The 115,343-nt window shown below is 40.0% G+C and carries 86 protein-coding genes and 1 tRNA gene (1 of these 87 running past the window's edge); 62 read left to right on the top strand and 25 right to left on the bottom strand.

Annotation, left to right across the window (positions count from 1 at the left end; translation table 11 throughout):
• On the top strand, window positions 1-430 hold the final stretch of the coding sequence (locus ACOB80_RS18700) for a formimidoylglutamate deiminase (RefSeq protein ID WP_473167392.1). The gene continues 935 nt to the left of window position 1, outside the view; only the last 430 of its 1,365 coding nucleotides appear in the window; the start codon falls outside the window, past its left edge; the stop codon is at window positions 428-430.
• On the opposite strand, the gene ACOB80_RS18695 is transcribed toward ACOB80_RS18700, so the two are convergent.
• Window positions 427-783, bottom strand: coding sequence for a hypothetical protein (locus tag ACOB80_RS18695; protein ID WP_473167391.1), 357 nt, complete (start codon window positions 781-783; stop codon window positions 427-429). The genes ACOB80_RS18700 and ACOB80_RS18695 overlap by 4 nt on opposite strands.
• Before the next feature lie 132 nt (window positions 784-915).
• Between ACOB80_RS18695 and ccoG the strand changes: the two genes are divergently transcribed.
• From ccoG to ACOB80_RS18680, 3 genes are read left to right on the top strand one after another with little or no spacing between them, the layout of a single operon-like run.
• Window positions 916-2,349: a cytochrome c oxidase accessory protein CcoG gene (gene ccoG, locus ACOB80_RS18690; RefSeq protein WP_473167390.1), complete on the top strand. Its 1,434-nt coding sequence runs from the start codon at window positions 916-918 to the stop codon at window positions 2,347-2,349.
• Complete coding sequence (locus tag ACOB80_RS18685) at window positions 2,349-3,323, top strand: serine/threonine protein kinase (protein WP_473167389.1); 975 nt, start codon at window positions 2,349-2,351, stop codon at window positions 3,321-3,323. Before ccoG ends, ACOB80_RS18685 begins: the two co-directional genes overlap by 1 nt.
• Before the next feature lie 26 nt (window positions 3,324-3,349).
• Entirely contained in the window at window positions 3,350-3,982 is a 633-nt protein-coding gene (locus ACOB80_RS18680) for a thiol:disulfide interchange protein DsbA/DsbL (RefSeq protein ID WP_473167388.1), read from the top strand.
• 35 nt (window positions 3,983-4,017) lie between these two features.
• Here the strand turns inward: ACOB80_RS18680 and ACOB80_RS18675 are convergent, their stop codons facing one another.
• The 3 genes from ACOB80_RS18675 to ACOB80_RS18665 all read right to left on the bottom strand — a co-directional run bounded on the left by ACOB80_RS18675 (window position 4,018) and on the right by ACOB80_RS18665 (window position 7,140).
• Window positions 4,018-6,207, bottom strand: a complete 2,190-nt coding sequence (locus tag ACOB80_RS18675; protein WP_473167387.1) for a PQQ-dependent sugar dehydrogenase family protein — start codon at window positions 6,205-6,207, stop codon at window positions 4,018-4,020.
• A gap of 43 nt (window positions 6,208-6,250) precedes the next feature.
• Entirely contained in the window at window positions 6,251-6,901 is a 651-nt protein-coding gene (locus ACOB80_RS18670; RefSeq protein ID WP_473167386.1) for a single-stranded DNA-binding protein, read from the bottom strand.
• 162 nt (window positions 6,902-7,063) lie between these two features.
• Window positions 7,064-7,140: transfer RNA gene (locus ACOB80_RS18665), tRNA-Arg, on the bottom strand.
• A 229-nt stretch (window positions 7,141-7,369) separates the two neighbouring features.
• Between ACOB80_RS18665 and ACOB80_RS18660 the strand changes: the two genes are divergently transcribed.
• From ACOB80_RS18660 to prsR, 4 genes are read left to right on the top strand one after another with little or no spacing between them, the layout of a single operon-like run.
• A complete protein-coding gene (locus tag ACOB80_RS18660; RefSeq protein WP_473167385.1) occupies window positions 7,370-8,371 on the top strand; it encodes an efflux RND transporter periplasmic adaptor subunit in 1,002 nt (333 codons plus the stop codon).
• A 2-nt stretch (window positions 8,372-8,373) separates the two neighbouring features.
• Window positions 8,374-11,397: an efflux RND transporter permease subunit gene (locus tag ACOB80_RS18655; RefSeq protein WP_473167384.1), complete on the top strand. Its 3,024-nt coding sequence runs from the start codon at window positions 8,374-8,376 to the stop codon at window positions 11,395-11,397.
• Window positions 11,398-11,414: 17 nt separating this feature from the next.
• A complete protein-coding gene (gene prsK / locus ACOB80_RS18650) occupies window positions 11,415-13,454 on the top strand; it encodes an XrtA/PEP-CTERM system histidine kinase PrsK (protein WP_473167383.1) in 2,040 nt (679 codons plus the stop codon).
• Between the two features lie 28 nt (window positions 13,455-13,482).
• On the top strand, window positions 13,483-14,838 hold the full coding sequence (gene prsR / locus ACOB80_RS18645) for a PEP-CTERM-box response regulator transcription factor (RefSeq protein WP_473167382.1): 1,356 nt from the start codon (window positions 13,483-13,485) through the stop codon (window positions 14,836-14,838).
• 85 nt (window positions 14,839-14,923) lie between these two features.
• On the opposite strand, the gene ACOB80_RS18640 is transcribed toward prsR, so the two are convergent.
• The 5 genes from ACOB80_RS18640 to ACOB80_RS18620 are packed head-to-tail and all read right to left on the bottom strand — an operon-like array spanning window position 14,924 to window position 20,745.
• Window positions 14,924-15,970: an XrtA/PEP-CTERM system-associated ATPase gene (locus ACOB80_RS18640; protein ID WP_473167381.1), complete on the bottom strand. Its 1,047-nt coding sequence runs from the start codon at window positions 15,968-15,970 to the stop codon at window positions 14,924-14,926.
• 3 nt (window positions 15,971-15,973) lie between these two features.
• Entirely contained in the window at window positions 15,974-17,572 is a 1,599-nt protein-coding gene (locus tag ACOB80_RS18635) for a TIGR03016 family PEP-CTERM system-associated outer membrane protein (RefSeq protein ID WP_473167380.1), read from the bottom strand.
• Window positions 17,535-18,461 carry an XrtA-associated tyrosine autokinase gene (locus ACOB80_RS18630; protein WP_473167379.1) on the bottom strand — a complete coding sequence of 309 codons (927 nt, stop codon included), beginning with the start codon at window positions 18,459-18,461 and terminating at the stop codon, window positions 17,535-17,537. Before ACOB80_RS18630 ends, ACOB80_RS18635 begins: the two co-directional genes overlap by 38 nt.
• Window positions 18,461-20,062 (bottom strand): XrtA system polysaccharide chain length determinant, encoded by a 1,602-nt coding sequence (locus ACOB80_RS18625; RefSeq protein WP_473167378.1) that lies wholly within the window; start codon window positions 20,060-20,062, stop codon window positions 18,461-18,463. The genes ACOB80_RS18630 and ACOB80_RS18625 overlap by 1 nt, the downstream gene beginning before the upstream one ends.
• A 47-nt stretch (window positions 20,063-20,109) precedes the next feature.
• A complete protein-coding gene (locus tag ACOB80_RS18620) occupies window positions 20,110-20,745 on the bottom strand; it encodes an XrtA/PEP-CTERM system exopolysaccharide export protein (RefSeq protein WP_473167377.1) in 636 nt (211 codons plus the stop codon).
• 235 nt (window positions 20,746-20,980) lie between these two features.
• Between ACOB80_RS18620 and ACOB80_RS18615 the strand changes: the two genes are divergently transcribed.
• The 16 genes from ACOB80_RS18615 (at window position 20,981) to ACOB80_RS18540 (ending at window position 41,324) form a co-directional block, all read left to right on the top strand.
• Window positions 20,981-22,384 carry a TIGR03013 family XrtA/PEP-CTERM system glycosyltransferase gene (locus ACOB80_RS18615; protein WP_473167376.1) on the top strand — a complete coding sequence of 468 codons (1,404 nt, stop codon included), beginning with the start codon at window positions 20,981-20,983 and terminating at the stop codon, window positions 22,382-22,384.
• Window positions 22,385-22,390: 6 nt separating this feature from the next.
• Window positions 22,391-23,224, top strand: coding sequence for an XrtA system polysaccharide deacetylase (locus tag ACOB80_RS18610; RefSeq protein WP_473167375.1), 834 nt, complete (start codon window positions 22,391-22,393; stop codon window positions 23,222-23,224).
• A 28-nt stretch (window positions 23,225-23,252) separates the two neighbouring features.
• Window positions 23,253-24,284 carry a FemAB family XrtA/PEP-CTERM system-associated protein gene (locus ACOB80_RS18605; protein ID WP_473167374.1) on the top strand — a complete coding sequence of 344 codons (1,032 nt, stop codon included), beginning with the start codon at window positions 23,253-23,255 and terminating at the stop codon, window positions 24,282-24,284.
• Between the two features lie 4 nt (window positions 24,285-24,288).
• On the top strand, window positions 24,289-25,518 hold the full coding sequence (locus tag ACOB80_RS18600; protein ID WP_473167373.1) for a TIGR03087 family PEP-CTERM/XrtA system glycosyltransferase: 1,230 nt from the start codon (window positions 24,289-24,291) through the stop codon (window positions 25,516-25,518).
• Window positions 25,511-26,953 carry an exosortase A gene (gene xrtA, locus ACOB80_RS18595; protein ID WP_473167372.1) on the top strand — a complete coding sequence of 481 codons (1,443 nt, stop codon included), beginning with the start codon at window positions 25,511-25,513 and terminating at the stop codon, window positions 26,951-26,953. The genes ACOB80_RS18600 and xrtA overlap by 8 nt, the downstream gene beginning before the upstream one ends.
• Window positions 26,953-28,098: a TIGR03088 family PEP-CTERM/XrtA system glycosyltransferase gene (locus ACOB80_RS18590; protein ID WP_473167371.1), complete on the top strand. Its 1,146-nt coding sequence runs from the start codon at window positions 26,953-26,955 to the stop codon at window positions 28,096-28,098. The genes xrtA and ACOB80_RS18590 overlap by 1 nt, the downstream gene beginning before the upstream one ends.
• Window position 28,099: 1 nt before the next feature.
• Window positions 28,100-30,001: an XrtA/PEP-CTERM system amidotransferase gene (locus ACOB80_RS18585; protein WP_473167370.1), complete on the top strand. Its 1,902-nt coding sequence runs from the start codon at window positions 28,100-28,102 to the stop codon at window positions 29,999-30,001.
• A gap of 2 nt (window positions 30,002-30,003) precedes the next feature.
• Window positions 30,004-31,209, top strand: a complete 1,206-nt coding sequence (locus tag ACOB80_RS18580) for a TIGR04063 family PEP-CTERM/XrtA system glycosyltransferase (RefSeq protein WP_473167369.1) — start codon at window positions 30,004-30,006, stop codon at window positions 31,207-31,209.
• Window positions 31,206-32,381 carry a glycosyltransferase family 4 protein gene (locus ACOB80_RS18575; protein WP_473167368.1) on the top strand — a complete coding sequence of 392 codons (1,176 nt, stop codon included), beginning with the start codon at window positions 31,206-31,208 and terminating at the stop codon, window positions 32,379-32,381. Before ACOB80_RS18580 ends, ACOB80_RS18575 begins: the two co-directional genes overlap by 4 nt.
• 90 nt (window positions 32,382-32,471) lie before the next feature.
• Window positions 32,472-33,782, top strand: coding sequence for a putative O-glycosylation ligase, exosortase A system-associated (locus tag ACOB80_RS18570; protein ID WP_473167367.1), 1,311 nt, complete (start codon window positions 32,472-32,474; stop codon window positions 33,780-33,782).
• A 149-nt stretch (window positions 33,783-33,931) separates the two neighbouring features.
• Window positions 33,932-34,921: a hypothetical protein gene (locus tag ACOB80_RS18565; protein ID WP_473167366.1), complete on the top strand. Its 990-nt coding sequence runs from the start codon at window positions 33,932-33,934 to the stop codon at window positions 34,919-34,921.
• Entirely contained in the window at window positions 34,914-36,368 is a 1,455-nt protein-coding gene (locus ACOB80_RS18560; protein WP_473167365.1) for an oligosaccharide flippase family protein, read from the top strand. Before ACOB80_RS18565 ends, ACOB80_RS18560 begins: the two co-directional genes overlap by 8 nt.
• Before the next feature lie 11 nt (window positions 36,369-36,379).
• Window positions 36,380-38,128: an asparagine synthetase B family protein gene (locus ACOB80_RS18555; RefSeq protein ID WP_473167364.1), complete on the top strand. Its 1,749-nt coding sequence runs from the start codon at window positions 36,380-36,382 to the stop codon at window positions 38,126-38,128.
• On the top strand, window positions 38,118-39,065 hold the full coding sequence (locus ACOB80_RS18550) for a polysaccharide deacetylase family protein (RefSeq protein WP_473167363.1): 948 nt from the start codon (window positions 38,118-38,120) through the stop codon (window positions 39,063-39,065). The genes ACOB80_RS18555 and ACOB80_RS18550 overlap by 11 nt, the downstream gene beginning before the upstream one ends.
• 20 nt (window positions 39,066-39,085) lie before the next feature.
• Window positions 39,086-40,249 (top strand): carboxylate--amine ligase, encoded by a 1,164-nt coding sequence (locus tag ACOB80_RS18545; protein WP_473167362.1) that lies wholly within the window; start codon window positions 39,086-39,088, stop codon window positions 40,247-40,249.
• 19 nt (window positions 40,250-40,268) lie between these two features.
• Complete coding sequence (locus ACOB80_RS18540; protein ID WP_473167361.1) at window positions 40,269-41,324, top strand: GNAT family N-acetyltransferase; 1,056 nt, start codon at window positions 40,269-40,271, stop codon at window positions 41,322-41,324.
• On the opposite strand, the gene ACOB80_RS18535 is transcribed toward ACOB80_RS18540, so the two are convergent.
• On the bottom strand, window positions 41,310-42,023 hold the full coding sequence (locus ACOB80_RS18535; protein WP_473167360.1) for a tetratricopeptide repeat protein: 714 nt from the start codon (window positions 42,021-42,023) through the stop codon (window positions 41,310-41,312). The genes ACOB80_RS18540 and ACOB80_RS18535 overlap by 15 nt on opposite strands.
• A 135-nt stretch (window positions 42,024-42,158) precedes the next feature.
• Between ACOB80_RS18535 and ACOB80_RS18530 the strand changes: the two genes are divergently transcribed.
• Genes ACOB80_RS18530 through ACOB80_RS18515 form a run of 4 tightly spaced genes read left to right on the top strand, consistent with a single transcriptional unit; the run spans window position 42,159 to window position 45,041 of the window.
• Window positions 42,159-42,407 carry an acyl carrier protein gene (locus ACOB80_RS18530; protein WP_473167359.1) on the top strand — a complete coding sequence of 83 codons (249 nt, stop codon included), beginning with the start codon at window positions 42,159-42,161 and terminating at the stop codon, window positions 42,405-42,407.
• Window positions 42,408-42,412: 5 nt separating this feature from the next.
• Window positions 42,413-43,261, top strand: coding sequence for an alpha/beta hydrolase family protein (locus ACOB80_RS18525; RefSeq protein WP_473167358.1), 849 nt, complete (start codon window positions 42,413-42,415; stop codon window positions 43,259-43,261).
• Window positions 43,258-44,109, top strand: coding sequence for a hydrolase 1, exosortase A system-associated (locus tag ACOB80_RS18520; protein ID WP_473167357.1), 852 nt, complete (start codon window positions 43,258-43,260; stop codon window positions 44,107-44,109). The genes ACOB80_RS18525 and ACOB80_RS18520 overlap by 4 nt, the downstream gene beginning before the upstream one ends.
• Complete coding sequence (locus tag ACOB80_RS18515) at window positions 44,106-45,041, top strand: VanZ family protein (RefSeq protein ID WP_473167356.1); 936 nt, start codon at window positions 44,106-44,108, stop codon at window positions 45,039-45,041. The genes ACOB80_RS18520 and ACOB80_RS18515 overlap by 4 nt, the downstream gene beginning before the upstream one ends.
• A gap of 32 nt (window positions 45,042-45,073) precedes the next feature.
• Here ACOB80_RS18515 and ACOB80_RS18510 read toward each other — a convergent pair whose 3' ends face one another.
• Genes ACOB80_RS18510 through ACOB80_RS18485 form a run of 6 tightly spaced genes read right to left on the bottom strand, consistent with a single transcriptional unit; the run spans window position 45,074 to window position 51,170 of the window.
• Window positions 45,074-46,453, bottom strand: a complete 1,380-nt coding sequence (locus ACOB80_RS18510; protein WP_473167355.1) for an alkaline phosphatase family protein — start codon at window positions 46,451-46,453, stop codon at window positions 45,074-45,076.
• Window positions 46,450-47,610, bottom strand: a complete 1,161-nt coding sequence (gene eboE / locus ACOB80_RS18505) for a metabolite traffic protein EboE (protein ID WP_473167354.1) — start codon at window positions 47,608-47,610, stop codon at window positions 46,450-46,452. The genes ACOB80_RS18510 and eboE overlap by 4 nt, the downstream gene beginning before the upstream one ends.
• Window positions 47,611-47,646: 36 nt before the next feature.
• The gene (locus tag ACOB80_RS18500; protein ID WP_473167353.1) at window positions 47,647-48,528 is read right to left on the bottom strand and encodes a TatD family hydrolase; all 882 of its coding nucleotides are present in this window, start codon (window positions 48,526-48,528) and stop codon (window positions 47,647-47,649) included.
• Window positions 48,529-48,542: 14 nt separating this feature from the next.
• Window positions 48,543-49,145, bottom strand: a complete 603-nt coding sequence (locus tag ACOB80_RS18495; RefSeq protein ID WP_473167352.1) for an EboA domain-containing protein — start codon at window positions 49,143-49,145, stop codon at window positions 48,543-48,545.
• A 7-nt stretch (window positions 49,146-49,152) separates the two neighbouring features.
• Window positions 49,153-50,019 carry a UbiA family prenyltransferase gene (locus ACOB80_RS18490; RefSeq protein WP_473167351.1) on the bottom strand — a complete coding sequence of 289 codons (867 nt, stop codon included), beginning with the start codon at window positions 50,017-50,019 and terminating at the stop codon, window positions 49,153-49,155.
• Window positions 50,013-51,170: a 3-dehydroquinate synthase gene (locus tag ACOB80_RS18485; RefSeq protein WP_473167350.1), complete on the bottom strand. Its 1,158-nt coding sequence runs from the start codon at window positions 51,168-51,170 to the stop codon at window positions 50,013-50,015. Before ACOB80_RS18485 ends, ACOB80_RS18490 begins: the two co-directional genes overlap by 7 nt.
• A 213-nt stretch (window positions 51,171-51,383) precedes the next feature.
• Between ACOB80_RS18485 and ACOB80_RS18480 the strand changes: the two genes are divergently transcribed.
• Together ACOB80_RS18480 and ACOB80_RS18475 are read left to right on the top strand one after the other, a co-directional pair.
• Window positions 51,384-53,438, top strand: a complete 2,055-nt coding sequence (locus ACOB80_RS18480; RefSeq protein WP_473167349.1) for a PQQ-dependent sugar dehydrogenase — start codon at window positions 51,384-51,386, stop codon at window positions 53,436-53,438.
• Between the two features lie 397 nt (window positions 53,439-53,835).
• A complete protein-coding gene (locus tag ACOB80_RS18475) occupies window positions 53,836-57,915 on the top strand; it encodes a disaggregatase related repeat-containing protein (RefSeq protein WP_473167348.1) in 4,080 nt (1,359 codons plus the stop codon).
• Window positions 57,916-57,978: 63 nt separating this feature from the next.
• On the opposite strand, the gene ACOB80_RS18470 is transcribed toward ACOB80_RS18475, so the two are convergent.
• Window positions 57,979-59,469 carry a polysaccharide lyase gene (locus tag ACOB80_RS18470; RefSeq protein WP_473167347.1) on the bottom strand — a complete coding sequence of 497 codons (1,491 nt, stop codon included), beginning with the start codon at window positions 59,467-59,469 and terminating at the stop codon, window positions 57,979-57,981.
• 140 nt (window positions 59,470-59,609) lie between these two features.
• On the opposite strand from ACOB80_RS18470, the gene ACOB80_RS18465 reads away from it, so the two are divergent.
• From ACOB80_RS18465 to ACOB80_RS18430, 8 genes are all read left to right on the top strand, one after another.
• On the top strand, window positions 59,610-61,025 hold the full coding sequence (locus ACOB80_RS18465) for a mannose-1-phosphate guanylyltransferase/mannose-6-phosphate isomerase (RefSeq protein WP_473167346.1): 1,416 nt from the start codon (window positions 59,610-59,612) through the stop codon (window positions 61,023-61,025).
• Window positions 61,026-61,123: 98 nt separating this feature from the next.
• On the top strand, window positions 61,124-62,506 hold the full coding sequence (locus ACOB80_RS18460) for a phosphohexomutase domain-containing protein (RefSeq protein WP_473167345.1): 1,383 nt from the start codon (window positions 61,124-61,126) through the stop codon (window positions 62,504-62,506).
• An 80-nt stretch (window positions 62,507-62,586) separates the two neighbouring features.
• Entirely contained in the window at window positions 62,587-63,864 is a 1,278-nt protein-coding gene (tviB, locus tag ACOB80_RS18455; RefSeq protein WP_473167344.1) for a Vi polysaccharide biosynthesis UDP-N-acetylglucosamine C-6 dehydrogenase TviB, read from the top strand.
• Between the two features lie 20 nt (window positions 63,865-63,884).
• Window positions 63,885-64,907, top strand: a complete 1,023-nt coding sequence (locus ACOB80_RS18450; protein WP_473167343.1) for an NAD-dependent epimerase/dehydratase family protein — start codon at window positions 63,885-63,887, stop codon at window positions 64,905-64,907.
• A gap of 22 nt (window positions 64,908-64,929) precedes the next feature.
• Window positions 64,930-67,191 carry a non-hydrolyzing UDP-N-acetylglucosamine 2-epimerase gene (wecB, locus tag ACOB80_RS18445; RefSeq protein WP_473167342.1) on the top strand — a complete coding sequence of 754 codons (2,262 nt, stop codon included), beginning with the start codon at window positions 64,930-64,932 and terminating at the stop codon, window positions 67,189-67,191.
• A gap of 101 nt (window positions 67,192-67,292) precedes the next feature.
• Entirely contained in the window at window positions 67,293-70,040 is a 2,748-nt protein-coding gene (gene prsT, locus ACOB80_RS18440; RefSeq protein WP_473167341.1) for an XrtA/PEP-CTERM system TPR-repeat protein PrsT, read from the top strand.
• Window positions 70,041-70,052: 12 nt separating this feature from the next.
• Window positions 70,053-72,731: an XrtA/PEP-CTERM system TPR-repeat protein PrsT gene (prsT, locus tag ACOB80_RS18435; RefSeq protein WP_473167340.1), complete on the top strand. Its 2,679-nt coding sequence runs from the start codon at window positions 70,053-70,055 to the stop codon at window positions 72,729-72,731.
• Between the two features lie 156 nt (window positions 72,732-72,887).
• On the top strand, window positions 72,888-73,781 hold the full coding sequence (locus ACOB80_RS18430; RefSeq protein ID WP_473167339.1) for a PEP-CTERM sorting domain-containing protein: 894 nt from the start codon (window positions 72,888-72,890) through the stop codon (window positions 73,779-73,781).
• A 545-nt stretch (window positions 73,782-74,326) separates the two neighbouring features.
• Here ACOB80_RS18430 and ACOB80_RS18425 read toward each other — a convergent pair.
• The 3 genes from ACOB80_RS18425 to ACOB80_RS18415 form a co-directional block, all read right to left on the bottom strand.
• The gene (locus ACOB80_RS18425) at window positions 74,327-75,292 is read right to left on the bottom strand and encodes an FHA domain-containing protein (RefSeq protein WP_473167338.1); all 966 of its coding nucleotides are present in this window, start codon (window positions 75,290-75,292) and stop codon (window positions 74,327-74,329) included.
• Entirely contained in the window at window positions 75,283-76,536 is a 1,254-nt protein-coding gene (locus ACOB80_RS18420; protein WP_473167337.1) for a S1 family peptidase, read from the bottom strand. The genes ACOB80_RS18425 and ACOB80_RS18420 overlap by 10 nt, the downstream gene beginning before the upstream one ends.
• A gap of 211 nt (window positions 76,537-76,747) precedes the next feature.
• Entirely contained in the window at window positions 76,748-77,065 is a 318-nt protein-coding gene (locus tag ACOB80_RS18415) for an MmcQ/YjbR family DNA-binding protein (RefSeq protein WP_473167336.1), read from the bottom strand.
• 249 nt (window positions 77,066-77,314) lie between these two features.
• On the opposite strand from ACOB80_RS18415, the gene ACOB80_RS18410 reads away from it, so the two are divergent.
• The 3 genes from ACOB80_RS18410 to ahr all read left to right on the top strand — a co-directional run bounded on the left by ACOB80_RS18410 (window position 77,315) and on the right by ahr (window position 79,924).
• Window positions 77,315-77,854, top strand: a complete 540-nt coding sequence (locus ACOB80_RS18410) for an acyl-CoA thioesterase (RefSeq protein ID WP_473167335.1) — start codon at window positions 77,315-77,317, stop codon at window positions 77,852-77,854.
• 45 nt (window positions 77,855-77,899) lie between these two features.
• Entirely contained in the window at window positions 77,900-78,712 is an 813-nt protein-coding gene (locus ACOB80_RS18405; protein WP_473167334.1) for a sulfite exporter TauE/SafE family protein, read from the top strand.
• A gap of 210 nt (window positions 78,713-78,922) precedes the next feature.
• Complete coding sequence (ahr, locus tag ACOB80_RS18400) at window positions 78,923-79,924, top strand: NADPH-dependent aldehyde reductase Ahr (RefSeq protein WP_473167333.1); 1,002 nt, start codon at window positions 78,923-78,925, stop codon at window positions 79,922-79,924.
• Between the two features lie 134 nt (window positions 79,925-80,058).
• On the opposite strand, the gene ACOB80_RS18395 is transcribed toward ahr, so the two are convergent.
• Window positions 80,059-81,027, bottom strand: coding sequence for a helix-turn-helix domain-containing protein (locus ACOB80_RS18395; protein WP_473167332.1), 969 nt, complete (start codon window positions 81,025-81,027; stop codon window positions 80,059-80,061).
• 160 nt (window positions 81,028-81,187) lie between these two features.
• On the opposite strand from ACOB80_RS18395, the gene ACOB80_RS18390 reads away from it, so the two are divergent.
• Genes ACOB80_RS18390 through ACOB80_RS18375 form a run of 4 tightly spaced genes read left to right on the top strand, consistent with a single transcriptional unit; the run spans window position 81,188 to window position 85,339 of the window.
• Window positions 81,188-83,293, top strand: a complete 2,106-nt coding sequence (locus ACOB80_RS18390; protein ID WP_473167331.1) for a TonB-dependent receptor domain-containing protein — start codon at window positions 81,188-81,190, stop codon at window positions 83,291-83,293.
• Window positions 83,294-83,307: 14 nt separating this feature from the next.
• Window positions 83,308-83,955: a PepSY-associated TM helix domain-containing protein gene (locus ACOB80_RS18385; RefSeq protein ID WP_473167330.1), complete on the top strand. Its 648-nt coding sequence runs from the start codon at window positions 83,308-83,310 to the stop codon at window positions 83,953-83,955.
• 20 nt (window positions 83,956-83,975) lie between these two features.
• Complete coding sequence (locus tag ACOB80_RS18380) at window positions 83,976-84,473, top strand: DUF2271 domain-containing protein (protein ID WP_473167329.1); 498 nt, start codon at window positions 83,976-83,978, stop codon at window positions 84,471-84,473.
• 11 nt (window positions 84,474-84,484) lie between these two features.
• A complete protein-coding gene (locus ACOB80_RS18375; protein ID WP_473167328.1) occupies window positions 84,485-85,339 on the top strand; it encodes a DUF4198 domain-containing protein in 855 nt (284 codons plus the stop codon).
• Window positions 85,340-85,412: 73 nt separating this feature from the next.
• Here ACOB80_RS18375 and ACOB80_RS18370 read toward each other — a convergent pair whose 3' ends face one another.
• Window positions 85,413-87,596 carry a TonB-dependent hemoglobin/transferrin/lactoferrin family receptor gene (locus tag ACOB80_RS18370; RefSeq protein WP_473167327.1) on the bottom strand — a complete coding sequence of 728 codons (2,184 nt, stop codon included), beginning with the start codon at window positions 87,594-87,596 and terminating at the stop codon, window positions 85,413-85,415.
• A gap of 269 nt (window positions 87,597-87,865) precedes the next feature.
• Between ACOB80_RS18370 and ACOB80_RS18365 the strand changes: the two genes are divergently transcribed.
• From ACOB80_RS18365 to ACOB80_RS18315, 11 genes are all read left to right on the top strand, one after another.
• On the top strand, window positions 87,866-88,399 hold the full coding sequence (locus tag ACOB80_RS18365) for a MotA/TolQ/ExbB proton channel family protein (protein ID WP_473167326.1): 534 nt from the start codon (window positions 87,866-87,868) through the stop codon (window positions 88,397-88,399).
• A 1-nt stretch (window position 88,400) separates the two neighbouring features.
• Window positions 88,401-88,739 carry a DUF2149 domain-containing protein gene (locus ACOB80_RS18360; protein WP_473167325.1) on the top strand — a complete coding sequence of 113 codons (339 nt, stop codon included), beginning with the start codon at window positions 88,401-88,403 and terminating at the stop codon, window positions 88,737-88,739.
• Entirely contained in the window at window positions 88,739-92,731 is a 3,993-nt protein-coding gene (gene cobN / locus ACOB80_RS18355) for a cobaltochelatase subunit CobN (RefSeq protein WP_473167324.1), read from the top strand. Before ACOB80_RS18360 ends, cobN begins: the two co-directional genes overlap by 1 nt.
• A 119-nt stretch (window positions 92,732-92,850) precedes the next feature.
• Window positions 92,851-94,170 (top strand): sensor domain-containing diguanylate cyclase, encoded by a 1,320-nt coding sequence (locus ACOB80_RS18350; protein WP_473167323.1) that lies wholly within the window; start codon window positions 92,851-92,853, stop codon window positions 94,168-94,170.
• 340 nt (window positions 94,171-94,510) lie between these two features.
• Window positions 94,511-96,052, top strand: a complete 1,542-nt coding sequence (locus ACOB80_RS18345; protein ID WP_473167469.1) for an alkaline phosphatase — start codon at window positions 94,511-94,513, stop codon at window positions 96,050-96,052.
• Window positions 96,053-96,064: 12 nt separating this feature from the next.
• Window positions 96,065-97,906, top strand: coding sequence for an alkaline phosphatase (locus ACOB80_RS18340; RefSeq protein ID WP_473167322.1), 1,842 nt, complete (start codon window positions 96,065-96,067; stop codon window positions 97,904-97,906).
• Between the two features lie 135 nt (window positions 97,907-98,041).
• Window positions 98,042-98,725 carry a hypothetical protein gene (locus tag ACOB80_RS18335; protein ID WP_473167321.1) on the top strand — a complete coding sequence of 228 codons (684 nt, stop codon included), beginning with the start codon at window positions 98,042-98,044 and terminating at the stop codon, window positions 98,723-98,725.
• Between the two features lie 327 nt (window positions 98,726-99,052).
• Window positions 99,053-100,864 carry a DUF4856 domain-containing protein gene (locus tag ACOB80_RS18330; RefSeq protein ID WP_473167320.1) on the top strand — a complete coding sequence of 604 codons (1,812 nt, stop codon included), beginning with the start codon at window positions 99,053-99,055 and terminating at the stop codon, window positions 100,862-100,864.
• A gap of 94 nt (window positions 100,865-100,958) precedes the next feature.
• Window positions 100,959-102,197 carry an imelysin family protein gene (locus tag ACOB80_RS18325; RefSeq protein WP_473167319.1) on the top strand — a complete coding sequence of 413 codons (1,239 nt, stop codon included), beginning with the start codon at window positions 100,959-100,961 and terminating at the stop codon, window positions 102,195-102,197.
• A complete protein-coding gene (locus ACOB80_RS18320; protein ID WP_473167318.1) occupies window positions 102,197-104,422 on the top strand; it encodes a TonB-dependent receptor family protein in 2,226 nt (741 codons plus the stop codon). Before ACOB80_RS18325 ends, ACOB80_RS18320 begins: the two co-directional genes overlap by 1 nt.
• Before the next feature lie 113 nt (window positions 104,423-104,535).
• A complete protein-coding gene (locus tag ACOB80_RS18315) occupies window positions 104,536-105,534 on the top strand; it encodes a sterol desaturase family protein (RefSeq protein WP_473167317.1) in 999 nt (332 codons plus the stop codon).
• A gap of 314 nt (window positions 105,535-105,848) precedes the next feature.
• Here the strand turns inward: ACOB80_RS18315 and ACOB80_RS18310 are convergent, their stop codons facing one another.
• Complete coding sequence (locus tag ACOB80_RS18310; protein ID WP_473167316.1) at window positions 105,849-106,814, bottom strand: precorrin-2 dehydrogenase/sirohydrochlorin ferrochelatase family protein; 966 nt, start codon at window positions 106,812-106,814, stop codon at window positions 105,849-105,851.
• 10 nt (window positions 106,815-106,824) lie between these two features.
• Window positions 106,825-107,580, bottom strand: a complete 756-nt coding sequence (locus ACOB80_RS18305) for a substrate-binding periplasmic protein (protein ID WP_473167315.1) — start codon at window positions 107,578-107,580, stop codon at window positions 106,825-106,827.
• 149 nt (window positions 107,581-107,729) lie between these two features.
• Between ACOB80_RS18305 and prmA the strand changes: the two genes are divergently transcribed.
• The 6 genes from prmA (at window position 107,730) to purD (ending at window position 114,296) form a co-directional block, all read left to right on the top strand.
• Window positions 107,730-108,611: a 50S ribosomal protein L11 methyltransferase gene (gene prmA / locus ACOB80_RS18300; protein ID WP_473167468.1), complete on the top strand. Its 882-nt coding sequence runs from the start codon at window positions 107,730-107,732 to the stop codon at window positions 108,609-108,611.
• 297 nt (window positions 108,612-108,908) lie between these two features.
• Entirely contained in the window at window positions 108,909-109,874 is a 966-nt protein-coding gene (dusB, locus tag ACOB80_RS18295; RefSeq protein WP_473167314.1) for a tRNA dihydrouridine synthase DusB, read from the top strand.
• 17 nt (window positions 109,875-109,891) lie between these two features.
• A complete protein-coding gene (gene fis / locus ACOB80_RS18290) occupies window positions 109,892-110,179 on the top strand; it encodes a DNA-binding transcriptional regulator Fis (RefSeq protein ID WP_473167313.1) in 288 nt (95 codons plus the stop codon).
• Between the two features lie 181 nt (window positions 110,180-110,360).
• The gene (gene purH, locus ACOB80_RS18285; RefSeq protein WP_473167312.1) at window positions 110,361-111,962 is read left to right on the top strand and encodes a bifunctional phosphoribosylaminoimidazolecarboxamide formyltransferase/IMP cyclohydrolase; all 1,602 of its coding nucleotides are present in this window, start codon (window positions 110,361-110,363) and stop codon (window positions 111,960-111,962) included.
• Window positions 111,963-112,121: 159 nt separating this feature from the next.
• Window positions 112,122-112,958, top strand: a complete 837-nt coding sequence (locus tag ACOB80_RS18280) for a class I SAM-dependent methyltransferase (protein WP_473167311.1) — start codon at window positions 112,122-112,124, stop codon at window positions 112,956-112,958.
• A gap of 54 nt (window positions 112,959-113,012) precedes the next feature.
• Window positions 113,013-114,296, top strand: coding sequence for a phosphoribosylamine--glycine ligase (gene purD / locus ACOB80_RS18275; protein ID WP_473167310.1), 1,284 nt, complete (start codon window positions 113,013-113,015; stop codon window positions 114,294-114,296).
• Window positions 114,297-114,367: 71 nt separating this feature from the next.
• Here the strand turns inward: purD and ACOB80_RS18270 are convergent, their stop codons facing one another.
• A complete protein-coding gene (locus tag ACOB80_RS18270; protein WP_473167309.1) occupies window positions 114,368-114,772 on the bottom strand; it encodes an RNA recognition motif domain-containing protein in 405 nt (134 codons plus the stop codon).
• Between the last annotated feature and the right edge of the window lie 571 nt (window positions 114,773-115,343).

Here is a 115,343-nt window from a genome sequence, read left to right as displayed (position 1 = left end):
AAAGAAAGGCAAAATTGCAATTGGTTCAGACAGCCATATCAGTGTTAATCCGATTGAAGAGCTTCGTTGGTTAGAATACGCTCAACGGCTTGTAAAGCAGCAAAGGGCGCTATTGGCAGATCAAGAAACACCTTCTGTTGGGCAATATTTATGGCAACAGGCCAATATTGGTGGCGCTGCAAGTACGGCTCATAACAGTGGTGAAATAGCACTTGGTAAGCAAGCAGACTTGTTGGTGTTAGATGAAGCAAAATTATCGCTTTACGCAAATGACGATAGGCATGTTATGGATAGTTTGGTCTTCGCTAGTCAAGAAAAGCTCATTGCGCATGTCATGGTTAATGGCGAATGGAAAATCCGTGATGGAGAACATGCGCTAGAAGAAGAGATAACACAAGCTTATCTTAATTTGAAAGCTAGACTTGCTTAAAACAAGCTTTGATAAGGGGCTATTGTATCGCAAACTAACCTTTGATTGGTAATATGCAAATCGGCAGAGCGTTTGTTCGAATTACAATAATTGCGATAAAATTCGACGACACTTTTTCTAGACTGAGTTAACTCATCAATAAAGTGTCGTTCTGATTCATTAAATTGTTTTAAATGCACTTCAAGGTCACGTGTTATCTTTTTCGGATCTAATCTAACGCGTGTATCTGTCGCTTCAGAAAATGTCTCCAACACCTTTTGTTTACTTTGTTCGTAGAAGTCCTGTAACTCTTTTTGTGGGTAAAAGTGCAAAAAGAGTGCGATTGCCACGATTAAGATCAATAAATTCTTCATAGCATGTCGTATAATAAAGCCATAACAGTAGGATAATAAATTTTACTCAACAATACACGCATGAACTTTGATCTGGTTTTTAGGGTAAAAGCGCATCAGAGGCGTGTTTGTATTTGTCGTTAGGGTGGACAAGTGGATACTGAAACGGATAAAACTAAATCACGAGCAAATATTCCAGTAAAAAATATTAAAATTGAGCAGCCAAAAACGGTTGAGCAGTATAAACCGCGTGATCAGATTTACGTGCGTAAAGTCTCAGGTATTTTTCAGCGTTTGCGCCAGAAAATGAACTTCTTTTTTCTCGCCTTGTTCGCGGTACTTCCTTGGTTAACCTACAACGGCAATCAGGCTATTTTGCTCGATATCGCCAATCAGCGCTTTACTTTGTGGGGGCTGACATTATGGCCACAAGATTTAACGCTACTCGCATGGCTATTCATTATCGGTGCTTTTTTACTATTTTTTGTCACCACGTTTCTAGGTAGGGTTTGGTGTGGTTACCTATGTCCACAGACGGTGTGGACGTTTATCTTTATATGGTTTGAAGAGAAAATTGAAGGTACTGCGAATCAGCGTAAAAAACTTGATGCGCAGAAAATGGACTTCAATAAGTTTTGGCGTAAGGCGCTTAAACACACTTGTTGGATTATCTTCGCCTTATTAACCTCGCTTACCTTTGTTAGTTATTTTGCTCCTGCTAAAGATGTATTTATCGACTTTTTTACCTTTAATAGTTCGTTTGCTTTAGCTGCAACTGTTTGGTTTTTTGCGTTTTGTACCTATGGTAATGCTGGCTGGATGCGAGAAATCATGTGCTTACATATGTGTCCTTATGCGCGTTTTCAGTCAGCGATGTTTGATAAAGACACGTTAACGGTTTCTTATGATTATAATCGCGGTGAAAGTCGAGGCCCCCGTTCAAGAAAGCAAGATCCTAAAGCACTAGGCTTGGGGGACTGCATTGATTGTGCTCTGTGTGTACAGGTATGTCCTACAGGGATTGATATTCGCAATGGATTACAGTACGAGTGTATTAACTGTGGCGCCTGTGTTGATGCCTGCGATGGTGTAATGGAGCGCATGAAATATGATAAAGGCCTAATTCGTTATACCACAGAGCATGAATTGAAAGGCAAAAAGGTTCATCTTATTCGCCCTAAGTTAATCGGCTACGCGGTTGTGTTATTCGTGATGTGTAGTTTATTGGTGTGGGAAATTTCTAATCGCGTGCCAGTGTCGCTTGACATTATTCGAGATAGAACAGAGCTTGCTAAAGAAAACTTTAATGGTGAAATTGAAAACGTTTATACCTTAAAAATTCTCAACAAATCGCAAACAGATAACCGCTACCGTCTATCAGTGTCTGGTATTGACAATTTACAGTGGATAGGTGAGCAAGAAGTGTCGGTAAAAGCTGCATCTGTATTTACTTTACCTATGAGCTTAGCGGTAGATCCTTATGACTTAGATGGCTATATGACTGAAATTACTTTTACCGTAACCTTAATTTCTGATCAGGATGAGGTATCATTGTCGCAGGAATCTCGCTTTTTTAATAAACGTTAATGTCGACATTTGATTTTTCAGGGTTGTCTCCTGATACCATTTTAGATGGTATCGAAAGCTTAGATATATTGGTAGATAGCGGTTTGTTAGCGCTTAACAGTTATGAAAACCGCGTGTACCAATTTCATGATGATAATAATACTAAGTATGTCACCAAATTCTATCGGCCTGAACGCTGGCTCGACGAGCAAATTCTAGAGGAGCATCAATTTTCACTGGAACTAAGCGATAGTGAAATTCCTGTTGTTGCTCCTTTGGTTATCGATGGGCAATCTCTGTTCTCTTATCAGGGCTATCGATTTGCATTATACCCTTGCCGAGGTGGCAGAATCTTTGAAGTCGACAATTTAGATCAATTAGAGTGGATGGGTCGTTTTCTTGGTAGGATTCATTCAGTTGGCAGTCGAAGTGATTTTAGCCATAGACCAAGTATTAACACGGAAGAGTTTGTTGATAGCGCCATCAAGGTTATTGATAGTTCTGGTTATGTGCCTCAGCATCTTCACCAAGCGTTTTTTACCGTGCTTAATCAAGTGGCTGAATTGACTAAGCAACATTATCAACCCAATAAGACAATAAGGCTACATGGTGATTGCCATGCTGGTAACATTCTCTGGACAGATAATGGCCCGCATTTTGTCGATTTAGACGATTGCAGGCAAGGTCCTGCTGTTCAAGACATTTGGATGATGCTTTCCGGTGATCGCCAACAAAAAGTATTGCAGCTTGATACCTTGCTATCAGGGTATGAAGAGTTTTGTGAATTTGATTCTAAAGAGCTTATGTTGATAGAATCTTTGCGAAGTATGCGACAAATCAACTATATGTCTTGGTTATGTAAACGGTGGCAAGATCCGGCATTTCCTGTTAATTTTCCTTGGTTTTCTTCTGATAAGTACTGGGAAGAACAGATTCTAGCCCTTAAAGAGCAATACGCCGCTTTGCAAGAGTCGCCTTTAAGCTTAGGCATGTAGAAATAAATGTAGTTAGGAGTTAATAAATGAAACGACTATTGAGTCTGGTTTTACTTTCTTGGGTTAGTATTTCGTCGATGGCAACCGAATTTAAAGAAGGTGTTCATTATAAAGTCGTTGGTCCTATCAGTGTTGATGGCCCGGTAGTAAAAGAGTACTTTTCTTTTTATTGTGGGCATTGTTATCAGTTCGAATACATGGTTGGTTCAATTAAAAAGCATTTACCTGAAGGGGCAAAGTTTGAGAAAAGCCATGTCGATTTTCTAGGCTTTGCTTCTCCAAAGATGCAACAGATGCTAACACGTGCGCTAATTACCGCTGAGAAAATGGGGATGGCTGAACAACACATTGCATCAATATTTAAGTATATCCACGTGCATAGAGCTGTACCAACATCACAACGTGATATTCGTAATGTATTTGTCTTAAATGGTGCAGATGGTGACGAATTTGACCGACTAATGGACAGCGAGGAAGTAAAAAAAGCTGCGGCTGTAATGAAAGCGAACCAAGAAACACTTTCTCAAAAGAAAGAAATGACCAGTGTTCCAAGTGTCATTGTTAATGGTAAATTTATGGTGAACCACCGTGGTTTAGACAAAAGTAACTTAGAACAAGAATATAACGCACTGATTAAATATTTGTTGACGTTAGATTAAGTAATGAAGCTGCCCATTAGCGTATTAATGGGCAGTTATTGTTCCGATAGCTTTTGCAAAATCCTCTGTTTAGAGATTTTAAATTCGTCTTCTGTTAAAAAACCTTTCTCTTTAAGTTCTACCAAGTGACCTAAAGATTCAATTAATTGCACATCGTCAACTTCATTCGAGGGATGTATTGGATCGGGGTTATCAATTATATGATGTGAGTGAGCATTTATATCTTGCGCTGGTGAAGAAGCCTTATCGTTTATTACTTGTTCTTGCTCTTGTGCCAGCACCTGTGGGCCAGAAGGGTTGTTATTCGTACTCTGAATGAGTGTTGAATCTAATGCTTTTTCGTTTGAATCCGACAAAATAATATCTTCGTTAGATTCTGACGAGACTTCTTTTTTAGATATCGTTGAAGAACGTTGAGGGGATTCTTCAATTTCTTCTATATGCCTTTCTTCTGTATCATCTGGGCACAGGGTTTTGGAAAAGGCCCATAAGGAATCAATAACCGCAGCTTCAATTTGATAAAACTTACGCTTAGTAAGGCGAACATTCCCCTTTCGCATATACAAACACGTCGTTAAAACAATACCGTTTGCGAGGGTTATTTTTACTTTTACTTCTCTTACTTTATCGTCAACCATCTTGTCGCGTTTTTCAGTTTTAAACGCTAATGTCACAAATTGTTGAGCACTATTACTAAATGAAGAGTGATGATTAACACAGGCAATATCTTTACCGTTTAATAGTAAAACTACTTCCCGAACTTCTGTTAACGAAATACTCTTACTCGGCGATTCTTCGTGTCGTTGGAAGAAGTGAAGTTGGTTAGCATCGTCAAATGTAAAGTTTGCAAACGTGCTATGAAGCAGGTTGCGAATATGAAGCTTGCTTGAACGATTGAATAAGCGAATACCGATAAACGCTATAAGTATAATTCCAATAAGCCCTAACAACCATTTTCCATAAGTGCGATCAGATTGATTAACCTGATTTGAGGGGGCGTTATCAGTTGCTACTTCTTGCTGTGAGTTTAACGCTTGCAGCAGAGTATTGTTGTCGAGTGAAAGAATAGAAAACCTGCCATTTATAGTCATCAGAAGATTATTTGTAGCGTAATCATCTGCTTTAGCTGCGATATTGGTCAGAATTTTCGCACTTTGTTCTCCATGGCTACTAATGGAAGAAATTACGGTAGATTGGTCTAACTTTTGTAGGAAAACGTAAGGACGGTTTTGATTACCTAGATGTGGACTTTTTAGATAAAAAAGAGGGCTAATAACATTTTCTAATTGAGCGTATGCTGGTGTGTTTTTGTCTAGGTTTCTAGCGTCTGTACCTATATTGGTTTTGGAAATGAGTAACGTGCTTGAATCTTCACTGACTTTAAGTAGTTGATTAACATTATCTTTCACCCATAGTAATTGTTTAAACAAACCTAAACCCAAAGCGTATATTTCATCCGGTATTTCACTACTAAATTGGAAAGGGTTTGACGCTGGAATAGAGTATGCTTTTAGTCCAAAAGGTTGCGGGTTTATTCTTATTATAGCGCCGGTCAGAAACGGATCTTGATGTTTCTTTGTCTGGCTAGAAAGGCCCAAATGAAGATAGCCAAAGCCTTGTTGCCATGGTTTTATGAATGGACTAAAAGCCAGTGCCGATACTGTGATCCCTTCTTGTGGTATTGGTACGTTTAGTACGATACGAGAACTATCAATTGAGAAATTCTCACTTTCTTCACTTAGCGTTAATTGCCATTCTGTGACTACTACTTCAACTGGGTAGGTCGTTGAATTTTTATCACGTAAAAGTGAAGTATTCTGTCGATTAGCTGCTTGCTTGAGTTGAGTATGAGCAGTGTATATTTTGTAGTAGCCAAATGTGTCGAACTCAGAAAAGTTGGGATGAATCGCTAAAGCACTCACCGAGGTTAGCTCAGGATAATATTTCGCTAGGTCAACAATAGGATAATCTGTGCTTTGCTCAAAATTAACATGATATATCATGCCTTTGGCAGATTGAGCGAAAAATTGATTATCGCTTTGTGGCAAAGGTGCAACACTTTGCCAAGAAGAAGCTTGAATAGGTGTTAGGGTTTTCTTTTCGCCAAAAACAGGGCTTTCAGCGGAACTCTTACTTGGCGCAAGTAAGCTTAAACAGCCGAAAATAAATAATATGTTCAGTGCGCGATATAGCCATACTCGACACTGTTTTTTAGCATGTATCATGCCGAATCGAAGTCCTTCTTGAGTCGGGTTTTTAGTCAATTTTTTAGGACGATACCTGTATAACTTGATGAGCATCTATTAGCTGATGCTTATTCTTATTATTGAGGTAGCTCAATTTTCCGTCAATAATCAATTCATCATCTATATATGCCGTTTGCTGTAGATGCTCGGCAGTTTTGCCCCATACATGAACGGTACGTGTAATTGTTTGTTGAACTAAGGTTTCTTTTGTATGAGAAAAGACACTGTGATCTGAAACTAACTCTAGTTCAGCCATTACTTTGTTTTTTTGTGTAGAGACTAACTTTATATCGCTTGATAGTCTTCCACTGATATTTAAGTGATTAATCGAAGGCGCGTAACCTTTGGGATAGGCTTGAATAAACGAAGCCATGACAAACTGACTGTCAGATTTAGGCTGATCGATTAAGGTCCCTTTAATTAATAATAAATCGCCTTTTTCAGCAGACGATAACCCTTGCTCACATACTTCACCAATGGCTTTTATAGGATGAAAATCAGTCCATTCTTTTTGAGTATTGGTTTTTTTATCTAGCCATTTGCTATGCGTTGCAATAGTAATATCTGTTGTTGCCAATACTGGGTTTGCCGAGTACCTGATTTCAGGCTTAGCGACTAAGTTCCCTAACAAAGTAATCTGACAAAGATGTTTGGCTTTTGGCGACGCTTGCATACTATTTATTGAAGTACAAAATATACACTGTAATTAATTCATTGAATTATAGCAATAATACAGCGTTTTGACTGAAAAGTCTTGTTTGTGAACTAGGTGCGAAGAGCACGGCTAAATAACACTAACGAAGGTGCTAAAGCTTGCGTATATGGGAGACAGAAGTGGCCCACCCGACAGGAGTCGAACCTGTTACCTCGTGCTCCGGAGGCACGCGCTCTATCCAAGTGAGCTACGGGTGGAGGTAATCTTAATTATGTCAGCAATTCGAGCTGCTAACAGGGCGGGAATACTAAAGCCTATCATTGTTTATGTCTACCCTTTAAAAAGTACAATCAATCCTAAGAGATAAAAATAAGCGTCTTAGTTGAACAAAATTATTGAAAACGCAGTATTTTCTATATCCTGAATGCCATTCTCGCACTATACTGTATGTCAGTTACATCAACACGGTTGTTTACTTGTAATTGTATGAAAATATTCAGCTACTTAATTTTGATCATAGGCTTTAGTTTAGCGTGTTCTTTTCCATTAGTTGCGCAGCAGTACCAAGTTCAACAATTGTCGGCGAAGCCTTTTGCTAAGACCTTTTCCCGTGTCGGAAAAGTAAGCTTTAAACGCACCCAACATTTATCCTTTAAAAGCCAAGGTTTTTTAAAACATTTATATACAGATGAAGGGCTGTATTTTAAAAAGGGCGATCTACTTGCCAGCCTAGAAGCAACTGACCTTAGAGCGGTAAAAGATTCTCATTATGTGCAGTTGATGCAAGCGAAAAGAGAAGTCAATCGCATCAAAGAGTTAATGCGTCAAAATTTAAGCAGCCAACAAGCGCTAGATTTGGCTGAAACTCAAGTTCAAACTGCACGGCACGCTTATCAAGTTGCATACTACAATCTTGAAAAATCGGAAATAAAGGCGCCATTTGATGGCGTGGTACTGAGTCGATTTGTTGATATGAACGCTTCTCTAATGCCTAGTGTTGATGTATTGGAAGTTGCGGCAATCGATAATAATTTAATGGTAAAAGTTGCTTTAACGACAGATGAAATCTCCTATGTTCGCCTAAATCAAATGGTGCAAGTACAAGTAACTGGAGCTGGAAATTTTAATGGAAGCGTTACTAAGGTGCCTGTCAAAGCAAACGCAGCTGGCAACATGTATATTATTGAAGTGACACTCCAAGGCGTAAAAGTAGGGGACACGCTTGTTAGTGACCAATTTGCAAACGTCACCTTATCGTTCGAAACAGAGCAGCGCGTGCTAAAAGTTCCTAATAGTGCTTTAGTTCAAATGAATAATAGTGGCCAAGCGGGCTTTTATATTGAAAACAGTGAAACGGACGTAGAGAAAGCATTTTTCGATATTACTCATATCGATAGCCAATTTTTATACATTGATGCCTCAAGTATTACCAATGAATTAGCTGTGATCACCAAAGGTTGGCAACAGTTTGAGCTAGGTGAGTTTTAGGCATGTTTTTACCTAAGGCAGCTATCAATAACTCACAGTTCTCTTTGATTATTGTGTTATTGCTTATTCTTGTAGGCTTAGTTTCTTACCATACAATTCCTCGCTCAGAAGATCCGCAGTTTGATATTCCTATCACATTAATTGAAGTTATTTACCCTGGTGCATCACCTCATGATGTTGAAACCTTGGTGGTACAGCCACTGGAAGAGGCATTTAATACTATTGAAGGTATTAAAACCGTTGAATCACAAGTAAAGAATGATGGTGCACGGGTTACGGTAACTTTCTTTTATGGTACTCATGTTGACCTTGCCTTTAATGAAATAAAGCTAGCGGTTGCATCTGTTCGCTCGCAATTACCTGTAGGTGTTCAAGAATTACTCGTTTTAAAAGCAACACCGACAAGTGTCGCTGTGGTGCAAGCTGCGCTTTGGAGCGAGCCAACTGATTACAAGCAAATGGAATATTATGCCAAACAGCTAGAGAAAAGGTTGGAAGGGATCTCAAGTGTAAAAAAAGCGGATATTTGGGGCTACCCTCAGCAAATTGTTAGCGTTGATCTTAATATTGAGCGCATGCATCACTTAGGCTTAGATACAAACCAAGTTGTGCAAATTATGCAGGGGCGAGCGCAAAATATTACGCCAGGGTTTGTGGACGCCAATAGTCGACGCTTCAACGTAAAAGCTAGCGGGAATTATCAACAACTGTCCCAGTTAAAAGAAACTGTCGTTTTATCAACACCTGATCTTGTTGTCCGCCTTGAAGATATCGCAAATATAACATTTGGCAGTAATAAGCCCACCTATTTAGCTTATTTTAATGATAAGCCAGTTATCTTTATTACCGCCGAACAGAGAGCGAAAACCAATATCTTTGAATTAACGAAACAGTTAAACAAAGAATTAGACGCTTTTGAAGCGTTACTGCCTGAAGAGGTAAAACTCAATGTATTCTTTAGACAGGCAGAAAGTGTTGAAACGCGGGTTAATGGCTTTTTCGATAACCTGTGGTCCGGTTTATTGCTGGTTGGCATTATGTCCCTATTTTTCCTTGGCTTAAGAGAGTCTCTTGTCGTTGTTTCTGTGATTCCTTTCTCCTTTTTAATCGCTATAGGCTGGTTAGACTTTTCGGGGTTTGGTCTGCAACAGATGTCGATCGTTGGATTGATTATCGCGTTAGGTTTGTTAGTCGACAACGCTATTGTGGTCACTGAAAGTATCCATCGTGAAATACCCAAGTTTGCAACACTTAAAGAAGCTGCTCAGTCAGGAGCTAGTCGCGTAGGATGGGCGATTACCAGTGGCACAGTGACTACCATGTTTGCCTTTTTGCCTATGCTGATGTTAGCGAGCGATACGGGTGATTTTGTTCGCTCAATGCCTGTTACTGTGGTGTTGGTATTGGCAGCATCCTTGCTATTGGCACTAACTTTCACACCACTGCTTGCCAGTAAGATATTTACGCAGAAAAAATCACGCTTTATTACTTTTCAGGTCTTATGTAACCGTTTTGCTGAAAAATTTTACGCTCAAGCGTTAAATAAGCTGATGGCATGGAAGTATATCGTGATCGCTGTTTTCGTGGTGACGCTTGTTTTCATGATGGGGGTGTTTGGCAAGGTAGGCTTGAGTTTATTTCCGAAAGCTGAAAAGCCTATGATACTGGTAGATGTTGTGACGCCATCGAATTCATCGCTAAGTTATACACAAAAAGTGATGCAGGAAGTAAGCGATGTTTTAAAGGCACAGCCGGAAGTGGCTCATGTCGCGCAAAACATTGGTAATTCGAACCCGAGAATTTATTACAACGAGATACCAGAACGCGGTGTCGCCAATTATGGCCAGCAGCTCGTGTTACTTCATCGTTTCGATGCGCAAGAATCAAAAGCTTTAGTGGAAAAACTTCGCCGTCAATTTAATGGTTGGCACCAAGCAAAAATTAAAGTGAAGGAATTTACGCAGGGCCCTGTAACTGATCAGCCAATTACCATTCGTTTAATTAGTGACTCTTTGGAAGACTTGGCCCATGTTAGCCAAGACTTGGCTCGTTTTATGGCGAAGCAAGCAGGCATTATTAATATCGAAAATCCAATAGGTCAGGCTAATACTGAGCTTAAAATCGATATTGATTATGACAAAGCCGCTATGCTAGGTATCAGTGTTCAGCAGCTAGATCTGACCTTACAAACGCTAGTCTCAGGTAGCGCTGTTGGCTTGTTTAGTGACAGTAATGGCGAAAGTTACCCAGTAGTTGTTAGAGGCAAAAACCTTGACATGTCGTTGTTTGAAAGAGCTTTTATTAGTACCTCTTCTGGTGATGAAGTACCCATGTCACAAGTAGTTAGCTTGTCTTTAGTTCAAGGAAAAACAGAGTTTTTTCATTATCAAAAACAGCGCATGTCGAAAGTATCTGCTGATGTAGCACAAGGATATTCTATTGCCGAATTAACCGAACAAGTCGTCCAGTTTATTGATAACTATGATTTACCAACGGGTATGTATTATTCGTTAGGCGGTGAAGAAGAGTCACGAAAAGAGTCTTTTTCTGGGCTGTCTCAAATTATGATCATTACTGCGGTTGGCATATTTGCCGTGTTGGTATTGCAATTTAAATCGTTTTTACAGCCTTTGATAATATTCTCTTCGATTCCTTTTGCTATCGCAGGATCTGGACTTGGGCTGTATTTAGGCAATTTGTCTTTTTCAATGATGGCATTTATTGGCTTAATTAGTTTATTTGGTATCGTTGTTAATAACGCCATTATTTTAATTGATACGGCAAATAAAAACTTAGCGGAGCAAAGTGACAAACGCCGAGCTATTGTTGATGCCAGTATTACGCGATTTACGCCAATTTTATTGACAACATTAACCACTATTTTTGGCCTGCTACCGTTAACAATGTTTGGTGGCGGCTTATGGCAGCCGTTAGGTGTGGTAATAATATCAGGGCTTTGTGTGTCGGCAGTAGCAAGCTTTTTACTCGTGCCTGTTTTGACAGAGCTATTTACTCGAAAAAAATAACAAAAAAGTAATCTCGTATGGATTTTGTAGGATTTGTTGGTTTTACCATAAGCTTTGTCGCTTATTTTTGCTTTATCTTAATGCTATTTGCGGCAAGAAATCAGCTACTATTAGCTCGCTGGACAATAGTGTCAGTTACTGCTTCAGCATTGGCCTATGGTGTTGCAGCGCTGCAAATAAAGTTTGGTTTTAGTTTACAATGGGTCATGCTAGCAGATGCAGTAAAGATTGCTGCGTGGGCGATCTTGGTGTTGTTATGTAATACTGAGCTCACCTCTATGCGGCAACTGCTAAGTAATTACCATATTAGACAATACATAATGATATGGTCAGTATTGATGAGCGTTTGTTGGCTTGCCAGTATTTATCTCGACTATAGTTATGACTATTTGTTCTTCTTATTTATCGCGTTAAACCTCTGGGTTCTCGTCCTTATTGAACAGCTTTATCGAAGTGCAGATGATCAAATACGATGGGCCATTTGGCCACTCATTATTGCGCTTTCTGGTATGGCTATATTCGATTTCGTTATGTACGCTCAGGCGAGTATGACTAAAGGGATTGATTTCGATTTTTGGCATAGTCGAGGCTACATTGCCTTTGCGGTATTACCATTGCTGCTTGTTAGCACTCGACGTATTAAAAATGGTTCAGTGCGCATTTTTGTTTCTCGACAAGTTGTTTTCTATAGCTCCATTTTGATGATGGCAGGCGTTTACCTACTGGTAATGGCTTTTGCTGGTTACGTCATTAATTATGTCGGGGGAGAATGGGGCAGCGTGATGAGCGTTGGCTTCTTGATGTTAAGTGGCGTAGTACTTGTTGCCTTATTGATTACTGAGTCGTTACGCAGAAAATTAAAAGTATTTATTGCGAAGAACTTTTTCGCTAATCGCTATGAGTATCGCGAAGAGTGGCTTGATTTAATTGAAAAAATCGAAACTACTAGCGCGGAAAGTTACTATCAAATGGCGACGCATATCATGATGTCTAAACTTAACGCTAAAAGTGGTGCCATCTTCAAGCAAAAAACGTCACTGCAATTTGAAAATAAGTATGCACAAGGCTTATCTTTGACACCGGCATTCGATATGCAGCTTATGTTGTTGAGCAAATACTGCCAACAAAAAGGCTGGATAGTTGATGTTGATGAAGTCGCTTTGGACAATAAAATGTATCAGGATCTCGATATTGATACTGATTTATGCCAGAGCTTTGGTGTGCGTATCATCATTCCAATTTTTATCGGAAAAGCATTTTATGGTCTGTTTTTATTAGGCCAAATTAATGATTTAAAACAGCTTAATTGGGAAGATCGCGATTTATTGTTTGCTGTATCTAAGCAGTTAGGTAACTTTATTTCACTCAATGAAGCTAATGATGAACTTGCTGAATCAAAACAGTTTGATGCGTTTAATCGCATGTCAGCGTTTTTAGTACATGATCTAAAGAATATTCAGGCGCAACTGGCGCTTATTACCACGAATGCCGAGAAGCATCGTAATAATCCTGAATTTGTCGATGATGTTTTTGAAACCGTTGAATCAGCAACAGAAAGACTTGATAAGGTGCTTTCTCAACTTCGTAACAAACGTGTCGAGCAATCGCAATCTACAGCAATTGATTTATCGAGTTTACTAGAGCAAGTCGTTCAGCAACGAAACATTGAACTTCCTCACGTAATGTTTGAGTGTAATCAGCCTGCGACGTTAGACATTGATAAAGAAAAGCTGTTTTCTGTATTGAATCATCTTATTCAAAATGCTCAGGAAGCTACAAATGATAATGGCAGTGTTAAGGTCTTGTTAACTACCAAGGGAGATAGGATAATAATAGTTATTGAAGACTCTGGTTGCGGCATGAGTGAAGATTTTATTAAACATCGCTTATTTAAACCTTTTGACACAACTAAAGGAAACGCTGGTATGGGCATTGGCGTTTATGAAGCAAAACAGTTTATAGAAAGCATTGGTGGCATAATACAAGTAAGCAGTGAAGAGGGGCAAGGCTCAACGTTCACACTTACGTTAACCGCTAGACCTGAATTAATACAATAATAAAAATTAGCAGCAAGGACTCGAACGGATGGAAAAACTACTTATTGTTGATGACGACAAAGGGATTCAGAAGCAATTGAAATGGAGCTTATCTGATTACGACGCGGTGTTAGCTGCTGATCGAGAATCTGCTATTGCTGCTGTTAGGCGTTATGAACCTAAAGTGATGACCTTAGATTTAGGTTTACCGCCTGATGCAGCGAATGCGTCAGAAGGATTAGCCGCCTTAGAAGAAATTTTGCGTATAGCGCCACATACCAAAGTGATCGTGATTACTGGTAATGACGATAGAGAAAATGCATTAAAAGCAATCTCGTTAGGGGCCTACGACTTTTATCAAAAGCCAATTGAACCTGAAGTTATTAATGTTATTGTTGCCCGAGCATTCAGTGTTGCATCGATCGAGGAAGAAAATCGATTAATGCGTGCTGTTGGTGGCAATGATATTGGTATCATTGGCAATAGTAGCTCTATCGACCGTATGCGTACCATGATAAAGCGCATTGCTCCAACTCAAATTACTGCCTTGCTGTTAGGTGAAAGCGGCACGGGTAAAGAAGTTACCGCTAATGCTATTCACTTAGCCAGTGACCGCAGTAAAAAGCCATTTATCGCAATTAATTGTGCTTCAATTCCTGAGACTTTACTTGAAAGTGAGTTGTTTGGCTTTGAAAAAGGGGCTTTTACCGGCGCAGTTCGCACCACTAAGGGTAAAATAGAGTGCGCTGAGGGTGGAACATTATTTCTCGATGAAATCGGTGATATGCCATTTAACCTGCAAGCTAAGCTACTACGTTTTCTTCAGGAAAAGAAAATAGAGCGTTTAGGTGGTAGGCAAGAAATAGACGTTGATGTACGTGTAGTTTGTGCAACCAACCAAAATTTAGAGGAAATGGTGGCAGCAAAAGAGTTTCGTGAAGATCTGTTTTATCGGGTTAGCGAAATTACTTTAAATATTCCGCCGTTAAGAGATCGTGAAGAAGACCCTATTATTCTGGCGCAATTTTTCTTACAGCGCTATGCGCAAGAATATAAGTCCAACGTAAAAAGCTTCTCTGAAGATGCACTGAGTGCGATTAAACAGCATCGTTGGCCTGGTAATATTCGCGAACTTCAGAATAAGGTAAAAAGCTCAGTTATTATGGCGACAGGAAGCCAAGTAACTGCTATGGATCTTGGCTTTTTTGATAGTGAAGGTGAGGCGTTGGAGCTTAATTTAAACCTTCGACAAGTGCGAGAGCATGCCGAGTCGTTAGCGATTCAAAAAGCGTATGCACTAACGGCCGGAAATATGTCTAAGTGTGCAGAACTTTTAGGTGTCACTAGGCCAACCTTGTACTCTCTCATTGAGAAATATTCGCTAAATATTGGTACTGATGCTTAGGGATATAGCGGTACTTCACTTAGAAAAAAAGGCGCTTCTTAAAGCGCCTTTTTTAGTCAAACATTTAGCCGGATGATTGATTTTTTTACTTATTCTTGTGCTCAGTTTGAGCCGCGGCATATTGTTTACTTTTTTGTTTAAGTAACTTATCAACGTATCTCGCCATTTTTATTTTCTGCTTAATTGAAGACTCTAAAATCTCTTCAACATCGCGAAGCACTTCTTTTATATGTTCAACGTTTTCTGTGGAGTTAACTACTACTTGTGCAGGTGCAGAACTAGGTTCATTATTAGCAAGGTTTTTACCATTTAAAGAGCCGGTTAATTCTATTTCCATTTCTTCTGCTACCGAAGAAATAGCCGCAGAATCTATGGTATTGAGTTCTTCTAAAAAGCCAAACAACAATAATCTATCAACGAAAATGTTTATTTTACGTGGTACGCCTAGTGTTTTTTCGTGAATCAGCTCAAATGCGTTTTCAGAAAACACATCCTCTCGTTCACAACCTGCTTGATGTATTCGATGGTTTATATAATCTTTTACTTCTTCAACTGACAGCGGCTTTAAGTGAGCTGAGGCTATGATCCTTTGTCTAAACTGCTCCATATTTGGCGCTTGAATGATAGGCTTTAGCTCTTCTTGGCCCAATAAAAAACTCTGTATAAGCGGCTTGTTATCTAATTGAAAGTTCGACAACATTCTCAGCTCTTCAACAGTTTCAGCGGGTAAGTTTTGTGCTTCATCAACGATGAGCAGTGCTCGCTTACCTTGCTGGTGCAAAGAGATCAAAAATTTCTCAATTGCCTGGAGCAAATCCGCTTTACTTTCACCGTTAGCTTCAATATTGAACTCAGAAACGACTAACGCAAGCAACTCTTGAGGATCTAGTTTAGTGGTAACAAGTTGTGCTGCAACAATAGCGTCATCGCCTAACTGGCTTAGCAAGTTACGAGCAATGGTTGTTTTTCCTGTTCCGATAGGGCCTGTAATAACGATAAAACCTTCGCCTTGATCAAGACCATATTGTAAGTAGGAAAGTGCACGTTGGTGATGATTAGACGCAAAGAAAAATCTTGGATCTGGGCTTAGCTGAAAAGGTTTTTCAGAAAAGCCATAATGACTCTCGTACATCCTTTAAAAATCCTTGGTAATTTTGAATACGACACGCTCTTCTTTATAATTAAAATCTTCTTGATCTGAGCTGCGATTGAGGTGCTGAACTTGAATATCAATGCTAAGTTGATTGTTGAGTTTACGAGCATAGCCTAATGAAACTTTTCGGTAAATATCGTGACGTTCATCATCTGTTTCTTTACGGTATAAGTTTTCATTGAAACTTGCATCAAGTGTTAAATCAGAGCGAGGTGACAAAGTTCTGGTGGCGTTAAATGCAATACGCACACTTTCATCTATAACACGAGTTTCTAAATTTTCTCGTTCATTACCCGCTATTTGAAGAGTAAATCTAGTACGTGGCAGGGTGAGTTCGGACTGCCAGTTAACATTTTTATTTAATGACAGTACGTCATCTTCAATTAACTCTAAGCTGGTTAGTCGTATCAATTGGTAGTCGTCTAAGTTGATATTTTGGTTATCTTGTAAGTAGCAATTAGTTAAATCTAACTCTTCACTATTCGGACACCAAAATGCGCCTTCCTCAATGACATTATAGTTTTGACGGGTAAAGCTTTGTACTTCTTCTTGATAAGAAATAGTATTCGTTAAACGACGGTTTCTGTGGGTAAACTCTAAACCATAGCTATCACCATAAAAACGCTGTGAATAATTGGCTTGCAATTGAGTTCGTATGGTTGGTTGCCAATTGATCGCGGCATCGACATATTCTTCTAGTGGTTTACCTTCTAAATCGACGTCATTGCCAATGGGCTTGTTATAGGATAAATCTATGGCCAGACGTTTTGACATAAACCAGCGTATGCCCGCCCCATAGGAATTCATGGCTAAACTATTGCCGCCACTACTTAGAGAGCCTTTGTTATCTTCATCATAGTAACGAACAAATGGGTTAATGTTCCAAGCAGTGATAAAGCCTAATTTAAAATCGCCTCGGTAAAATAAACTGTCTTGGTCGTCATTTTCCCTTTCTTGGTACTCACCAAAACCATCCCAGAATATGTGACGCGCCGAAGTTCCATTGCTTAACGTAACGTTAGCGGTATATCCTTTTTGGTTACCAATATCATCCTCAGAGTCTTGTTCATTGAATAGTAAACTACTGTTGATGACAAAATCGCTGTTTTCGGTGTTATAGCCAATGCCAGCATTATAATTAGCTACTTGGACAGTGTCGGCAGAAACAATATCTGCTAAGGCATTTCTAGCGCTATTTCGCGTTTGGTTTTTAATACTTGCGCTTCCTAATAGCGATAGGCCACGCTCGCCTAGCCTTAGGGCAAAATCTGAATCCAGTTCGTGATAATCATCATCTAAATCGTGATCATGAGAGTAAAACGCATAGACGCTTCTCGACTTTAGATTAAAGTCTAATTGTTTAGATGAATATTGCGTGTCAAACGTCAACCCTGTTTGAGAAACAAGGCTTTCAATTTCGTTGACTCGATTAAGTTCAACATTGGACGTGTAAGTTTCATCGAGAATGAATGCTGGGGTAAAAGTCCACTCTCCGGCAGTGGAAGCACCAGAGAGTAGAGCAATACTTATAGCAAGCGTTAGCTTAGTCTTTTTCGCCGTATCCATAGCCATAATAGCCATACACGTCCTTATGAGATCTTATCGCTTTATTCACTACTATACCCACCGCGATATCTTCATGGAGGGCTTCAGTCGCTTCTTTTATGTTTGCGATGGAGGTTTTAGATTCTTCAACAACGACTAGTGCTTGTCCCATCAAGCTCGACAATACTAAAGTTTCTGTAACGCCTATTAACGGTGGACAATCAAAAATTACCACACGATCTGGGTAGCGATTAGCAAGTTCAGTCGCTAAGGCAGCCATTTTTTCACTAGCCAATAGCTCATTTGATAGATGATGTGGACGACCTGCTGGAATAATTTTTAGCTTGTCGATATTAGTATTAAAAATGACATCACTAACTTGGCATTCATCGTTTAATAGATATTCGATTAAGCCGTCGGTCTCTTCAACGCCAAGCTCTCTATTTAGGCTAGGTCTAAGAACATCGGCATCTACTAGCAAAACAGTTTTATCTTGTTCTAAGGCGATACTTAGTGCCAAATTCAATGACACAAAAGTTTTGCCTTCATTCGGTCGAGCACTACTGATCATAATGAGGTTAGGGTGATGCAACATTTTCGCTGCATTACCAAAGGCATTATTTAGTAACTTTCGTTTGATTTGACGAAACTCATCTTTAATATTTTTTCGAGTACCCGTATCTATCAAATAGCCTTTTTCATTTAACTCATTGGTGTCAATATGTAAAACCTTGTTTTGTGATACTGTACCTTGAGCAGCGGTACTTTGAGTACTTACATTTGGCTTACTCGATTGCTGTGACGAACTAGGCGTAGAAGCTGACTCATTTGTTGATTGAGCTTCATCGTTTGTTGGCTGAGTTTCATCGACCTTGCCAGCTTTTGCTTCTTTCTTTTTGGCAAGTGCCTTTTCAATAGTACTCATTACAGTACTCCTTTCAATGGTGCACTAATTTGTTCCGGGAACAAGGCATAGGCGACAAAAAACATGAAAACGAACAACAACATAGTGTTTGATGCGATAAATATTAACGTTTTCTTCTTGTGCCATGTTTGCAAGCCAAGTTTTTCAGTGGCAGAAACAACACCAAATACTGGAATACCAGTAGCACGGGTCACTTGATTTCTAGACGTAACTACTGGGTTGATTTGGCTAAACAATAGAGATAAGCCGACACCAACACCGACACCAATAATAGTCACACCAATAAGAAACAATAACCTAGGAGGCCCAACAGGTTCAGTTGGTACTCTTGCCGGATTAATAACTTCAAAGCTAATTTTCTCAGTTGTTTCTTCTGCTTCTTTTGCTAACTTAGCACGTTCTTTACGTTTAAGTAGTTCGTCGTGTTGTTCTTTATTGATGTCATAACCACGCGTTAATGAAACGAGCTCAGCTTCTATTTCTGGCAAGGTGTGAATCTTATTCTCTAAATCTTGCAGAGTATCCTTATAGCTTTTTACGCGTACTTTTAATGACGCTACTTCATTTTCGAAAGTATTAACCTGAATTTTTAGCTCTTGATAAACAGGGTTCTGATCAACGCTTCCAAATGACGGAGATGCCGATGCAGAAGAACTTTGTAGAGATTGATAGTATTTCTCCAGCTCTTTATCTCTAAGCTTGTTAAGTTGCTCTAAGCGCCCTTTTAACTCTTTAACATCAGGGTGTTCTTCTGTGTAACGAACCATTAACCCGTCTAGGTTTTCTTCTAATTGAGCAATACGAGTATCATAAGTTGTTGAAACACTATTTTCCGTTTGTACTTTACTGGAAGAAAATAAGCCAAATACTGGATTTTCGCCTACCAATTGCGCTTTTGCCGAAGCTAGTCGGGTTTCTGCTTCGCTTAATTCAAGCTCGGCTTTTTTTAACAGGCCTTTTGTGTCATTAAGGGCTGCATAGTAACCACCTTCGTTATTCATTAATACATTGCTATATTTCTGTTTAAACGCGGTAAGTTTTGCTTCTGATGCTAATAAGCGATTTTCATATTCCTTTATTTGCTCATCAAGAAATCGAGTGGCGCCTTCAGTGTCACTGCGAGATTCACCTAAAGCATTTTCGATGAAAATAGTGAGTGTAGACTTCACAATTTCTTTAGCCATTTCAGGGTCTTTATCTTGAATAGAAATGGTGTAGAAATTTTTACGGCCGGCACGAGTAATTTTTAAGTCATCATTAAGTCGCTCAACGATATCTTCAAATTCTTTCTCATTTTTGGCTTGAATGTCCAAATCGGTCATTCGAATGATACGCATTAGGTTTTCTCTACCTTTGAGCGTTTGTAGTTTGTTTGCTACTTGATAATCGGCGTCACTTTCAACTGAAATCCCTTTCAAAAGAGGCTTCAATAAAGATTGTGTATCTACGTGCACCATCGCTTCCGATTCGTACACATCATCCATTTGGCTTACCATTACCCAACCTAAAGGGCAAATTAACCAAGTAGAAATGATAATATAGCGACGCTTAAGCCAAATTCCTTTTAAGTAATCAATGGCTTGTTCTAAAAGTTCTTGCATTCCTGACCTCTAACAACAACTGAAAATGTTAAAACTGAACTGATCCATTAGAACCAAGTTTCAGGAATGACGATAATATCGCCAGGCAGTAAATCAACATTGGCTGAAATTTCACCGTTTTTCAGTAAGTCTTCGATGTAAATATCGTATTGTGTCTGCTCACCGTTAACAATTCTTACCAATACGGCATCATTGCCATCGGCAAATTCTGTTAAACCACCCACTCGGATCATGACATCAAGTAAGGTCATGTTTTGAGTGTAGTTAATAGCTTGCGGTTGAGCTGCTTCTCCAATAACGCGAATTTGCTCACTTATTGGGCCAACAAAATTATTAACAGTGACGGTAACTACAGGGTCACGTAAATAAGTCGATAGAATTTTTTCAATTTCACGCGCCAATTCGGTAGGGGTTCTACCGGAAACCGGAATGTCTTCTACAAGTGAGGTAGTTATCATACCGTCTGGTCTAACCACAAACGTACCTGATACTTCTTCATGACGCCAAACAAAGATGTTAAGTACATCGCCAGCACCAATTAAATACTTGTATGAAGATACATCTGTCGTTTGAGATTTATGTAATGTGGCAGGAGGGAGCGTTGGTGAGCTACATCCGTTTATTACATAAGCTACGCACAAAAGCAGGATTATTCTTATTTTTCCGAAGGTTTTGTTATCCATGGCTCCAACCTAAACAATTTTGAATTTACGCAAATATTTACTACGCTACCAGATTTTTAAAGTATTTTACAGGCAGAAAATTAAATTTAACAACTGTAAATGAAATGTGAAAGTTGTTATATTGCACGACGTTTATTTGCATTTATTGTTCAGATAATTGAGAATTTCAAAATTCAATAATAAATAAGCGCTAACATACGGTTGAAACATGTTAAATAGGGAATGCGTGTAGTCTATGTCGAACACTAATTTTGGTAACCTTTCTGCTGGCAGTAAGTCTTTAGTTATCATAGAGTTGTTAATATTTGCTGGGGCATTTTTGTTTGCCTACACTTTGAATCACTACGTCGGATTTGTTGAAGATGTGGTGTTAGCAAACAACGTATTGTTTAGCTATTCCGTCGTTTTTGCATTGGTTATCCAACTCTCTTCACTTGCTTTAGGTTTATATAATTCGAAGTTACGAGAAAGTTATCGTGGCTTAGTTCGACGTATTTTAATGTCAGTCGCGATTGGTTTTTTTATTGCAACGCTTTTTAATGCACTATTTTCTTCGGGCGGTGTAGCGACGGAACTTCTCGCAGCGGCTGCCATGTTCAGTTTTGTCTTAGTGAGCTTTTTTCGCTACTGCACACTTAAAATCGATTTCTTTGGCCTGAATCGTCGTAAAGTTCTCGTTTTGGGAGCAGGCGAACGTGCGTCTATTATAGAAAAACGTATGCGCCGAGATGTAGATCGTCAAGGCTTCTTAATGCACGGTTTTGTCGTGATGAATGGTGATGCAGATAACGGCATTATTAATGAAAATAGAATTCAATTAGACGGCGCTCTTGTTACTTATGCCATCGAAAATGAAATAGATGAAATAGTTGTTGCTAGCGATGAACGTCGAGACAATTTGCCCGTAGATGAACTATTTGCCTGTAAAATTCGCGGTATTGAAGTAACAGAAATACTCGACTTTATCGAGCGCGAAACAGGTCAAATAGCCGTAAACTTAATTTACCCTAGTTGGGTGATATACTCGAATGGCTTTGCCAGCAGTAATCACTTACGAAATACCTTAGACTGGCTTTTTAACGCAAGTATCGCCTTTAGTTTATTTGTTGTTGTTTGGCCTGTGATGCTAATAACGGCAATATTAATCAAACTCGATGAAGGGCTTAAAGCACCGGTATTGTATTTTCAAGAGCGCGTTGGCTTAGATGGCAATGCTTTTCGCATTTATAAATTTCGTAGTATGCGAATTGACGCTGAAAAAGATGGCGCTCAGATGGCGAAAAAAGATGATGATCGCACGACTAAAATTGGCAAGTTCATCCGTAAATATCGCGTTGATGAGTTACCACAAATTTATAATGTAATGCGCGGTGACATGGGCTTTGTAGGTCCTAGACCTGAGCGCCCAGAGTTTGTTCAACAGCTAATTAAAACTATTCCTTACTATAACGAGCGCCATAACGTGAAGCCTGGGTTAACAGGTTGGGCGCAGTTAAAGTATCCGTACGGTTCTACAGAAGAAGATTCATTAGAAAAGCTTAAGTACGATTTGTACTACATTAAACATCGTTCATTTATGCTAGATCTTCTAATTTTAATTCGAACGGTTGAAATCGTGTTGTTTGGAAAAGGTCGTTAATTAGTTATGTCGAGTTCGTTAGTCCATGCAATGACGGTAGATGTGGAAGATTATTTCCATGTATCAGCATTTGAAAATATTATCACTAAAAGTAATTGGCGTGACTATGAACTTCGCGTCGAAAGAAATACTTATCGCTTGCTTGAACTTTTCGACAAGTACAACGCTAAATCAACTTTTTTTACGCTAGGTTGGGTTGCTGAACAGTGTCCGCAACTTATTCGAGACATTGTTGCTCAAGGTCATGAGCTTGCCAGTCATGGTTATGAACATAAGCGAGCATTAGAAATGACTAAAAGCGAGTTTTTTTCTGACGTAGAACGTTCTAAAAAAGCACTTGAAGATATTTCTGGAGTGGCACTGAAAGGCTATAGAGCACCAAGTTTTTCAGTAAAAGATGAAAACACCTGGGTTTATGATGTGTTAATTGAGCTAGGTTTTGAATATAGCTCAAGTACTTATCCGATAGAGCATGACCTATACGGTGTACCTAATTGGCCACGGTTTAAATACCAACGCCCGGAAGGTATCACTGAGATCCCAATTCCTACTATCCGAAAAAACGGTACAAATACTGGCATAGGTGGTGGTGGTTATTTTCGCTTATACCCTTATTGGATGTCGAAAAAGCGCATTGAAAAATTTATCGCAGCGGAAGGGAAACCCTACAGTTTTTATTTCCATCCGTGGGAAATAGATGCAGAGCAACCTCGTGTTGCAGGAGCATCGTTTAAATCTAAGATTCGCCATTATATTAATTTGTCTCGTATGGAGGCCAAAATCGAAAACCTACTGAAGGATTATCGATGGGATACGATGGAAAACGTGTATTTAAAGTAAGTGTCTAAAGTTAACGAGGATTGATAACTTGACCATAACAATAACAAATTTAACTGAAGTAAAAAGCTCCTCTTGGGACACCTACGTTAAACAGCATGCTGAAGGAACGTTTTTTCATTTGTCGGGATGGCAAAAGGTTGTTTCAAGTACTTTTGGGCATGATTGCTATTATTTGTTAGCCGAAGAGGCAGAAAAGGTCGTAGGCGTATTACCATTAGTGGAGGTGAAAAGTGCTTTGTTTGGTCATGCACTAGTATCAACTCCCTTTTGTGTATACGGTGGCGCAATAGCCGATAGCGATGAAGTTAAACGTCAACTAGAGCAGCACGCAGTGTCGATTGCCGAACGCCTTGAAGTTGATTATCTAGAGCTGAGATACAAACACGCGCAAGATAACGGCATGCTAGTAAAACAAGCGCATAGCACCTTTGGTTGCGAGCTGGCTGAAGACGAAGACGCAATTCTCGCTAAAGTGAAGAAAAAACAACGCGCGGTTATTCGTCACGCGTTAAAAAACGAACTGACGTGTCAAACAACTCAATCTTTAGATGAATTCTATCAGCTACTTTCTGAAAGCTATCGCAATTTAGGTACGCCTATTTTTACCAAGAAGTACTTTGCTGCTTTGCAGGCGGAATTTGGTCAAGACGTTGATGTAGTGGTAGTAAATGACCCTAGTGGTAAGCCTTCTAACGCGGTAATGAATTTTTATTTTAACGACCAAGTACTCCCATACTATGGCGGCGGTAATAGTGATGCACGCTATTTAAAGAGTGCAGATTTAATGTATTACCATGTTATGTGCCAAGCCAAGAAGAATGGATACCAATGGTATGACTTTGGCCGCAGTAAAAATGACAGCGGTCCTTATAAATACAAAAAGAATTGGGGAATGACACCTGAACCTTTGCATTATTATTATCATTTAGTAAAGGCAGAAGATTTACCTAATTTAAGTCCAAATAATCCGAAATATAAGCTGTTTATTGCGATGTGGCAGAAACTGCCACTAAAAGTCAGTCAAATTATCGGCCCATTCTTATCAAAGTATTTAGGGTAAGCATATGAACAAGGAGCCGTTACTTTATTTATGTCATCGTATTCCTTATCCACCAAACAAAGGCGATAAAATACGATCATTTAATATTCTTAAAAAGTTAAGTGAGCATTTTGATGTTCACTTAGCCTGTTTTGTTGACGACCCTTTTGATCGTCAGTATGTACCTGCGCTTGATAAATACTGTAAAAGTGTTTTGGCCCTCAACCAAAATAAATTGGTATGTAAAATTAAAGGTTTAACTTCTTTTCTTACTAATGAAGCGATATCAATTCCATACTACAGCAATAAGCGAATGACACAGTGGGTTAAACGTACCGTGTTAACGCATGAGATTAAAAATATCTTTGTTTATTCATCCTCTATGGCGCAGTATTGCAGCGATTCAATGTTCGATGAGTGTATTCGAGTTATTGATTTTGTGGATGTTGATTCCGATAAGTGGCGCCAATACGCCGAGAAGAAAACAGGAGTCGCTAAGTTCGTATTTGATCGAGAGTATAAGCAACTCGCGAAATACGAAGCAAAAATTGCGAAGCAGTTTGACCATAGCTTATTTGTTTCTCCTGATGAAGCGGGGTTATTTAAAGAGCTACAACCAGAAAATACCCATAGCAAAATTCACGGTATGTTAAACGGTGTTGATGTCGAGTTCTTTAATCCAAGCGCCGAAATGGCACAAGAATCATTACCTGACGGACCATTTATTTCTTTCACTGGTGCCATGGATTATTGGGCCAATATTGAATCTGTGCATTGGTTTGTTGAAAACGTTTGGTCTCCTTTAAAAGTAAAACATCCTGAGTTGTCTTTTTGTATTGTTGGTGGCAATCCTAGTGCTGACATTCAAGCATTAAGTAAAATTGAAGGTATAGTCGTTACCGGTAGGGTCCATGATATTCGACCTTATATTGCTAAAGCTAGTTGTGTTGTTGCACCTATGCGAATTGCTAGAGGTATTCAGAATAAAGTATTAGAAGCTATGTCTCTGAACAAGGTCGTGGTTTGTACCTCCATGGCGATGGAAGGTATTAATGCTGAAGCAAATGACTTTATTGCTATCGAAGACTCACCTCAAGGATTTCAAGATGCTTGTTCTTCGTTCGTTGTGCATTCCACACAGAACGCGGGTTTGGAGCCAAGTAATCGCCAATGGATAATAGATAACTTTACTTGGCAACAAACGTTAACCCCTCTATTAGGGTATTTTGCTTCTGAGGAGGCTGATCATGACTAGAGTTCAGCAAAGCCTTGGCTTGGGAAGTTTGCTAATCCTGATTTGGTTGTTCACAACATACGATCAAGTCCTGGCTATGGAAGCTATTTGGAGAAGATCTGATACCTTTGCTCATGGTTATTTCATTTTACCCATTAGCTTGTGGCTATGTTGGCGAGACAAACATCTATTTGATGCTAGCTTATTAAAACCAAGCATGTATGCGATTTTCCCGCTTGTCCTTTCAATAATTGGCTTTGTTTTGGCCTATGCTGCAGATATAAACGCGGCATCTCAGTTAATGACGGTGACTGGATTAATATCGATCGTATGGTTAACTCTTGGCGATAAACTGGGTTGGCGATTTAAGTTTCCTTTGATCTTCTTACTGTTCACAGTACCTATAGGTCAAAATATTATTCCTATGCTTCAAGATATAACGGCTTGGTTTACCGTTTTCTTTTTAAAGCTAACTGGAATTCCTGTGTTTCGCGATGGCTGGTATATTCAAACACCAACAGGGCTTTTTGAAGTTGCTGTTGCCTGTTCAGGTATTCGTTATTTAATTGCCTCTGCGGCAGTCGGCGCTCTTTTTGCGTATTTAACTTACACCAGTTTTAAAAAGCAGATTATATTTTTTATATTCGCTTGTATCTTACCGATTATCGCTAATGGGCTTAGAGCATATCTCATCGTGATAATTGCCCATTACTCTGACATGAAATACGCAACTGGTGCCGATCATTTAGTGTATGGTTGGTTTTTCTTTGGATTCGTTATCATGATTATGTTTTGGGTTGGCGGAAAATTCGCAGATCCGCAAAAAGCCATAGAGCGCCCTGTTGGTTTAATTGAGAGCGATAGTTCTAAGTTACCGTTAACATCCGTAACAGTTGCTAGCTTGTTGCTGGTTTGCGCGTTTTTCATGAAAACCAATATTGTCGAAGTACAAGTTCCTGCCACACCTCAAGCGGCTTTATCAGAGGCAGACGATAAATCAATTGTGTGGGATATTAAATTTGGCAATGGGTTACAACGTAGTTTAGTTACAGTTAAACCCGGTGTAGAGGTCATGGTTGCGACATTTGGACAAAAGCAATCTTCTGGTGAGCTGATTTCTTGGGATAATACATTGTTCAACAGAGATCGTTGGACTGTCGTTGAGAAAAAACGCGTTAACGTCGATGCTAAGCCGATGATGGCCTTAACCTTGAGAAATACACAGAGCCAGCAAAAAACGCTTGTCTACTCCTATAAAGTCGGCGATAACTGGCTTACTAACGAACTTCAAGTTAAAGTCTATCAAGCACTAAATGCTATTTTTTATCCAAATAGCCGATCAACAATTGTAGCTGTTTTGTTTGACCAGTCTTTAGACCACACCGTCGAAACCCAACCTATCTTAACTTGGATTGAACAACGACGAGTTTCCAGTTCCAACGGGGAAGGGAATTAATGACAAAGATTCATATCGCTCATGTATTGCATTCTTTTGCTACCGGTGGGCTGGAAAATGGTGTTGTTAATATCATTAATAATTTACCTGAGGGTGAGTACCAGCACTCAATAATTAGTGTTACTAAACATGACCCTGAATTTTTATCGAGAATAAAACGAGATAATGTCGATGTTTATGACTTGAACAAGCCTCCGGGAAGAAGTTTAGGGTGGCTAGTTCAATGTTGGCGATTGTTTCGAAAGCTGCGTCCTGATATCTGTCATACACGTAACCTAGGGGCAATTGAAGCTCAAGTTTCTGCACTTCTTGCTGGTGTTAAATATCGCATTCACGGTGAGCATGGTTGGGATGTGTTTGATGTTGGCGGCACAAATGTTAAATATCAAAAGTTGCGCAAGATATTTAAACCATTCATACACCAATTTATTGCTCTATCGATAGAAGCACAAGATTATCTACTACAGAAAGTGGGTGTAGCTTCTTCAAAGGTAGAGCGCATTTGTAACGGTGTTGACGTGGCGAAATTTACGCCTAAAGCCAAATCCTTGGTATTTGAAAATTTTCCCATTAATGAACAAGATATTGTTTTTGGCACAGTTGGGCGCTTGGCTGAGATTAAAAATCAGACGTTTCTCGTTGATGCATTTATCGAGCTGATAAAACAGTGTCCAGAGTCGAGCGAGCAGCTTAAGTTAGTGATTGTCGGTGATGGTGTTTTAAGACCGCAATTGCAAGAGAGGATTGACGAACATCAGTTGAGTGAGAACATATTTTTGGCCGGACAACGCAGCGATATTGCAGACTGTTTGTCTGTTTTTGATGTGTTTGTGTTGCCTTCTTTGGCAGAAGGTATTTCTAATACACTGCTAGAGTCAATGGCAAGTGGTGTACCAATAATTGCTACCGATGTAGGCGGCAATGGTGACCTTATTCTTGCTGAGCATAAGCAAAGCCATTTGGTTAAGGTTAATGACATTGCTGCTCTGGTAAACTCAATGAAGCAGTATGTAGGTAATAGATCCCTTATAGAGAGTGACAGTGCTTTAGTTCGCCAGCATTGCACTTCAAATTTTAGTATTGAAACTATGGTTGATAAATACCATCGGGTATATCAACAGAGCAAAGTAAAAGGAAAACAATAAGATGTGTGGTATCGCGGGTATATTTCATTTAACAAGTGATCATAGTATTCCTCCTGAAGTGATATCAGCGATGAACGATCGCCAATGGCACCGAGGCCCAGATAAAGGCGATTATCACTATGAGCCAGGTTTAGCGTTAGCGCATCGACGTTTATCTATTATCGATCTGGAAGGCAGCCCTCAACCTATGGTGAGTGCTTGTCAGCGTGCCGTCATTGTCTTTAATGGTGAAATTTATAACTTCAAAGAACTTCATCGTGAGCTCACTGATAAAGGCTATACGTTTAATACCCACGGCGATACAGAAACCATTCTTAATGCTTACCTAGAATGGGGTGAAGACTGTGTTCATCATTTAAGAGGTATGTTTGCCTTTGCCATTTGGGATAGACAAAAACACTCCATGTTCTTAGCGCGCGACAGACTGGGAATAAAGCCGCTTTACTATAGCTTATTTGACGACGGTCATTTTGCTTTTGGATCAGAATTAAAAGTTCTGACGGAGAACGCACTATTTGATAAATCTCTTCGAGAATCAACCATCGAAGATTACTTTACCTTTGGTTATGTGCCTGAACCATACTCAATTTATCGCAATACCTATAAAATGCCGCCAGGGCATAGAATGACCATCAAAAAAGGCATGTCTTCTGTACCGCCATCGGAAGAGTATTGGGATATTCCAACCTCTTTCCCAACCGAAATCAGCGAGCAAGAAGTTCAAGAGCAACTCATTGATAGGTTAAAAGAAGCGGTTGATATTCGCATGGTAGCGGATGTACCTCTAGGCTCTTTTCTGTCTGGTGGTGTCGATTCAAGTGCAGTTGTTGCTTTGATGTCGCAATTACAAAGTGACCCAGTTAATACGTGTTCTATAGGCTTTGATGTAAAAGAATTCAATGAATCTGAGTTCGCCAAGACCGTCGCTGATAGGTACAAAACTAACCATAGACTAGAAATGGTTGATCAGAACGACTTTGATCTTATTGACCAATTAGCCTCACTCTATGATGAACCTTATGCCGACAGTTCTGCTATGCCAACGTATAGAGTTTGTGAGCTGGCGCGAAAGCATGTAACTGTTGCTTTATCGGGTGACGGCGCTGATGAACTTTTTGCTGGCTACCGAAGATATAATTGGCATATGAACGAGGAAAAAATCCGCAGCATTTTACCTCTTGGCCTGAGACGAGCGATATTTAAGCCTTTAGGTGCTTTATACCCGAAAATGGATTGGGCGCCGCGATTCTTGCGAGCAAAAACGACGTTCCAATCAATGGCCTTAGACACAGTTGAAGGTTATCACAATTCAATGTCGATATTGCGTGCCGATGAGAGAGCTAAGTTGTTTTCGTCGACGTTCAAGCAGAACTTGAACGGTTATAGCTCTTTAGAAGTATTTAAACGCTATCAAGATAAAACTAAAAATTTAGATGCATTAAAGACTGCGCAATATTTAGATTTAAAAACCTATTTAGTCGGTGACATTCTTACCAAGGTTGATCGAGCAAGTATGGCCCACTCTTTAGAAGTAAGGGTACCTTTCCTTGACCATAAATTTGTTGAGTGGGGTTTTGGTTTGCCTTCAGCGTTAAATTTAGACAAAGGTGTAGGGAAATTATCGCTTAAGAAATCTCTGGAGCCGCATTTACCGCACGATATTATGTATCGACAAAAAATGGGCTTTGCTGTTCCTTTAGCAGATTGGTTTAAAGGTCCTTTAAAAGAAAGGTTGTATGACGGCTTACTTTCAGAGCAAATGAAAAATTGTGGTTACTTTGACCAGAAGCAGTTGAGAAAGCTAATCGATCAACACGTTAATGGCGTTCGCGATAACAGTGCATCGTTATGGACCTTGATGATGTTTGAGTCTTTCATTCGTCAAAATAAAATAGGTGTTTGATAATGAAAGTTTTACATGTGTTGGACCATTCAATTCCTTTGCATAGCGGTTACACGTTTAGAACCCGTTCGATATTAAAACAACAAAGTAATATGGGCTTTGAAACGTGTCACGTGACGAGTCCTAAGCATGGCAATGATAAAAAAACTGTCGAAGAAGTTGATGGTTTAACGTTTTATCGCTCGGCGCCACCGTCTGGCATTTTGTCGAAATTGCCTGTGTTAAACCAGCTCGCTTTTATCAAACCGATGGAAGAGCGCATTTTAGAAGTCATAGAGCAAGAAAAGCCTGATATTATTCATGCGCATTCACCTGCGTTAAATGGTCTTGCTGCACTAAGGGCTGGACGTAAATCTGGGCTGCCTGTGGTTTATGAAATTCGAGCGTTTTGGGAAGATGCGGCGGTTGATCATGGCACATGTAAAGAAGGTGACTTACGCTATCGAATGACCAAGGCAATGGAAAGCTATGTGGTGAAGCATGCAGATGCAGTTACCACAATATGTCAGGGGTTACGTAACGACCTTATCAGTAGAGGCTTTCCCACTGAAAAATTTACTGTCATCCCAAATGCAGTCAATGTTGAGCATTTCGACCTTATTACTGAAAAAGATGCTGCACTTGAAAGCACATTAGGTCTAGCCGATAAAACTGTGCTCGGCTTTTTAGGCTCTTTTTATGCGTATGAAGGAATCGACCTGACCATTAAAGCGCTGGCGAAAGTACTTGAAAATAATCCGAATGTTCATCTACTACTTGTAGGAGGCGGACCACAAGAGGAATCGTTAAAGCAATTAGTTGAGCAGCTTGGTTTGAGCTCTTCGGTAACGTTTACCGGTCGAGTGCCACATGATGTTGTCGGAAGCTACTACAGTTTAGTTGACTTACTGGTTTACCCGCGAAAATCGATGAGATTGACTGAATTGGTGACCCCATTAAAGCCTCTGGAAGCAATGGCGCAAGGTAAAATTTGTTTAGCATCTGATGTTGGCGGTCATCAAGAACTGATTAAAGATGGCGAGAATGGATACCTATTCTCTGCCAATAATGTTGACGAATTGTCTAATAAAATCCTGGAAATTATTGATAATCAAGCACAATGGCCTGCCATAGTGGAAAGGGGTAGGCATTACGTTGAAAACGAACGCAACTGGCAAGTTAGTGTGAGCTTTTACAAGCCAGTTTATGAGCGACTGGCGTCAAAATGAAGATAATAACGGTTACAACCTTGTACCCAAATACCGAGCAACACCGGCACGGTATTTTTATTGAAAATAGAATGCGTCAGTTGCGTGAAAGATACGCTGATGTTGAGTTGAAAGTTGTGGCGCCAGTGCCTTACTTTCCGCTAAACAGTTCTATATTTGGCGACTATAGCAAATACGCCGATATTCCGTTACACGAGCAAAGGTTCGGTGTTGATGTTTATCACCCAAGATATTTAGTCATTCCTAAACTTGGTATGCACCTTACTCCGTTTTTCTTAGAGCGGGCAATTAAAAACAGTTTGGTGACTATCTTAAATGAGGGTTATGAATTTGACCTCATTGACAGCCATTACTTTTACCCAGATGGCGTTGCAGCTACGCGTGTTGCTAAACAGTTAAATAAGCCTATTACTGTAACGGCAAGAGGCAGTGATATTACTCTAATTCCAAATTACCCCACAGCGAGAAAGCGAATTCAACAGACATTAAAGGATGTCGATGCGGGTATTGGTGTTTGCCAGGCGCTAGTTGATGAAATGAGTGAACTTGAACCTGCACATAGCCCATTAGTGACTATTAGAAACGGTGTTGATTTAGCACTTTTTTCACCGTTAGAAGATAGAGAGAAAACCAGGCAAGAACTTAACTGGCAAAAGTTTACGTTACTTATGGTGGGTAATTTAGTTGAACTGAAAGGGCATGCACTTGTTATTGAAGCGCTCAAAAAGCTACCTGATTGCCAGTTGGTGATCATTGGTGAAGGCGAGTTAGAACAAAGCCTTAAAAGTTTAGCGTCAGAACTTGGTGTGGATGATCGCGTTGAATTTGTTGGCGGATTAAAGCAACCCGAACTTCCTAAATATTATGGTGCGGCTGATAGCTTAGTGTTAGCTTCGAGTCGAGAAGGTTGGGCTAATGTCTTGTTAGAATCAATGGCATGTGGCACTCCGGTAATCGCAACACGCGTTTGGGGGACACCGGAAGTTGTTTGTCGTCCAGAAGCCGGCATTCTTATCGAAAGAAATGTTGAAAACATCATTGAAGGCGTTGAACAGGTAAAGAGTCAACCAATCGATAGAAATGAAACGCGTATGTATGCCGAAGAGTTTAGCTGGGATGCTAGCTGTGAAACCTTATATGGTTTATTTTCTAAACTGATAAGTAAGGGATGATAGGCTCGTGATTGATAGTTTTTACTTATTAGCTAGTGTGATCAGTATGATTGTATTGATGGCTTGGTCATGCTCAAAGGACGATGAATAATGCGCGATATTATAGTGGTATTGTTTATCATCGCAGCGGTCTATTATTCGTTTAAAAAACCGTATTTAGGTGTTTGTGCTTGGATTTGGGTAGCCCTAATGGCTCCTGCTGAGTGGGCTTTTGGCTTTTCTCAAAGCTTTCGAATTAACCTAACCATCGTATTGATTACCTTTATGAGCTATTTGCTCATTCAAAAGGATAAAAAGGGGGTATTTGGCAAACAAGGCCTGTTTATTTTCTTGTTTTGGCTGGTTACTGTCATTTCTTCATTGAATCACAACACGATAGACCCTCAAGTAATTTCCGCAGAGTTTGAGAAATTTACTAAGGTAATCGCCTTGTATCTTTTTGTGGCATTGACCATAAAAAAAGAACATCACATCAACTCATTCATTTGGGCTGTTGTACTCGCACTAACAGCCTATGCTGCAATGGAAGGTGTGAAATTTATGCTTTCGTTAGGGAGCCATAGAATTGTCGGGCGAGCTGGTATTATTGAAGATCGTAATGATCTTGCTGTAGCGATTAATATGTGTATTCCGCTTGCGATCTACTTGTGGACGATAACAAAACACAAGTTATTAAAAACAGGACTGATGGTTCTGGTGATACTCAATATAATAGCGATTATCGGTACATACTCTCGTGGAGGGTTTATCGGTCTATCAATTTTAGCGATGGCATTGTGGTTAAAATCGAACAGAAAAATTTTACTCATTCTATTCGCCGCTATTTTGCTGCCCGTTTTATACGCTAATGCTCCCGATAGCTGGAAAGAGCGTCAGACAACAATATCAACCGCATCGACTCAAGATGGTTCGTTTATCGGCCGCTTATGGGCTTGGAAGATATCCACCATGATAGCGTTAGATAATCCGTTGACGGGTTCTGGATTTAAAGCGGTTACAGATCCTTTAATCTGGAACTACTACAAGCCAATGACGCCTTTCTTTGGGCCAATTGAAACGCCGCCAATACCAGATTGGATAAAACCTAAAGCGGCTCATAATATTTATTTGCAAGTTCTGGGTGACCACGGATTTATCGGGTTATTTTTATTTCTACTCATATTAGCCACTACCTATTTTCAATGTAGAAGGAACGTTAAACTTGCAAAGAAAAAAGGCATTAAATGGTGCGAAAACCTATCGAATGCTATTTCGTTATCATTAGTGGGTTATGGAGTTACAGGATTAAATGTAAGTTTGGCATACTTTGAGCTACTTTATGCGCTGGTAGCGATTGTGGTCATTATGGGTAAGCTAATTAATGATCACCAAATTAAGGAAGAAGTGCCAGTTAAGGCATAGTTTATAGGGTTTTACTCGTCGTGAACAAAGTGTCATGACGGTATTTATTTCCGTGTTGATTTTGATAAAAATCAGTGACGTATAAAGCAGTGTGCATGGGAGCAACTGCTCTTAAAAATGAAAGATAATTAAGAAGAGTCTAATTAGATATGAAAACATTACTAGTATCAGGAGCAATCCTAAGAGAAAATGGTTTTGAATTAGGAGAAGGAAAATATTACAAAGCAGCTCGCCTTTTTAAATTAGACTTGGCCACTGGTAAATTTTCATTAGCATTAGAGCTATCGGAGGGCAATGAAAATTACCCAGACGAAGATCCTAACTTGCAGTTTACAGCGCCTTCTCTAGAAGAAGATGTGTTGTGGCTTCCTACAGATACAGAGATATATAAATATCGACTCCCTGATTTTAACTGTGAACAAGTTATCTCTCACCCTTGCTTTCAAAATGTTCACTCGGTGCATTGTATCGGAGAAGACTTAGTTGCGACTTCGACGGGCCTAGACAATGTCGTTGTCATGAATAAACAAAGCGGCGAAGTAAAAGAAGTCCTTAATACAGAAGGGAAAGACCCGTGGCATCGATTCAATCCAGAGATAGACTACCGACAAGTACATTCAACGCGACCTCATGATTGTCACCCTAACTATGTCTTTGAAGCAAATGGTAATACTTGGGTTACTCGATGCAAACAAGAAGACATCATTAACTTAAATAACCCAGAGCAAACGGTTCAAATATGTAATGACGATCCTATTAGTATTCACGATGGTATTCGCTGGAAGGACAAAATTGTCTTTACTCGAGTCGACGGACTATTAGTGTTCCTTGATTTAAATACTATGAAAGAAACCGAAATAGTTGACCCGTTTAAAGGTACTAAGCAAAGACCAGCAGGATGGAGCCGAGGATTATTTATACACGATAATAAGTTTTACATCGGTTACTCAAAGCTTCGCAAAACTAAACTAAAAGACAAATTGAAGTTTTTAGCCAAAGGCAATGTTAAATATAGCTCAGGTAATAATGCCTTGGTTGTTGAGTATGATTTTGAAAAGCAAACAGTGACTAATGTCTTTGAAACTGAAGATGGTGCTTTAGACGCGATATACGGGATTGTTCCTTTTAACTATGACTGAAGCCGTCCAGACTAAGTTTACTTCTAGTATCGCTTGGTCCATTTTATCTCGCTGGAGTTCTAAATTACTAGGCATGGTTAATACCGTGGTGCTAGCGAGAATTCTAGCACCCGAAGATTTTGGTATTGTCGCGATGGCGACGATTGTCATCACTATGCTTGAGTCAATGACACAAGTTGGGATCCACCTCTATACCATTCGCCATAAGGATGACGACCCTCGCGTTTTTAATACCGGCTGGACAGTTAATTTCTTACAGTCTTTGCTAATAGCTATCTTGCTGTTTATTAGCGCGCCTTATATTGCAGCTTTCTTTAAAGAGCCAGCAGTGGAAGCCATTGTTTATTGTTTGGCTGCGATAAAAGCGATGAAGGGCTTTGAAAACTTCGCCATTTTTATTGCGCAAAAGCAGTTAGATTTCAATTTTGACTTTAAATTAACGCTTTACACACGGTTGACTTATACCGTTGCGACTATTGCTTTTGCACTGTGGTTGGAAAATTACTGGGCGATAGTGATTGGCCAAGGGATATCAGTGTTTATCGGTTGTATATTAAGTTATACCATGCATCCATTTCGTCCAAAATTTCAATTATATCAATGGCGAAAGGTATTTGAATTTTCCAAATCCATGATCCCGTTAAGCACAGGGCGGTTTGTTAATAACCAGCTAGATGTGACGGTAATTGGACGCGTGTCTTCGGCAGCTTATTTAGGTCAGTATCACATTGCCGCTAACTTGGCCTCTTTATTTACTAAAGAATTAATGTTGCCTTTTATTCGCGGGTTAGTGCCTAACTTGTCGAAACTCAAAGGTACACCGCAATTTAATGATGTATTGACTTTAGTTATTGCTGGCGCGGTTTACATCTTTTTGCCGCTAGGGTTTGGCTTAGCAGCCGTTTCTACAGAATTTGTCTCTGTGCTTTTAGGCGACAATTGGCTGCCAGCTGCGCCTATATTAGCGTGGTTGAGTTTATACGCGATGTTATCAGGCATTACTATGTTTGTGAGTGAGCAGTTTCTCGTCATATTAGACCAAGAAAAGTTGTCCAATAGATTAATGTGGTTTAGAAACATCATTCTTATTGCTGCTATTGTTGCCGTTTTGTATTGGGCTAACTATGAGTTAATCCCACAAGCCATGGTTGCTTCTGCGCTAGTGTGTTTACCTATTATTGTATGGTTTGTTACTAGAAAATTGGCCCTGTCGAAAATGCGCTTGTTTAGTCATACGTGGTCGGCATTATTGGCAGGCGGGATCATGGTTTTAGGTATCGATTTCATCTCGTTGTCTGATTGGCCTGTTATTGTGCAGTTGTTGATAAAGGTTGCGGTAGGTGGTCTTCTTTATGTGGGGACAATCGCGCTGTTATATATCATTAGAGGCAAGCCTACGGGTACACCTGAAGAATTGTTAATGAAGAAAATATTGAAAAAAGAATAATGGAAGGAAACATGAGCGAAATACAACTAACTGACGTTGGAACATGTGAATTGCACAGTGAGCAATCACTTAATGTAGGCTCGTCATTTAAACTGGCCGCTAACGAGCAAGCTAGGGTTTCTTTTCTGGGCGATGTTACTTTTCAAGGTAATACATTGTCAGCACAGGAGTTGTTAGATAACTACCTACAAACAAAAGATTTACACGCCTTTTATCAAGAGCTTTCTGGTCGCTTCTTCATTGTTATTCAAGATTTAGCCACTAAAAGCGTTCATTTGTTTAATGATTTTCTTGGTATGGTGCCTTGTTATTATCGCCTAGATAACAAAGAGCTAAGCTTTAGTACTTCTTTAAAGACATTGAAAAAAGAAGTCTCAGGTAAATATACGGTTTCTAAGCAAGCGATATATAACTATATCTACTTTCACTGCATTCCATCTCCAACCACTATCTATCAGGAAGTGGCAAAGCTAGAGCCAGGAAAACTTGTTTCTTTTGATGAGCATGGTAATAAATCAGAAACCACATTGTATTCCCCGCAGTTTGAAACTAAGCCAGGCAATGAACAAGCATTACATCAAGAATGTTTATCTGTTATTGAAAAGGCAGTTAGCGATCAAATCACAGATGATAACAAAGGCAATTGTGGTGCATTTTTAAGTGGTGGTTTAGATAGTTCTACAGTCGCGGGCATGCTGGCGAAAGTAGAAGAACCAGCGAAAACCTTTTCGATTGGCTTTGACGCTGAAGGCTATGATGAAACTGAGTATGCGTTGATTACCTCTAAACACTTTGGCACACAGCACGAAGTACTTTACTTACAATCGGAGCAAGCTGCAGAAAAATTTGTTGAAGTGGCACAGTACTTTGATGAGCCTTTTGGTAACTCTTCGGCAATGGCTGCTTATTTTTGTGCGATGTTCGCTAAAGGGCATGGTGTAAATACGTTGCTTGCTGGTGACGGTGGCGATGAGTTGTTTGCCGGGAATGATAGATACGCGAAACAAAAAGTGTTTGAATTGTGGTCGTCAGTACCTGCAATTGCTAAAGGGCTTATCAAGCCCGTCGCATCTGTAACCTCCTCGATGCCGGTGGCAAAGAAGGCTGCTAGCTACATTTCTCAAGCAGAAATACCACTTCCGGATCGCTTACAGTCGTATAATTTTGTTTATCAACTCGGTCGTGAACAAATATTTGAATCTGAATTTTTACAAGGCTTGGATACTGAATTACCGGAAAAGCAGCTACGCGCGCGCTATCACGATTGTAAAAGTGAAAACCCTGTTGACCGAATGCTGTACTTAGATTGGAAATTTACGCTGGCAGATAACGATTTAGTAAAAGTAAACAAAATGTGTGAATTTGCTGGTGTTGATGTGCATTTCCCACTTTTAGAAAAATCTGTAGTGGATTTTAGTTGTAAGGTTACCGCTGAACAGAAATTACCGGGACAAAAGTTACGTCATTTCTATAAGGAAAGTTGCCGCGGATTTTTAGCCGACGATACTTTGACTAAGAGCAAACACGGCTTTGGCTTACCATTTGGCGTTTGGTTAAAAGAAAACCCTGAGTTAAATAAAACTGCGTTGCAAGCATTGGAAAAATTCAAGCAAAGGAAAATAGTAACTGCTGAGCTTGTTGATAAGGCAATTGCTGCCCATAACAGTGTTCACGCCGGATATTTTGGCGAATTGATTTGGATAATGGTGGTATTAGAACTTTGGTTACAAGGTAATGAGGATGATGCCCATGATTCATAGTTTATTGTCTCTTGCAGGCAAAGTCCTGACAAAAGGCAAGCTAAGTATTCTTATCTATCATCAAGTTTTTGAAGAAATCGATCCAATGCGGCCTACTGAGCCGGTAAAGGCAGAATTTGATTGGCAGATGAAACTAGTTTCTCGTTATTTTTCGCCGTTATCATTAACACAAGCCCTTAAGCACTTAAAAGAGGGGACACTGCCAGCTAATGCCGTTTGTATTACTTTCGATGATGGCTATTTGAATAATCTTACGGTTGCTGCCCCAGTCCTTAAAAAATACAACATTCCTGCAACTGTGTATTGTGCGACCGCATTTGCCAGCGGTGAAAATATGTGGAATGACAGGTTAATCGATTTAGTGTCTACACCAGAGTTAGCTCAAATTGATTTAACATCGCTTGATCTAGGTTGCATCGAATTGACTGACATTACAGCTAGGCGTAGTACAGCACACAAACTTTTAGACAAGATTAAATATTTGCCAATCGCAGAGCGAAAACAAATCGTATCGTCGCTGTACCAAGAAAATGGTGTGAGTGAATACCCGGCAAAAATGATGACGCCAGCTCAAACTAAAGAGCTACATGAGTTAGGGGTAGAGATAGGTGCTCACACTGTCGATCACCCTATAATGCATGTACTATCAGAACAGGAACAAGAACAACAAGTTATTCAAAGTAAAACACTATTAGAGCAGTGGATTGGTGCTCCTGTTGTCGGTTTTGCTTATCCTAACGGCAAGTTGGGAATTGATTATGATGACAAAACTCGTAATGTAGTTGAGTCAGCTGAATTTGATTATGCTGTCACGACTAATGTTGGCGTTTCGACTAAAGACACTGATGTTTATCAATTGAATAGATTTACGCCTTGGGATAAAACGCCGCTCAAATTTCATTTACGTATGATTTTAAATAAGATCAGAAGTAAATAGCAGCTTATTGAAGGATAAAGATGAATAAAATGAAACAATCAAATGCTGCAGTCGTTGTTGGGATCTGTTCCCATGGCTTGTCAATTTGCAGAGCGCTAAATCAATTAGGCGTGCAGGTTTATGCGCTTGATAAAAATATGGAATTACCAGGAACTCTGACTAATTCCGCCGAGCTTATTGAAGTTGAAGATATTAACTCCGACAAATTAGTTGATGCTTTGATTGATTTAGCAACTAAGTTTATCGGTGAGCCTAAACCCGTTTTATTTCCAACAAATGACAAAATGGTTGAAATATTTGCCAGAAATTGGGCAACGTTAGCGCCACTTTATTTGTTGAGTTGGTCTGAGCATTGTGAACTCGTTCGCAAACTGCATTACAAAGATGAAATTGAAAAACAGTCTACGAAGACAGGTGTTTCACATCCAAAATCTTTTATTCTCCAAGATACTAGTGATTTAAGTGATATTAGCGCAGATAAGTTTCCTTTGATCGTCAAACCTACCAGGCCAATGTCATCGTTTAAAGTTGAATTAGTCGATGATATTCAGTCACTGCAAGAGGTTTGTCATGAACATACCGAAGCTATGCCGTTTATCGCACAACAATTTATTGAAGGTGATGATGAGCGGTTAGTCTTTTGCTCTATGTTTATGAAAAATGGCCAGGCATTAGTTAAGTTTCTAGGCCGAAAATTGCAAAGCTATCCAGTGGGCTTAGGGCAAGGGACCATCATGGAGCCTTATTTTGATAGTCAATTAGTGACGTTAAGTGAGCAATACTTTGAAGGTACTAATTACACGGGCCCTGTGTCAATTGAATTTAAAATAGATGACCAAGGCGTCTACTGGCTAATTGAACCGAATATAGGCCGGACTGAGTTTAGTGTTGAGTGTGCTCGAGCTAATAACGTGGATTTAGTCAAAGCTGAGTATTTAGCGACAATCGGTGGTGATTTATCACAAGTTGGTGAACAAACTTATGAGCGCGTTTGGTTAGATACGGAAAAAGATGTCACTGTTTATTTTCGCTTGATTAAACAGCGTAAATCTTTTTGGATTAATGGAAAGCTTCCTGTTTTTCCATACTTAGCGCTACACGATATGAAGCCGTTTTTCAGTAGCTTTTTTAAAAGCTTGCGAACTGTTGGCGGTAAGATTTTGAAAATAATGAAGCTCAAGTAATATGTATCAAGTAGATATATTGCCGTCAATCAAGGACGCTAAAGAGCTTTTTGAGCAGATTCAAATTAAAGAGCCTAAACTACAGTTCTTTCTTAGTTATGAATGGTTTGCTTTATTTGAAGAGTTTATTGTCGAACATGATGGCCATTGCACATATTTGCTGGCTTTGTTTGAAGGCAGTAAGCCTTTAGCGTTATTACCTCTATATGGATATGCAGGATCTTTCGGCACTAAAACACTAGCGTCGATGGCAAACTACTACACGCCTATTTACGATGTTATCTGCGATGAATCTAGCTTGTCTAAAAAGCAAGCATTGAGTACTATTTTTAAAGAAAAACAGTCATTCTTTAATTCATTTGATAAAGTTGAATTTCAACCACTTGCCGAATCTTCATGTGAACTTTATCGAGAGCTTACGCCTTCATCTCGATTTCGAGCCACGACATTTTTTAAACACATAAATTGGTTCCATAAATTTAGTAGTTATGAGCAACTACAGTCGGCTTTTTCTTCTCGCTTAAAAAACACTATCAGAAGGAAAACTCGTAAACTCTATGCAGAAAGTGATGTTGAATTTAAAGTGACGACAGAGCCTGCAGATGTGTTAGAAAAGCTTGGACATTATGAAGCGATTTATAACGATAGCTGGAAAGTACCTGAGCCGTATTATAAGTTCATTCGACAAATTGTTGGTGACGCAGCATCTAAAGGGCAGCTGAGGTTAGGCACTTTAACAGTTGAAGGGGAGTTTGTCGCAGCGCAAATTTGGTTCGTTGTCGAAAAAGAAGCGTATATTTTTAAGCTTGCGTATAAACGAGATCACAAGAAGCTGTCTGTCGGCACTATCTTAACGGCAAAGATGTTCGAGTATTGCAGCACTATCGATGATGTCACCATGATAGACTTTCTTTCAGGTGACGATGCATTTAAACGTGATTGGATGACTGAAAACAAATCACTCATCGGCATTCAATGGGCAAATATGCTGTCACTAAAAGGCTTTGTTATTGCGTTAGCGAATACACTGACCAAAGTGAAAAAAGCGTTAAGTAGTGGCTCACCAAGCGTTTAAAATTTGCAGTTTTTGCTTTAATCCTGATAGCGGATAACCAAGTTTTTCCGCCGCTATGGCTTGTTCCTTCGCTAAATCGAATTGTTCAGTTTTTAGATAAGCCAAGCCTAAATGGTAGTTAATTTCAGCGGATGTATTTTTAGTCGCCTTATTACCTAACTTTAACGTTTTAATCGCTTGTGATATTTGATTTTCATTTCGCTCTATAATGGCTTTCATTATATATCCCCCTTCGTAGTTAGGGTGTAATGAAATGGTGCTACTGATAAAGTCGAAAGCGTCTTTTTTATTGCCTAATTTATAGTGCGCCTGCGCAAGCCTTGCGCCAATTTCCGCATGCAGATAATGGTCAGTTGGCATTTTTTGTGTATAGCTAAACATATACTCATCTATCGCACCTTGAATATTACCTCGTGTTTCTTTGTGCAACGCTGCGCAATAGTGATGTAAGCCATACCAAGCTCCTGGACCAACTTGCTCTTCCCATTTTTTGATCACAGAAACAGGAACTTTATTTTGATAAACACTTGTGCGTCCAGCGCCTGAAACAACATAACGCGCTTTACACATTTCAGACCAAACAGCCCATTCTCCCGGTGTCGGTGTAAAATCTAACGACCATGACGGAAAAGCAATAAAGAGAAAAGCCGAACAAATTAAAGACTTGAAAAGGTTTTTTGTTTTACAAAAAAAGTTCATGATAAGCACGCAATCCTGCAACCAAAGAGAGAGTAAAACTTATCAATAAAATATCATCAAATTAACTAAAATCCCACAAAAAATTAATGTATTATGTCAAGCTATTTACTAACAACTTAAGTGATTATTCGAATTATGTCTGTACAACAAGAACTTCAAACTATTCTTAAAGATACTTTGCAAATGGAAGATGCATTAACTTGGGATGCATCAACAGAAATCTTAGGTGTTATTCCTGAGTTTGACTCAATGGCGGTTGTCACTGTATTAACGCAAGTTGAAGAGTTTTACGGCATTAGTATTGAAGATGATGAAATAAGCGCAGAAGTGTTTGAAACTTTTGGCGCTTTACTTAGTTTTGTCGAAGGTAAGTTGGACGAATAATCCTCATGATTTCAGGCCACTTTATCGACAGCCAACACGGCAACTTATTCGTCACCCAAATAGGTGAGCTTGGTGGTAATGAAGCTGTTGTTTGTTTACCGCCAATATTTGAAGAGTTGAATCTGTCGCGTGCAGTCATCGCTAAACAGGCACAATATTTTGCTAAGCAAGGTAAAGCCTGTTTTATTCTTGATTACATTGGTACTGGCGATAGCCAAAAACACTATGATCAAGTAACGGTCGATATGTGGCTCGATAATGTCATTGATTTAAGTCAATGGCTCGAAAGCAAGGGTGTTAATTCTGTTACTCTTTGGGGAGTAAGATTTGGTGCACTGCTGGCTTTGGCTTATCAAAAAAAATTACATGAAGTGATGCCTATTAAGGCACAGTTACTTTGGAAACCTGTGTTGCAAGGCAAGAATATCAGCACCCAAATGTTTCGCGTAAAACAAGCTAGCGAGATGATGCAAAATGCCGAAGAGAAAGTAAATTGGCGTGAACGAGTTCTAGACGGGGAATTGGTTGAAGTCGCTGGCTATCCATTAAATAAGGCCTTTCTAGAAAGTCTTGAAGCATTGAAATTTGATAAAAAACAACAGCCATGCTCGCCTATTGCTTGGCTTGAATTAGGCAGTGAAACTGTTTCTCCTGGGGTTACTCGTAATATTGGTGCTTGGGCAGAAAACAGTTATTTAGTTGAAAGCCAAGCCTGTCCTCAGTTTTGGCAGTCGCCAGAAATATTCGCTTTGGAACAAGGGTATCAGCTTAGCGCTGATTTACTGGTACAACTAAGCGAGCTCCAGAACAGAACCCTTAATTCATCACTAGAAAGTGTTAGTGAATCACTATGATTGAATTTGTAGAAACCATACCCGTAGATCAGCTTTGTGACGGAGTGGCTAACCAGGAAAGTATGCTGGCTATCGTTCATCAGCCAGAACCTGAAAAGTGCCTTGGAAAATCTGTATTAATTTTAGTTGGCGGTCCGCAATACCGTGTTGGTAGTCACCGCCAGTTCGTATTGCTGGCGCGTGCGTTGGCAGAGCAGGGATATACTGTCATGCGTTTAGACTATCTCGGCATGGGCGATAGCACAGGCGAAAAGCGTAGTTTTTGTCAGATGGATAATGAAATTTCTGCAGCGGTAGACCGATTCACTCAGCTGTTTCCAAACCACCAATTATCCTTATGGGGGTTGTGTGATGCAGCATCTGCCTGTCTTATATATGCTCATAAAGATACACGAGTTAAAGGAATGATGCTCGCAAACCCTTGGCTTAGAAGTGATCAAAGCCATGGCAAAACTATGCTGAAGCATTATTATCTGTCTCGCCTGATGTCACGCGACTTTTGGCAAAAGCTATTTTCTTTTAAAGTTAATTTTCTATCGAGTGTCAAAGATGCCAAAGGCTTTGTAGATCAAAGTAGAGGTGGTCAACAAGCCGATGCGGCGAGTTATCAAGAACGCATGTTGCAGGGCTTACAAGGCTTTTCTGGTAAAGTATGTGTGATGTTAAGTGACAATGACTTAACTGCACGCGAATTTGAAGATCAACTCAACAGTAATAAATCTTGGTCATCGCTAAAAAGTAAATTAGCACTGCATCGAATTTCGCCTGCTGATCACACCTTTTCTTCAATGAATGCTAAAGCACAAGTAGAAAAAGTAAGCTCAACTTTCTTGCAAGAATTAGTGTGATTAAACGCGCAAATTTATACCTCTTAGCCGGCTGCGTGCTGAGCATTTTATTTGTTTTTTTCTTCGTCAGCGCGCCTTCGGTTAATTCCCCTTATTTTTATCATGCCGCCACTAACAACGGTCATGTCGTATTTTTCTTTGTGCTGTCCGGTGTTTTTTTTCTGCCACCCAATCTAGGACCTCTTCAAAAAGTAAATAGGTACTTACTTACCTTCATCGTTACAACCAGCCTTGGAACCGCGATTGAACTAGCGCAATCGTTTGTTAGTCGTGATCTTGATTATTGGGATATTTATCGCAATTTACTTGGTTGGGCTGTAGCTAGCTGCGCGTATTTGTTTTGGCAGAAAAAGAAGAGGTTAGCTATCTCGCTTTTCCTGCTAACCTGTCTTTGCATAATCATTGAGCAAAAAGACGTGTATCGAGCGGGCATCATATACATTGACCAGCAAGATAGGTTTCCTGTGCTGACTAATTTTACCAACCCTCATGAAATTATGCTGTGGGAAACATATAACCAAGCAGATGTTTCTATCACGTCACTTGACGAATCTACAAAGCGTTACGTACACGCTGTATTTTCACCCTTCAAAGGTTATTCAAGCGTTACTTTTGGGCACTTTCAAAAAGATTGGCGAAATTATCGCTATCTAGCGATCGATATCTTAGCGTTGAAAAGTTTGACTGTGCCGCTTTGCGTAAAAGTAACAGACAAAAAACATGACGACCTTGGTCAGCCGAGCGGTGATCGCTTTGACCGCTGTTACGAGGTTAAAGCAGGTGAGCAAAGTATCGAAATTTCTCTAAATGAACTCGAACAAGCGCCTAATTCGCGCCTGATGGACTTAGCTGATATGAGTAAGATTTCGTTGTTTGTCGGCAATACTGAGAAAATCAATCAGATTTACATTGCCAACATGCAACTGCGTTAGCGCTATGGTTAGAGCTAGAAATATCTTTTAGCTTATTCAAAATAACCTTCAATCAACGCAAATATGTCAGTTAGCGCTTCGCACGATTCTATATGACTGGCATCACCAATGACCACTGGCCAATACTTGCTTTCTTCAGGAATTCTTCCATGGCTGCCATTGATGAGTTCAGGTTTCAAAGGAATCACATCGAGCAAAGTTCTAAATCCAAGTTTCTTTTGAAGCACTCGCCAAATTAATTTTCCTTTTACAAAAGGATTGTCAGGGTCGAGAAACATTTCGACTGGGTCGTAGCCAGGCTTGCGGTGAATATCTATGGTACGTGCAAAATCAGGAGCGTTTTTATCATCAAGCCAATAGTAATAAGTAAACCATGCATCGGCGCTAGCAATGGCAATAAGATCTCCTGCGCGCGCGTGTTCAATGCCGTATTGAGTCTTTGTGTCGCTATCTAATACTTTCTCGACACCGGGTATACTTTCTATTAAAACTTTAATGCTCTCTAACTGAGATTTGTCCTTGATATAGATATGGGCAACTTGGTGGTCAGCAACAGCAAAAGCGTCACTAGCGCCAGCATCAAGTAACTCATGGTCACCAGTTTTACGCACTTTAATATAGTTATTCTCGCGGAGCACTTTATTGATGGCGATGGGATGGTTTACTGGCTCAATACCGTACTCTGATACGAATACACATTCGGTATTTAGTCGCTGAAAATCCTCAAAAAGTTCTCGTGCTAGATTATCAATTGCTCGCAAGTCGTTGGTGATATCAGGGTGATTTGGCCCTAACTTTTGTAAGTTGTAATCTAAATGAGGCAAATAAACTAAGTGTAAGTTTGGTTGGTACTTTTCTTGAACTTTGATGGCGGCTTTGGCGATCCAATCACTTGATTTGATGTCAGCCTTAGGCCCCCAAAAATGAAAGAATGGAAACTTGCCTATTTCTTGCTCTATTTCATAATGGAATTGATCTGGGGCTGAATACAAATCAAATATTTTGCTGCCATCGGCGGGGTAATGTGGCCTTGGCGTCATCGAGTAATCGACCGATGAATACATGTTGTACCACCAAAAGCTATTGGCAACCGTGAATTCAGCATTGTCTTTCTTTAGCTTGTCCCAAATTTTTTCCGCTTTGACTAACTGGTTTGATTGTTTCCAAAATCCGACTTCTGCTAGATCGTGAAAATACCAGCCATTACCGACGATACCGTGATCAGTAGCAGTTTTTCCCGTTAGCATGGCGCTTTGTCCTGTGGTTGTTACTGCAGGAAATGCTGGCTTTAATGCTTTAATCGATTGTTGCTGACTCAACTTAGCCAGAAAGGGCATATTTTCTTTAGAAATTAAATTCGAAGACAAGCCAACAATATTGATGACGGCTAGCTTTTTAGTGATATCTGTCATGCTATTAGTAGATTCTTTTTCTTAAGTTGTTCACATAGCCAGCGGCATTCAATAGCGATATTGTCGTTAAGCTGTTCTGGAGAATTATCGTGGGACAATATACCCCAAGTGTACGTTTCTACTTCAATATCTGGGTTTATTTGATATTTCGCTAACGAGTCAATTAGCGCAAGAATTTGCTGCTGGGTTGTGCGTAAATGGGTTGTAAAGCTTTCTTGGTAAATAGGTACGTGTAAATGCATTCGTGACAATGTTGAGACGGGTAGGGTTTGCCACTGGTTTTCGGGTAAATCAGCACAGCTGGTGATTTGCGAATTTACCTGTGATTTTATTTGGTGCAGAAACGGTGAGTGATAAAAGGGCTGCAGCTCTTTACTAACCTGTTCTATATGTTGATGATCAAACTCTATTGCGTTAGATACCTGGATCTTAGCTATCTGAATATTTGCGCCAATAATATCAGCTACACTTGCCTGAATATCTTCGTGCATTACGGCTTGATGACAAACGTCGTAGCAAACTCCTAAATGCGCTGCTGCCACTTTGTTTTCTTTGATATGTAAATCGTCTACAAAGAAATCGATAAGCTCTTCGGTGTACTCAAGTGTGCAATCAGGCTCCATTTCAATGCATAGGGTGAGGTTGATGCCCGTGTCTTGTTTAAAGCGGCTAAAAGCGTGAGCACAAGCGTTTAATTGATCAACGGCTGCCTGGTGTTTTTCAGTGTTCCATGTATTTTTGTAGCCAAGCGGTACCGTGGATATCGAAACGTTTGTTTCAAAAAGCGATGGGTAGGTTGCGATAATATCAACAATAGATAAGGTGTAAGCAAGACGCTCGCTTTCACTCCAATCGGGTAGGTAAACTTGCTGTTTAACTGAATCACCATGAAATTTTCGTTGAGGAAAGGCATTGATCGTCGACACGTGCAGCTGGTTAGCCTGGCAATAATCGACAAGCGCAGTCATGCTCGATGGATTATTGCCAATATCTTCGATGAGCGCTTGATTAAACCAAAGCCCTAACGCCATTTGTTCTAGGTGCCTGTTTGCCTTTATTGGCAGCGCGTGAACTTTAAGCATGTTAAGAAACTGCTCTACCGTTTCATAAGCATGAACATTGCTACAATAAGCAATATTGCTGGCGCGCCAAGCCATTAACCGTTACTCCTGACCATCGACGTTACTGTCTTACTATTTTTCGACTATCGGCGTTTGACCGCGCAACGCAGAGTTATCTTCAAATAATTCACGTTGATCAATTAAAGGGCGCTTCACTTCTTCTAGTGAAATTTTTCCACTTTGCGCGTAATAGTTGATTGGATTCTCAAACAAAACTTTTTCGATATCAGCATCACTAAAGCCCGCTTCTTGCATTGCTTTGCCGGTTTTAGGCACTTTTAGTGGGTCACTTTTTCCCCAATCTGCAGCGCTATTAACCACCATTTTCTCGGTGCCGTATTCCTGTAATAGGCTTACCATACGGTCTTCTGACATTTTAGTATCTGGGTAGATAGAATGGCCACACCAGCATCCTGTTTCTTTGACCAAAGGTAAGGTGTGCTCATTTAGATGATCAATTAACACTAATTCTTCGTTAATCCCTACTTCACGCACTAGTTCGATGGTACGTTTAGTACCATTAATTTTGTCGCGATGAGGCGTGTGCACTAAGGCGGGTAAATTGTATTCTTTTGCCATTTCTAACTGTGCTTGGAAAAAGTACTCTTCTGCTGGGGTCATATCATCAAAGCCGATTTCCCCAACAGCCAATACACTGCTTTTGTTTAGGTAACGAGGAATGACTTTAAGTACTTCTTCAGCTAACTCACGGTTATTGGCTTCTTTAGGGTTCATACCCATAGTGCAGTAGTGCATGATACCGAACTGTTTTGCTCTAAACCTTTCCCAACCAACAAGGGTATTGAAATAGTCAACGAATGTGCTTAATCCTGTGCGTGGTTGGCCTTGCCAGAATGCTGGCTCTACAACGGCAACGACACCTGCAGCAGCCATGTTCTCATAGTCGTCAGTCGTGCGCGACATCATGTGAATGTGAGGGTCAACAAAATGCATAAATAAACTCCGTGTTATAAATGAGGTTCAATGGCTAACGGTAAACTTGCCGGAATTGCTCTATTCGCGGCGATTAGCTCTTCGCGATAGTCTGTTGTCATGCGGGTAAGTTCAGGGTTTAACCGTTCAGACAATCTCGTCATGCTACTGATATCGATATTGCAAAACAGAGACTTTAAAACTAATTGATTAAAATCTGGCTCGTTAAAAAACTGAGCAGGGTAGTCGTTGTTAAGTGCTAAAGCGGCAAGGAGTTCAACGCTATTGGTGCGCTTTAAGTCGACAATGTCATCAACGTATTTTCCTTTTGCGTCTAGCATAGATAAACCTAGCACTAAACTTTGTTTTTCTTCATCGTCGCTGATACTTAGCCATAGTGGAAAATCAATCGTTTCTAAATGCAAATAAACCCAGTAAATGCGAGCTAAATCAAGCGTATTGAATTGTTGAAATACTTTTGTAAATTGATTTACGCCATGCTTTCTTAACATCAGGGGTAACCCTGAAAAGGTGTCTATGCGCGTTTCATTTTCCGCTAATTCATCTTTAAGCTGTTGAAGTTTTTCGAAGACAACAGTAGGAAGGTGCTTTTCAATCGTTGCTAAGTTTAGTGTCATGATGTGTTTAAGTTAAGTAAATACGTTTAGCTAAAAGACTACTGAATAGTAACAATGATGCAGCAACCAAAGCTAGTTGCCACTGCAGAAATACCAGTAAAATAATTGCATCCAACAACACCATAGACTTAAGTAACAACATTACTAACAGCTGTGGCGATTCTTCAGAAGAAAATTTATAGGTATATATAGCAAAATATCCGAAAAACGCGACCAGAGGTAGTGTTTGCACATAGCTAATATCAATGACTTGGCCAATTGCTAGAGCGAATATCGCTGCACAGACAAACAAGCCACTAGCGAAAAAGCGAACTTTTGAAGGTAGCTTATTGGTTTCATAGTGACTAATCAGCGTAACGATTGCCGTGTAAAGACCAATTAAGGCCGCTATATATACGACAATAGTTTGAACCGTGTCAAAATAAGCCAGTACTAAACACCAATTAAGTGTTCTTACTAACCCCATATTCATTGGGCCGAAGAAACGACCTTTCGTTAAAAAGTTATAGCTGACTATGACGCCACCGAATATTAGGTTATATACGGTAAAATCTAGCGATACTAGGCTACTTAAAACGAGGGCAATGCCAGCCCAAAAAAGCGCAAAGCCTTTTGCCGCTGAGATTGAAATAGCCTGACTAGGCAGTGGTCTAAAAGGTCTTTCTTCACTGTCTTCTTTAAAATCTGCGATATCGTTGGTGATCATGCCAAATTGATACCAAGACAAGCTTATCAAAACCAATAGTAAATAGTCGGATAAGTTCAAGGCGACTTCGATAGATAACAGCGATAATAATGTTAGCGATGCCAATATGTTACTGGCGATAGAAAAAATTCCTGGCGCTCTAATCAGCTTTAGGTAACTCTTTAACATGCTTCAACTTCTGTTTGTGCTGGTGATACAGGAAGTTCGCTGATGTGCCTGCTAACGCATTCTTTCATCACTTGCTCATTAATATCGTTAACTTCTTTACATTGACCGATATCCGTTAGCATGGTGATACACAATTGACCACCTAAATGTGCGCGAAAGTTTTCTAATGATGCGCTCACATCGAGTGAGCTAATTGCGTCATGCTTGTCTTCAAAGCCGACACAGCGAATTAACTCTTCAATTTGTGCAAATTGAGTCTCAGTTATCCAACCCATTCGCTGGCTGTATTTAGAATCAATAAGTAACCCTAAAGCAACGGCTTCACCGTGTTTTAAGCTAAAGTTAGATATTTCTTCTAACGCATGTGCGCTCCAATGACCGTAATCGAGAGGCCGAGCTGAGCCTCGCTCAAATGGGTCACCATTATGGCAAATATGCTCTAAATGCAATTCCGCACAGCGTTTTATCATCTGCTGCATAGATGCAGGCTCAAATTCTTTTAGTTGATGACGGTTGCGATACAGTTCATTAAAAAAGTCAGCATCTTTGATCAAGGAGACTTTAATCGCTTCTGCGATGCCTGCGCGTTTATCTCGTGTCGGTAGAGATTCTATAAAATGGTAACTGTTAATAACGGCAAAAGGAGGAGCGAATGTACCAACAAAATTTTTGCGGTTATCATAGTTGATGGCATTTTTAACACCAACGCCCGCGTCGTTTTGCGCGAGTACTGTGGTGGGCATCCTAATCAAACGAATGCCGCGGTGGCAGATAGTAGCTGCATATCCGACCATATCTAGAAAAGCACCGCCGCCGATAGCTAAGATGTAATTGTGACGATCAATTTGGTAATCAATACAGGCATCAATGATTTGCTTAACATAGACATCGGTATTTTTACATTCTTCACCGCCTGGTAAAACCAAGGGAGTCTGTGCGTCTAAGTTTTGGGTATTCAGTAATATTGTTAATTGGGAACCTAAGCTGGGATCATTGTCGATTAGAGAAGTTTCGATAACGGGCAAAATTTTGCTGTTTGGTGCAATGTTTGCGAATAATTCACTGGCAGAGTCGCTGTTTAACAAGATGTTTTCTAGAAAAATAACCGAAAACTGAAAAGGTACAGCAAAACTTGCTTTAATTGACGACATCAAAAGTCCTTAATGTATACAAAAGCCGATATATATCCCTGTATTTATCGGTGTTTTAGAATCGTTTTGCATTCTATCATGAAACATACAATTAACAATCATGAACAAATATGAAATATCTGTGGAATTTATGGCTTTTAGTTGACCTTTAACCTCAGTAAAATTAAGATTTTGCCTTAGTCGTTACAAAAAAATAACAACAGGAAATCTCCCGTGAATGGAATAAATGCTAAATCGGCGTTATACGCGTTATGTTATGGACTTTTAACTGCTTTTACAGTGTATTTAGCATCGTGGAGTGAACAAAAGTGGCGTCCTTTACCTTTTTCTGAATTTTACTTAAGCGCAAGCGAAGTAGCTACAATCGCTGGTGTTTACGGTATTTTAACCTTTGCTATTATTTTACTTGGGCGAGCGTTAGATAAATCAAAAGAGCCGAGCCGAGCGTTTAGTCTTGATTATTTAAACTTTTTGCTCGCTTATACCATTGCTATTTTGTATTTCCTATTAGCCTCTTCTATTACTTTTAATCCTAATTTGTATGTGTATGTTGGCATTTACGCCAGTGCCGCAGCGTTGTTATTGCACTTAGTTTTTTATCGTCCAAACATCAAAGGCATTGGCAGTGCACTGCTATCTGTATTAAAGCGCTTTGGCTCTGTATATGGTGTGGTTGTTCTTATATTGTTTATAACGCCACTAGCTTTAGCGATTGGCTTTATATTCAGTCGTGATGTCGCAGACGTTATTACGGAAATTCGATTACAATTTAACAAAGCAACCGATGTTGAATACGGCCTTGTGCCAGTATTTGAAAACACTAATTTTCGTCGACCGATGATCGCGCGTTATGACGAGAAAAAGAAAGTGCTATACGTGCTTGAGCGCTCTGGGGATATGTACCAAGTAGACTACCCGAGTGGTGATAACAAGAAACTTGTTTTAGATATTAAAGATAAAGTCGGTATCGTTGATGTTGAAAATGGTGCATTAGGGTTCGATTTACATCCAAACTTTAATGAGCCAAGTTCTCCTCATTATCAGAGTATATTTTTGTATTACACAGCTTTTCACGACGGTAAGCAGCAAAATATCGTCTCTAAGTTTACATTCTCAAGTGATCTTTCTGGTAACGAGCAACCATTGATGGTGCTTAATCGAACGCCAGACGCCTATCACAATGGTGGTTCAGTCGACTTTGGACCTGACGGCTACTTGTATATTGCGCTAGGTGAAGGCGTTTACGTCATGCCACGTCGCGACAACAAAGAAGCCATCAGAGCGGCAATCGCTAGAATTGATGTTGACAACAAACCGACTAGTCAGCCTATCGATCAACAACCGGTTGATGGTAAAACTCAAGGGTATTCAATTCCTAAAGACAACCCATTTGTTAACGACGATGATGTGCTTGATGAGTATTGGGTAATGGGTCTTAGAAACCCATTTCGTATCTCATTTGATCCACAAACTGATCAACTTTGGTTGGGCGATGTAGGTTCAACGGTATGGGAAGAAGTTAATAAGGTCACTAAAGGTGAAAATTATCTTTACCCTTATATTGAAGGCCCTAAAACGGCTGATTTTACTGTACCTAAGGGCTTAAAAGGTAAGCCTACCCACCCTTATTACACGTATAAGCACTCTGCGTTTGACCGCGCCGTTATTGGTGGAGTTGTTTATCGAGGGGCTGAATATCCAGCGCTTACTGGCCTATACTTATTCGGTGATAACTTTTCAGGCAAAATCTTTGCAATCGAAACCGATAAGGTACAAGTCGATTCTTCTATATTGGTTGCTCAGGCTGAACAGTACGCACAGCGAGGTATCAGCTCTATAACCTATAGCCCTGAGGGTGAAGTATTTGTCACCTTATTAGGTGCCAAAGGACAAGACACCGGTCAGCTAATGCGATTAACGTCATTTGACCAAGCTCAAGAATACAAAGCTAAAGTAGGCGCAACTCAAGTTGAAGAGACTATTTCAGTTGCTGATACTAAATCCCTATATTTAGAAATGTGCGCTCGTTGCCATGGCAATGATGGTAATGGTAAAGGCCCTGACGCCAAGTTGTTTAAAGACATTAACATTGCTAACTTTACTTCTTCAGAATACCAGCGAGATAAATCGAGTATAGAAAGTATTATCAAAGATGGTGGTCCTGCAAATGGTTTAAGCCCATATATGCCACCTTGGTCAGCTGTATTGTCAGATAAAGAAGTTGCAGCTTTAGCAGATTACATTCAATCACTAAATGACGATAAGTAGTTAACTAAAGAGTAGGCAGTAAATAGCTTTACAGATGTTCGATTTATTAAAAGCAGAATATGGTTTTAAGACTGAATTCTGCTTTTATTTTTGTGTGTCGAAAAGTTAATCAGACTATTATTAAGAATCTTGCTTTTTTTTCGATTTTTCATCTATTGATATTGCACTGTGGGACAAGTTTCAAAGTGAGAAAAAGCAAGTTTTACATTAAAAATTTAGAACACGATAAGAAAAAATACAGATTTATTGACTCCATTTTATGTTAACAAAAACAAGCATAAAGCTGAATGCTAAGTGTTCTTAGGCCTTATTTTCATTGGCTTGTAGTGTCAGAGTTCAAATTTTGTGTTTATACTAAAGGTCGTTTCTTAAGGTATTTGGATAGGAAATATTGGTTATGCAAGATAAGTTTTTAAGTTGTATCTTTTCTGGCATCTGTCGTGTCAAATCGTTTTTTTTCTGTTCATTTGCATTATCAGTGTCGATAATCAATGCTCAGGAAATTGTGCCCCAATCTTATGGCTGGCATGAAATACCTAATTCTACTTTAGCCCCCCATTGCCCTGAAAATAACTTTAACGATTTTAATTATGACTTTGCAAATTATTGCAAAAACGTCACAAATGCTTGGAACAGCAGTGTTTACGATACCAAAAGGCAACGAATTTACTATTGGGGCGGTGGGCACAATGATTACTATGGAAACGAAGTTTACGCATTTGATCTAACGACAGGTTTGTTTTCTAGGCTTACTGATCCGGCTAAACCAGCTGACCCAGATTCAGCTGTTCAAAGCGAACTTGAACCTTACAATGGAACGCAACCTAACTCGAGACATACCTACGACGGCGTTGCTTACCTCGAAAAAGATGACTTGATGTGGGTTTTTTCAGGCTCTTTAGCGCATCCAAGTAGCGGAAATGACAATTTCACCTGGGTATTTAACATTGACAATAATGTCTGGAAGAAACTATCTCCTCGCGGAGACATTCCCGATGGTAACTATGGAGTTGTTTCTGCGTATGACCCGATAGACCAAGTTGTTTATTTGAATAACAGACATGGGTTTTATCGATACGAATATGATGAATCTGGCGGCGAATACACGCTGTTGAACGCTGAAGGATCTCTTAGTACCGGCCTAACTGCAACGATAGACTCTGTCGAACGTAAATTTATTATTGCAGGGCGCGGCTATTTAATTACTTATGATTTAGATGAAAGCACGGGCTACAAGAGACAAAGCCATGAGCTAAAGGGGGACGCTAATTTTATAAGTGAGCACAAATCACCAGGTTTGGCATTTAATTCGGGTAATAATCTGCTTTATGCGTGGACAGGAGATGGCTCAGTTTATAGTGCGACTACCAGCTCTCTTGAGTGGGAAAAGCAAGTTTTCAATAATGGACCTGATAGTTATTTTAGTCAGGGGACCTTTGACCGCTTTACTTATTTGGCAAATAAAAATGCGTTTTTTGTTTATAGTGATATAAACAAAAATGGCTTCACACTTAAAATACCAACGATTGCTGATTCTGAGAAGCCATCAACCCCTTCAAATGTTCAAGTAACCTCACCATTAGATCGTTCTATTTCAGTTACATGGCAAAGCAGTATCGACAACTTTGGTGTAGCTGGTTATAAGGTGTTTATTAATGATACTGAAATCGTAGAAACACAAGAAACGCAATATAAAACATTCTTAACGGATCCGTCACAGAAGGTTGAGATTCAAATACAAGCTTTTGATTCTATAGGAAATATTAGTGATAAATCTGCTGTAGTTAGTTACGAAGTACCGGAACTCACAAAAATCAGAAAATTGGGTGATTGTGCGGCTGAACCGCGCTTATCTGCTCGGGACGATATTGTACTATGTGAATCTTGGGAAAATGAGAACTGGTGGCAAGAAAACGGTTATTTAGATATAGCTGCCGTTGATGAGCCACGAGAAGTACAATCGAGTAGTGTTGAAAATGTTGAGGTAGTTTCTGAAGGTTGTTTGCAAGGAAAATGCTTGCAAGTCAACATGAATAAGGGAGAGATGCGTGCTTTAAGCGTGGCATGGCCTTTAAAGGCAGCAAATGTTGCTCCTGATAATGTTTTTCTTCGTTATCACATTAAGCTTTCTGATAACTGGGATGGCAACATGTGTAATAGTGAAGATCAAGTTGTCGGCTCAGGCGGTAAGTTTCCCGGTATTGCTGATATTCGTACTTATCGTGACCCTGTTGGTCAATGTGGTAATGGCGGATATTCGGGCGATGGTGTTAATTGTTTTTCTCAGCGAGCTATCTTTGGTGGCTGCAGTAATGCCGATGGTAGTCCATGCTCATTAGAAAGCGATATAGCGACACGATTTGGCTCTTATGTTTATCACTCGCAACAAAATGGCAGTACTGGTGATGCTGGCTACTGGCATGGCGCTAGCTTTGGGCAGTCGGGGGCTTCATTTGGAACGTGTAGCAATTCTGCAAGTAATATGAATTGTGGTAAGGGGGAAAGCGGGTTATTCGAGCGAGGTATTTGGTACCAAGTTGAAATGCAGATAAGAATGAATGACCCTGGTCGCGAAAATGGCATTATTAGAGGATGGGTTGACGGTCAGCTAAGTTTTGAAAAGCTTAATGTTGAATTCAGAGCAGAAAATCATGATTTATTACATAATCGTTTGATTTGGCTCGATATATACAAGGGTGGTGTTTACGGAAACTGTAATGACTCTAAGGTATATTTGGATCAAATGGTTGTTGCGTTAGACGCGCCTGTAGGAGGGTTAGATTCAGAGACTCTTCCTGCGCCAGAAATTACCATGACGGTAAGTTCAAACGATATTAGCACGTCAGAGCAAATTCAAGTTGATTGGCAATCGGAGAATAGTAACTCCTGTCAAGCAAGTGGTCTCTGGGAAGGGGAAAAGAGCACTATTGGTTCAGAGTCCATCTCTCCTGAAGCCAGTGGTTACGTGAAACTAAGCTGTAACGATAATAGTGGTAGTAGCTTTAGAGAGCTTGCGGTTATTGTAGATGGCAAACCTATTACTGAGGAAGATACACCTATCGATGGTGGGGGTGACTCTGGAGGAGATAACAGCTCAACTAACGCAATAGAGGTTGCTAATTTATCTGTAATAGAGCAAGAAAGCGGTACTGTTCTTATTAGCTGGGATTTACCCAATGAAAGTGAATCGATAGATAGCTTTAACATCTATTTAAACGAAAGCTTGGTTGCATCGACTGAGCAATCAAGTGTCACAATTGAAAGTTTGCCAAATAGCGCGCTAGCAACATTCTCTGTTCGAACGGTAAACACAGATGATATAGAATCGATTGGCAACCTCAAACAAACGGTCAAGCTCGATCAAGGATCAGCTGCAACAGTACTTTTAGCTAGCGGCGATACATACCTGACAACATCAACGTTTAGGAATTTAGGAGCAGAGCCTTACTTAGAAACTTCAAATACCCGAAATTTATTAATTGGGTTCTCTGATGAACAACTGGATAGCCTGGAGCAAGTTGAACAAGTATTTCTAGAACTCAATACTTATCAAGAGTTTGGTGATATTACATTAGAAGTTTATGCTGTTGAAAAGCCTTGGGAAGAGCTTTTAGCAACTAAAGATTATGCGATAAGTAGTTCATCAGCCTGGGATAACTTAAATGGTGATTGGCTAGATAGGCAACTTACTGCGCAAGGCGACGTACCTTTTGCAAGTATAGAATTAGAAGATGATGATTTACCGAATAAAGTGCAAATCGATGTATCAGACCTTGTGAGTGCTTGGCGTTCAGGTGAAGTACAAAATAATGGTTTGATGATTAAAGTTAATGGCGTATCCACATTTAAGTTCTACTCGAGAGAAAATGATGATTTTTCTTTGTGGCCTAAACTTTTAATCAATAACAGTAATATAGAGGAAGTAATTAAAGATGCTAGCGAGGATGTAACCTTGAACAGGTCTACATTCCGCAATCTTGGTACTGCAGATTCGTTAGGGGTATCGCCAAATCAAAATACGTTGTTGAGATTTAAAGTACCAGAATTAGAGCAAGCACTAACTCTCAAGTCTGCGACGCTAATCTTAAACAATTTTTATGTTTCAGGTCGTTCTTCATCGTTTAACGTGATGCTCCCTGATAAGCGCTGGCAAGAAATGCAAGCAACGAGAGAGTTTTTTATTATGTTTCCATACGGGATTTGGGAGAATTTTCTAGGGGACTGGCGTGATGCTTCAGGTGAAAGCAATGGAACAGATGCTTTTTCAACCAGCGACGTATTTGCATTAGGCGATAACAACGAAGTTAGTGTAGATGTTACGAATGCTGTTAAACGTTGGTTAGAAACAGATGACTCTGGAATTTACATTGAACTCATGTTGATAACCCCTGATTTAGGTTCTATGGTCTTTGACTCTAAAGACAATAGTAATGGTAGAGCGCCGCAACTGAAGCTTGAATATAGCCTAAGTCAATAATAATTCTACGATTGATTGCCTGCTAGATGCAGGCAATCACTTTAAAGCACTCTTGTTATCTACTTAGTTTGAGTTAGGGCCGATATATTCTTTGGCTATGACAATATCGTCGATATAAATAGAAAAGTCTTTTTTAGGTTTACTGGTACCACCGAAGTAAAAGTTGAACCATATTTTTTCTATTTTTAAATGCTCGGTGTTTCGAAAGTGCAGGCCGTCTTGACTAAACACTTTTTTCCCGTCTATCCAAGCCTCTATAATGCCATCGGCTATATTGGGGGTATTTAATTTTAACCTTTGTTCAATACTGTACCATTTTCCTGGTTTTAGCGCTGCTAAGGCTTGGCCCCAAGGCAATACCTTACCATATTTGTCTTCTCCAACTTGATAAATGTAACTGCCGATTGGCATCGAACCGTACCAAGGACTTTTCGAGCTAGCAACTGTTGCGTGAAAAGCGCCACGAGCCGACCAGCCTGAAAGTCCGTCGTTCCCTCTTCCGCCCCAACCAGCTTTGTTGTATGTTCCACCAAAACCAGGTAGCTTGCCACCATCAGAGATTTCTGCGCCGTGTTCTAAGTATAAATAATATCTGAAATAGGCTTCTTCCGGCTCATAGCCTATATTGTCTTTAAAGTAGTAATCAAAGTTTAGCGCGAGATTCTTGTCAGTAGTAAAGTGCGCTGCTACTGCTTTCCCCTTGGTGAACTTAAATGCATCCATATGGCTAATTAGCTCAAAGTTCGCCTTATTAATTAGGGGATCTTGTTGTTTATCTAGCCATGTACTTAACGTATTTATTATCGATGAATTACCATCAAAATTATCGGCGAAATACACTTGTGGGGCTTCTTGTAGCTCTTTAAGGGAGGATACGCCAGAGGCGAGCCCAGTCTCCACTTTTTGTTGTGGTGCTTTGGTTGAGGTTAACTGAATAACAGAAACATCGGTATCACCGAATTGTTTTGCAGTAGTGGTTAATTTTAGCGCGACACTTTTTATAGCGACCTTGTTATCGACAACTTTGTTAGGGATATCAAAGCTGAGTAATGATAAGTTATTTCTTCCTACAGAAAGCGTTTCTCGAGTACCAAGCGAATTAAAGGTCCCCGGAACAATCGTCATATCTGCTTTTGGTAATAGGTAAAAAGTGTCTTGATGTGTTGATATGACAAGTTGTGGATGATATCGAGGGCTTTTATGTTCTTTGCTGAAAAAATCCAATTTTCCTTTGCTGACACCGTTGTTAAGCAGTAAAACTAGGTTTTTTGACAGGTCTAATGTAAATAAATCGAACGTAATTTCTTCAGAAATATCTTTATCTTTTATCAGTTGTTTGTTTAAAAATACTCTATTCAAGTTTGAGTAGGCTTGGTCGAAATCAGATTTTAGCCATTCAATTCTTGCTTCAGTCGATCTGAATCGATAATTAGCGCTTTCATCAATTAACTGTTCAGAGAAACTGGTTGCAGGGAGGGAGAAGCCTGTGAGCAGGAGAATACTGAAAACCTTCGTAAATGTTTTAGCTGAAAAGAATCGATGACTATGTGGCATGTTTAATTCTACTATGTTGTTTTTAAAGCGTGATTTGTTGTTTTTAGTACTCTAGCGCCAATTTATCACTAAATTCGCTTTATTGTCACAAGTTTGATCGATTATAGTAGAGCTAATAAAACCGATATATGGAATATACAATGTCTAACAGCTGTTCAATTTTTCCGACAATAATGTGTGGAGGAAGCGGTTCTCGTCTTTGGCCCTTATCTAGAACTTACACGCCTAAGCAGTTTCTTGCTTTAACAAGTGAATACACCATGATTCAAGAGACGTGTTTACGATTACCTTCCGGCATGGATCACGGTATTTTCATTTGTAACGAAGAGCACAGGTTTGTTTTGGCAGAACAACTAAGGCAGATCCAGTTCACTTCTGACGCGATTCTCCTCGAGCCAGAAGGTCGCAATACTGCACCTGCACTTGCATTAGCAGCATTGGAAGCTATTAAAAAAGATCCTGACGCAATTCTATTAGTGTTGGCAGCGGACCACGTTATTCAAAATAATGAGGCTTTTCATCAAGCAATTGAGCGAGCCACTATTGCCGCTCAAGATGACGCCTTAGTGACATTTGGTATTGTTCCAGACAGACCTGAAACAGGCTATGGCTACATAAAATTTGATGCATCAGGAAAAGAAGTGCATCAGGTGTTGGAGTTTGTAGAAAAGCCACCGCTAGATGTCGCTGAAAAATATCTCGCTTCTAAGCAATATTTGTGGAACAGCGGCATGTTTATGTTTAAAGCCGCTCGTTATTTAGAAGAGTTGGCAAAATATGAAGCAGAAATTTTGACCCAATGCGAAAAGGCGATGAAAGGCGCTCAAAGCGACTTAGACTTTCTTCGTCCAGAAAAAGATAGCTTTTTAGCGTGTCCAGATCAGTCAATTGATTATGCGGTGATGGAAAGAACGAATAACGCTGTTGTTGTGCCTTTAGATGCTAACTGGAGCGATGTTGGCTCATACAGTGCATTGGCAGAGGTATTAGCAAGTGATGAAAACAATAACCAGTTATCTGGTGACGTGTTCACTCATAATACTAAAAACACCTATATCAATAGCCAAAATAAAATGGTGGCGGCTGTCGGCGTGGACAACTTAGTGATTGTTGATACACCTGATGCCGTGCTAGTTGCCGACAAAAACTGTGCGCAAGACGTTAAGAAAATTGTAGAGCAACTTAAAAAGAATGAACGCAGTGAAGTGTCATTTCAGCGTGAAGTTTACCGACCTTGGGGTAAGTACGACTCCATCGATATGGGTGAGCGTTTTCAGGTTAAGCGCATAACAGTAAAACCTGGCGCTAAACTATCGGTTCAAATGCATCATCACAGGGCTGAACACTGGATTATTGTTTCAGGTACTGCAAAGGTTACCATTGGCGAAACCACGCAATTGTTAACTGAAAACCAATCGACTTACATCCCCATTGGTGAAGTTCACGCGTTGGAAAATCCAGGAAAACTGCCTCTTGAGATGATTGAAGTTCAGTCGGGTAGTTATCTAGGTGAAGACGACATCGTTCGCTTTGAAGATCGCTATGGGCGAACATAGTAAAGTTGATGGGTATAAATAAAACTATTAACTTGGATAAAGATTATTTACAATTTCTTAATATTTTATTGAGCTAATGGCCTGTGGTTTAAAAGAAGATGAATTCAGATTTAACGTGTTTCAAAGCGTATGATATTCGAGGGAAGTTAGGCGACGAATTAAATGCAGACATTGCTTATAGAGTTGGGCGAGCTTATGCTCAAGTTATTCAACCAAAAAGTGTCGTTGTCGGTGGCGATGTTCGACTGACAAGTGAAGAGCTCAAACTCGCTGTTGCGCAAGGGTTAATGGATGGTGGCGCAAATGTTATTGACCTTGGCTTGTGTGGCACAGAGCATATTTATTTCGCGACCAGTCATTTAAATTGTGATGGTGGCATTGTGGTCACGGCTAGTCATAACCCAATTGACTACAACGGCATGAAGCTAGTTAGAGAAAACAGTAAGCCAATAAGTGGTGATACTGGCTTGTTTGATATAAAGGCGCTTGCTGAATCTCAACAATTTTCTCCTGTTCAACAACAAGGACAACTCGAAACTCACGATATCTCGTCCGCTTATACTGAACACCTTTTATCTTACGTAAACCCTGAAAATATAACGCCTTTAAAGTGCGTTGTTAATGCAGGTAATGGTGCTGCGGGACCTGCTTTAGATGTTATTGAGCAACACTTTAAACAGCTTAATATTCCTATTGAGTTTATTAAAATTCATCATGAGCCTGATGGTACATTTCCACATGGTATTCCAAACCCACTTTTAGTTGAAAATAGAGCCGCGACTCGAGAGGCTGTTATTGCACATAATGCAGATATGGGTATTGCGTGGGATGGTGACTTTGATCGCTGTTTCTTGTTTGATGAAAATGGTGATTTTATTGAGGGATATTACATTGTTGGCTTACTTGCAGAGAACTTTTTGGCGAAATCGAAAAAATCTAACAAACAAGATAACCGTATCATTCATGACCCAAGGTTGACATGGAATACCATAGATATCGTTGAAAGCATGCAGGGCCAGCCGATTCAAAGTAAAACAGGTCATGCTTTTATAAAAGAACGGATGCGCAAAGAAGATGCGATTTATGGTGGTGAAATGAGTGCGCATCATTATTTCAGAGACTTCTTCTACTGCGATAGCGGCATGATTCCTTGGTTACTAATCGCAGAGCTGATCTCTGTGAAGAAAACATCACTTTCCAAACTAGTGCAACAAAGAATTGCGAAATTCCCTTCTTCCGGCGAAATAAATAACCGTTTAGAAAATCCGTCATCGTCAATTGATAAAGTATTAGCGTATTACCAAGCGAGTGCTATTGAGATAGACAAGACAGACGGCATTAGTTTAGCCTTTGAGCAGTGGCGATTTAATTTAAGAAGTAGTAATACTGAGCCTGTTGTTAGGTTAAACGTTGAATCGAAGGGCGATGTGTCGCTGATGGAAAGCAAAACAAAAGAAATTTTAGATTTATTATTATCTTAACTAATTAAGCATGCATTAATTTGGCGCTGTGCTAATTAAGTGCGAAACACAACATTGGAATATGGTTTACGGATATAAATATGGCAGATAATTTTCAAGGTAAAATAGCAATTATTGGTTTGGGCTATGTCGGCTTACCATTGGCTGTAGAATTCGGTAAGAAATTCAAAACAATAGGATTTGACATTAATCAGTCTAGAGTGGATGAGCTAAATGATGGTGTAGATCGTACCTTAGAAGTGTCAACGGAAGAGTTAAGGTCGGCAACACATTTAACTTGCACGTATAAAGAAGAAGATATCAAAGGGTGCGAATATTATATCGTGACCGTACCTACGCCAATCGATCAACATAAGCAGCCAGATTTAACGCCTCTTGTAAAAGCCTCAGAGTTATTGGGACGCGTTATTGAGAAAGGTGCCATTGTTGTTTATGAGTCAACCGTTTACCCAGGTGCTACAGAAGAGGCTTGTGTGCCGATCCTAGCGGAAAAGTCAGGATTAACATTTAACGAAGACTTTTATGTTGGTTACTCTCCTGAAAGAATTAACCCAGGTGATAAAACTCATAGATTACCTAGCATACTTAAAGTGACATCAGGTTCTACCCCTGAAATTGCCGAGCAAGTAGACAATCTTTATAAAACGATTATTACTGCTGGTACGTACAAAGCGTCAAGTATTAAAGTTGCGGAAGCCGCTAAGGTTATTGAAAACACGCAACGAGACGTCAATATTGCCTTAATAAATGAGCTTTCTATTATTTTCAATCGTTTAGGAATTGATACGCTTGAGGTTTTAGAAGCTGCAGGTACTAAGTGGAATTTTCTACCTTTCAGACCGGGCTTAGTCGGTGGCCATTGTATTGGCGTTGATCCTTATTATTTGACTCATAAAGCGCAGGCAGTGGGCTATCACCCAGAAATGATTTTAGCAGGCCGTCGTTTGAATGATGGAATGGGGCAATATGTTGTATCGCAATTAGTTAAAGGCATGTTGCAAAAGCGCATTCAGGTGGATCAATCTAACGTGTTAGTGATGGGCTTAACCTTTAAAGAAAATTGCCCAGATTTACGAAATACTCGTATCATCGATATCGTAGAAGAACTTAAAGATTACAACGTTAATGTCGATGTGGTCGATCCTTTATGTTCAGCTGAAGAAGCTATGCATGAGTATGGCATTTCGTTGAAAGCTAAAGCAGACGAAAACAAGTATGATGCTGTTATTCTAGCGGTTGCACATGAAGAATTTAAAACAATGGGCATTGAAGCGATTAAATCTTATGCCCGTGATAATCATGTTATTTATGATTTAAAATGTGTTTTAGATAAAGAACACGTTGATATGCGTCTGTAATGGTCATGGTGGAAGGGAATATGTCACAATTTGAACAAGTAAAAAACACATTAACAGAAAGTCCTAAAACATGGCTGGTAACCGGCGTAGCGGGTTTTATCGGTTCTAACTTGTTAGAAGCTTTATTAAAACTAAATCAAAAAGTTATTGGTTTAGATAATTTTGCTACTGGCTACCAAAAAAATCTCGATGAAGTGCAAGGCTTAGTCACTGAGCAACAATGGCAAGCATTTACATTTATTGAGGGCGATATTCGAGACTTTGATACTTGCAAACAAGCGAGTGAAGGCGTTGATTTTGTATTGCACCAAGCTGCACTCGGCTCTGTACCGCGTTCGATCGCAGATCCGATAACTTCAAATGCTGCGAATATAACTGGTTTTTTAAATATGCTAGAAGCGGCTAAGCAAAATCAAGTAACTAGTTTTGTTTACGCGGCAAGTAGCTCAACTTATGGCGATCATCCTGCCCTGCCTAAAGTTGAAGAAAATATTGGTAACCCTTTGTCTCCATATGCTGTCACTAAATACGTAAATGAGCTTTATGCCAGTGTATACGCGAGAACTTATGATTTTAATTGTATAGGCTTGCGATATTTTAACGTTTTTGGTCGTAGACAAGACCCAGATGGTGCTTATGCGGCAGTTATTCCTAAATGGACAGCGTCGATGATCAAAGGCGAAGAAGTGTTCATAAATGGTGATGGTTTAACAAGTCGAGATTTTTGTTATATCGATAATACGGTACAAATGAACATTCTTGCGGCAATGGCATCGCAAGATGCTAAAAACGAAGTGTATAATGTCGCTGTTGGTGATCGTACGACGCTAAACGATTTGTTTTCATCTATTAAACAAGCGTTAAATGAAAACAATATGAGGATTGAACTAGAACCGACGTATCGTGATTTTAGAGCTGGGGATGTAAGACATTCGCAAGCAGATATCTCTAAAGCACAGACAAAACTTGGCTATCAGCCAAAATATCGAATCGCACAAGGTATTACGGAAGCTATGCCTTGGTATTTAAACAACGTTAAATAGTGTTGAAAAAAAGGTTTTAAACATGAAAGTAGGGATAGTGGTTGGTACACGCCCAGAAATTATTAAAATGGCGCCAGTAATACGCGAATGTCAAAAGCGTGGACTGCCCTATTTTATTATCCATTCGAATCAACATTACTCAGAAGAGATGGATAGTATCTTTTTTAAAGAACTACAGTTACCTCAACCTAATTACAATTTAGGGGTTGGCTCTGGGCTACATAGTAATCAAACAGGTAATATCCTAATAAAGATGGAACCTATTCTAGTTGATGAAAAGCCTGATGTTGTCTTAGTACAAGGTGATACTAATACTGTGTTAGCTGGTGCATTAGCTGCATCTAAATTAGGCATTAAAGTTGGACATATCGAAGCTGGTCTTCGTAGCTATGACCGAACCATGCCTGAAGAAACTAATCGTATCATGACGGATCATATTAGTGACTACTTGTTCGCTGTAGGTCCTAATCAACACAAAATTTTGTCAAAAGAGGGCATCGATGCTGACAAGATTTTTACCGTTGGAAATACCGTATCGGACTCATTATTTCAGCACCTTGAGATATCAGCGCAAGAGAGCAATATTCTTGAGACAGTAGGGGTTTCGGAAAAGTCGTACTTTTTAGTGACCGCGCATCGCGCATCAAACGTTGACATTCCGTCAAACTTAAAAGAATTATTAGCGCTTTTCGATAAGCTACACGCGCAATATAGCCAACCAATCGTATGGCCAATTCACCCTCGTACGCAAGCTAAGCTCAAAGAATTCGGTATTGAAGTTCCTTCTTATTTGAAACTTTTACCGCCTATTGGCTATTTAGATTTTATTCAGCTACAAAAACAAGCCCAACTTATTCTTACTGACTCAGGCGGTATTCAAGAAGAAGCGTGTTTGTTGGGTGTGCCATGTATAACTTTAAGAGAAAATACTGAGCGCCCTGAATCAATTGAAGTAGGTGCAAACGTACTGGTCGGCCGTGATGCAGATAAGGCACTAGCAGCAGCGCAAGGCTGGTTAGCAAAAGGTGAGTTTTCTTGGGAGAACCCGTTTGGTGACGGACATGTTGCAGAAACCATCATCGATATCATTACGGGAGCTAAACCGCTAGAAGACGATAAAATTGTTGCGAAGCACGAAACTGTGGCTGTAGTTGGTATGGGATATATGGGCCTGCCAATCGCCAGCTTAATCGCACAAGCAGGTTACCAAGTTACTGGTATTGATTTAAGCCAAGCTAAGGTGGATTCAATTAATAAAGGCGAATGTCCATTTGATGAAGTGGGTATGCCAGAATTAGTCTCTAAAGTTGTTGAACAAGGATTCCTAAAAGCGTCTACCGAGATCCCATCTAGCGACACTTATTTAGTCGCAGTGCCGACACCACATAAAGATAATGCCTGTGATAGAAGCTATGTATTTAGCGCAGCAGATGCAATTGCTAAAGTTGCAAAAGATGGCCAAACGGTAATCGTTGAATCGACAATCTCGCCACAAACGAGTTTAGCAGTAGAGAAGCGTTTTGCAGAATTAGGTATTAATGTCGATGTGGTACATTGCCCTGAACGTGCAATTCCAGGTCAAACCTTACATGAATTGGTAACCAATGACCGTATAATTGGTGCTGCAAATCCTGATGCTCAGCAGAAAGTAAAGCGTTTATATCAGAGTTTTGTTACTGGTGAAGTCTTTCTAACAGACTTAACTACTGCCGAATGCGTTAAATTGGTTGAAAACACTTCGAGAGATGTAGGTATTGCATTTGCAAACGAATTAGCAGAGATTGCTAACGAGTTAGATGTCGATGTTTATGAAGTGATCAAATTAGCGAATCGTCACCCTAGAGTGAATGTATTAACACCTGGCCCTGGTGTTGGCGGACACTGTATTCCAATTGATCCTTGGTTTTTAGTAGAAGGTACTAAAGCGGGTGATTTTGTAAGATTGGCTCGTAAAATAAATGATGATCGTCCAAAGTTAGTTGCACAACAAGCAATCGATTTACTACAGTCAGTTAAAGGGACCAAAGTGGGTATTTTAGGCGTTGCTTATAAAGCTAACGTAGATGACTGTAGAGAAACGCCAGCTGATGCCATTTTAGCTTACTTTAAAGAAGCTGGAATAGAAGTGAAGTATCATGATCCGTTTGTACCAACATGGGATTGCCCAAAAGCCGAGTCTATACAAGAAATTGATGACTGGGCAGACACGCTTATCTTAGTTACCGATCACACTTGTTATAGTAGTTTGAAGGTAGAGACCCCATTGCTAAATACACGAGGATAAGGTTGAAAAGCTCATCTTAGGATGAGCTTTTGTCTATATAGATAAGTAATAAATTAAATGAAGCTTCTTCATTAAAACAATAATAATTAGGGAAAATATTTATGTTAAGAAAGACCATTGTGGCGTCAGCGATTGTAACTGTGCTGCTAAGCGGCTGTGGGGATAATGCGACTGTTGATACTTATTTAGCTGAAGCAGATACACAATTAGCGGCAAATCAGATTAATGCATCAGAAATTGCACTTAAAAATGCATTGCAGTTAGAGCCAAACAATGGTTTGGTTCGGTTTAAACTAGGACAGCTTTACTTATCACAAGGTAATAGAGCTAGCGCAATTAAGGAACTTGAAAAAGCGCAAGAGCTTGAATACCGTGGCCGAGGGCTTGTTAACGCACTTGCCCGAGCGTACCTTATTTTAGATCAAAACGAAGACGTGATTGCGTTAGAGAAAGATTCCAAAGGCCTTCCAGAAAATATCTTAGTTCAATATCAGTCTTATCAAATAGTGGCATTGATTAAAGTCGGTGAAGTAGATAAAGCTAAAAGAGTATTTGAAGAGATTAGTGATACGCTACGTGACACTGAATTTGGCTTTCTAGCTCAAGCTTATATTGCGCTAGCGAATAATGACCTTGAACAAGCTTCTCAATTGGTTGCTAAGGCACTAACGAAAAATGGTAATAATCCTGAAGCGTTAATGTTAAGTGGTCAAATTGCGGGAACACAGCAAGATTTCGTAGCGGCAGCTGACTTTTTCAAACAGTACTTAACTCAGCAGCCTCAATCACGCTTCGTAAATTTAATGATTGCTGATGCATTGGTTAAAACCGACAACTATTTAGAAGCAGAAAAGTATGCTGATCTTATTATGGAAGCAATTCCAAATCAGCCAGTAGCTGTGTATGTAAAAGCGCTTGTCCGTTTTGTTGAAAAAGACTATGAACAGGCAAAAGAATATGCCGAAAAAGGGCTAAATAACAAATATATGGTGCCTCACCTGCGTTTAGTAGCAGGTGTGAGTTCATTCTACCAAGCTAATTACGAGCAAGCGAACCTACATTTAGGCGCAATTGTTAATTATATGAAAGCCGATCATCCAGCAAGAAAAATGTATGCGGTGAGTCAATTTCATATAGGGTCGATAGATGGCTTAACGGAGTCATTAGAAAGCTTCACTCCTGTAACTAACGAAGATAAAGACTTCATGTCTTCAATGAGTTTTAGTTTGTATTCTTTGGGGGCGACGAAACAAGCACAAGCATTAGCTAACAAAGTTGCTGAAGCTGGCGAAGGTAGCCCGTTTGATGCGAGTCGAGCAGGCTTGTTAAAGCTCATGATCAATGATGCATCTGGCGCAGATGATTTAGAAAAAGCATTGGCAGCTAATCCTGAATTGATTGGTGCTGAACTAGCGTTGGCCTATGTAGCACTGGAATCGGGAGAGCTAGAAAAAGCACTTACCACCACGTTAAATTGGCAAAAAAAATACCCGGAAAAAGCGGAAGGATATAATCTAGCCGCGGCAATTTATAGTAAGCAAGAAGAGTATTCTAAAGCCTATGAATCGTTGGACAAAAGCTTATCGGTAGTACCTGATAACCCGTTTGCTTTAACAGAGAAAACTGCTGTTTTAACAAAATTGAATAAAGTAGAAGAAGCTAAGGGAGTAGCAACAAAAGCAGCGAACCTGTACCCCAATAATATTAAAGCATTACGCAATTTTTACGCCCTAACTAAATCCGAAAATGCATTAGCGAAAATAGAGCAAGGGTATAAAAACAACCCTCAAGACAATAGATTTCTCGTGCTATATATGGAAGCGCTGATAGACCAAGGCCAGTCAGATAAGATGTTGGCAGTTGTCGATGCCATAGAGAAGGATGTTCGAACTGATAAAAAAGTGTGGCAACTCGAGGTGCTGATTCATCAAAGAAACAAAGATGCTGAACAGTTAAAGGCGACATTGACGGAATGGATGGAAAAAAATCCATACCACGTTGAGCCTGTACTTATACTAAGCAATTATTACGTGCGAATTCGTGATCTTGATAAAGCAATTAGAACCATCGATAGAGCGTTGAATACGCAACACGAAGAAAGTCAAAATTTAAAGCTCCTTAAATTACAGCTCTTGCTTGACGCACGCGATGTCGACCAGGCAAGGCTACTATATCGTCAATTAGATAAATCTACGATTTCGTCAGAAATAAAAGCTGGCATTGAGGGGCGCATCGCCTTTTTAGATGAGGATTTTGATAAAGCCGTAGAGTTGCTAACTACTTTTTACAAGTTTAAACCTAATAGTCAAACAGCAGTATTGATTGGTATTGCCCAACAACGTCTTGGAGATACAGAAAGTGCAGTTGCGTCGATAGAGCAACATTTATCTGAGAATCCAAAAGATGTATCGGCTAAAAATGTGTTAGCCAGTTTGTACCTTGAATCTGATGTGGAAAAAGCATATCGACAATATCAAGAGCTGGTAGAGCTACAACCTAATAACTTTGTTGTGCTAAATAACTTAGCTTGGTTAGCGGCTGAAAAAAACGATTTAGAAAGTGCCTTACAATATGTTGAAAGGGCTTATGAATTAAGGCCTCAGATACCAAATGTCGTCGATACGTACGCTAAGGTATTGCTAAAACTAGACAGAAAAAGAGAAGCGTTAGTAAAAGCTAAAGAAGCGCAAACACTGACAAAAGGTCGTGATATCGATATTGGCTTAAACTATGTTGAAGTATTGTTGGCAAATAGTAGAAATAACGAAGCTAAAAAAGTGCTTTCTACTATTGTACCGGTAAGCAAAGAGCAACTTGCTAGAAAAGACAAATTGAGCCAAGCGTTATAAAGGAAATTAACCATGAATTTATTTAAAAAATCTCTACCAGTCGCCATGATAGTAGCGGCTATTGGTTTAAGTGGATGTAGTGAAGATTTGTCTGTTGAACAACAAATTTCTCAGGCTCAACAACTTGTCGAGCAAAATGAACTTGGCGAAGCTCTCATTGCGCTAAAGAATACAATTCAGACCAATCCTGAAAACCCCGAAGCTCGATTACAGCTAGGGTTGGTGTATTTAAAGCTTGGCCAATATGAAAATGCTGAAAAAGAATTAGAGCGTGCGCGAAATCTTAATGTTCAAAGCGAACTATTAACGCCTGCATTAGCTAGAGTGCATTTTAAACTGGACAATGTACAAACCGTCAAAGCATTGATTGATAACGCTGGCAATCTATCAGATAGCTTGTATCAAGAAACCTTATATTATGGTGTATTAAGCGCTCTAGATAACAACAGCAAGCGTCAAGCTGAAGATTACGCTAAAGAATCTAAAACGATTGATATGAATAACTTCTATTCTCTGCTAAGTATGGCTTGGATAGCTTATAGCGATGAAGAATATGGTACCGCTTTAGAGTTGATTTCGTCAGCGCAAGAGTTACAACCTGAAAATTTAGAAGGCTTGCGCTTAAAAGGGCTTATATATCAGCGTCAAGGCCAGCATCAACTAGCGGTAGAACAATTTAAAACGCTTGCGGATACTAACCCTTATGATAATGGCAACAAACTCGCGTTGGTTTACAGCTATATTATGAATGACCAGCATGAGCAAGCGCAGCAGATTCTGACACCATTGCTAACGAAATTCCCTAAAGAGCCTAATGCTAATTACTATCAGTCGCTGTATTACTTTACTCAGAATAATCATGAAGCCGCTAAGGAATATGCTGAAAATACCTTAAATGTAAGCAAGAATCATAATGCCGCAAGAGTCATTGCGGGTATTAGCGCTTACTATGTAAATAATCTTGAACAGGCGTATAGCCACCTCACGCCAATTGTGGATGAATTGTCACCTGATAGCCCAGTTTTACAGTTATTTACTCTGATCCAAGTAGATCTTGGTTACGACGAAAAGTTACTGTCGTCTGTGTCCGATACTAAATCGTTAAATCGAAATGACTCTAAGTTGCTACTTACCAATTTCAAGAAGATGCTTGATGAAGGTAAGTATGAAGAGTCGATGAAGCTATTGGGTAAAGTTGATGAGCTTGCACTATCTGACGCTGACAGTCTCGCGAACCGAGGAAAAATGAAATTAACGCTTGGATTAACCAGTGCAATCGACGACTTAGAGCAGGCCAATTTAATCGACGTAAATAACAACGATAATCAACTGGTGCTAGTTTACGCACTAATGCAACAGGGTGATGCAGAGCGTGCATTGAAAAACCTAAAAGCTTGGCAAGAAAAAAATCCAGAGTCCGTATCAGCACTTAATTTGGAAGCGATCGTATTAAATGATCTTGGCCGCAAACAAGAAGCAGAGCAAGTGTTTAAAAAGGTGCTAGAGATCAATGACTATAATCCCGCATCTTTAGTTTTCTTTGCCGAAGAAGCGTATCTGAAAAACGATTTCAACACCGCAGAGCGTCATTTAAAGCACTTGTTAGAAGATAAGCCCAATCATATCATTGCCATTAATAAATTAGCTAAGGTCTACGTTGCTGCTGGCCAAGAAGACAAAGCTAAAGAATTAATGCAGAGCTATAACGACAAAGAGCCTAACAATCCAATCTATAACATGATGTACGCTCGCGCCCTTTTCGCGTCAAAACGTTATACGCAAGTAATAGAAATTCTTGAAGACCCACAACGGTCCTCGCTTCTTTCTGCGGGTCAGCATTACTATTTATTACTTGCTAATTCTTACAGAGAAACTGAGCAACCTGAAAAAGAAATTAGTACATTTGAAAACTGGTTCAAATCTGAGCCAGATAATGAGTTAGCTGCCCTTCGACTGATATATGCCTATAGAGAAAATCAGCAATTTCAAAAAGCCGTAGATGTTATAGATCTGAATGCTTCAACATTTAATAATTTATCATTTAAAACGCTGAAAACCGCTATTCAGACTCAAATGCTCGATTATCAAGGCGCTAAAGAAACGCTAGACACTTTAACAGTGCAGGAAAAGGCAACTACATTGGCAACTTTAGAGAAAGGCAGGTTGCTATTTGCAGAACAGCAATACGAAAAAGCTTTGCCTTTACTGATTGCTTTTTATCAACAAAACCCAACATCGCTCAGTGCAGGGCTAATTAGTGAAAGTTATTGGATGTTAGGCGACCAAGACAAAGCGACAGCATTTATTAAACAGCATCGCGCTAAACAGCCTACAGATAATCGTGCACTATTGTTGCTAGCTCAATACACAATGGAATCATCACCTAAGGAATCGATAGGCTATTATGAGACTTTGGTTACTTTAGCACCGAATAATACGCTCATTTTAAATAACTTAGCATATCTATATAGTACGCAGTCTGAATTAGATAAGGCACAAAAATACATAGATCAAGCGCTTAAGGTAGCGCCTAATACTGCGTTTATAGTGCATACCGCTGCAGAAATTGCTGAAAAAAGAGGAAATAATAAACAGGCGTTAGAGTTGTATCAAAAAGCCGCTACGCTTGCGCCCGAAAACAAAGAGTTTAAGGATGACGCTGAACGTGCTCAAAAACGAGTTAACGGCTAGTGAATTTAAGTGTCAGCTTTTTTTACATTGTAGTAGTTTAGATGATCGAGTTTGTGAAAAAATCATTTGATTACAGTCACTTAAAAAGTTGGCACGGACTTGGCATTGTATTAGGCAAGTTAGTCGAGCACGAATTATTTTGATAAGGATATAGGTATGAACTTTAAAACTAAATTAGCGGCAGGTGCAGCCTTATTAGCACTTACCTCTTTCGCAAACGCAGCTACTGTTAAATCACACATGCAATCTGGCGGTGGCTTTTTACTAGAAGATGATTCTGGTGAGTACTTAATTGACGTTAACCAAAATGGCATCTTAGATGTTGGTGACCGTTTACGTGGTATCATCGAATTCCCATTCATCACTTATGATGGTACACAACACGCTTTAGACGGCGTTCAAAACCAACACATTGGTGCGGTTTTCGAAACTGAAATTACAAGCAAAACTTTTGCTGGTATCCCTGGCTTATTCAACTTCACTTTTGGTCCATCTGCAGCATTTGAAGCAGATTACGGTGTTGGTGCAATGGCTGCATTTTACGTTGATGATGTAGACAACGTAAACATCAAGGGCGCTGATTGTGCTACTAAATTACAAGTATTAGCTGGTGGTGTTTGTGAGCAAACTATCACTGATGGTACTTTAGCGATGACAGCTGGTTTCACTGGCGTTGATGCTGACGAAGGTTGGGTTGCATTTGGTGCTCCAGAAAATGCAGCGGCTGGTGCATCTGTATTAGAGTCAAGTGCTTTAGGTAACTTTAACTACAACCTAAATGTTTTAGACAACTTCTTAGGTTTCGAGTTTAACCAAATCATGGCAAACCCATTTGCTGCAGCTGGTGCTGGCGTTGCTGATGGCCTAGTTGACTTATCTGGTTCAGGTACATTACTTGGTACAATCGATACAGAAGGTAACAGCGTGACTGGTTACGACTTCACTGATGATGCTGATATCGGTGGTAACCACGTACCAGAGCCTGCTTCAATCGCATTATTCGGTTTAGCTGCTTTAGGTTTAGCTGGCGTACGTCGCAGAAAAAGCTAATCACAAGATAAATTAATATCTTTAGAAAGGGTCAGCATGTGCTGACCCTTTTTGTTTTAGCTAGAGGAAGTATCTGCTGTAAATGAGGGCTGTTTGACTGCCTACACAAATCTACGTATATCTAAGTACAACGACCTTCCAAAATTCACTCCCTGTTAAACAAAAGCAAAGTTAAGAAAGCAATCGCTCTCTCTGCTCTTAATTGTATTCCCATTGATTAAACTTTTTGCTAATTGTCCTAATTACAAAGCAATAGATAATTGACTTGGTTAATGAGTAATGCGAGGAGTATTTTAGGATGAAATTACTTAGGGCAACTTAAAGAGTCTCTTTACGTACTGTTATCTTTAAGCAGTGTTAATGAACAGCTGACAAGATCACTCTTTAGTGAAAAGCGCTGGGTAAATTTCTACAAGATCTACTAGAGAGATGGGAAATACTAATTCTAAGAGTGCTTTGAAGCTCATTAATAAGCCAACACATGTTAGCAACAAAAAAGGCAAAACACGGTTTGTGTTTTGCCTTTAAGGTGAGTTTATTTTTATTTATTTGTCGCTATCTTCAACTTGATTATCTATATCAGTAAACAAGGTGTCAGACTTTTCTAGAAAACGATCTACGTTACTCGATGGTGTCATTAAAAATGTAGGCGTTAACAAGGTTGAATCGAATGCTGGTTTAGCGGTAAATTCTGGTTGTTTGCTCATTTGAATCAGGTAGCTACCTCCAAAAAGTAAAACAACAAAACTAGCCGCTAAGGTGTTACGACGTTTACTTGTCATGTGGAAACCAACATATAAATTAAGCCAAAACATCATAAATGCCAGCGCAATTGGAATTACTGTCACTAACATCGCTATGTTGTTATCACTTGCGGTATTAAAATTGACGAGAGTTTCGACAAAATCACTGCCCCAAGTAATATTGTAAAATAGGAAACAAACACCTATTTGTGCCCATACCCTAGCGTCATGTTTGGTTAGGTGAGAAACCAGAGCCACGCCCAAGGGCCATAAAGCAAACATTAAGGTAATACTAAATGTTGGAACGAGTAACTGAGTAAAATTAACTTCTTTGCCATTGTTTAGGAAGAATATCCATCCTGTTAATAGCGCAAAAATCAGCACGTTAGTTATCAGCGTGAAAGGATTTTTTACACTATTAATTAAACTTTCAAAAGGGCTTAACTCAATCGTATCTGCGACAGGGTGGTTGGGGAAAAGCAAGCGAATCTGGCTTTGACCCATTCGAATGACATCACCCGAGTTAACAATGTGCTTATCAGCTGTTTGCTTGCCTTCATCTAAAAACGTGCCGTTTACAGACTGGTGGTCGGTAATTTGCCATGATTCCCCGTTAAAGCTTATGGTTAAATGCTCACCACAAATATGGGGGTCTGACAAGATCATGTCATTTTCAAAACTACGACCTATGTTGATTTCACGTTGGTTATATTTGTGGCGACTGAGAACTTTTCTACCGCGGCTTATTTCTTCTATTATTAATTCCATCTGTTCGATTCCATAAACTGCTTGGTAAAGGCTTGAGCACTTTCTTTTGTAACACCTGCTAGGGTGAAGTGGCTAAGTAAGGCTTGTTCATGATGATCGAGTGAAACACCAATATAAAGCGCATCATAAAGGCCGGGAAAGTCTTTATAGCCTCGAATGCATAAGATTGCTTTGCCGTTCATTTTATCCTGCTCTGACATAACAATGTCGTCTTGGCAGTTATATTCGGTAACGTCATCTTTGCCTGCTTTGTTTCCTGGCATTGCACGGCTAATTTGACGCTGAATCAAACGATAAAATTTGATATCGCCAAGCTCTTTAGCCTGCATATAACGAAATTCCATTTCAACGCTACCGGTGTAAAACTTACTCGAAATATAAACGTCTTCTTGTAATGAACAGTTGGCAACAGCGACTAGCATTAATGCGTCTTGCTTATCAGCGTTCGAATCACCCCAGCAGCGAATAAATGGAACATCAACGATAGGCACCATAACGTTGCCCAGTTGCTTCAACTGCCATTCACTAGATAATAAAGTTGATACCAGCTTTTGTTGATGTTGTGATAGCTGTTCGCTCATTTGTTGGTTAATAGTTTGATTTCCATTACCGTGATAGTTAGCAATGAGTTTTTGGAGTTTATCGTGAGGGATCAAGAATCCTATCTGATTACCTGAAGTTGCTACGTTAATGCCAACTACTTTAGTGTCTTTACTAACAACAGGGCCACCGCTCATGCCTGAGTTTACTGAGCCAGTGAAGTGAATTCGGTCGTTAAAAGATTCTTTTTTTAAACCGTTATAAGTACCAGGAACCACTATCATACCTAGGTCGTGTGGATTGCCTAACGAAAACAGTTCCTCACCTTTTTCCGGTACTCTGTCTGAAATTTCAAAGTAAGGCATAGCGCTATCTACAGAGCGCTTTACCAAAGCAAGGTCATTAACGACATCGATACTTTCTAGGCTTAGATCACCTTTCTTACCGTTATCATCAAGGTAGATAATGCGGTATTTTTCAGGGTGACGAGCAAAACTCGAAATAACGTGATAATTAGTGGCGATCAAACCATCAGCCGAAACTTGAAATGCTGAGCCTATTGAAGACTTTTCACCACTGGCTTGGTCAATAATTTGAATTTGATACAAAGACGGAGCAAGCTGTTTAAAAATAGCTTCCGCTTGTTCTGTTGCACTTAAGGTAAAGCTTACCGCTACCAATAAAGTACAAATAAATGCTTTCATGTGACTTCCTTCGAGAGAACTACTACACAGAATAAAATCGTCATTAATACATTGTGACACTAAATAGCGCTTTTTGTCTGTGGCTTGGCCGAATGTATTGTAACAAAGCTTAACCTATCTTTTTTTCAAAGTCAGTCAATTACATAGACCTAATCTACTTTAAATTTGAATACTTGTTTTAATTGGTAAGGTTGAAGTGGTCAATTGAAGTTTACAAATGCACTAATATAGCCTGTTGGTCTTTCTTACTCATTTTACTCACGACTAAATTAAATGAATTATCTATCAATCGTTTTATTTCGTTTGTTGGTACAGAGCCATCAAAATAGATACTTATCCAGTGACGCTTATCCATATGATAGCCCGGTTTTATCGCGGAAAATATATCACGTAACATTTCTGACTCAGCGGGATCGCATTTTAGATTTAACATCATTAGGTCATTTCGCTCGCCGATAAGAGCAAACATTTTTTTATTAACCTTAAAAACGGGTACATCTTCAGTGAATGGAAAATCTAAGGTACTCATTGGTTTACTAAGAAGATATTCTTTAAGTTCTTGGAATGTCATCGCTTTTTGAATTTAAGTTTCGGTTGTCATATCGAGTATAGCTATCTGACTGATTACTTCAATGTATCGAGAAGCAAGCTTAAGGATTGAAATGTTAAGAGGTTGACCAGTAACTATATGATTTAGCTTGGTAATTTCGTCTAATTTGCTAAAATTAACAGACTCTCTCCTAATTGTTTATGCTTCATCTTTACTAAGGTAATTACAATGTACCCGGTTATTAGACTTATTAAAAATCTTTGGCTTGCTAGTAAAAAACCGAAAGTTAGCTATCTAGATACCAGCTCCATCACCTTTAGGTGCCGGCCGTGGGATTTAGATATGTTTAACGAGATGAACAACGGGCGGGTCTTAACTCTTTATGATATTGGTCGTTTCGACTTATCTGTTCGTTGCAATTTACACAGTGCTTTAAAACGAAATCGTTGGGCGATTGTTGTTGCTGGTAGCTCAGTGAGATACCGCAAAAGAATTCACCTTTTCGATAAAATTACCATGTATAGTCGTTGTGTTGGCTTCGACAAGCGCTGGATCTATATAGAACAGTCAATGTGGGTTAATGGCGAACCTTGCTCATCTCTTTTGTTAAGAGGGGGAGTAACCTCTAAAAGTGGCCTGGTGCCTCCTGAAAAAGTGATTGAACAAATGGGAGAAAGTGTCACGCCAATTGAACTACCTAAGTGGGTAAATGAGTGGATTGATTCAGAGCAACATCGTCCTTGGCCACCATTAGACAAAAAAAACTGATACTATTAACACACTTATTCTAGCGCGTTAAAAAAGAAGTAATTCATGGCTGAAATATTTTCAATCGACTGGCTATTAGCTTATGTCTTGTTAGGTGCAATTGTGGGTTTCGTTGCAGGTTTACTTGGTGTTGGCGGTGGCGGCATTATGGTGCCGGCGTTAACTGCAATGTTTATTGCCCAGGGCGTAGCAATAGATCAAGTTGTTCATTTAGCGCTTGGCACTTCTATGGCTTGTATTGTGTTTACTTCGATTGCTAGCCTGCGCGCACATCAGAAAAAAGAGGCGATTATTTGGCGAGTGGCAAGTCGTATGTCAATTGGTGTTGTTGTCGGCACTTTTGCTGCAACCTTTGTTGCTGCACAATTAAATTCTAGTTATCTCGCCATATTCTTTGCTGTGTTTATGAGTTTTGTAGCGTATCGTGCCTTTTTTAAAGGAGGTAACGAACAAGAGCAGTCGTTGCCTAGTACTCAGCACATGGTCCTTTCAGGCTCGGGTATAGGTGCAATTTCTGCACTGGTGTCTATTGGTGGTGGATCATTAACTGTGCCTTATTTATCAGCAAAAGGCGTTAATATTAAGAAAGCAATAGGTACTTCTTCTGCTGTTGGTTTACCGATCGCAATTGCTGGCACTTTAGGGTATTTATTAAACGGCTGGCAAGTTGAATATGCCCAGCCGTATGTTTATGGATTTGTTTATTTACCTGCGGTGATATGTATAGCCATTGTTAGCTTTTTTACCGCACCTATAGGAGCAAAAGTAGCGCATGCATTACCTGTGGCTACTTTAAAGAAAATTTTTGCTTTATTGCTGGCATTACTGAGCGTAAAAATGCTTTATAGCGTTATCTAAATAGCGAGACATTTCTAAGATGATTAACACTGTTCTCATACGGGCAGTGTTAAACGTAGTTTCTTTGTGATTCACATCAAACTCCTGCATGTTACTCATAGAAAATTCACTAAACCTCACTAAACTGTATAGGTACTTTCAGCGTAAAAACTAAGAATGAATATGTGCATTAGCACAATTCGTTACTGTTTAATTAAGCGGAGATTGAAAATGATTAATGCATATGCAGCGTTAGAGCCTGGTGGCGAACTGATCCCATACCAATATGACCCAGGTGCCCTTGCTCACGATTCAGTAGAGATAAAGGTTAAATATTGTGGTATCTGTCATTCTGATTTATCGATGATTAACAACGAGTGGGGCTTTTCACAGTACCCACTAGTCGCAGGGCATGAAATAGTCGGGGAAATTAGTGCAGTAGGTGAAGGCGTTAATCATCTCTCTACAGGGCAAATTGTTGGCTTAGGTTGGCATTCAGGTTACTGCTCAACTTGTCATAGTTGTAAATCTGGTGACCAAAACTTATGTGTTCAAGCTGTGCCAACTGTTCTAACTCATGGTGGCTTTGCGGAATCCGTTAGAGCTAGTGCTGAAAGTGTTGTGCCAATTCCAGAAGGTATGGACCTTGCCTCAGTAGGGCCTATGTTTTGTGGTGGTATAACCGTTTTCAATCCTATGGTGCAATTTGACGTAAAGCCTACCGATAAAGTCGCGGTAATTGGCATTGGTGGTTTAGGCCATATCGCTTTGCAGTTACTGAATGCTTGGGGCTGTGAAGTGACAGCGTTTACTTCTTCTGAAGCAAAAATTAAAGAAGCCAAAGACCTTGGTGCGCACCATACATTAAACTCTCGAGATCCTGGAGCACTTGAGCAAGCAGCTGGCGAGTTTGATTATATTATTTCGACGGTGAACGTTGATTTAGACTGGGATACCTATTTAGCAACATTAAAACCTAAAGGGCGGTTGCACTTTGTTGGCGCGACATTAGAGCCGTTAAATGTTGGGGCGTTTAGTTTGATCATGGGGCAAAAATCAATTTCAGGGTCTCCTGTCGGAAGCCCAGATACTATCGCTCAAATGTTAGCATTTGCCAATCAACACGATATTTCACCTCAAGTGGAAGAGTTTGCTATGAGCAATATTAACGAAGCTTTGGCTCATTTAAAAAGTGGTAAAGCGCGTTATCGCATTGTATTGAAAGCTGATTAAGCTCTTTTTAATCCTAATGGTAAGTCATCAAATTTCACCGGTCGTATAGTCGTAGAGCGGTCGGTGAAATTGCTGGTTATATTCAAATAGAATTCAGGGTTACTTACTTCTTATTATAATAGTTGGAGCTGCAATCACTCTATTCGCAGAGCTGTATTTGCTTGTTGTCGAATCATAGCTGGCGTTGTTTTAAATTGCTTTTTAAATGCAGTAATAAAATTAGCACTATGCTGGTAACCTGCGTTGAAGGCGATTTCTCCAATAGAGAGTTGATTGTTGATGAGTTGCTCTTTTGCTAGTTCAAGTTTTTTAATGCGCCGATATTCGATGGCGGTTACTTTATATGACGATTTAACTTTTCTTTGCAGTGTACTAACACTCATGCCCATTTTTTCCGCTACTTCTTTCAAGCTTATATCTTGGTATAAAAGCTTATCCAATAGTCGGGTAAATTCACTCGCAGAGCTGTTTAGCGGTTGCTCGGAGTGCTCACTTTCTATTTTTGATACTTGAGAGAGCAGTTGTTCGACAGACAACGAAATTATTTCAGTGGCTATTTGCTCCTTTTGGATTTGTTGCTGAATATTTTCCACTTTAACTAAGTGAAGCAGCGATTGACTAGCTGCTAATATGGCGTGTTGCGGCTCTAAATAGAGAACCTTTCCCGGGTTGCTAAATAGAGTATGAATTTTTTGAGTATCCAACGAAGAAATACACCTTTGCTCTAGCCACTCTTTGGTTACTTGGACATTAACCTTTAAAACATGTTGGTCTTGTTTAAATTGGCGTGAAAAGCGTATGTCGTGTGTGGAAAAGTGACAAAAACATTTTGCGGGTACATCAGGAGAAATTGAGTAATGGTTGTCATTGAGGCTAAAATTTAACTGCCCTTTAAATAAAATGACCACACTAAATGCGTCAGTTAGCCAAATGCTTTTCGCGGTGCTGAATTTTTCTTTTGCATTGGTCACGTGTACCTGAAGGCCAGCAGACATATCGTCAAAGCAAATATCGCCATTTACTAGTTCACCAGCTTTATGACGTGAAAGGGCGAGTTGTTCAGGAATATTCTTATAACACCCTTTGATATTTTCTCTTTTCAACTTTCATAGTCCTTAATCTCACCACAATGAAGATCTAGCAAAACAGATTGACGATTTAGCAAAGCGCTTTATCAAAAAGCGAATTTATCACATTGTTACAATAATGAGAACAATTCTCATTAACAAAATAAAACACTGTATAAATAACAAAGGAAACACTATGAAAAAGCCAAGTTTTCGACCTAGCCTACTCGCTGTGGCGATAGCGTCTTTAACTTCGTTTAGCTTATTTGCCGAAGAGTCTGTAAAAGAGGAAGAGGTTGAACGAATTTCTGTTTGGAGTACTGCAGTAAAAACATCCTCTTTGTACTTGCAAGGTGAAGAAATTGCCAACAAGCAAGCTGATCACTTATCTGACTTATTAAGAGTTATACCCGGCGTAGATGTTGGCGGCGCACATTCACTTAACCAACGTATTACAATCCGTAGCATGGACGATAAAGATCTCAATATTTCAATTGATGGCGCTACACAAAACACCTATATGTACCACCATATGGGGAACTTACAGATTCACGCGGATATTTTAAAGTCTGTTGAGTTGGAAGTAGGGACTAACTCCGTCGTCTATGGTGGCTTAGGTGGCTCTGTTAGGTTTGAAACAAAACAAGCAAGAGATCTGCTTTCAACAGACGAAAATTTTGGCGGTCGAGTTCAATATACTTACGGTGATAACTCTGGAAGTAATTATTCATTAACTGGCTATGGTTTGTTATCTGACAATGTTGATTTTCTGGTTTATTACAATGACGTCACACGTGATAACTATAAAGTTGGCGGTGAAGAAATAAAAGACGGTGATGGCAACCTTGTTCCAGACACTGATGGTTATGTTAAGGGACTCGAAGGTGATTTAGATGATACCTTGATCAAGCTTGGTTGGGATATTACTGAAACTCAACGTTTATCTTTTGGCTATGAAACCTACAATGACGAAGGCAATTACAGTTTCCGTCCTGATATGGGCTTAGCAACTGATCTGGCAATTACTAATTCATTGAATGTCCCACTGCTATGGCCAACAAAATTTACTCGTGACACCTACACGCTTAATTATGATTTAACTATCGACATGACTGCAGTGAAAGCGTCGGCTTTCCACAATACCAGCGAGCTATGGCGAGATGAAATGGGGTGGGCTGAAAATCCTAATTACGCAGCATGGGCGAGTGTCGTAACAGGTGAGGCGCAAAACCAAGGTGCAAATGTCATTGCACAAACAGGGTTAGATGTTAATGAGCAAAGTCATGAGTTTACCTATGGCTTTGACTATGTGAAATTTGACACTAGTTATTTAGCAGAAGCACAAGCTGGCACATTATCATCAGAAGAGGATGCATCGTCATTAGCATTCTATGTTCAAGATAGATGGGAATTTGGCAATGGTTTCGCTGTTATCCCAGGCGTTAGATACGAGCAATATGATATTAATAGCAATGTTGTTAACGACGATTACAGCGACACTGTTTTCGCACTTGCTGGTGAATATCAAGTGACAGAGAACTTCTTAGTAAAAGTTAGTACGACAGGGTTGTTTAAAGGACCTGAACTGGCTGAGGTATTTGTTGGCGCGGGTAGTGATGACAAAGCTAACCCATCAATCAAAGCGGAAACGGGTACAAATGATGAAGTTGCTTTTGCTTATCAAGATGAAGTGCTTGGCGTCGAGTCTCTTTCATTCGGTGCTACCTTCTTTAAAACAACCATAGAAAACTTTATCTATGATTATGCTCCCCATGCAGAGTATCGTTACTGGAAAGATAATATTGGCGACTTAAAAGTCGATGGTTTAGAGGCGTATGTGGGCGTTAAACAAGGAGCTTTTAATGCTCAAATGACCTATGCATCTGCAGATTCTGAAGTAGATGCTTTTGCAGAGTACGCATCGTTAGACGGCAATCGTTTGGATAGGCAGCAAGGTGACGGGGTTAGTGCGACGGTAGGTTATTATCTGGAGCAAGTTAATCTAGATCTAAACTGGGAAGTTCAACAAGTATCAAGTGTTGATGCTGCCGATGCTCTTGATAGTGCGTCATTAGATAATTCCAAAGACGGCTTCACAGTTCACAATATATCTGCTCGCTGGGAGCCTTCACAAATAGATGGATTGACCATTATCTTTGGCGTCGATAATTTGTTTGACGAATACTATGCCTCGCAATCATCTAGAACAGGAACATCAGTTCACCCAAGATTTGGCCCACTTTATTTGTTGGACTATGAACCAGGCCGCAACATAAAAGCGACTGTTGCGTATCAGTTCTAATCGCCTATTTGTAAATGAAAACAAATAAAGCGTTTAAACGCTGGTTGAAAACGACACAGGCTAAACGGTTGTTTAGTTTGTGTCGTTGGTTACATATATACATATCAACAGCCTTATTCAGTTTGTTGGTATTTTTTTGTTTTACTGGGATCACGCTAAATCACCCAGATTGGGGTAAAAGCAATAAAGAACAAGTACTAGAGTTAAGACTGCCTGACCCTTTGGCATTGCTCTCACAACGAGAAGCAGAGGAAATGCCTATTAAAAAAATCCAATCTTTTGTCGAATCACAAACCGGTTTATCTAACCCTAAGTCAATTGATTATCTTCCAGACGCAGGCGAGCTTACCTTGGATTATCCTTTACCCGCAGGCTATGCCTTTGTCACAGTTATTTTAGAAGAGCAATTTGTTGAAGTGGCCTATAAAAAAGGTAGCTTTATCGGTTTGCTAAACGATTTACACAAAGGTCGTCATTCTGGAAAGTCATGGCAGTGGCTTATCGATATCTCAGCGGGTTTCATGTTGCTGTTTAGCATTACAGGTTTGGTTATTTTACTGCAAAACGCTAAACACAGGAGGCTTGCTTCGTGGTTGGTCATCATGGGGACATTTACTCCAGTCTTTCTTTATTTTATTGCGGTTCCACGCATCACTATTTAATGATTAAACAAGAGGAATTTATGAGAATAACTATCCTGCTATTTTTATTGTTTGGCGCAATATTAGATGTTAACGCCAATACCGAAAAAGTCGATCTGACTATTGAACTGCAGCTCCCTGATATTGCCGCAGATCCATATCATAAACCTTATGTAGCTGCGTGGTTGGAAACACCTGAACGCAAAGGCATTCACACCTTTCTATTCTGGGCAGAGCAAGAAGAGTGGTTTAAAGACCTACGTCAGTGGTGGCGTAAAATTGGTCGAAAGAAAAAACCAAACTACGATGCCGTAACAGGAGCAACGAGAAAGCCTGGCGTTTACTCAATTCATTGGAGCGGTAATTTGATTAACGGCTCCCAAATCACACCAGGAGAGTACGTACTTCATTTTGAGTCTGTGCGCGAACAAGGTAGCCGCGAATACTTAAGACAAAAAATAACCATTGGTGATAAACCGCAAACCTTTACTTTAGATGGCCAAACCGAATTAGGCCGAATTACCATTACTATCAAATAGGATAGCTCACTATGTATAAGAATAAACTGGGCGTAGCCCTCAGCTTAGCGACTTTGTTAACCGCAAGTGCTAATGCGCACGAGCGCTTTATGGTGCCATCTCATACTTTGTTGTCTGGAGATAAAGCACAGTATGTTACCGTAACTTCAAGTATATCTAACGATATTTTTCATCCAGATAGACCATTTGGCGATAATGGTAAAGGCGTTACATATCCATCCTTAAAGACATTGTTTAGTATCTTAGAAGAAACCGTTACTTTGCCGGACGGTACAGTGAAACCAGTAGATTCATGGCAAGCTTTTCAGCGCTTATCTGTTGCCGATGTCGCGATTAAGCAATCGGGCACTTATCGAATTAGTTTGGCTCAACCAGAAACTAAAATGACAACTTTTAAAAAAGCAGATGGTACCCCGTCGCGAATTTTCGGTGATAACCCAAATATTCCCGATGGGGCGACAAACGTTGTGCGCCGGACGACACAATCGCGTGTTGAAACTTTTGTCACTTTTAATGAACCGAATACGAAAGCGATAAAGGTTAATGGAGCAGGTATAGAAATAGGCGGAGAAACACATCCAAATGATCTGTTCGCGGGAGAAGAAGCACACTTTACGCTCTACTTCAAAGGTAAGCCTGTGGGAGCTGGCGCTAAGGTTAAAATCGTTAGGGCTGGTACTCGTCACAGAAACGACAGAGCAGAATTAAAGCTAACCACTAATGACCAGGGAAATTTCAGCTTTACGCCAGAGCAAGGCGGGTTTTACTTTCTAGCGGCAAGTTATGATCAAAAGGTGAAGCAGCCTGCTGATATCGATGTGAAGCACTCAAGCCTTTATTTGACTCTTGAAGTATTTCCACAATAGCCCTTTAGCATAAGATAAAAAAACACCAGCCTAGGCTGGTGTTTTTGATCCAGAGAGAGATTTTAAAATGCTACTAGAACATGTATTGGAAAGTGGCAGAAATGCTTCTTCCAGGGTCTGTGTAGTAAGATAAATCTGTTGTTTCACTATGACCGCGGCCATTAATGTAGCGCACGTACTCTTTATCTAACAAGTTAGTCGCGGAGAAGTTAACGCGCATATCGTCATTAAAGTTGTAGGTAGCGAGTAAATCTAAAGTGCCGTAGCCTGCAATTTCCGGGCTACCTTCATTTACTTTTGTCATGCGGTCTGCCCAATTAAGTACTAATTGTGTCGATAAGTTTTCTGTATCGAAACGCAGACCTGTAGTACCTGAAAGAGGTGAAATGCTGGTGATATAGTCGCCAGTCGTATCGTCAGTACCATCTTGGTAAGCTGCATTAGCAAAGAACGCAAGTTCATCACTTAAAGAAAACTCAATTGAGAATTCAGCACCTTTAATGGTAACAGCGTCGATGTTGTTATATTGATTAACTTCAACTTCTGTCATTTCACCCAAATATGGGTTAAAAAACTGCTCTGTACCAATTTTTTCTATTGCTAAAAAGTCATCATATTGACTGTAAAAAATAGCGGCTGAAAAGAAGAAGTCGTCAACGTGACCACGTAAACCAATTTCATATGTGTCGCTAGATTCCGGTGACAAATCGTCACTCGCTACGATTTTATAACCATAGATAGAGTTATCGTGGTTTGAGTAAGCTAAATCGTATGATGGAACTTTAAAGCCTTGGCCATATTGAGCAAATAGGGCAACACTTTCGTTTAGCTTATACAAGGCGCCAATGTTTAATGACAGATTGTTTTCGTCAAACTTTTTGTATTCAACGCCATCATCGTTAGTCGCGCCGTTTGGATCCATTTTGTAGGTATCAAAACGCGCGCCAGGTGTTACAACTAACTGTCCATCTAACAAGGAAATTTCATCATTGATAAAAATACCACCTCGTGTGACATCGGTTGTTGGGAACTTATCCACTTCTTGAGGGTAACCTGGCTTAGGAGTACCTTCAACTTCATAAAGTTTAAATTCATGACGTTTGGCTTCAGATTTTTCTAAGTCGACACCGTACCCTAAGGTATGAGTCTCGTTAAGCGTGATACTTGCATGTGAAATTAAGCCAATGTTTTTTTGTTCGAAAACAGAATCTTTGTACAAATCTCTGATTTCGACAATTGGATAACCTGTTAAGTTGGAATTAATGTCCATTTGACCGTATTCAGAATCGTCTTGTTTCGCACTATTACTATACAAAGCTATGTTTACCATGTCGTAAAATGCCGTGTTAGATTCTGAGTAGTAACGTAATTGAAACGCTTGGTTTTCTTGTTTACTCGTGCTGTTTTCAGTGACGACGTTGTAGCCTGGGTACTTACGCAAATCTTTTAACAGGGAATGGGCGATATCTCCCTTAACATCTTGATTCCAAAGATCGGCGGTGAAGCTGATAAAATCTGTATTAGATAAATTGTACTTACCTTTATACATTAAACTGTCTGAATCGATATCTAACGATGGTTTAGTTTCGTCAAAGTTTTGTGCTTCGCTACCTGTGCGATAAGAACCATGGAGTAAGTGTTCAAAATCACCAGTTAAAAATCCAAAGGAACCAGAGATACTCGATTGTTCGCCTTGTTCACTGTAACCAACCTTTACTTGACCACCAAAACTCTCACCGTCAGCAACGTAATCTGATGCATCTTTTGTGGTAAAGACAATGATGCCCCCTAAGGCATCAGAGCCGTATAAAGATGATGCGGCACCTTTAGCAACTTCAACTTGCTTTAAGGTATCTGTTTCGATAAAGCCACGGCCGACAATGTCGTTTAAGCCATTCGCGCCGTAACCTTCGTTCATACGCATACCATCTTTAATCATTAGAACCCGATTGCCGCCCATACCACGAACGATAAAGTTTTGCGCATCACCTGTCGTACCGCTAACTTGAACACTTGGGTCATATTTAAACAAGTCTCTCATTTCAGTGACAACTTGCTTTTCCATATCTTCGGCTGTGACAACTGAAATACTACCCGCTACATCCTTTAGCGCTTTTTCTGTTTTACTGCCACTAACAACGATAACTTCTAAGTCATTTTGGCTATCGTTCGCTTCAAGAGTCTCAGCAATTGCACTTGCAGAAAGAAGAGCACTCGAAACTGCTGTGGCAACGAGCGTATTTTTGAGGGTAAACATTCTTATTTTTCCTGTGTTTCTTATTTGGAACAGAATAAAAAAAATACCGTCACCGCATGTTTGCTTTATTACTACACACCCGTGGGGGAACGGGCGGAGCAAACAACAAACTACCTCTGCGGTTTGGGTATTTGGGCTTTTCTAATCAATCGGCGTCTATAATACAGAGTTAAAAACAAAAGTAAACACAAATGAGAATAATTTGTATTTGTCTTGTTTTGGGGTTTACGTTAGAATGCCTCCGCTTAAGAAAAAGAGGTATAAAGCAAGTGAATATTCAGTTTATCGAAATGACCATGGCAGATGCAGCAGAGCTACTTATGGCGCCTGTTTTGGTTATTATTTGTCTGTTGGCCCTATACGCGATTTTTGCGTTAGGCCGCTTTGTTTCACAATGGATTGTTAGAAAACAAAATAAATTAACCTATGTGAGACAAGTTAACAGTAACGAAAATACTGTCAAATCACTCGCAGGCTACCCAGTTCATAATTATTTTGTTTGTAACCCTCAAGCATCGGAAGATGAATTAGAGGTTTTTGCACTCAAACAATTAGAAAATTTGCGAATTGTTACGCGTATAGCGCCAATGTTAGGTCTAATTGCCACCATGATCCCTATGGGGCCTGCACTTCAAGCACTAGCAGACGGTAACATTCAAGGTATCAGTGAAAATCTAATTATTGCGTTTGCCGCGGTAATTTGGGGTCTTGTTATTTCATCTATTACGTTTTGGCCGGCTTCTGTTAGAAAGCGTTGGTGTGCCGATGAGCTTATCAATATCCGTAAATTGAAAGGGGAATAGCATGCGCTTTTTAGACGAAGATGAAGAGCTAAACCCGATAGTAAGTGCGGTAAACCTAGTTGATGTTTTTCTCGTTATTATCGCAGCGCTGATGATTGCGCTAGCACAAAACCCACTTAATGTATTCACCAGTGACAATGTCACTGTCGTGAAGAATGCGGGTAAGCCAAATATGGAAGTGATTGTTAAAGAGGGAAAAGAAATAAAACAATACAAATCAACGGGAGAAATTGGCTCAGGTGAAGGTATGCGTGCAGGTGTGGCTTACAAAATGGCAGATGGTAGCTTTGTCTATGTGCCGGAAGGCGAAGCAGCCCCAACGCAGGAGAATAAAAAATAATGCGTATTGTTTCTTATCTAGTCGCTGTGTGCCTTTTAGCGACAAGTTTTATATCAGTTGCTCAAGAAAAACCGCAAGTACTATTGATGATGTCTTCTCATGCATCAAAGCCTAAGGGCGAATTGCTAAAAGAGTTAGCGAAAGACCAACCGTTTGAATTGGTAGACTTTTCAACTAAAGGTAAGTCTGAAGAGGAAATCAAAGCTGCCTGGAACAGTGCTGCGTTAGTTATGCTCGATGGTATTAACCCTGCGCTATCAAAATACATGTTTGGTAAATATGCGAGCTACTTAACGGAATTTCCAAACACGCCAGTTATCTCATTAGGTGACCTCTCTAATGAGAAAATGAATCAAGGTTTATCGGATACTCAACAGTCGGCGATTGGTGGCTATTACAAAAATGCAGGCCGTGGTAACTATCGTAATATGATGTTGTTTATTTCTAGTGATTTTCTAAAGATCGCTAAACATACTGTAGATGTGCCTATTATTGTACCAAATGTCGGCTTGTATCACCGCGATTTTGCTGGCCAAGTAACAGGGGATGAGAATGCCTTTTTTGCTTTTTTAGCACCTGAAAGAACTCAGCCTGTTGTTGCTATTGGTATTCACCGTAGTGTCGTTGATTACGAACAACAGCAAATTGTTGATGCTTTAATAGAAGGATTAGAAGAAAAAGGAGCAAAAGCGTTTGGCTTCTTTTTTGAAGGTAATGACGAGGCATTAAATTACACCGATTTACTGGTGGATGAAAACAACAAGGCACGTGTTAATTTATTGATTAACTATCGTTCACTACATTATGTGGAAAAGCGCAGAGCCGAATTTGAGAAAGTAGGCGTGCCCGTATTACACGCATTAAACTATACCGAAGGTGATCAAGAACAATTCGAAGCAGACAATGCAGGTGTATCACCTTCACTAACGCCATTCTTTTTAGTGATGCCAGAAGATACAGGTAGCGCAGATCCAACGATAATCGCAGCTAATGAAAAGGGTGCGAAAAAAGTTATCGATTATCAATTAAATGCCTTAGTTGAGCGTGCGTATAATCACGCAAACCTTGCTCACATTGAAAACAAAGACAAAAAGGTTGCCACCTTTATTTGGAATTACCCTCCGGGCGAGAAAAATATTGGCGCTGCATTCTTAGATGTACCGTCTTCTATTAGTCAAATTGCCAGAGCGATGAAAGAAAAAGGTTACAGTATTGATGTAAAAGAGCCAGAGTACTTAATTGAATCAGCTGGCAAATTACTTCGCCCGTACTATCGCGGTGAGGATGCCGAAGTTTTAATTGATCAAGATCTAGCGGAATATATGCCATTAGAGACATATCTTAATTGGTTTAATCAACTTCCTGAATCGGTTACTCAGCCTATTGTTGAACGTTGGGGTAAGCCTGAAGAAAGTGGCATGTTACGTACTACGCAGTTAAACGGCAAAGAGACTAAAGCCTTTGTTATTCCACGTATGAATTTAGGCAATATGATCGTGTTGCCACAAGGTGTTCGCGGAGAAGATGCAAAAGAACACTCTTCTTTATACCACAGCACGAAAACACCAATTAATCATAGTTACTTGGCTATTTATTTATTTGCACGGGAAACCTTTGGTACAGATGCTTACATCCATTTAGGGACTCACGGCTCGCAAGAGTGGCTAACGGGTAAAGAACGTGGTTTGTCAGTTTATGATGCGCCGAGTTTAGCCATAGGTAACAAGCCTGTATTCTACCCATATATTATTGATAATGTTGGTGAGGCGATGCAGGCGAAACGTCGCGGCAGAGCAACCATGATCAGCCACTTAACGCCAGGTTTTGCTAAAGCAGGTTTGTACACTGAAATCGCTGAGTTAAATGAGAAAATTGCTAATTATTTGATGCTGAGTGAAGGTCAAACGAAAGAAAATACACAGCAAGAAATTAGCAAAATGGCAGAAGAGCTTAATATGCTCAAAGACTTGTCGTTGTCGAAAGAAGAGTTACTCAATAACTTTGACGATAAGATTGCTAAAATTCAAGATCATTTAAATAGCTTAGCGCAAATGAGTCAACCGTTGGGAATACATACGTTTGGTCAATTGCCAAAAGATGAACACCTTTATACAACTATGTTGCAAATGTTGGGCGACGATTTTACCGCACGTGCAGCTATCGTTGAACAAGAGAAAGGACTGGCTATTGCTGAGTCTGAACAGCTAGATGAACGCAATGTCAGAAAACTAAATACCTTGGAAGGCTTTCAATTGCTTGAAAAAGCGATTTCTTCGCCTGAATTTGTTGAAGGTTTAGATGATCAACTTAAGCAAGATATTACCTTAGCCAACCAATATTGGACTAACTTTCAAGATATTGCCGAAATTCAAAACCTATTACTCGCATTAGAGGGCAATTATATCCCTGTAAGTTACGGTGGCGACCCTATTCGTAACCCAGGTGCAGCGCCTACAGGTAGAAACCTTATCGGTTTTAACCCTGCTAAAGTGCCTTCAAAAGAAGCCTATGATGCTGGCGTAAAACTAATGAATCAAACTATTGATGCTTATCTCGAAAAGCATGGTAAATACCCTGAAAAGTTAGCATTTTCTTTATGGTCATTAGAAACCATGCGTCACCAAGGCGCTTTAGAAGCACAAATTCTTCATGCGCTAGGTTTAAAGCCAAGGTGGAATCGTCAAGGCAATGTTGTCGACACTGAAGTAATCCCTTATAGCGAATTAAAGCGCCCTAGAATTGATGTCGTGATTTCAGCAACGGGTTTATATCGTGATGCTTTTCCTAATGTGATGCTATGGCTAGCAAAATCTATAGATAAAGTGGCGAAAATGAAGGAAGAAAATAACTTTGTTTATCGACATGCCTCCGTGCTTAAACAAGAGTTACTAGATAAAGGAAAGTCTGAAGAAGATGCCGATTATTTATCGTCTATTCGTATTTTCTCTAATGAGACGGGTAACTATGGTACTGGCTTGGCGGCAAGTTCATTAGCGTCTGATACTTGGGAAACTGACGACAAACTCGCAAATCTATATTTAGATCGTATGGGTTACGCTTTTGGTAAAGATGAAAAGCGTTGGAGCGAAAATGTTGGAGATACCTTCGGCGAAGGAGAGGGCTTATACAATAAAGTGTTGTCTGGCACCGATGGTGTAATTTTCTCTCGTTCTACTAATTTATACGCCATGATGACTAACGACGACCCATTTCAATATTTTGGTGGTATTGGCTTAGCTGTTCGTCATTTAGATGGTAAAACGCCTGAAATGTACGTGTCTAATTTACGCAAGAAAGATCAGGTAAAAACGCAAACCTTAGATGAGTTTGTTAACCAAGAAATGCGCAGTCGCTATTTTCATCCTCGCTGGATCAAAGCAATGCAAGACTCTGGATACGCTGGCGCAACGGCAATCTTAGATCGCATGAATAATATGTGGGGTTGGGAGGTCATGACACCAGAAGCTATTCGCGATGATCAATGGCAAGAGTTCTTTGAAGTCTATGTAGAAGACAAATACCAAATGGATATGCGAGAGTTCTTTGAGCAAGCTAACCCGGAAAGTTTGGCGCAAATTCTGGAACGTATGCTAGAAGCGGTTCGCAAAGGATATTGGCAAGCAGACGAGGCAACCATCAAAAAAATGGTAGAGACTTATACTGACATTGCTGCCCAACACGATGTCGCTACAGATAATGAAAAATTCACTGAATATGTAGATGCAACAGCTGCGGGCTTTGGTTTAACGCCTTTAACGCAAGCACTCGCTGAAGCACTTGCTCAGCCCGTCACTTCGGCAGCGACACAAACGCAGCAGGTTTCTGGTCAAAAACTGGAAGAGCAAGTAAAAGCTGAGCCCCTTGAAAAAGATTATCAGCTAGTTTACTGGGCGTTGTTTATTTTTGCGTTAGGTTTTGCCAGCAATTACGTCGGAAGACCAAAAGACGTAGCTAAATTAACGACTAAAAGTGAATTAAAACAAGCAGCGTAATTACTGGATAGTATATCGAAATAAAAAAGAGCCACTAAAGGCTCTTTTTTTTGTTTTAAAGTCGAGATAATCAGCGCACTCTAGCAATGTTTAGCTATAATTGATGAGAAGAAGTATTGATGATTGAGGCGCTAGTAGGTAGTCAGGTGACCGATTCAGATAAAAATTTTACATCCTTAGCAGAACAAGTGGCTATGTTATCTGGCGTATTGGATAACGTTGGTGCCTTTATCTATGCCAAAGACTTAGACGGTCGTTATACCTATGCTAACCAAGCCGTGTTAGATCTTTTTGCCAAACCTTATGAAGAAGTTGTAGGAAAAGACGATAGTCATTTTTTCGATCTCGAGCTTTCTCAAAAGCTCAAGGAAAATGATCAAAAGGTGATGACACAAGCGATAACCGTAGAAAATGAAGAATCTAACTGCGTGAGATCGACAGGGGAAATGCGCGTTTACCGAGTCGTTAAGAAGCCTTTGTTCAACAAACTAGGGGATGTCATAGGCATGTGTGGTGTCTCCTATGACATTACAGATCAAAAGAAACTTGAACAAGAACTCGATGAGCAAAAAACGCTACTTAATATAGTACTTGATAACGTTGATGCGCATATCTACATGAAAGATAAAGAGCGCACCTTTCAATATGTGAACAAAAATGTCGCTGAATTATTTGGTCTTCCTGCTGAAGAAATCATTGGTAAAGCTGAAACTGAAATCTTGCCAGCCGATATTGCTGAGCATTTTTATCAATCAGACAAAAAAGTTTTCGCAACAGGCGAGCGACAATCAATAGAAGAAAGCGTCATTGACGATGAGGGTATTTCTCATCGCTATCTCAGCATTAAAATTCCTTATCGAAAAGGCGACGACATTGTTTCGTTAATAGGTTTTTCTACCGAAGTTACAGAGCTCTACCAATTAAAAGAACAGTTTAGAAAGCAAGCGAATACTGACTCGTTAACTGGACTTTATAACCGCCGTTACTTTGTAGAACATGCCGAACGAGAATTTAAGCGAGCGCAGCGTAACGGAAAACCGCTATCTGTTGTTTCAATAGATATCGACCATTTCAAAATGATCAATGATCTTCACGGTCACCCAGTAGGTGACGAGGTGTTAAAAGCACTGAGTAAAAATTTACTGCCAAATTTACGCAGCGAAGATGTATTAGCGCGCATTGGTGGCGAGGAGTTTGCCATCATTCTTCCTGATACTAATCTCGATATGGCGGCTAGAATTGCTGAGCGCATTAGAAAGCAGCAAGCCGAGGTTAAACTTACTGGACACTGGCAGGGCGAAATTGCTGTGCAAGTTAGCGTAGGTGTCGCCATTATGCAGCCAACCGATAAGTCTTTCGATAAGTTGTTTTCTCGTGCCGATAAAGCTTTGTATTCGGCGAAGAACAAAGGGCGAAATCAAGTCTATTGTTACCACTAAAGAAGTTTTATAAGTAACGTTTACAACACCTCAGAATTGTTTCTCTTGCACCGCTTTTTTCTAAGTGTTATGTTATAACGTAACTGGTTGAAAAGTAATGAAATATGTCGTTTTTGTTAAGCTATTATGATGCGCGTCATAAAGCTGACTTTTTTCGTTTATATTTTCTTAACTAATTGGTCATTCAACTTAAATTCATCCGTCATTTTTCCTCTTTAAAATTTCGCCATCTTTAACGGTGTGACTTGTCTATCCGTTGGATAAATCCAATCAAAACAATAATTCAGAGGAAAGTGTTATGAACTCTAAATGGGTTTCACTATCTGCTGTATCTTCTTTCATGCTTAGCTCTGCAGCACTTGCAGATGTAGTTCCTAGCGTGCAAAAGACCAGTAGTTGGTACACAAATGGTCAAGCGTCAGTTGTCGCTAAAACACAACTTACCCCAAGTACTAAAGCAAAAAACGTTATTCTATTTGTAGGCGATGGTATGGGCGTTTCTACGCTAACTGCTGCTCGTATATTAGAAGGACAAATGAATGGTAATTCTGGTGAAGAGGGCTATTTAAGCTTTGAAACATTCCCTTATTCAGCGCAAGTAAAGACGTACAATGTTGATGCTCAAACACCTGACTCAGCCGGTACTATGACAGCCATGATGTCAGGCGTGAAAACAGATGTTGGCGTTATTGGCGTTAACGAGAAAATCGAACGTGGTGATTGTTCGACTGTTGAAGGCAATGAGTTAGTAACTGCACTAGAAATTGCTGAAATTAAAGGCCTATCAACGGGTGTGGTTTCTTCAGCACGCATTACCCATGCAACACCTGCTGCGACCTATGCTAAATCGGCTGATCGTAACTGGGAAGATGTATCAGATATGCCTGAAGAAGCCGTTACGCAAGGTTGTGAAGATATCGCCTCGCAATTAGTTAATTTTGAAAAGAATTTAGAATCGCGTTTCCCTGGCGTGGATGTTGATGGTATCGAAGTTGCTTTCGGCGGCGGTCGTCGTCACTTCTTACCAAAAGACGACATGTACAATTCGGCAGATGCTGCTAGCAGCGTTGAAGGTGATCGTACGGATGGCCGTGACTTAACGGCTGAGTGGCAAGCACAGTATCCAAATGGCAAATATGTCATGGATCAAGCTGGCTTTGATGCCATTGATGCAAGTCAAACAGAACGCGTATTTGGTTTATTCAATGAATCTCACATGCAATATGAAGCCGATCGCGCAAACGATATTGCTGGAGAGCCGTCTCTTAGTGAGTTAACAGGTAAAGCGATTGATGTTTTAGACAACAATGATAAAGGTTACTTGTTAGTGGTTGAATCTGGTCGTATTGACCACGGTCACCACGCAGGTAGTGCATACAACGCGTTAACTGACACTATCGAATTTGCAAAAGCGGTAAAAGCGGCTTATGACGCAACAAACCCAGAAGAAACACTGATTCTTGTAACAGCTGACCATAGTCACGTTTTCACCATTGCTGGTTATCCTAAGCGTGGTAACCCAATTTTAGGTAAGGTCGTTGGTGTTGGTAAAACTGAACCTGAAATGGCGTCAGATGGCATGCCTTATACAACATTAGGCTATACAAACGGTCGTGGTTATAGAGATTTAGGTGACGAAACGAATGCTGATGCAACTTACGACTTAGATGCAGTAGCGGGTCGCCAAGATTTAACGCAAGTAAATACGGAAATGTCAGGTTTCCACCAAGAGACGATGATCCCAAAAAGTTCTGAAACTCATGCCGGTGAAGATATTTCACTACATGCAACAGGCCCTGGCTCACATTTAGCACAAGGTGTTATTGAGCAAAGTGTCGTTTTCCACATTATCAACAAATCACTTGGCCTAATTGCTAACTAGTAGGAGAGAACAATGAAAGCGTTAAAATATTTGTCGTTAAGCATACTAGTCGCATTAGCCGGTTGTGATGGTGACGACGGTAAAAACGGCACTAATGGTGCGAATGGCACCAATGGTACCGACGGAACAAACGGTTTAAACAGTTTAGTTGCACAAACCTTTCTACCGGTAGGTAATGAAAACTGCTTGAATTCTGGTGTTCAGATTGATTCTGGTATTGATGACAACAGTGATGGCGTACTAGAAGCGGCAGAAGTCGACTCTACTCAATACGTTTGTTCACCAACATTAACCGACGCATCAGGTGGTAGTGCTGATAACACAGTAAACAACCCTTGGTTTGCTCAAGGTGAAGCGCAGATGGCAACGGCGGTTGCTAACAGCAACAGCTTAGTTAACGAAGTGGGTAAAGCGAAAAACGTTATCCTATTTGTTGGTGACGGTTTAGGTATTTCTACTGTGACTGCGGCGCGTATTCTTGCGGGTCAGAAAATGGGTAAAATGGGTGAAGAGCATCAATTAAGCTTCGATAAATTCCCATTCTCAGGCTTTGTTAAAACTTACAATGTTGATGCGCAAACACCTGATTCAGCAGGAACTATGACTGCCATGATGTCTGGTGTGAAAACTGACATGGGTGTAATTGGTTTAGCTGAGACAGTTGAACGTGGTGACTGTGCTTCTGCAACTGGCCAACAATTAGTAACGGCTTTAGAGCTTGCAGAAATTGCCGGTAAATCTACTGGTGTAATCTCAACAGCGCGTATTACTCATGCGACACCAGCAGCTACTTATGCAAAATCTCCTGAGCGAGGCTGGGAAGACGTATCTGATATGCCTGCTGAACAAGTGACTGCGGGTTGTGAAGATATCGCGTCTCAACTGATTAACTTTGAAGCCAATTTAGAAGCGCGTTATGCTGGCTTAGACGTTGACGGTATTGAAGTCGCGTTAGGCGGTGGTCGTCGTCATTTCTTACCGAAAGATGCCGCTTTTAACAGTGCCGATGCTTCAAGCTCAGTTGAAGGTGACCGTACAGACGGTCGCGATTTAACGGCAGAGTGGAAAGCGCAATACCCTGCTGGCCAATACGTGATAGATCGCGATAGCTTCAACGCTATTAATGCCGATGCTACAGAGCGTGTGCTTGGCTTGTTCAATGAGTCACACATGCATTATGAAGCTGATCGCCACAACGACTTAGCGGGTGAGCCTAGCTTGAGTGAAATGACAGATAAAGCTATTGATGTATTAGATAACAACAGCAAAGGCTTTTTCTTGATGGTGGAATCGGGTCGAATTGACCACGGTCATCACGCAGGTAATGCTTATAACGCGTTAGAAGATACTATTGAGTTTGCAAAAGCGGTTCAAGCTGCGGTTGATTCAACTGACCCTGATGAAACATTAATTATCGTTACAGCAGATCACAGCCACGTGTTTACTATTGCGGGCTATCCAAAACGTGGTAATCCAATCTTAGGTAAAGTGGTTGGTGTTGGCAGTGAAGAGCCGTCACTAGCATCTGATGGTATGCCGTACACGACCCTTGGTTACACGAATGGTCGCGGCTTTAAAAATCTAGGTGAAGAAACTGATGCAGATGCAGGTTACAGTCATGACATTGTTTCTGAGCGTCAGGACTTAACCGATGTTGATACTACCTCTCCTGGCTTCCACCAAGAAGCATTAGTACCAAAGAGCTCGGAAACCCATGCAGGTGAAGATGTTGGTGTTTATGCCATGGGCCCAGGTGCTCACTTAGTGACAGGAACTAATGAACAAAGCTTGATTTATCATGTGATGATTCATGCATCTGATTTAGTGACTAAAGCAGAAGCTGTTGTTGATTAACAGAAAGTAAACAGTAATAACCTCATTGGGTTAAATAAAACTGTAATTAAAGGTTGGTATAAGTATTTCAACAACTTATATCAACCTTTTTTATTACTTATGGTTAAGTTAACTCTATTATTTATAACAATGAATATGATGCTGGTGAACGCAGCATCAGCAACCCCTCAATCGTGTGACAAGCAAGCAGATATGTTATTAGCGAGCTATCAAACTAAGCAGTTAGACCAACATGGTAGAACGCTTACCAATAAACTCAACTTGTATCGCTTACAAAACGAGGTTGGCCACTTTTATCCTAACCAAAACTATGGCGATTGGTGGAGTAAAACCCCGAATGAACAATTATTGCTGACGCGCTATTTTCCTGAGTACCATCGCTCTATTGAATATCAGCCAACAGAAATTGGTGTCAAAAAGAAACGCAGTAACGCAGTGTGGCAGAAAAAATGGCAACTGATTTCAACCAAACTATTGTCGAAAATGACGGTATCAAGTGTCGAAGGCGAAGGTTGTCATCAAATTGAACTGCTTACCTACAAAGATAAAGGTAAGAAGTACAAAGCACGTTGGTATACCAAATTACAGTTGCTAGAAAGGTTTGAAATTTACAAAGGTAGCCAATTACAAACAAGCTGGCGCTTAAAAGACTTAAATACTGATACCGAATTTGTGCGCAGATATGCTAAAAACATCTCGGCTTATCAATCGACTGATTATGCGGACATAGGTGATATGGAATCAGATCCATTTTTATCGAAAATGATTAATCAAGGATTCTCTCCAGAGTCCAATTCTCACCAAGGTCATCATCACTAATTTCTTGTATTCTGATCGGAGCAGTTTAGAAAAATAGTGTTAGCAGTCGCTTCCTGTTAACACTACTTCCTCTACGCCTAATTGTCTAAATCACCCTATAGTTCTATAGAAATTAGTATCTTACTTTTAATTTTGTAAAACTGTTCTACACTATTTTTACGCTCGTATATCGTACATTTAGGTAAATAAAAACTTACGTTCGTGATACTGATGTTACAATTGAAAGTAATTCTCATTTGTATCACGTTTTATTTTCATGCTAATATTTGCGCCAATAACAAAGTGGTTACTTTCAGAATTTAAAAACTCTAAGAAAAAAGGTTTACTATGAAACACAATAAAAGCGCTGTAGCTATAGCTTTATCAGCTGTTTTTGCTTTATCAGCATGTGGTGGAAGCTCAAGTTCTTCTTCAACGCCAACGCCAACACCAGAACCAACTAACTCCGCACCAACAGACATCACCTTGTCTAATAGCTCTGTAAATGAAAATGAAGCTGGTGCAACAATTGGTCAGTTAACTGCAACTGATGCTGATTCAGGCGATACTTTTACTTTCACTGTGGAAGGTGACATGTTCGTTGTAGATGGTGCTGAGCTTAAACTAGCAGCAGAAACTCAAGTAAACTATGAAGTAGCTACTTCTCATACAGTAAACGTAACAGTGACTGATAATGACGGTGCTACTTTTACTAAAGAGCTAACTATCGACGTTACTGATATGTTAGACACTTACACATTTACCAGTAAATTTACTGACGGCTCAACTGTTTCTTATAGCGGACAGGTAGCACGCCACGCGTTAATTAACGAATTAAACTATTACATTGGAACGACTCTGAAGACTGAAGTGTTAGACGGTACTATTGCTTCTCGTGATCAAGTTATTGATAAGCTAAATAGATACTTCCGCACAACAGAAGAGCAGTATGATAACTTCGAACTGAAATCTTTTGGCGACAATGCAGTACAGAAGTTTATGACAGACATCTCGGGCAGTGTTAAACGTCTTGGCGGTTCTGGTGGTAAAATTGCAGGTCGCGATGAAAAAGGCCAACACAAAGACTGGGGTCACTCAGAACAGCCTGGTACTGGTTTTGTTGGCTGGGGCAACTTAGCTGGATTTACACCTGAAGATTTAGTTGACATGTTCTTTGGGCAATTAGCAGATAACGTTGATTATTATCTTAACGTTGGTGACAACCGTATTTCTGACAGCGGTGAAACAATCACTGAGTTTTACTTAAACACTGACGGTACAGACTTAAAACAACTTATCCAAAAATTCTTGTTAATGTCTGTCGCTTACTCTCAATCAACAGATGATTACTTTGGTAGCGAAACAGTTGATGTTCATGGTAACGATTTAACGACTGATGAAAACTGTGACGGCGGTAAAGGTTTACAAACGTGTAATGAAAAAGCTGTAACTGATAAAGCTTACTCAAACTTAGAGCATCAGTTTGACGAAGGTTTTGGTTACTTTGGTGCTGCACGTGATTACTTAGAGTACACAGATAATGAAATTGCTGGCAAAGTTGAAGCTGACGGTAGCAATGGTCGTGTTGACTGGAATGGCAAGCATGACACAAATGGCGACGGTATGATCGACCTATTGTCTGAGTACAACTTTGGTAACTCTGTCAACGCAGCTAAGCGTGACCGTAAAGCGGTTGTTGCAACAGACTACACTAATGACGCAATGACAGCATTGATTGCTGGTCGCAACCTAGTAAATGCAAACGCGGGTTCTTCATTAACTGAAGAGCAAAAAACAGAGTTGTTTGGCTACCGTGACCAAGCAGTACGTGCTTGGGAGAATGGTGTTGCAGCGACGGTTGTACATTACATCAATGATAGCCATGCAGATTTAGAAGATCTAAGAGCCGGCTCTGCAGATTACAGTTACTCAGACCTTGCTAAGCACTGGTCAGAGTTAAAAGGTTTTGCATTAGGTTTACAATTTAACCCTTACTCGCCGTTATCAGATGAAGACTTTGCTACGTTCCATGAGCTAGTAGGTCAACGTCCGGTAATGGATGCCGATGGCATTGCTGATTATCAAGCTAAGTTAATTCAAGCACGAGATATTCTTGAAGCTGCATATGAATTTAATGCAGAAAATGTAGCTAACTGGTAATATTTGAAAAAACAAATATTTAGGCTATAAAAAAGCTTGGTAGTTTACTACCAAGCTTTTGCTATTTTAAATAAACAATAAAACAAGGTCATTCATGTCTACTCAGTTTTCAAAAAGCTCACTTGCAACGGGTATTGCGTTAGCGTTGCTTTTGAGTGCTTGCGGAGAAAGCTCTAGCAGTTCCGCAGGTGAAGATTACGGCACTCCACCTCCTGTTGATACAAGCTTTGATGAAAGCAAAATGGTGGAAAATATTGTCGATAACGTTATCACACCAACCTTTACTGAGTTTGCCACTCAATCGCAGGTACAAGCCAACATGGTGTCTAGCTATTGCCAAATGGAACAGGATTATGCGGATGGAAACGCTGAGTTGGACCAAGTTAATACCAGTAAAACAAATGCACGTGACGCTTGGCACACAGCTATGGCAGTGTGGCAAAAAGCTGAGATGATGCAACTAGGCCCGTTACTGGCAAATGACAGCTTACTTAGAAACAATATCTATTCTTGGCCGAACGTTAATACCTGTGCAGTAGATTATGATGTTACTTTCTTCAAGGCAGGTGAAGTTAATGGCGCGCCATACGATATTACAAAGAGAACTTCATCTCGCAAAGGTTTAGCTGCTCTTGAATACTTATTGTTTAATGATGATTTAGCCGATAGCTGTGAGTCTGGCTCTCCCGATAACTGGAATAATCAAACAGAAACGTATCGTAAAATAGCGCGATGTGAATTTGCTAGTGTGGTGGCTTCAGATATTAACAATAGCGCAAATCAACTAGTAACTAGTTGGGCTGCAAACGACGGTTACGCAAATGAACTTAAAACGGCTGGTACAGCCACAAGCTCTATTGCAACTGCGCATGACGCTGTTAATCGCATCAGTGATGCGATGTTTTATCTAGATACCATAACTAAAGATGGTAAATTAGCTAAACCTTTAGGGTTAGTGTTAAACGATTGTGGTGGCGCACCTTGCCCAGAGTCAGTAGAGTCTCTTCACGCCAATGCTTCAATTGAGCACATCACTAACAACCTTCGTGGATTTGAGCAGATATTAACTGGCGGAGAAGGCTTAGGCTTTGTTGATTTTCTTATCGAATCAAACGCACAAGACCTAGCAGAGCAAATGGTTGCCGATGTTGCTAACGCGATTACTGATGCTGAAGGCTATACCACAACGTTAGCAGAAACATTAGCGCTTGATTCGGCGAAAGTTGAACAAACGCATGCGGAAGTGAAAAAAGTAACAGATCAATTAAAAACGGACTTTATTAATTCCTTGGCCTTGGAGCTGCCAAAGACTTCAGCAGGGGATAACGACTAATGATGAAGCCATTTACTAAAACATTATTGGCGTTAACCTTATCGGGATTATACGCAACGGCTTATGCAAACGATAACGCTGACAATACAGATGACACGGCTGTTAAAGATTATTATGAGCGTATCCAGATTCTTGGTCACGACGATAAATTAAGAACTGAATCAGGCTCAGCCACGTTAATTTCAGAGCAAGACTTAGAAAAATTTAAGTTTGACGACATTAACCGAGTGCTATACAGCGTACCTGGTGTCAATATTCGAGAGGAAGACGGCTTTGGCCTTCGTCCTAACATCGGCTTTCGTGGTGCTACACCTGAGCGCAGTAAGAAAATTACTGTGATGGAAGATGGGGTGCTAATTGGTCCTGCGCCATATTCAGCGCCTGCAGCATATTACTTCCCGATGATGAATAAAATGACGGCATTGGAAGTATTTAAAGGGCCTGCTGCCATTAAATATGGCCCGAATACTGTCGCTGGCGCCTTAAATATGACGACTCGTCATATTCCAGAAGGCTCAGAAGGGGCAATTGATGTTGCAGTAGGTACTGATGGCTACTTAAAAACCAAAGCCCACTACGGCAACAAAAATGGTGATTTTGGCTATTTAATCGAAGGTGTACATCTGCAATCGGATGGCTTTAAAGAGCTTGATGGTGGTGGAGACACAGGCTTTGATAAAAACGATATCATGGTGAAGTTAAATTATGACTTATCTAATGATCAATATAGCCAAATTGTTGAATTAAAGTTTGCTTACGCTGATGAATTGTCAGATGAAACCTACCTTGGTTTAACTGATGAAGATTTTGGCAGTCAGCCAAATCGACGTTATGCGGCCAGTCAATTAGATAAAATGGATTGGGAACATCAGCAAATACTGTTCACTCACTTTATTGGTACTGATAATTTTGATGTGACAACACGCCTTTACCGCAACGATTTTAAACGTTCATGGTTCAAAATAAACGGCTTTAAAGGTGGCCTAGTAAACGTTGATATTCAAGACATATTGGCCAACCCAACGGATGAGATTAATCAGGGCTTTTACCAAATTTTAACGGGTAATGCTGACACCACGGAAGAGTACGAGAAAATCATCCTTGGTGATAACTATCGTGAATACTACAGCCAAGGCGTTCAGTCTGAACTTTATTATGACTATGAATTAGCGGGTTTAAAGCACGAACTAAATGTTGGTTTTAGATATCACCAAGACCAAATTAAACGTCGCCATACTGAAGACGCGTTTTTAATGCAGTCGGCGAATCTAGTGTCTGATGGCAGTGATACTGTTGCAACAACGACAAACCTTGAAGAAACTGATGCTGTGTCGGTATTTATTAAAGACACTGTGTTTTGGGAACAATGGGAATTCACAGTAGGTATCCGCGGTGAATACTTTGACTCTTATTATCAAAACCAAGCACCAGGCAAAGAAGGTGATTGGCTGAAGAAAGACACTAAGATTTGGTTACCAAGTATCAGTGCTTTCTATGCAATGTCTGATTATGCTGGTTTTTTCTTTGGTGTTCATGAAGGCTTTATTCCTACAAGCCCGAAAGAAGATCCATCAGTAAATATAGAAAACAGCATTAACTATGAATTTGGTGGTCGATACTTTAAAGATAACACACAAGTAGAGGCAGTCGTTTTCTTTAACGATATCGAAAACTTAAAAGAAAGCTGTTCATTTTCAGCAGCGGCTGCATGTGGCGATAATTTAGATGCTGAGTTTAACAGTGGCGAGGCAAGTGTCCTTGGCCTTGAGTTAACTGTTGGCCATACCTTTGTCGGTAATAAGCATTTTGATATTCCTGTCTCGTTTGTTTACACCTACACGGATGCGGAGTTTGATACGGCGTTTTCTTCTGATTTCCCTATGTGGGGTGCGATTGAAGCGGGTGACCCTTTGCCTTACTTGCCGGAGAATCAATTAACGTTAAGTATTGGCTTAGCAGGTAATAACTGGGATATTAACTTAGTTAGTCGCTATATTGATGAAATGGCAGAAGCGTCAGGTGATGGTGTCTTGCTATCAGGCGTAACTACTGAAGCTTATAGTATCGTTGATTTATCTGCGAGTTATGAGTTAGGCGATATGGGCACTATTTACTTGAAAGTCGACAACCTTACCGATGATCAAGAAATTATTAGTCGTCGTCCTTATGGCGCAAGACCAAGTAAACCACAACAAGCCTTTGTTGGTTATCAGTACTCCTTCTAGTACTATATAGCTAATCTGAGTAGCTTAGTCGAACGTATCTTTAGCACGAGTAGAGCGCTTTTGATATGTGGTTAAGTTACTCGATTGGTTTATTTTCTTTTTAAGGTGGCTAAGTGTTTGAATTTTTATCGCTAAATATTGAGCAGTTAGCCCTCTATCTAATAGATGCCAATAAACGCATATATTGGCTATATCTCGCTTCCGCAGTATTTTTAGCTATTCCAGTATATTTGAAAGTAGCTAGCGAGAAAAAAACAGCAAAGTCGTTATTCGGTTTCGTGTCCTATCTAGTGCCAAGACGCATTTACCTTTCTAAATCAGCACAGCATGACTATTGGCTATTCCTTCTAAATAAACTGATTAAAGCCAGTTTATTTCCCGCGATTATTTTAACCATGGCGCCCATAGCACTTGGTGTAACTGGTGGTATTGAAGTGCTATTTGGAACGATTGAGCACTTGCAATGGTCCAGCGCTACGATAGTTGCCATATTTACTTTACTGCTTTTTGTTTTTGACGACCTTACTCGATTTCTATTGCATCTGGCGTTACATAAAATTCCGGTATTGTGGGAATTTCATAAAGTACATCACTCTGCCAAAGTATTAACGCCAATGACCATTTATCGTTCTCATCCGGTAGAGAGTTATTTATATGCCTGTCGAATGGCGCTGACCCAAGGGTTTGTCGTTGGTCTGTGTTATTACTTTTTTGGTCCAACGTTAAAAATGTACGATATTGTTGGCGCAAATATGTTTGTGTTCTTATTTAACTTTATGGGTTCAAATCTGCGTCACAGTCACATTTGGCTGTCTTGGGGTGATAAAGTCGAAAACTGGTTTATTAGTCCCGCGCAACATCAAGTGCATCATAGTGATCAGCCTAAATGGTTTGATGTTAATTTAGGCTCGGCATTGGCTATTTGGGATCGTATGGCTGGAACATTAGTCAAAGCCTCTGATGTTAAAAACTTATCCATAGGTATCGGAAAAGACTATGCCAAACATGATACTTTGCTGGGTATTTATTGGAGTCCGTTCGCCGGTGCAAGTAAGTTAATTTTAAAGGCTTTTCGTGGCAAGCAAAAAGCTGAAACAGTTGATAAATCTTAATCAAATCAAGCAAAGAAAAATTTAAATAAAAATAATTCTCATTTGTGTTGACAATGAAAAGTATGCCTACTAGTATATAACTCGTTGGTGACACACCCTTATACTTAACATACACCATAGCCAGTATGTTGAGTTGTTACCAGCGGTTCATTAAAGCCTTAATTTAGTTTTGCCCTAAACGTAGGATTAAGTGTTTTGATGGTTTTGGTATCCAAAGTTATTTGGTACTACTTTTCCGGGAGTACGTGTGTGAATGTTGCTCTGTTTACACAAACGTATTGTTAGCCTTACCTCTTTGAGGTAAGGCTTTTTTTTTACTCTCCGCAAACCAATTCTTTTGATGTTACGGTGCTCAAGGTAAGAGCAGAGTTGTGGGGGAGTGACATATATCCTGCCAAGAAATAGATAACTTTTTGTCCTTGCTCCGCCAGCTCAATGGCGTGTTGATAATTAATTGTGATGTCCGAATCGATATCTTGCGGGTATTTATCTGCGTCCCTACGAGCATATTCAATAAAGCGTTCGTTAACTTGTTTATCGTAGAATACTGCGTCAGCAAACTGCAGTTCGCGATGTGCCGCTAACGTTAGCATATCAGGGTCGCCGTGCTTGGTATGAATAAAGGTGATACCGCCTCTATTTTCCGTCATCCCTTGTTTTAACGAATTAATGAATCTTTGCTCTGCAATTGTAGAGTTGCCACTGATTAACTGATCACCAATTTCGCCACGAAGAATAGATTCCCAAAAAAAGCGTCGGTTTTTAACACCTTTAATTTTAGCTTTAACATGATCTCTAAATTTAAAACAGAAATTTGCTAGCTTGCCATAGCCTTCCGGCAATGATTTTTCGATTTGCTCGCGCAGCATTCGTAATAGTATTGGTGCTTTGCCAGAACTAGACATGGCAATAAGCATTGGATCTCTATCGATAATTGCTGGCGTAATATAGCCACATAACTCTGGTTGATCGACGACATTGACCAAAATCTTCAAACGATCTGCTTCTTGTGCTACTTGTGTATTCACATCTTCATCATCAGTAGCTGCAATGACTAGGTTTATATTATCAAGATGACCGGGCAAGTAGTTGTGGCTAAGCCAGACAAGTTGGTTTTCTTTTATTAATCGCTTAACAGAAGGGCTTAAATCTTTAGACATTACCGAAATTGCCTTTGTGGATTTTAGAAGAAGTTCTATTTTGCGTGCGGCTACGTCTCCGCCACCCACTATCATTGCATTAATTCGATTCGCTGTTAAAAAGATCGGGAAATATTGCATGAATGCATCATTAATCTAGCTGCCATTTAGCGAGAATTGTAGCATAGCGACCATCTTGTTTAATCTTTTTCAGCGCGCTTTTTGCTTTTTCTACCAGCTGCTTATCCGTGTTTGGACTTGCGGCTAGGTATAATACAGAAGCGAAGTCTTTTACCTCATATAAAAGCGCTATGTTGTCGGCATCCAAACCTGCTTTCTCTACTTGTGGTCGCCAAATCGTGTTGTTTGTAAAGGTGATATCAGTATTTTTGTTAAATAGGTTAGCCCACATCCCGCTATAAGATTGGCTAATATATAAGTGTTGAGGCTCAGAAAAGCCTTTTGCTTTGAGGTAGGTTTCTGCTTGAGAATCTCGAATAACACCAATTTTATAGCCTTGAGCGTCTACAAGCGTGTCTACATTTACTTCTGTTCTATCTTTACGAGCTGCCAAAAAAGCACGAATGGTATATAGCTCACCCACCCACTGAAACAAGTTTTCACGGTTATCACTGCGAAGAATCGAAAAAATGAAGGTGTTCTTTTGTTGTTGTCCTAGTCTGTATGTTCTCGCCCAAGGGTAGACTTCAATATCGCTGTTAAATCCTGCTTCTTTTATTACTTCTTTAATAACGTCGATCATCGCACCAGTTGGCTCGGCATTATTGTGGCCTATTTGCAGCGGGGGAAGTGACTCGGTAACAAAGCGAACATCGGAAAATGCAAATGATGCAGAATGGATCAGGCAACTCATTAAAACGACAAAGGAAACAAATTGCTTAAACATTTTCTGCCCAAAAAATAAACTGTTGCTCTTATTATTGCCAAGTGTGCGAATAAATAGCAATGAATTTCGTATTATGGCGTTACTACCAGTCTACAGTTAACAATGAATAGTGGTAAACTATGGCTAATATTATTCGAACGAGTTTATTTATGCCTTGGTTACAGCTTAGATTACAAGCAAATGAAGAAACGGCTGAAAAATACAGTGATTGGTTAATGGCGAGCGGTGCGCAAGCGGTAACTTTCATCGATGCGAAAGACACACCTATTTACGAGCCTTTACCTGGTGATGAAGTTGTATATTGGGCCAATACTGTGGTTATGGGACTATACGAAACCAATCAAGATACTGACAAGGTGATCCAATACTTACAAAGTATTCACCCTGAAGGTAAGGAAATGAAATATAAGCTCGAGCAATTGGAAGATAAAGATTGGGAGCGCGAGTGGATGGATAATTTCCATCCGATGAAGTTCGGTGAACGTTTGTGGATTTGCCCTAGTTGGCGAGAAGTGCCAGAACCAGAAGCAGTGAACGTCATGTTAGATCCTGGTTTAGCGTTTGGTACGGGTACTCACCCAACAACGGCTTTATGCTTAACGTGGTTGGATGGACTCGATTTAACCGACAAAGTTGTCGTGGATTTTGGCTGTGGCTCAGGCATTTTATCGCTAGCCGCATTAAAGCTTGGAGCGAAAAAGGTCATTGGTATCGATATCGATCCACAAGCACTGCAAGCAAGTAAAGACAATGCAGAAAGAAATGGTGTTGCAGACCGTTTGGAGCTTTTCCTTCCTAAAGATCAGCCTGAGCTAAAAGCAGATGTTGTTGTGGCCAATATTCTAGCCGGCCCATTACGTGAATTAGCACCGGGTATAACCTCATTTTTAGGTGATTCAGCATTACTTGCATTATCAGGTGTGTTGGAAGATCAAGCCCAAGAGTTGCAAACTCTTTACGGTAAGTGGTGCCAAATGGACGATTATGTGGTGCAAGAGGAATGGGTCAGACTATCGGGCCAAAAAAGATAGTTGTGCTTTGGCTAAGTACATCACCAGAATTTTATTAGAAGAATTTGTTATATAAATATGCTTCTACCCCTTAACCGGGCAGGGTTTGAACAAACAAGCCCGGTTATCAAAATCCTTTAATTCCCCCTGCTTTTTGTAAATTTTTTGTTCAAAAAGTGCACACATCAATAGTTTGCAAAAAGTCAATATAAAAAACTTTAAAAAAAGATACATTTGTTCAATTTATATGCTTTTCAATCCTGAAAAAAACGCGTACACTTAGCGCCCTTTTTAGAGGTAGCTCAAAAAAACAGCAGCGTGAAGATAGGTTCCTACTCCTTAGATAGCAATACAATGTTAGCGCCAATGGCCGGAATTACTGACCAGCCAATGCGACAACTTTGTCGTCAAATGGGGGCAGGGCTTGCAGTTTCGGAAATGGTGTCTGCAAATCCAAAAGTATGGCATACCGACAAATCTAAGCGTCGCTTGATTCATAATGATGCGTCTGGCATTCGTTCCGTGCAAATAGCAGGTTCGGATCCTGAAGAAATGGCATTTGCTGCGAAAGTAAACGTAGAAAATGGCGCGCAAATTATCGATATCAATATGGGGTGCCCTGCTAAAAAAGTAAACAAAAAGCTAGCTGGCTCAGCGTTGTTGAAAGAACCTCCATTGGTGGAACAAATTGTAAAATCTGTTGTCAATGCAGTGGACGTTCCTGTGACGTTGAAAATTCGCACCGGTTGGTGTGAAAACAGTAGAAATGGTGTCGAGATTGCAAAGTTAGCGCAAGAACATGGCATTCAATCTCTTGCGGTACATGGTCGAACACGAAGCGACTTTTATAAAGGTAACGCAGAGTACGACACTATTAAGGCAATTAAAAAGGCTATAGATATTCCTGTTGTAGCCAATGGCGACATTACTTGTCCTGAAAAGGCAAGGGATGTGCTCGATTACACAGGGGCTGATGCCATTATGGTGGGACGAGGTGCTCAAGGCCGTCCATGGATTTTTAGAGAAATAAATCATTTCCTAGAAACCGGTCAATTGTTACCACCACCTTCATTGGAAGAAGTTCGCTCAATAGTTATTGAGCATATTACCGAGCTACATAAATTTTACGGTGATTTCACTGGCGTTAGATTCGCAAGAAAGCACCTGTCTTGGTATTTGCAATTGCTCGACCAAGATAAAGAATTTCGTTCTATATTTAATGCGCTGGAAACTTGCGATGAGCAAATCGACGCATTAGTTAGGTATTTTGATAATTTAAATTAAGAAAGAGTTAAAACAGTATGTTTGAACAAAATATTTCATCTCCATTTGTTACTGGAAATATCCAAACTCAAGCTGAAGCTTCACCATTACGCACTCAAGCTAAAATCGCTATCAGCAACTACTTATCTCAACTGAATGGTAACGACGTAGACGACATGTACGAATTAGTACTTTCAGAAATTGAAGCGCCTATGTTAGAAGAAGTGATGAAGTATACTCGCGGCAACCAAACACGCGCTGCAAACTTACTAGGCATTAACCGTGGTACTTTGCGCAAGAAGCTAAAGAAATACGGAATGAACTAATTAAGCGCAGGTAATCCTGCGACAAAAAAGCACCCTCGGGTGCTTTTTTACTTATAAGCGTAAGAAATTGACCAGCTAGTCAATAAATAAGCAAGACGGAATAATTGCCAAGGACAGTGTCAAAGGCCAGACAAGATTAACAGATAGACGTATCTAACTGACAAAGGTAACTGATATAAACATGGATACCCCACGCCCAATCAAACGTGCACTTTTAAGTGTTTCAGATAAAACCGGTATTGTAGAATTTGCTCGCAGCCTAGCCCAAAAAGGCGTTGATATTTTATCAACTGGCGGTACTGCAAAACTTTTAGCAGACAATGGCATTCAAGTAACAGAAGTGTCTGATCACACAGGTCACCCTGAAATTATGGATGGCCGTGTTAAAACTCTTCACCCTAAAATCCACGGTGGCATCTTGGCTCGTCGCGGTACTGATGAAGATGTTATGAGCGAAAACAATATTGCTGCAATCGATATGGTAGTGGTAAATCTTTATCCGTTTGCTAACACAGTAGCAAATGACGGTTGTACGTTAGAAGACGCAATCGAAAATATCGATATCGGTGGCCCAACAATGGTTCGCGCTGCGGCGAAGAACCACAAAGACGTAACTATTATTGTGAATGCTTCAGATTACCAACGTGTTTTAGCGGAAATGGAATCAAACGAAGGTTCATTAACGTACAAAACTCGCTTTGATTTAGCTATTGCTGCATACGAGCACACAGCTTCTTACGATGGTATGATTGCTAACTACTTCGGTCAAATGCTTTCAGCACATGGTGCTGAAGAGCAAGAAGTAAACTTCGAACAGAAGAATCAATTCCCACGTACATTCAATAGCCAATTCATTAAAAAGCAAGACTTACGTTACGGTGAAAACTCTCATCAACAAGCTGCTTTCTATGTTGAAGCAAATCCTGAAGAAGCTTCAGTGTCAACGGCAACTCAGTTACAAGGCAAGGCGCTTTCGTACAACAATATTGCTGATACAGATGCAGCACTTGAGTGTGTGAAAGAATTTGATGAGCCAGCTTGTGTTATCGTTAAGCATGCAAACCCATGTGGTGTTGCTATTGCAGACAACATTCTAAATGCATACGACAGTGCGTTTAAAACTGACCCTACTTCTGCATTTGGTGGCATTATTGCGTTTAACCGCGAATTAGATGCAGACACTGCTGAAGCAATTGTTTCTCGTCAATTCGTTGAAGTTATTATTGCGCCTTCTGTCAGTGAAGCCGCTGCTCAAATCGTTTCAGCAAAACCAAATGTACGCCTTTTAGAGTGTGGTCAATGGGATACTGAAACAACAGGTCTAGACTTTAAACGCGTAAACGGCGGCTTATTATTGCAAGACCGCGATCAAGGCAAAGTGACAGACGAAGATCTTAAAGTTGTAACTAAGCGTCAACCTTCAGAAGAAGAAATGCGTGACCTTAAGTTCTGTTGGAAAGTGGCTAAGTTTGTTAAATCAAATGCCATTGTTTATGTTAAAAACAACATGACTATTGGTGTTGGTGCAGGTCAAATGAGCCGTGTTTATTCTGCTAAAGTTGCAGGTATTAAAGCGGCTGATGAAAATCTAGAAGTTAAAGGTTCTGTAATGGCTTCAGACGCATTCTTCCCATTCCGTGATGGCATTGATGCAGCAGCAGAAGCTGGTATTACTGCTGTTATTCAACCTGGCGGTTCAATGCGTGACGAAGAAGTTATCGCAGCAGCTGACGAACATGGTATGGCGATGGTATTTACTGGCATGCGCCACTTCCGTCACTAAGCACTATTAGTGCTCAACTAAACGCTAGTCACTCTTTCTTTACGATACTAGCGTTTAGTTAAAAATTCTCTTACATAATTGAACTAAGTTGGCGCTGTTCTCGTTCTAATTATCTGTTATAACTATCAACAATCTAACTTAACCTTTATGGAAGAATATATGAATACAATAAAAAGAAGTGTTCTCACCTTAGCTGTAGCAGGTAGCTTACTTGGTCTCGCAGCGTGTAATTCTACTGAAGCTGAAAGCAAAGAAGCATTGGCTAAAAGCCCTGCGCTTACTCAAGCAATTGCTGGTGATCACCGTAGTGACAAGAACAAATCTCGCGATATTTACCGTAACCCAGCAGAAACGCTAGCTTTCTTCGGTTTCAAGCCAAACATGACGGTTGTAGAAATTACTCCAGGTGGTGGTTGGTATACTGAGATTCTTGCACCTGCGTTAAAAGGCAACGGCAAGCTATACGGTGCACACTACCCAGATACAGGTGAAGACAATTACTACAGCCGCTCTCGTCGCGGTTTAGAGAAAAAACTAGCAAGTGACCCAGTATTTAGTGAAGTAGAATTAACCGATTTTACGCCTAAATCTACAAGCACATTAGCTCCAGCGGGTACTGCCGATCTAGTATTAACTTTCCGTAACCTTCACAACTGGGGTGAAGATGGCATGCAGCAAGTATTTAAAGATGCTTACACTGCACTGAAAAAAGGTGGAGTATTAGGTGTTGTTGAACACAGAATGCCTGAATCTCAATCTTGGGAAGAAAACAAACGCAGTGGTTACGTTCCTCAATCTTTAGCGGTAAAATATGCTGAAGCAGCAGGTTTTAAATTAGCAGCAACCAGTGAAGTTAACGCTAATGCTAAAGACACTGCAAGTCACCCTAAAGGTGTATGGACACTTCCACCACGTTTAGCGTTAGGCGAGCAAGATAAAGCTAAATATTTAGCGATTGGCGAAAGCGATCGCATGACATTAAAATTTGTTAAGTAAATAACCGCAGAAAGCGAAAGCTTTCTGCTTTTTATATTTTTTAGGATCAATTAAATGAAGGTATTAGTTATTGGTAGTGGTGGTCGCGAACATGCATTAGCATGGAAAGCGGCTCAAGCTGAACAAGTTTCAACAGTATATGTTGCACCTGGCAATGCGGGCACTGCAATTGAAGACAAACTAGAGAACGTTGATATTTCTGTAGGTGATTTATCGGCTTTAGTAGACTTCGCAAAAAGTAACGATATCGGTTTGACTATTGTTGGTCCTGAACAACCCCTTGTTGACGGTGTTGTCGATGCGTTTCAAGCGGAAGGTCTAAACATTTTTGGTCCTTCTGCGGCCGCGGCACAATTAGAAGGTTCGAAATCTTTCACTAAAGACTTTTTAGCTCGTCACAATATTCCAACAGCAGCCTATCAAAACTTTACTGAAATTGAGCCAGCACTTGCATACGTTCGTGAGCAGGGCGCACCAATTGTAGTTAAAGCTGATGGTTTAGCTGCTGGTAAAGGTGTAATCGTTGCGATGACACTTGAAGAAGCGGAAGATGCAATTAAAGATATGCTCGCTGGAAATGCTTTTGGCGACGCAGGTCATCGTGTTGTTATTGAAGAGTTCCTCGAAGGTGAAGAAGCGAGCTTTATTGTGATGGTGGATGGTAAAAACATTCTTCCTTTTGCGACAAGCCAAGATCACAAACGTGCGTATGATGGTGACAAAGGTCCAAATACTGGTGGCATGGGAGCATATTCTCCGGCACCTGTAGTTACACCAGACATTCATGATCGTATTATGAATGAAGTCATTATTCCTACCGTTGAAGGTATGGCAAAAGAAGATGCACCATATTCAGGGTTCTTATATGCAGGTTTAATGATTGCCGCTGATGGTACACCAAAGGTAATCGAATATAACTGTCGTTTTGGTGACCCTGAAACCCAGCCTATTATGATGCGCTTACAATCTAATCTAGTAGACTTGTGCTTAAGTGCATGTAAAGGCGAACTTGATCAGCAAACGATCGAATTCGATTCACGTGCAGCAGTGGGTGTTGTTCTTGCTGCAGCTGGTTACCCAGCAAGCTATCCAAAAGGTGATGTAATCTCTGGTTTAGATCAACCTGCTACTGAGAGCAGCAAAACATTCCATGCTGGTACTGCATTAAAAGATGGCAATGTGGTTACTGCTGGTGGTCGTGTACTGTGCGCAACCGCATTAGGTAACTCAGTGACTGAAGCACAAAAAGCTGCTTATGAATTAGTCTCTACTATTCGCTGGCAAGGTGTTGAATACCGCAATGACATCGCTTATCGCGCTATCGCGAGAGAGAGCTAGTTAATAACTTAATAGCTGATATTAAAAAAGGAGCCCGTTGGCTCCTTTTTTGTTTCTAGTGTTTGATGAGATTAATCGTCTTGCTTTTCAGGGCGTTCTTTTGCTTCCCTTACTTTTAATGTGCGTTGTTGAAATTCAGCATCGTTTAATTTGTTTACAGCATTGTCTGCATCTGCAGCCGCCATTTCAACAAAACCGAAACCTCGTCTTTTTCCAGTATGCTTGTCTTTCATTAACCTTACTGAATGAACACGGCCATGCTCTGAGAATAATGCACGTACCGCACCTTCGTTTGCTCTGTAAGGCAAGTTGCCAACGTAAAGCGTTTTGATATCGTCGTTTGAACCTTCAGAATCATTGTTACCTATAAATGTCATTGCTAAAGAAGAGACAAAAACAAATAAAGCGATGTACATTTCTGGCTGATCAGTTTTGCTTACGATGAAATAGGCTATTGTTGCAAACACTATAGCCAAAACTATTTGTATTACCTTCGGGAAATTCATGATTGATTACCTAATTATTATTTTTTGTAAAGACACTTTTATTCGCAAAGTGTAACTACATGTTACCGAGCTTTTACTAGAGTGCAATATTAATAACCCTTATTTTTGTATTAATAAGGTGATTCTTCCTACTTTTGATATTCAAATTAGACTGTAGCTCGTTTTTTAATGGGTTTTACGTCGAAAATTAGACTAAATGCTCGAAATCTAATCGAACGAACATTTTTTTGAAAAAAAGGGTTGATCCTTTTCAGAAGATCTCTACAATGCGCAACCACTTCTCAGGGACAACCTAGAAGTCAGTGAGATGAAGTGTTTTTACTAGGTTTTTAGCAAAAACATCCAACACAAAAAATTATTTAAAATTAAATAAAAAAAGTGTTGACATCAAAACTGAGATGCGTAAAATGCGCATCCGCTCTCAACGGTAGAGCACACGGGCAACACGAATGGGATGTTGTTCGAGATTCGAAAGAATCAGTTCTTTAACAATTAGTTATCATGCAATTTGTGTGGACATTCACAGTGATACGGTTTTACC

Source organism: Thalassotalea coralli, from assembly GCF_055786205.1.
The sequence above is the reverse complement of the archived record's forward strand: the minus strand, read 5'-3'. Positions and strand labels throughout refer to the sequence as shown.

Excerpts from the sequence above, each read along its gene's own strand:
- ACOB80_RS18695 (WP_473167391.1), bottom strand. The coding sequence starts at position 783 with ATGAAGAATTTATTGATCTTAATCGTGGCAATCGCACTCTTTTTGCAC.
- ACOB80_RS18685 (WP_473167389.1), top strand. The coding sequence starts at position 2,349 with ATGTCGACATTTGATTTTTCAGGGTTGTCTCCTGATACCATTTTAGAT.
- ACOB80_RS18680 (WP_473167388.1), top strand. The coding sequence starts at position 3,350 with ATGAAACGACTATTGAGTCTGGTTTTACTTTCTTGGGTTAGTATTTCG.
- ACOB80_RS18675 (WP_473167387.1), bottom strand. The coding sequence starts at position 6,207 with ATGATACATGCTAAAAAACAGTGTCGAGTATGGCTATATCGCGCACTG.
- ACOB80_RS18670 (WP_473167386.1), bottom strand. The coding sequence starts at position 6,901 with ATGCAAGCGTCGCCAAAAGCCAAACATCTTTGTCAGATTACTTTGTTA.
- ACOB80_RS18660 (WP_473167385.1), top strand. The coding sequence starts at position 7,370 with ATGAAAATATTCAGCTACTTAATTTTGATCATAGGCTTTAGTTTAGCG.
- ACOB80_RS18655 (WP_473167384.1), top strand. The coding sequence starts at position 8,374 with ATGTTTTTACCTAAGGCAGCTATCAATAACTCACAGTTCTCTTTGATT.
- prsK (WP_473167383.1), top strand. The coding sequence starts at position 11,415 with ATGGATTTTGTAGGATTTGTTGGTTTTACCATAAGCTTTGTCGCTTAT.
- prsR (WP_473167382.1), top strand. The coding sequence starts at position 13,483 with ATGGAAAAACTACTTATTGTTGATGACGACAAAGGGATTCAGAAGCAA.
- ACOB80_RS18640 (WP_473167381.1), bottom strand. The coding sequence starts at position 15,970 with ATGTACGAGAGTCATTATGGCTTTTCTGAAAAACCTTTTCAGCTAAGC.
- ACOB80_RS18635 (WP_473167380.1), bottom strand. The coding sequence starts at position 17,572 with ATGGCTATTATGGCTATGGATACGGCGAAAAAGACTAAGCTAACGCTT.
- ACOB80_RS18630 (WP_473167379.1), bottom strand. The coding sequence starts at position 18,461 with ATGAGTACTATTGAAAAGGCACTTGCCAAAAAGAAAGAAGCAAAAGCT.
- ACOB80_RS18625 (WP_473167378.1), bottom strand. The coding sequence starts at position 20,062 with ATGCAAGAACTTTTAGAACAAGCCATTGATTACTTAAAAGGAATTTGG.
- ACOB80_RS18620 (WP_473167377.1), bottom strand. The coding sequence starts at position 20,745 with ATGGATAACAAAACCTTCGGAAAAATAAGAATAATCCTGCTTTTGTGC.
- ACOB80_RS18615 (WP_473167376.1), top strand. The coding sequence starts at position 20,981 with ATGTCGAACACTAATTTTGGTAACCTTTCTGCTGGCAGTAAGTCTTTA.
- ACOB80_RS18610 (WP_473167375.1), top strand. The coding sequence starts at position 22,391 with ATGTCGAGTTCGTTAGTCCATGCAATGACGGTAGATGTGGAAGATTAT.
- ACOB80_RS18600 (WP_473167373.1), top strand. The coding sequence starts at position 24,289 with ATGAACAAGGAGCCGTTACTTTATTTATGTCATCGTATTCCTTATCCA.
- xrtA (WP_473167372.1), top strand. The coding sequence starts at position 25,511 with ATGACTAGAGTTCAGCAAAGCCTTGGCTTGGGAAGTTTGCTAATCCTG.
- ACOB80_RS18590 (WP_473167371.1), top strand. The coding sequence starts at position 26,953 with ATGACAAAGATTCATATCGCTCATGTATTGCATTCTTTTGCTACCGGT.
- ACOB80_RS18585 (WP_473167370.1), top strand. The coding sequence starts at position 28,100 with ATGTGTGGTATCGCGGGTATATTTCATTTAACAAGTGATCATAGTATT.
- ACOB80_RS18580 (WP_473167369.1), top strand. The coding sequence starts at position 30,004 with ATGAAAGTTTTACATGTGTTGGACCATTCAATTCCTTTGCATAGCGGT.
- ACOB80_RS18575 (WP_473167368.1), top strand. The coding sequence starts at position 31,206 with ATGAAGATAATAACGGTTACAACCTTGTACCCAAATACCGAGCAACAC.
- ACOB80_RS18570 (WP_473167367.1), top strand. The coding sequence starts at position 32,472 with ATGCGCGATATTATAGTGGTATTGTTTATCATCGCAGCGGTCTATTAT.
- ACOB80_RS18565 (WP_473167366.1), top strand. The coding sequence starts at position 33,932 with ATGAAAACATTACTAGTATCAGGAGCAATCCTAAGAGAAAATGGTTTT.
- ACOB80_RS18560 (WP_473167365.1), top strand. The coding sequence starts at position 34,914 with ATGACTGAAGCCGTCCAGACTAAGTTTACTTCTAGTATCGCTTGGTCC.
- ACOB80_RS18555 (WP_473167364.1), top strand. The coding sequence starts at position 36,380 with ATGAGCGAAATACAACTAACTGACGTTGGAACATGTGAATTGCACAGT.
- ACOB80_RS18550 (WP_473167363.1), top strand. The coding sequence starts at position 38,118 with ATGATTCATAGTTTATTGTCTCTTGCAGGCAAAGTCCTGACAAAAGGC.
- ACOB80_RS18545 (WP_473167362.1), top strand. The coding sequence starts at position 39,086 with ATGAATAAAATGAAACAATCAAATGCTGCAGTCGTTGTTGGGATCTGT.
- ACOB80_RS18535 (WP_473167360.1), bottom strand. The coding sequence starts at position 42,023 with ATGAACTTTTTTTGTAAAACAAAAAACCTTTTCAAGTCTTTAATTTGT.
- ACOB80_RS18530 (WP_473167359.1), top strand. The coding sequence starts at position 42,159 with ATGTCTGTACAACAAGAACTTCAAACTATTCTTAAAGATACTTTGCAA.
- ACOB80_RS18525 (WP_473167358.1), top strand. The coding sequence starts at position 42,413 with ATGATTTCAGGCCACTTTATCGACAGCCAACACGGCAACTTATTCGTC.
- ACOB80_RS18520 (WP_473167357.1), top strand. The coding sequence starts at position 43,258 with ATGATTGAATTTGTAGAAACCATACCCGTAGATCAGCTTTGTGACGGA.
- ACOB80_RS18510 (WP_473167355.1), bottom strand. The coding sequence starts at position 46,453 with ATGACAGATATCACTAAAAAGCTAGCCGTCATCAATATTGTTGGCTTG.
- eboE (WP_473167354.1), bottom strand. The coding sequence starts at position 47,610 with ATGGCTTGGCGCGCCAGCAATATTGCTTATTGTAGCAATGTTCATGCT.
- ACOB80_RS18500 (WP_473167353.1), bottom strand. The coding sequence starts at position 48,528 with ATGCATTTTGTTGACCCTCACATTCACATGATGTCGCGCACGACTGAC.
- ACOB80_RS18495 (WP_473167352.1), bottom strand. The coding sequence starts at position 49,145 with ATGACACTAAACTTAGCAACGATTGAAAAGCACCTTCCTACTGTTGTC.
- ACOB80_RS18490 (WP_473167351.1), bottom strand. The coding sequence starts at position 50,019 with ATGTTAAAGAGTTACCTAAAGCTGATTAGAGCGCCAGGAATTTTTTCT.
- ACOB80_RS18485 (WP_473167350.1), bottom strand. The coding sequence starts at position 51,170 with ATGTCGTCAATTAAAGCAAGTTTTGCTGTACCTTTTCAGTTTTCGGTT.
- ACOB80_RS18475 (WP_473167348.1), top strand. The coding sequence starts at position 53,836 with ATGCAAGATAAGTTTTTAAGTTGTATCTTTTCTGGCATCTGTCGTGTC.
- ACOB80_RS18470 (WP_473167347.1), bottom strand. The coding sequence starts at position 59,469 with ATGCCACATAGTCATCGATTCTTTTCAGCTAAAACATTTACGAAGGTT.
- ACOB80_RS18465 (WP_473167346.1), top strand. The coding sequence starts at position 59,610 with ATGTCTAACAGCTGTTCAATTTTTCCGACAATAATGTGTGGAGGAAGC.
- ACOB80_RS18460 (WP_473167345.1), top strand. The coding sequence starts at position 61,124 with ATGAATTCAGATTTAACGTGTTTCAAAGCGTATGATATTCGAGGGAAG.
- tviB (WP_473167344.1), top strand. The coding sequence starts at position 62,587 with ATGGCAGATAATTTTCAAGGTAAAATAGCAATTATTGGTTTGGGCTAT.
- ACOB80_RS18450 (WP_473167343.1), top strand. The coding sequence starts at position 63,885 with ATGTCACAATTTGAACAAGTAAAAAACACATTAACAGAAAGTCCTAAA.
- wecB (WP_473167342.1), top strand. The coding sequence starts at position 64,930 with ATGAAAGTAGGGATAGTGGTTGGTACACGCCCAGAAATTATTAAAATG.
- prsT (WP_473167341.1), top strand. The coding sequence starts at position 67,293 with ATGTTAAGAAAGACCATTGTGGCGTCAGCGATTGTAACTGTGCTGCTA.
- prsT (WP_473167340.1), top strand. The coding sequence starts at position 70,053 with ATGAATTTATTTAAAAAATCTCTACCAGTCGCCATGATAGTAGCGGCT.
- ACOB80_RS18430 (WP_473167339.1), top strand. The coding sequence starts at position 72,888 with ATGAACTTTAAAACTAAATTAGCGGCAGGTGCAGCCTTATTAGCACTT.
- ACOB80_RS18425 (WP_473167338.1), bottom strand. The coding sequence starts at position 75,292 with ATGGAATTAATAATAGAAGAAATAAGCCGCGGTAGAAAAGTTCTCAGT.
- ACOB80_RS18420 (WP_473167337.1), bottom strand. The coding sequence starts at position 76,536 with ATGAAAGCATTTATTTGTACTTTATTGGTAGCGGTAAGCTTTACCTTA.
- ACOB80_RS18415 (WP_473167336.1), bottom strand. The coding sequence starts at position 77,065 with ATGAGTACCTTAGATTTTCCATTCACTGAAGATGTACCCGTTTTTAAG.
- ACOB80_RS18410 (WP_473167335.1), top strand. The coding sequence starts at position 77,315 with ATGTACCCGGTTATTAGACTTATTAAAAATCTTTGGCTTGCTAGTAAA.
- ACOB80_RS18405 (WP_473167334.1), top strand. The coding sequence starts at position 77,900 with ATGGCTGAAATATTTTCAATCGACTGGCTATTAGCTTATGTCTTGTTA.
- ahr (WP_473167333.1), top strand. The coding sequence starts at position 78,923 with ATGATTAATGCATATGCAGCGTTAGAGCCTGGTGGCGAACTGATCCCA.
- ACOB80_RS18390 (WP_473167331.1), top strand. The coding sequence starts at position 81,188 with ATGAAAAAGCCAAGTTTTCGACCTAGCCTACTCGCTGTGGCGATAGCG.
- ACOB80_RS18385 (WP_473167330.1), top strand. The coding sequence starts at position 83,308 with ATGAAAACAAATAAAGCGTTTAAACGCTGGTTGAAAACGACACAGGCT.
- ACOB80_RS18380 (WP_473167329.1), top strand. The coding sequence starts at position 83,976 with ATGAGAATAACTATCCTGCTATTTTTATTGTTTGGCGCAATATTAGAT.
- ACOB80_RS18375 (WP_473167328.1), top strand. The coding sequence starts at position 84,485 with ATGTATAAGAATAAACTGGGCGTAGCCCTCAGCTTAGCGACTTTGTTA.
- ACOB80_RS18370 (WP_473167327.1), bottom strand. The coding sequence starts at position 87,596 with ATGTTTACCCTCAAAAATACGCTCGTTGCCACAGCAGTTTCGAGTGCT.
- ACOB80_RS18360 (WP_473167325.1), top strand. The coding sequence starts at position 88,401 with ATGCGCTTTTTAGACGAAGATGAAGAGCTAAACCCGATAGTAAGTGCG.
- cobN (WP_473167324.1), top strand. The coding sequence starts at position 88,739 with ATGCGTATTGTTTCTTATCTAGTCGCTGTGTGCCTTTTAGCGACAAGT.
- ACOB80_RS18350 (WP_473167323.1), top strand. The coding sequence starts at position 92,851 with ATGATTGAGGCGCTAGTAGGTAGTCAGGTGACCGATTCAGATAAAAAT.
- ACOB80_RS18345 (WP_473167469.1), top strand. The coding sequence starts at position 94,511 with ATGCTTAGCTCTGCAGCACTTGCAGATGTAGTTCCTAGCGTGCAAAAG.
- ACOB80_RS18340 (WP_473167322.1), top strand. The coding sequence starts at position 96,065 with ATGAAAGCGTTAAAATATTTGTCGTTAAGCATACTAGTCGCATTAGCC.
- ACOB80_RS18335 (WP_473167321.1), top strand. The coding sequence starts at position 98,042 with ATGATGCTGGTGAACGCAGCATCAGCAACCCCTCAATCGTGTGACAAG.
- ACOB80_RS18330 (WP_473167320.1), top strand. The coding sequence starts at position 99,053 with ATGAAACACAATAAAAGCGCTGTAGCTATAGCTTTATCAGCTGTTTTT.
- ACOB80_RS18325 (WP_473167319.1), top strand. The coding sequence starts at position 100,959 with ATGTCTACTCAGTTTTCAAAAAGCTCACTTGCAACGGGTATTGCGTTA.
- ACOB80_RS18320 (WP_473167318.1), top strand. The coding sequence starts at position 102,197 with ATGATGAAGCCATTTACTAAAACATTATTGGCGTTAACCTTATCGGGA.
- ACOB80_RS18310 (WP_473167316.1), bottom strand. The coding sequence starts at position 106,814 with ATGCAATATTTCCCGATCTTTTTAACAGCGAATCGAATTAATGCAATG.
- ACOB80_RS18305 (WP_473167315.1), bottom strand. The coding sequence starts at position 107,580 with ATGTTTAAGCAATTTGTTTCCTTTGTCGTTTTAATGAGTTGCCTGATC.
- prmA (WP_473167468.1), top strand. The coding sequence starts at position 107,730 with ATGCCTTGGTTACAGCTTAGATTACAAGCAAATGAAGAAACGGCTGAA.
- fis (WP_473167313.1), top strand. The coding sequence starts at position 109,892 with ATGTTTGAACAAAATATTTCATCTCCATTTGTTACTGGAAATATCCAA.
- purH (WP_473167312.1), top strand. The coding sequence starts at position 110,361 with ATGGATACCCCACGCCCAATCAAACGTGCACTTTTAAGTGTTTCAGAT.
- ACOB80_RS18280 (WP_473167311.1), top strand. The coding sequence starts at position 112,122 with ATGAATACAATAAAAAGAAGTGTTCTCACCTTAGCTGTAGCAGGTAGC.
- purD (WP_473167310.1), top strand. The coding sequence starts at position 113,013 with ATGAAGGTATTAGTTATTGGTAGTGGTGGTCGCGAACATGCATTAGCA.